Here is a 115343-nt window from a genome sequence, read left to right as displayed (position 1 = left end):
TATTTTGCAATGAATTAAGGTTAACAAATGGATTATCATCTAACAGGATTAGATTTGCTTCTTTTCCTATTTCTATACTCCCTGTATTTTTCAAGAATGCATGTGTTTTGGAGGGATTTATTGTAGCAGTCTTTAAAACATCATAATTGCTTAGGCCAGCCAATTTGTACAATTCCAATTCTTGATGAATAGAAAAACCAGGTAAGGTAATTCCAATACCTGCATCTGTTCCGCAGACAATGTTCACCCCTACTTCAGCTAACTTCCTAATTGCCAAAAGATGGAAATTATGCTGAGCTTCAATTGCTTCAGATATTTCTGGATTCTTGAGTTTTTCAGCACTCCACCTGTCATATTGGGCTTTACTATCTACCATTCTTATCAAAGGATTCATATAATCCAGTTCATTACTGGACATAATATCCTTTTCCCTGAGGAAATGATAAATATTACGATATACAGCCAATGTAGGACATAATGCTGAATTTGAATTTGAGGCGTATAAATTTACTACCTCTTGAAGTTTCACGGTATCTAATTTATATTTTAAGGGTTGTTGCACAATATCTTCAGCATGTTCAATGGTCTTAACAGGGTTTGTAAAATGGGATGCATAAGGTAATTTTTCGCTGGGATGAGCCACTATATCGATGTTTTGTCTCCTGCTCTCGTCAATAATTGCATCAAATATTTCTGGTGTTAGTCCATTGTATATTTTAATAAAATCATATCCTTTAGCTTTACAAGCAACTACCATTTCCCGACCTTCTTCCGGAGTAAAAATTTGGAGGTTGTCATCGCCTACATATTCAGGGCCTGTCAATTTGGGGCCTGAAGTGTAGAAATTTGGAGCAAGAATTTTATTTTCTATAATGTCTTTTTTCATTCGAAGGTGCATGGGCTGCCCCCAGAGATTTCGGACAGTTGTAACGCCTTTTGAAAGATAAAGTCCCAGCTCATATCTGTCCCACACATGCACATGCATGTCGGTTAGCCCGGGCATTAGAAATTTAGCCTTTCCGTCAATATAGTCAAGGCTGGGATCTTTTAAATTCATCCCGATTTTTGCAATCTTCCCGTCGATAATTTTTACGTCCTTGTTAGTCAGTATAGTATCGGCCGTCATAGGAATAACGTTAACATTTTTAATGAGGTAACTATTAAATTCAGTACCTGGATTATTGTTAATTTTCAGGTATGAAATATTCCTGTTATCTATTATAATGGCCGATAAAAGGATAACAACACAAAGGGCAATAATCGTGAGAAGCGAAACCAAAGTTTTTTTAAAGAATTTCATTCTTAAATAATTACGTCAGAAAATACTTTATTACAATTTAAGCCATAATAAATTTGGCTGTAGATCTATGGGTTATTTTACGATATTTTTCACTCTAATTTTATTAGGTGTTTGAAATAACAACATTGCCTCTTTTATGCCCTTTTTCAATAAAGCGATGGGCTTCTGATAATTCTTCTAAAGGAAACTGTTTGTCAATTATTGTTTGAAGTTTTCCAGCATTGTAAACTTTTAGAATTTCACTTAATAAATCCCGAAGTTTATCATTGCTTTTGGTTCCTGTTGCCTGAAAGATAGCCTTCTTAGAAGATAAAGTTGTCCTCATCATGTTGAGTAAAAGAAATATTCTCAACACCGGCGAGATGTAAACTCCTTTTTCAGAAAGGATCTTTCTGCACTTTCTAAAAGAAGACTTCCCTACTGTATCAAATATTATATCATATGTTTTATTACTGTTAGTGAAATCTTCATGGTTGTAATCGATCAGTTTTTCTGCTCCTAGAGACTTGACCAAAGTGAAATTTTTAGCACTGCAAACGGCTGTAACATGACAATTTTTCTGGTATGCAAATTGAACTGCTGAAGTGCCGAGTGCTCCTGAAGCTCCGTTTATTAAAACTTTTTGGCCAGGTTTCAGCTTTGCAAGCTCTACTAGGAAATTAAAGGAGGTTAAATGACCGTCACAAAAACACGCTGCTTCAGTAAAATCTAATGAAACAGGCATTTTTAATATCACAGCATTTTCAGAAATTGTAAGATATTCTGCATTAGCCCCAAACCCCAAAGTAGTTTCCCCAAACACGCGGTCTCCCTGACAAAACTTTGTTACTTTTAAACCGACCTGCTCCACCGTTCCACTAAAGCCTGTACCAGGAATGGAGTTTTTTGGCTTTCTTAATCCCAAAAACAACCTGGCGAAACTGGGTTTCCCCTGGCGCATCAAAGTGTCAGCAGTTGTAGCTGATGAATTTATAATTTTAATCAGCACTTCATCCTTTTTAGGCTTCGGGGTTTTGACTTCCTGAAATTGAAAGACATCGGGGGAGCCATATCCTGTTGCTACTATTGCTTTCATTTTTTTATCACTCATGAGTTGCTGTTTAAGATCAAAGAAAACAAAGGATCAAGAATTCAAAATTGATTCTCTTTATTGGGTTGTTTTATTTTGGATGTTTTACCTTCTTTCTTAGAATTTTTACAATTCGGCTATAAAAAATCTCTGATAAATTCCAGTTATATCCGTCAAAATTGGTGGTATTCGTAAATTGAATAACAACTGTGTCTATGTCTTTATGATATTTAGCAATTGTTTGATATCCAGGGATAAGGCCTGTATGTTCATATTCATAGATTGAAGAATAAATTTCCTGCTCTCTTTTATTCTTAAATACAGAGCCATCATTTAAAGCTCTAATAAACTTTCCCAAATCCTCTGCTGTAGCAAGCATTGCATCATTATTGTCTGCTTTTAAATCATATTCGTAGCCCACATAGTACCCACTCATGACATCATCCAAATTTACATCTTCGATAGATCCATAAGTATTTTTGAGGTCAAGAGGATCTAAAATCACCTCGTGGATATACTGAAACTGGTTCTCACCTGTTACTTTTTCTATAAGTTTACTCAGGAGTAAATAATTTGTATTACTGTATTTATAATTTTTCCCCGGCTCAAAGTCTGCGGGTTGATCAAGAACTAAAGCCAACTGTTCATTTTCACTTTTTTTTGGATGAACCCAGTAATTCTTGGTGTCGGTATAATTGGAAATACCACTTCGATGCTGCACCATCATTCGCACGGTAATTTTATCGGCATTCTCTACCCTTCCCACAAGTTCAGGAAAATAATCAGCAAGAGTATTGTCCAAAGCCAGACTTCCATTGTTAGCTAATTTTGCAATAGCCACAGCAGTATATAATTTACTTACACTGGCAATTTTGAACAGTGACTGAGGATCGGCAGGAATTTTGTTTTCCCTGTTTTTGTAGCCTGCAGCATAATAGGCAGGTTTTTCTCCATTTTGATCTACATAGACGATCATGCCGTCAAACCCGTATCCAATTGCATCATCAACCTGTTCCTGAACTGTATCGGGCAATGGCATAATCCAAGCCTTAATTACTATCCATGGGACAAAGTATAATGAGGAGATACTTGCAATAATTAATAATATTCTAAACATGTTTTTTAATTTTTGTGATTTCATAATATCCTGTTTAACGGTAAATCATTTTTTTTTGATTGATTAGAAACAGGGTTTCCGCACACTGAATCTTCAATGATTTTTTGTTTCTCAATGCTTAATTCTTCTTTCTATTAACAGCCTATAAATTTAACTAATATGGTCGCCGTAACTATCATTCCTACTCCCAATCCAATTAGTGTCCCAGACCAGGTTTTTTTTCAAATAATTTCCCAAGACCAAGCAACGTAGAGCCGGTCGTAACAATGAGCAGCATTACATAAAATATGACATTATAACCCCATTTTTTTGTTATTTCACTTTGTTGATATTCCATTACTTAGTCTTCTTTATGAGTTCCTTACCGGGATTTCTAAAATTTCTTTCTTTTTAATTTTTTTATCAATTCCTAAATTCCTGCCCGCTTTAGATTTCCATTTAAGTCCAAAAAACGGACTAAGAAAATAAATCCTTCTAATCCCAAATTCGTAAATAACAAAGCAGCCTATTCCTGTAAATGCGACTATGGTGACAAATTTCAGGAAGACCGGGATATCAAACGGCAGGATGATCATTGAAGCCGCATACAACACGAACATGTGAATGATATAAACGGGATAAGCTGCCCGGCTAAGGTATGTTAATGTGTGACCGGGCTTGTTGAGATATTTAAATCCAAGCCCAAAAATGGCAAAGATCCAGCAATTAGATTCCAGGGTCAATAAATAGGCTGGGGGCACTAAATTGAATAGAGTAAAACGGCCTAAGCAAAGAGTGAGGGCAAGACCCAGATATAGCCATTTCCACTTAAGCACGGTTTGCCAGAAGGTTTCTCCAATGAATACGAAAAAGAAACCAAAAAAGAAGGCAATCATTCCAAGAAAGAAGCCGTGCCAGGTCTCCGCGTACATTTCAAATACCTGTGGCTTTACTAAAAGAACTTCCAGCGCAAAAAATATGGTTACGGAAAGTGGCCCTGCCGGATACCTCATCCAGGAAGAAATTTTTCTTACAAACCTGCTGTCCCTTATTTTCTTCAGATAAAAAAACAACGGAAAAAAAATGAGTATATAAACGAAAATATTGGCAAGAAACCATAAATGACCCTGATGGGCATAGTATCCCAGAGGAAGATGATAGTACTTCTGAAAAATGAGAAAATGCAATGGAACAATAGCAATAACTCCAAAAATATAGGGTAAAAGAATTCGTTTACTCCGCTCCAGTAAAAGTTCTTTCCAGTTGCGTTTCTGCACTGCAAAATACACTCCCATACCAGAAACATAAAACAATAACGGAATACGCCATATGTTAAGCATACTCATGGGCTTCCATAAGCTTTCCATCAATTCATCACTTCTTATAAAACCAATGAACATTGCCCAGGGCTGAAAAACAATCGCAATATGATAGATTAAAAGCAGTCCTATCGCAATCACCCGCAACCAGTCTATATCGTACCTTCTTTGTGTTTTCATTTTTCTTTAGATTAAAGCGTAATTACTGTAACATCATGGCAATAACAGGGCGATTTTTTTGAATTTGTTCCATGTTCAATTGCAGGCCTAAAGGGGCCATCTGTTGTTGTATCATTTCATAAACAGGTTCAATTTCTGAAAATGGTCCCGACACGGTTTCTCTGGGTGTGGCACCAAAATTATTCAGCAACGTCTTATCTGCGTGGGCATCTATTAACAGTTGTACAATTTCCACACGGCCAAAGAAGGCAGCTGTGTGCAGGGGAGTAGAACCGTCGTTGTTCTTTAATGAAAGATCGGCACCAGCATCGATAAGCTCCCTGGCAATTCTGGTTTTCCCAAATGCTGCCGCAGTGTTTAGTGGAGTGGAACCGCTAAACTTATCTTTTGTATTGATATCGGTTCCGCTTTCAATATGTTGCCTAACCACTTCAATGCTATTAGACATAACTGCGGCATGAATATCCATTTGCGGTTTCTCAACTACAAATTGTTGAGTATCCTTCTTCTTGTTTTGGCTACAGGCAGGGAATAGAACCATTATCATTACCAGACTCAATAAACTTCTTACCACATTTACTTTGATTGCTTTCATAATTTAAAATTTTAGATTTTGATTATTAAATTTTGTTTGGTACAAAGATGCTTACATACCTCTTGGAAGATATACCAGGGTTGAGGCTAAATGCATAAAGTTTTAAAAGAGAGATATAAATTATGATGCAGAAGTATAAATTATGAGGCAATTCGGGTTTAAGGTGTACCCTTGTGAAGAAATAAAGCGAAAAGGAGGTTAGATATTTTTTCATTAATTTAATCCTGTTATTTAATGCAATGTCAGCTAATAAAACAGACAGAGTAGATTTTCTTGACAAGGCAACCGAAATGATCGTAAAGAATGTTTCTAACGAGCGTTTTGGAGTCTCTGAACTGGCGGAAGAATTACATATAAGCCGCTCTAATTTGCTAAGAAAAATAAAGTCTGCTACAAATTTATCTGCAAGTCAGTTCATTCGTAAGGTACGGCTAGAAATGGCTATGGATATGCTGAAGGACACCTCCCTGACGGTTTCGGAGATTTCGTATAAAGTTGGTTTTGGCAGTTCCTCATATTTTATCAAGTGTTTTAGGGAACAATATGGCTATCCACCCGGAGAAGCAGGAAAACAAGAAGCAAGAAAACAAGAAGCAGGAAAACAAGAAGCGGGAACACCGAAACCCGAAGAACAAGTGGAGGAAGCTTTCGAAACTTCAGCCAGAAAGTCCCGGTTATTTTCCAACCCCATTCTGATACTTGCAATTTCAGCTTTAGTAGTTGCAGGTATTTCCTTCCTGATTTTTTATGACCGGCCCCTGGAGCAAGAGCTAAACTTGCAGCCAGAAAAATCTATTGCAGTTTTGCCATTCAAGAATGAGAGCAGTGATTCTTCAAACCTGTACTTTGTTAACGGGCTGATGGAATCTACATTGAACAATCTGCAAAAGATCAAAAACCTGCGGGTACTTAGTAGATCTTCTGTTGAAAAATACAGGAACAGTGTCAAGACAATTCCCGAAATAGCCCAGGAACTTAATGTGAGCTATCTGGTTGAAGGAAGCGGGCAAAAAGTTGGGGATCAGGTTTTACTAAATATTCAGCTCATTGATGCTTCCGGGGACAAACATCTTTGGGCAGAGCAATATAACCGCGAAGTTGTAGATATATTTGCCATTCAAAACGAAGTAGCGACCAAAATTGCCAAATCTGTTAAAGCAATTGTTACCCCGGCCGAACTCAGGCAGATCCAAAAGCAGCCTACAGAAAACATGCTGGCATATGATTATTACCTTCAGGGGCTGGATCCTTTTTTATCCAGGACAAGGGAAGGTCTTGAAGAAGCAATTGATCTTTTTAAAAAGGCTATAGATGAAGATCAGGAGTTTGCCCTTGCTTATGCTAATGTTGCAATATCTTACTACCTGCTCGAAATGTTTCAAACCGAGAAACAGTATACCGAAGAAATCAATAGTTACTCCGACAAAGCTTTGCTGTATGATTCTAAATCGGCTGAGAGTCTAACGGCAAAAGCCTTTTATTACATTCAAACCGGGGAATATACCCTAGCACTTCCATATCTTGAAAAAGCATTGGAGTATAACCCAAATTCCTCCCTTGCCATCCAGATGCTTGCTGACTTCTATTTTCGGTTAACTCCAAATACTGAGAAATACCTGGAATATGCCTTAAGGGGCACTCAGATAGACGCGATGGGTAATGATTCCGTCACTAAAAGCTATGCGTATGTGCAGCTTAGTAACGCTCTTGTTTCAAGCGGATTCATAGATGAAGCCTTAAAATATACAAATATGTCCCTTGATTACAACCCAACAAATTATTATGCACCTCACTTAAAGGCATTTATCCTTTTTGCTAAAGACGGAAATGTGAACCGCACTCAAAAACTCTTGAACAGGGAATGGAAAAAGGATACCACCCGTCTGGATATTTTACAGGATCTAGCCAAAATGTTTTATTTGAAAGAAGATTATGATAGTGCTTATTATTATTTTCAAAAATTTGTTGAGGGTAGAGAAAAGAGAGGACTGGATATTTATAAGCAGGAAGATGCTAAAATCGCAATGGTATATGAGAAGGTGGGGCAAAAAAAAGAAGCAAAAAAATATTTTAAATCCTTTTCAGAATATTGTGAAAAGGATCAGTCGGTTTACAGAAATGCAAATCTTGCTGTGAAATTTGCTTATGAAGGGAAAAAGGAAGAGGCAATAGAGCAGCTTAAAATATTTTCGGGTACTGACAATTATCCTTATTGGTTTCTCATGATCGAACAGGATCCCTTATTTAAGAACTTAAAAAATAATCCGGAGTTTAAAATAACCGTGGAAAAGATCAAAAGGAGGTTTTGGAGGGAACATGAAAGAATGAGTTTAGCTCTTGAAAGTGGGGGGTTATTATAATTCCCAGTATAGAAAATATAATGAAATTCATCCTGACATCTCTACAGCAGTGAACGAAGTAAAATTATTCTATTATAACTCAAGGATATGACCATCTGGAGCCGTCAAAAATTTCCTACACAGAAAAAGCCGGATCATTTCCGGCTTTTTTAATATTCGGTTTTTATAAGAGTCCTTCATCAGCAAATGAAAAGTACTTGCCTTCCGGAGTAATAATCAAGTGGTCCGGGAGCTTTATATCGAGGTCACTAAATAAAAATCCCAACAAGCTCATTATAAAGCTGTTGGGATTTTTTATTTTCCACTATATCCCCATCTACAACTACAATCCGGAATAACTTATATTCTTCTTTCCTTCTGAACAGGTCATTTCACCCTCTCTTTACAGAAATATGAAATCCTCTTCATCTGTCGTTATATTTTATTTATCTGATGTTTTTTTAACAGAACTAAATAGTACATTTGATCGTGAAAATGATCAAAACCCTGTTTATCGTCAACCATAGGATTTTCCTGCTCCTGCTGCTTTTAAGTAGTAGTAACAGCCTTTTTTCTGCCAATTGGGAAGATCTTATTCCGGAGGAAAAAAACATTCCGCAGGAAGTTTTAGAAGACTCTTTTGAAGAACAGGTAGACGATCTTTTTGAGTCAATCCTGCCAAACCATAAGAACCCGGTTTTTGTAATTGTAGGGTTTGGAGTTGCTGAAGATTTTGATGCCCGCATTCACAATCACACTGTAACCTCCCTAAGTTATATTAAACGCTCCCGCTATATTTTTCCGGGACTGGGTCTCAAAAAGGTCATTTTTCCTTTCCATGTTTTTCTTTAAAATTTAAGCTTCAGTTTTACGGAAGGAAACCTTCCACCTTTACAGTGTTACCAACCGGCAGACACTCTAAATCAATACCTGAATTTTAAAAAATAAAGAAAATGAAACTAGATATCATCATTGTAGATCTTGCCCTTGTGGCAGCAATTTTTGTCCCTTACCTCCTATTTATATTGATTGGAAGAAAGGAAGTAAAAAAACTAAAGGATAAATTTTCCGAAGAGGCGAAAAGACATCAGTTAAGCTTCGACGAAAAAACTCTATGGAATAACAACATCATGGGGCTGGATAGAAAAAGTGCTAAAATCCTGTTCGTTCAAAAAAGGAAATCAGGAATATTGGCAGAAATTATAAATCTCAGGGAAGTCACAAAATCTGAAGTTCTTAAACATGTGCAGACCGTAAAAGTCGACCAACGGACAGAAGATATCCTACAAAAGCTTGAACTGAGATTACAATTTCATAATGGCTGTGAACAGATTTTAGGCCTCTACGACTGTGAAGAAAGTTACGCGCAGGACTATGAACTAAAAAATGCGGAGAAATGGAATGCAATCATTAATTCGATCGTCGTCTTTCGTCCAACAATTAATTCTGCTGCATAACGCATTCAGGAGAAGAGAACTTTTGAGAAGGTTCTCTTCTCTTTTTGCTAACTTTTAGGAGCTAACTTAATTTTAAATATTAATGATACTACAGTTTTTATTATTGATTGCCGGACTTCTGTTACTGATCAAAGGCGCCGACTGGCTTGTGGAAAACTCTTCTGCCTTTGCCCGCAAAAAAAATGTTTCTGATCTTGCCGTAGGCCTCACCATTGTTGCTTTTGGCACCTCGGCACCCGAACTTGTGGTGAACGTGGTTGCAGCGTATCAGGGTCATGATGATATTGTGTTTGGCAATGTGATAGGAAGCAACAACTTCAACCTCTTTTTTATACTTGGGGTAGCAGGACTCATTTCCCCATTGCTGGTACAACAGACCACAGTTTGGAAAGAGATCCCAATTTCGCTTTTGGCTGCAGTCGTCCTTTATTTCCTGGTCAATAACTTCTTTTTGGATACTGAAGGAATTTTAGGAAGAGGCGATGCTTTTATCCTCATCCTGTTCTTTCTGGCCTTCCTTTACTATGTATATACCCAGTTAAAGGATGTACCTTCAACTTCACCTGCAGCGGTAAAAGAGATCTCCAATACCAGGATCTTTGGTTTTATTGCTCTTGGACTTGCGGGGCTTATTATTGGAGGAAGACTTGTAGTAGAAAATGCCATGGATATCGCCTCAAGCCTGGGAGTGAGTGAAAAGATAATCGGGATCACCATAGTTGCTGCCGGAACTTCTTTACCCGAACTCGCCACTTCAGTAATTGCAGCCTTTAAAAAGAATAATGATATAGCTGTAGGGAACATCGTGGGTTCAAACATCTTTAATATTTTCTTCATTTTAGGCTTAAGTGCCCTGGTTAAACCTATTGGGTACGATATAGTTTTCAACACAGATCTTTACCTGCTGTTTGGCGGTACTATTCTGCTGTTCCTGTTCATGTTCCTGGGCGGTAAAAGAAAACTCGAAAGATGGGAAGCCGGGGTTTTGCTGCTGTTGTACCTCGCCTACACTACTTACCTGGTACTTAACGAGCTGTAGATCTTTAGCACTAAAAATTAATTATTGAATATGAAGAAAAAGAAAATGCCAATGCACTGGAAGATCCTTATTGGGATGAGCCTGGGCGTTATTGCCGGCCTGGTTTTATCACAGTTCAACTGGGGGCCTTCTTTTGTGCGGGATTGGATAAAACCTTTTGGAAACATCTTCATTAACGCACTTAAACTTATTGCCGTACCGCTTATCCTCGCCTCTTTGATCAAGGGAGTATCTGATCTTAAAGATCTCACTAACCTCTCAAAAATGGGCTTTCGCACGGTCTTTACTTTTATTCTAACCACTGTCACCGCAGTAAGTATTGGCCTGTTACTGGTCAATCTTATCAAACCTGGGGCTTCAATTTCTTCGGAAACAAGAACAGATCTTTTGTCCAGCTATGAAACTGAAGCCACCTCAAACATTAATAAGGCTTTTGCACAGCAGGAAACAGGGCCTTTGCAGGGATTGGTAGATATAGTTCCTGAAAATTTTATGGCTGCCGCCGCCGATAACCGAAACATGCTGCAGGTGATCTTTTTTGCACTTTTTATTGGTGTTGGCCTTATCCTTATTCCCACAGAAGCGGCAAAACCTGTCAAGGATTTTTTCGATGGATTTAATGAGGTCATTTTAAAGATGATCGATATTATCATGCTCGCGGCACCATACGGAGTATTTGCACTGCTGGCAGCATTGATTATAGATTCTCCCAGTACCGACCTTTTTGCCGCACTGGGAATGTACGCTCTAACGGTAGTTTTGGGCCTCATACTTATGGTGGGCGTGTATGGACTCATAGTCTACCTGTTTACCAAAAGATCTCCTTTAGCTTTTTACAGGGGAATTGCCCCTGCTCAGCTTCTGGCATTTTCTACCAGTTCAAGCGCAGCCACACTTCCGGTTACTATGGAAAGGGTGATAGATTATCTGGGAGTGCCAAAGGAAGTAGCAAGTTTTGTGCTTCCTGTAGGCGCCACAATAAATATGGATGGTACCAGCCTTTACCAGGCGGTGGCGGCAGTTTTTATCGCCCAGGCCTTTGGTCTTGACCTTTCCCTGGCTACACAGCTGGGAATAATTGCAACTGCCACCCTCGCCTCCATAGGATCGGCTGCTGTTCCGGGTGCCGGAATGGTGATGTTGGTGATAGTACTCGCACAGGCGGGAATCCCCGAAGCCGGACTTGCCCTCATCTTTGGAGTAGACCGCCCACTCGATATGTGCAGAACAGTGGTGAACGTTTCGGGAGATGCGGCTGTTTCCTGTGTCGTCGCACAATCTATTACTAAACCCGTTGAGTCTATCAAAGTTGTACCAAAATTTAACCCTTAGATTATTTGCCGGGGATTCAGTCTTGCTGCTGCTTACTGAACAAAAAGCCCAGGGGTTTTAAGATGCCTACATGATTAAAAATGACTGTGACCATAGCCATTACGGGAATAGCCAGCACCATTCCTACCAGGCCCCAGATTGCTCCTCCAAGAATAACAAACACAATAACAAAGAATGGGTGCAGCCCAACTTTATCCCCAACCACATAAGGCTGGAGCACGTAACTTTCCAGGAATTGAGAAACCGTAAAGGTAACCACGATTCCCCAGAGTACGTCAATATTTCCCGAAGTAAGATATCCAAAAACCATAGCCATGGCAAAACCTATTATATTGCCAACCCACGGAATGAGAGTGAGCACTGAAGCAATAACACCTACCAGCAGGTAGTTATGCACACCCGACAATCCGAGGCCCACAGAGTACAACACCGCCAGGATAGCCATCAATATCAACCTGCCTATAAGGTAATCCTGGACCCTTCTTGCAGAAGACTCCAATATCTTTCTGGCCTTTATTCTCTTTTGCCCTTCAAAGTATAAAAGTATAAACTCAATAAAATGCCTCCGGTAATAAAGAAGAAAGAACATATAAATAAAGGTAATGAGGTAAGTTCCCATAAAGTTGAGGGAAGACCTTAAAAAAGACAGCGCTTTAGCCGCTTCTACCATCTGGTCTTCAAAAAATGGTAAAGAGCCGGCTGAATAATAATCCTGAAGAGAAGTCTTATTAAGGGGAGTATGCTCAAACAGGAAGCTCTTAAAACTTTCAATCTCGGGCGCCATTGCCTGCTTTATTACGGGCCACTCATTAAAAAAACCCTGTACCTGCATAGAACAGAGAACTAAAAAACCCAGCGAAAAAATGAAGATAAGCAGGGTACCAAGCATAGAAGAAACTCCTCTATGGTGAATTATTTGTTCCAATTTCCGGGTGGCAGGAAGTACCACTAATGCCAGCACCAAAGCAAGAATAAGAGGAGCCAGAAAACCCTTCGCAGCTGCTAGTCCCAAAAAAAAGAAGTAGAGCCCTAACACGAGCATAAATACTTTCATCCCAATCCTAAACCCTTTACTCATAAAATCTAATTTTTAGTCTGCTCCTTTTCGTTTTTCTTGAAAATCTATCCCTCTTTTAGCATCCGCTCCCAACCGTACTATAATTTAAAAAACTGTTACTAGTGAAGCTAAGCTAGAAAAGGATTTGCGTTATAATCATGATTTTACATTTTATTAACTACTTAAATATCATTTAATTAAAGAACAAATCATCGCCCCCGCCTCTGCCTGTTAATTGAATATTATTTTCCCCTAATTCTTTCTTAAACTTCTTGCAATCGGCCATTGTAGCGGGTAAATTTAAACGGAAATGAATTTTTAACCCCCAGGAATTTTATTCAGAAACACCTTTTTTGAATGGTAAAACAGGGAATGACCGAATGAGAATTGAACACAATGGAAGTAAAGATTAAAGAGCTTGAACAAGTAAGAACTGAGGTTGAGAAGCTTCAGGCCGGTGATGAGAACTTCACCAATAAACTCATGCAGCTTCTCGACAAAACCACCAGCCAATTAAGTGAAGTTGATGACCAGCAGGAGATCAACTGGACAGCTAAAAGTTTCGATATTCTTATGGACATCAGGAACCAGAAAGTTCAGGAAAATGAGACCGATCAAAAAGATCTTGCCCTTACTTATTTAAAAGAAGCCCTTGATTCGGTGATCATTCGGGAGAAAAACTACCTGAAATAGCCCAGCTTAAAAGTTCCTTGAAAAATGCTGCAAAATGTCATTTTGAAGAAGTATTTCAGTAAAAAAATAAAATCATACAGATCATGAAACATATAAAAATCCTCCGGCTGGTATTAAGCTTCAGCTTTATTGTAATCTTCAGTAGTTTAGCTACTGCACAGGACCTTACTCAGAATTCAAATAACCCGCAATTGGAAATGGCGGCAAAGGAGAGAGTGCAAAAATGGGAAAGAGAACTCTCTTTAAGGGCTAAGCAGGCTTTACTCATGGAAAAGAAATTTGTGGAATTCGATATTAAACGCAAAAAACTGTGGAAGGACAATATTTCAGAAGAAGAAAGGCTTGACCGACTTAAAAACCTGAAGATACTGGAGACCCGGGAAGTAAGGGATATACTTACAAAACCACAATTTGATCGCTATTTACTCGTCCTTGAAGAAGAGGCCGAAAGCACCGCTCCACCCCAAGACGACGGAAAATAATTTCTGAAGTTTACTTCGGAAAAAATCAGTTTTCAGTAATAAGACGGAGGAAAACAACAGCAGACGGAGTCTCAAAAATGCCATTTTTGAGCCCTTTTTCTTTCAGTAATAAATTTTCCTCTCACAACTTTCATCCTTAATTTTGAAGAAAACCCAGCTCATGCAGAAAAAGAAACTCGGAAACACCAATTTAGAAATTTCACCCATAGTCTTTGGCGGAAACGTCTTTGGCTGGACGCTTGATGAAAAAGAATCCTTCAAAATTCTTGACCAGCTCTTTGAAAAAGGCTTCACTACTATAGACACTGCCGACTCTTATTCTCACTGGGCACCCGGAAATAAGGGCGGTGAAAGCGAAACCATAATTGGCAACTGGCTTAAAGAAAGAGGTAACCGGGAAGACCTTATTATTGCAACTAAGGTAGGCTCAAATCCCGGGAAAGAAGGAAGAGACGTTTCCAGAGATTACATTATCAAAGCAGCCGAAGATTCTCTACAACGCCTGCAAACAGACCATATTGATCTCTACTTCACACATTGGGACAATGAAAATACACCCGTAGAAGAAACGCTTCGGGCTTACGAACAGCTTATTGAACAGGGCAAAGTGAGACATATAGGTGCTTCAAACCTCTCTCCTCAAAGGATCTCAACTTCCTTAGAAAAAGCCGGGGACAGCGGACTTCCAAAATATGAAGTCCTGCAGCCCGAATACAGCCTTGTTGAAAAAGCCAAATTTGAAGAAGAATACAAGCCCATTGCAGAAAAGAATGAGCTGGGCGTAATCACTTATTTTTCGCTCGCCAGCGGCTTCCTCACTGGGAAATACCGTAAAAAAGAGGATCTGCAGGGTGCACGCGAAGAAATGGTGAAAAAATACTTCAATGAAGAAGGCCTTGGCAAACTAAAGGTTCTTGACGAAATTTCTAACAACCACGGAGTTTCTAATGCAGCGGTGGCCCTTCGATGGCTAATGCAACGCCCGGCAGTAACCGCACCCATTGCAAGTGCCACCCGGGAAAGTCACTTAAAGGCTTTTGAGGAAGCAGTAAACCTGCAGCTTTCAGCAGAAGAAATGGAAAAACTGAGTAAGTAACTTTCAAATTTTCCTACATATCATCAGGTTCAAAGATTTCTGAAGCCGGCATCTTACATGATGCTGAATGGGAGCAATTCTTAGAGAAAATCTTTTTCTTCTTCCGAAGAAAATTCTTTTATAATCCAGGTTTTCTTAAACAAGATTTACTGCGGGATTTCGTACCTTTAAAAGAAGAATTTGACAGCCGAATCAAATTCTTTTATTAAAGTTTTTCGGGAGAAAAATTTATCTCTTGAACATTATGAAACCCATTGCTTTACTTTACTCGACAGTAGATGGACAGACCAAAAAGATCTGTCATTTCCTGGCGGAATATCTACAACAAAAAGATCACCCCATCTACCTTTGTCCTCTCGACTCGTTTGAAGAAGAACTTTCTAATTTTAAGTCCGTCGTTATTGGAGCCAGCATCAGGTATGGAAAACACAGGCCTGAAGTAGGAAAATTTATTTCAGAAAACCAGCAAGACCTGGAAAAGCTGAATACTGCTTTTTTTTCGGTTAACCTCGTGGCCCGCAAGGAAGAAAAAAACACGCCCGAAACCAATCCATACTTTATCAAATTCCGGGAGGAAGTTCCCTGGAAACCTGATCTTGCCGCAGTATTCGCCGGAAGTCTTGATTACAAAAAATACAGTTTTTTTGACAGGATAATGATCAAAGCCATCATGAAATTCACCGGCGGCCCCACCAAAACACCAAAACCCATAGAATATACCAACTGGAAAAGGGTTCAGGAATTTGCAGAACAGCTTAGCGCCCTACAACAGAAAAACCAGGTGCATTCCACGGAAGAAGTCGAAGGTTAAAGCAAAATACCTTTCAAAAAGGGTATTCAAAAATGTCATTTTTGACACCCTATAAATTCAGAATTACACTTTAAGATGGAAAAAGTCAGTCGATATTTTTTGTCTAACTCCCGATTTTCTCTTTTAGCTCCTGCAGGTTCACGGTAGATTGTTCACCGCTCTTCATGTCTTTAAGGGTAAACTGCCCATCTTCAATTTCTTTGGTTCCCGCCAGCACTACAAAAGGAATTTCCCGTTTGTTGGCATGATTCATCTGCTTCTTCATCTTGGCTTCTTCAGGATAGAGTTCGGCTGCAATTCCGGCAGCGCGCAATGCTTTTATGGCCTTAAGACAATACAGGCTCTCTTTATTTCCGAAGTTAATGAACAGTACCCTCACATTTCCGGCAACGGTTTCAGGAAATAGATCGAGTTCTTCGAGCACAAGGTAAATACGGTCAAGCCCAAAAGAAATTCCAACACCACTCACCCCGCTCATTCCGAAGATCCCTGTGAGGTCATCGTACCTTCCACCTCCCCCAATGCTACCCATGGCAACACCTTTTGGCGCTGAGACTTCAAAAATGGCACCTGTATAGTAATTTAAGCCGCGGGCAAGGGTAACGTCAAGATCGAGATTTGCCTCATAAAGCCCCAGTTCGGCAAGCGCGTTATTGATGAATTCAAGTTCTTCAATTCCTTTTTTGCCAATTTCAGAAGTTGCTAAAATGTCTTTTAGCACCTCAATTTTTTCTGAAAAACTTCCGTGTAAATCAAAAACCCTCTGGATCTTTTCAATTGCTTCCGAAGAAATTCCTTTCTCCTGCATTTCCTTCTTTACACCATCTTCCCCTATTTTGTCAAGCTTATCTAGAGCAACCGTGAAATCTATAAGTTTATCAGATTCGCCAATGACTTCAGCAAAGCCTGAAAGCACCTTGCGGTTGTTCATTTTTATGGTCACTCCTTTTAAGCCCAAAGAAGAAAAAACGGCATCATACAGCTGCACAAATTCTACTTCCTGCCACAGGCTGTCACTGCCCACCACATCGGCATCACACTGAAAGAACTCTCTAAAACGCCCTTTTTGAGGCCTGTCTGCCCGCCACACCGGCTGAATCTGGTAACGCTTAAAAGGAAATTCGAGCTCATTTCTATGCTGCACCACATAACGGGCGAAAGGTACAGTAAGGTCGTATCGCAGGGCTTTTTCGCTTATAGAAGAGGTGATCTTAAGGCTGTCTTTTTGGTCAAAAGCCTCCTGATTTGCTTTTTTAAGGAAATCTCCTGAATTAAGGATCTTAAAAATAAGCCTGTCGCCTTCATCGCCATATTTCCCCATCAAGGTCTCACTGTTTTCAAAGCTGGGGGTTTCTATAGGCTGAAATCCGAATTTCTCGAACTGCTCCCGAATTGTTTGCATTATAAAATTTCTTTTCGCTACTTCGGAAGGAGAAAAGTCACGGGTTCCTTTGGGTATAGAAGGTTTTTGGGCCATTTTTGATCTTGTTCTTTAAGGCACAAATATCTGAAAAATAAAAAGAATCCCGAAGAAGGATTTGCTCTGTGTTTTGTAACAACAGCCAACGAAATGCGTCTAACTCCTAAACTGAAACTTCTGTATGTTTCCACTTTTTAAAGAAAACTTTCGAATTGCCTTCTTTTCAATTAAAAGTCAGGTATTAAGAACTGTGCTCACCGTGATGATCATAGCTATTGGGATCACTGCACTTGTAGGCATTTTAAGTGCGGTTTCGGCACTTGAGAACACCATAACCAGCGATTTTGCTTCTATGGGGACCAATACTTTCAACCTGCAACGTTACGATTCCCAAATACGGGTGAATGGCGGAGAAAGAGAGAAGATAAACCCGATTATAAGTTATCGGGAAGTGAAGGAATTCAGGGACAATTACGAATTCCCACAAACGCAGGTGTCTATTTCATTTACCGGAACCTCGCGGGCAGAGCTTAGGCATGAAAGTGAAAAGACTGATCCGGAAGCCAGTGTTTTGGGGGTAAATGAGAATTATGTCTCTAATTCGGGGCTTAGCGTAGAAGAGGGGCGGGATTTCAGCATTTTTGACATTGAGAACAATAACAATGTAGCTATTATTGGCGCCGACGTTAAAAACGGAATCCTTGAAGGCATGAATCCGCTGGATAAAATCATATCCATCCGCGGGGTGAAATTCAGAGTGATTGGGGTGCTGGAGTCAAAAGGATCTACCTTTGGAAACAACCAGGATCTTAGGGTACTTATTCCGCTGCAGGTAGCCAGGTCTATGTATACAAACTCTAATATTAACTACAATGTGAGTGTGCGTGTGGAAGACCAGGAGATGCTCGAAGGCGCCCAGGACGAAGCAATTATTACCTTTAGAAATGTTCGCGGACTCAACCCTGTAGAAGAAAATAATTTTGGTATTGCCAAAAGTGACGATCTGCTTAACCGCATTTTTTCAATCACCCAATACCTAAATATTGCTGCGTGGGTAATCTCTATCATTACTATTTTTGGATCTTCTATTGCCCTTATGAACATCATGCTCGTTTCGGTAAGTGAGCGAACCCGGGAAATTGGGGTGCGAAAAGCTTTGGGAGCCAAGAAGAATACCATTGCTTTTCAATTCTTCATGGAAACCCTTATCATTGGGCAAATGGGGGGAATTATTGGTATTATCCTCGGGATTTTAATTGGCCTGGCAGTATCTACTTCGGTTGGCTTTGATTTCACAACGCCGTGGATGGCTATTATTTGGGCTACCGCAATCACTATTATCGTTGCTGTTTTAGCCGGAAGCTATCCTGCAGCCAAAGCAGCCAAACAAGATCCTATAGAATCGCTTAGGTATGAATAAATTAAGTTTTTGAGTTATGAGTTGTGAGTTATGATAAACTCTGAACTCTGAACTCCGAACTCTTAACTAAGGTTCAGGTGTTTTTCAAAGAAGTTGTACAGGTCTCCTTTTGTGATCACTGCTCCCTGCTGAATAAGCGCAAAAATATCCTTGTTGCGGTCGTCACTGATATTCTTTGAGGAAGTATATAGGGAAACACGATCATCCATCAGGTTTTGCTGCAACCACGCATATCCATGTCTTGTAGTAACATCTACTGCTTCATTCTTTACCTCTATGGCAATAAGGTTTATGGTGAGTTCGGTAACCTTGAACAAGTAGATCTGGTTAGGCGAGAAATGCTCCACGTATTCAGCTTTATTGAGTACTCCTTCCCACACCAGGTCACTAAACACATCCAGTTCCTGCTCTGCCACTTCAGGTTTATTGGTTTTTATCTCCGTCCACTCCTCTCCTGTTATGGACTGGCTGGCCAAAAAGTTGATAAATTCCTGCTGCAACTCTTCAAATTGCTCTTTTGTTAATCGGGCGTACTTCATTCTGAGGGTTTAATGTGTAAGGTTTAATTTTCTAAGATCTTTTTTATTATCTCTGAAATTTTAACCATTAACCAAATAAAAAGCCCACTTCGTTAGAAGCAGGCTTTATATAATATTTGTTCAGCAATTAAGCTTGTGCTTCAGCTACAACTTCAAAGCTGTAGTTAGTAACTACTTCACGGTGAAAACGCAAAGTCGCTTCGTACTGACCTAATCTTTTGATGTTACCACCTGCAATAGAGATGTATTTCTTGTCGATTTCAACACCTTCTTTTGAAAGCGCTGCAGCAAGATCGGCATCGGTTACAGATCCATAGATCTTATCACCTGCACCAGCTTTTGCTGTTAAAGTGATCTCTATGCCCTGTAGCTTAGCAGCCTGAGCTTTAGCCTCGTCAATTTGTTTTTTCTCTTTGTATGAACGCTGCTTCAAAGTCTCTTCAAGGACTTTTCTTGCAGAAGGGGTTGCCAATACAGCAGCACCCTGAGGGATCAAAAAGTTTCTGCCGTAGCCCGGTTTTACCGATACAACATCATCTTTAAATCCTAATTTCTCTACGTCTTTCTTTAATATCAATTCCATAATAGCCCCTTTTTATTTTAGTAAATCGCCAACATAAGGCATTAATGCTAAATGACGTGCACGCTTAACGGCTACAGCCACTTTTCTTTGATACTTCAAAGAGGTTCCGGTTAAACGACGTGGCAACAATTTACCCTGCTCGTTTACAAAACTCATTAAGAAATCTGGATCTTTGTAATCAATATACTTAATCCCAGATCTTTTAAAACGACAGTATTTTTTTGTCTTGCTGGTCTCGATATTAAGAGGAGTAAGATATCTTATCTCTCCGTCTTTCTTTCCTTTAGCTTGTTGTTCAATTGATGACATACCTTACGCTTTTTCTTTGTTTCTGTTTCTTCTCTTTTCAGCCCAGGCTACAGCGTGCTTGTCTAACTTTACAGTTAGGTAACGCATCATACGCTCATCTCTGCGAAATTCAACCTCAAGAGGGTTAATAGCTTCACCAGGAGCGGTGAATTCGAAAAGGTGGTAAAATCCACTTTTCTTGTGCTGAATAGGATAAGCTAGTTTTTTTAGCCCCCAATTCTCTTTTGATATCATCTCGGCACCGTTAGAAACAAGAAAATCTTCGTATTTCTTAACTGTTTCCTTTATCTGGTCATCAGATAAAACGGGATTCAAGATGAAAACAGTTTCATAATGATTCATAAAAATTTACTTTAAATTTAATTGGCTGCAAAAGTAACACTAATCTTTAATATAACAAAAAAGAAACTGCGGGGGTAAACTGCTTTTTTAATCGATGAAATGAGCTTTTTCTTTTTTTTATAATATTTTTTATTTATTATTGCTAATACTAACCTAATAATAAGTGTTAACCAAAACTAAGTGGAAGAAGTTATACTCAAATGTGCGGTCGTTGATGATTCCAGCTTGCAAAGACTATCTATTGTAAAGCTAATTAAAGATCATCCCAATCTCAAGCTTGTGGCCGAATATAACAATGCCATTGAAACTAAGAACGGCCTCCTGGATACCGAAGTTGACCTTATATTTCTTGATATAGAAATGCCCATTCTTTCAGGATTTGACCTGTTGGATGACCTTCCTAATAAACCTCAGATCATTTTTGTTACCGGAAAAACAAAATACGCATTTAAAGCTTTTGATTATGATGCAGTAGATTACCTGCATAAACCCATCTCTAAAGACCGTTTCCTGAATGCTGCCTCAAAAGCAATAAATCTTTACAGGCTTAAACATGATGGCACCCCGCCAGAAGATGAAAACTACATTTTTGTAAAAAGCAATTTAAAGAACCGAAAAGTTTTTCTCAATAAGCTGAAATATATAGAAGCACTTGGCGATTATGTGAAATTTGTAACTGAAAAGGACAATTTCGTGGTACTTGCCACTATGAAGTCTTTTGAGAACCAGTTACCTTCAAATAAATTCCTGAGAATTCACAAATCCTACATTGTAAACCTCGACAAAATTGAGCGTTACAACAGCAGGAATATTGAGATTGACAAGCAGCAGATCCCGCTTAGCAGGCATAAAAAATCAAATCTTATTGAAGCCTTAGCCGCAAATCAATAAGGATCTACATTAATTACTGTTTTCACACTCCTGTAAGCCCCTATAGCTTTAAAGCTCTGCAAGATCCTGCCAATTAATTTCTTTGTCTTTGATAAAGACTGTCCCTGCGGAATTTTTACAAGAATATTTTTATAGTACTCGTTCCTTATTCTCGCTACCGGCGGAAACTCTGGTCCTAAAACATGCTCCCTAAAGGTATTTTTCAAGGAAAGGGCAAGCCAGTCTGCCCCCTCGTTTACTCTAGAATAATCCCTGCCTTTAAGCGAAATCTTAATAAGCCTGTAAAATGGCGGGTATTTATAATTGCGCCGCTCTTCTAGCTGCTCTTTGTACATTTCGTGGTAACTATTGGTAGAGACCTGCTGAACGATTTGATGATGAGGATTAAATGTCTGGATAAGAACCAGACCTCGCTTTTGGGTTCTTCCTGCCCTGCCTGCCACCTGCAGCATTAACTGGAAACTGCGCTCATGAGCCCTGAAATCGGGGAAGTTTAGGAGCGTATCGGCATTCATGATGCCCACCAGCCTCACATTTCTAAAATCGAGCCCTTTGGTCACCATTTGTGTCCCCACCAGGATGTCGATCTTTTCTTCTTCAAAAGCCGAAATTATTTTCTCATACCCCTGCTTTCCACGGGTGGTATCAAGATCCATCCTACCTATTTTATGATCGGGAAAAAGTGCCTTCAGCTCAGTTTCCACCTGCTCTGTCCCCAGGCCTTTGGTAGAAAGTTCAGGGCTGTCACAGGCCATACATTTTTGCTGCATAGCCATGTGGTAACCGCAATAATGGCAACGCAACTGGTTGCTATGACTGTGATAGGTCAAACTCACATCACAATTAGGACATTGCGGCGAATGGCCACAGGTGTTACATTCTAAAATTGGACTAAATCCACGTCGGTTCTGAAAAAGAATTACCTGCTCCTTATTCTTCAGGGTTTCTTTGATCTCCTCCAGCAGCCTGTCCGAAAAATGACCTGTCATGCGTTTTTTACGGTGCTTCTCCTTAATATCCACGATCTCTATTTCGGGCAGCACTACATCACCATAACGACGCGCCAGGTTCACCAGTCCGTATTTAGAGTGATCGGCGTTGTAGTAAGATTCCAGCGAAGGCGTGGCCGATCCCAGCAGCACTTTCGCCTCCTGCAGTTTTCCCAGTACCACGGCGGTGTCCCGTGCATGATATCGTGGCGCAGGGTCGTATTGCTTAAAAGTGGATTCATGCTCTTCATCTACGATCACCAAACCTAAATCGTGAAACGGAAGAAAGATACTTGAGCGCACCCCAATCACTATACGTGCTGTTTCTTTGTTTTGCAGCACACTTTGGTATACCTCTACCCTCTCATTGACCGAATACCTGCTATGAAAAATAAGCACCTGCTCCCCAAAATAATTCTGAAGTCTGGCAATTAGTTGAGCGGTAAGGGCTATTTCAGGCAGCAAATACAATACCTGTTTTCCCTGAGAAATGGCTTTCTCAATAAGCTTTACATAAATTTCAGTTTTTCCGGAGGAAGTGATTCCGTGGAGCAAACATACATCCTGCGATTCAAAAGAAGATTCGATCTCCTGTAAAGCCTTTTCCTGATATTCATTAAGCTGCAGGTTTTTTCCGTGGTTTTCAAGATCAAAGCTGAAGCGGGAAATTTCTAATTTTAGCTCTTCTAAAACACCTTTATCTATAAGAGATTTAATTACTGAAGCTGAAGCACCGCTCTTCTTAGCCAGTTCAGCAACTTTTACTGAAGATTTTCCCTTAGCCGATTTTGCTGAGATCCCAAAAAGGGTAAAAATCACCTCCCTTTGTTTTGGGGCCCTGTTTAGCTCATCGAGCAATTCATGCATGGCTGCCTCCTCTAAATACCGGTCATGAAGTTTTACAAAGCGCTCAATTTTAGGCTTGTACTGCTCATATATTTCCTGGTTCACTACCGCCAGCTTTTTCTCTACCAAAGAATTAATTATTGGGAGCACGGTCTTTCTATCGAGCAGCTGGATAATTTCATTGATCTTTAAAGATGACTTGGTTTGCAGGGCTTCCACCAGCAAAAATTCGTCATCACTCAGCGCGTCGTCATCAATTTCGATGTCTTTTGCAAGCTGCACTATAGTTTCACTTTCCAAAAGAAATGGACCGGGTAAAGCCGCCCGAAGCACCTCCCCTTCTGAACACATATAATAAGACGCCACCCAGCTCCACAATTTCAACTGGCCCGCTGTCACCAAAGGGGTTTTATCGAGGATCTGCTCTATGGGTTTGGCCTCGTAGACTTCAGGAGGTCTTTGATGTACTTCAGAAACAATTCCCGTATAAATTTTTGATTTTCCGAAGGGAACGGCCACGCGCATACCCGGCTTTAGAAATTGCGCCTCGTCTTTGCTAACGCTGTAAGTAAAATGCTTCTCCAGCGGAAGGGGTAAAATAACATTGATGAAAAAAGGCATTTTTAAGGCTTGTGTTTTAAGCAAAAATAAGAGGAATTAACTGCAAAAATAAACCATCCTGAAAAGAATGGTTTATTAGGTATTTTTTAATCAGAAAAAATTATTCTGCGGCAAGAAGATCATCTTTAAGTCCGTCATCGGCTGGCCTGTTAGATAACCAGATGCCAAAAAGGGCTTTTTTAAACTCTTTTCCTGCCACTACACCACGCTCTTTACCGTTCTTGTAAGCCACCACTCCTTTTCCGGGAAGGTAAACCAGGTCAAAAATGTCATTTTTCTGAATGTCTTCCTTGAAGAAGCCAAGCAGTTTGTCAATTTCACTTTTAATAGGGGCAGTATTGCCGCCGGTAGAATTCTCAAAACCTTCGGTCACTGCATCTACCATTTTATCACTGGTAATCAATTTGGAGACGATGTGAAGCCTTATAGCCATAGGCTTATCGGCATTTAATATTTCCTGGGCATTGTTGTTCTTTTTGTCGAGATAAAGTGCGGCAGCATAGAGGTCTATCCAAAGTTTCTCCCTCACACCGGCCCCGTTAAGGTAGAGTGTGTGGTCCTGGAAATTTTGAGTGGCGGGAAGCACTACTCCTCCAACCTTTTTTTGAGCCACCGCTGTAGAGGATACCACTACAGCTACTAATAATAAAAGCAGTTTTTTCATAGATTCTTGTTTGTTAAAGATTACTTTTTGTTCCTTTTCAGCTTCATCAAAGAAGCATTGAGTTCAAAACCCAGCAACAATATATTAGAATTTATCCATATATAGAACATTAAGATCAATAATGCTCCAATAGAGCCGTATAATTCGTTATAAGCTGAAAAATTTTCAATATACAACCCAAATAGATAGGTATTCAGTAAAATAAAGATCGTACAAAAGAAAGCTCCTATCGAAAAGAAACGGCTTAGCCTACTTTCTTTGGTTCCAAAATAATAAAGTATGGCTATGGCCAGATATATCATTGTCGTGAAGATCACATACCTCCCCAAATTCGCCCAAATCACTGCATCGTTTACTACCTGCAGCACTTTAAGATCTTCGGTTAGGTAGGTAAGATAAACCCACACTACTACAGTAATAAGCAATAATAACGCCAGAATTAAAGAAACCCCCACTGCAATAAAGTACTGTCTTATTATAGACCGGTTCTTTTTGGTGTGGTAAGAGAATTCAAAACCGGTAAATACTGCATTGACGCCATTTGCCATTAGAAAAATGGACAACAAAAAAACGATGGAAAGTAACCCTCCTCTTTTCCTGGCCGCGATATCGTAAAAAATATCATTAAAAAATTCACTGGTTTCGGGCGGAAGCAGTGAATCTACAAACGCCAGGAATTCGAGTTGGAAGTCATCAATAAAATCTATGAAAGGAATCAGGTTTAGAATAAAGAGCAGGAACGGGAAAAGTGCCATAAAGAAGCTGAAAGAAATAGCACTCGCCCGCGCCGAAAAAGTTCCCTTTACAATACCTGCATAAAAAATAATGTAGAGATCGTAAAGAGACAGGCCTTCAAGCCCGGGCAGGACTATCTTTTTCGCATGGCTCGTCCACCAATAGGTAAAGCCTTCCTTTTTTTTAGCACTTGTTTTCTCGCCCTTACTCATTTACTACACAGCTTTTAAGCTGAGATCGAGGTTATAGACAGAATGCGTCAGGGCCCCGCTCGAAATAAAATCAACACCGCAATCGGCATATTTCCTGGCAGTTTCAAGGGTGATGCCGCCGCTAGATTCGGTTTCACAACGCCCTGCAATTAAGGCAACAGCCTCCCGGGTTTCGTTGTAATTAAAGTTGTCAAGTAAAATTCTATCCACTCCCCCTGCTCTAAGGATCTGCTTTATCTCCTGGATATCCCTGGCCTCCACAATGATCTTCAAGTTCAGGTTATTGCTGGCAAGGTAGTCTTGAGTCTTTAGCACTGCAGTTTCTATGCCTCCCGCAAAATCTATGTGATTATCTTTTAACATGATCATATCGTAAAGCGCAAAACGGTGATTTTCTCCCCCGCCAATCTTTACGGCCCATTTCTCGAGGGCTCTTATCCCGGGCGTGGTTTTTCTTGTGTCGAGTATTTTGGTATGAGTACCTTCAAGTTTATCGGCAAAAGTGCGGGTTTTAGTCGCTATGGCACTCATGCGCTGCATGGCGTTGAGCACAAGCCGCTCGGCTTTGAGAATAGACTGCGAAGCCCCGTCAATGTAAAAAACCACATCCCCGGGCTTGATAAGGCTGCCATCCTGCATCAACACCTCCATTTTTATTTGAGGGTCTACCTTCTCAAAAACGCGGCGGGCAAAATCAACTCCCGCAAGGATTCCACTGTCTTTAACAAGTAATTTCGCTCTTCCGTGGGCATCTGCCGGGATACAGGCCAGGGAACTGTGATCGCCATCTCCTATATCTTCCCTTAAAGCATTTTCAATAATTAATTCAATTTCCTTTTCAAATTGTTCTTTTGAAATCATTGGAGTACCTATTTTTGCTAAAGTTACAAAGTAAACACTTAAATTTTACCATGACTATAAAATTGCTGACAATAGGAAAAACCGATGATAAGGCTTTGCAAAACCTCATTGATACCTATGTCAACAGGCTCGGGTTTTACAACAAGTTTGAATTTGAGATCATCCCCGATCTCAAGAAGACCAAAAACCTTTCTGTAGACCAGCAAAAAACTGCGGAAGGTAAGTTGATCCTTGAGAAAGTGACTACTTCAGATGTTGTGGTATTGCTTGATGAAAACGGAAAACAATTCTCTTCGGAAGCTTTTTCAGAATATATTCAGAAGCGTTTAAACAGCGGCATGAAGCAACTCATTTTTGTTATTGGCGGCCCTTATGGTTTTTCCGAAGAAGTCTATTCGCGCGCCGACGGAAAGATCTCCCTCTCAAAAATGACATTTTCACACCAGATGGTAAGGTTGTTCTTTGTAGAGCAGCTATACCGTGCTTTTACCATTCTTAAAAATGAACCCTATCACCATAAATAACAGCTTATGAAACTGGTTTTTGCCACTCAGAATAAAAACAAAGTAAAAGAAATACAGGCCCTGATGCCAAAAGGAATTGAGCTGCTTTCGCTCGAAGAAATTGGCTGCAGCGAAGATATTCCTGAAACTTCTCCTACTATTGAAGGCAACGCCATTCAAAAAGCCGATTATGTAAAGGAAAAATACGGCTATGACTGCTTTGCCGATGACACAGGGCTTGAAGTTGCAGCTTTGAACGGGGCGCCGGGGGTTTATTCGGCCAGGTATGCAGGCGAAGAAAAAAGTAGCGATGCAAATATTGATAAACTACTGAAAGAACTTCAAAACAAAGGAGATCGCAGCGCCCGCTTCAAAACGGTCATTGCACTTCATTTTGAGGGGCAGCTTCACACCTTCACCGGAATTTGCCCTGGAAATGTCATTTTTGAAAGGAAAGGTTCACAGGGTTTTGGCTATGATCCTGTCTTTCAACCCGAAGGAAAAGAGGTGACATTCGCTGAAATGGAGCTTTCAGAAAAATCTGAAATTAGCCACCGTGCACGCGCAACCCAACAACTCATTGACTTTCTTGCCTCCACGAAGCTGTAAATATAAATGTAATAAGCTGCTAACTAATCCTTACCTTTGCCGCTTATTAGATATGTATGAATAATTTTGAATTATTAGGATTGAATGATGCCCTGTTACAGGCAATTAAAGACATGGGTTTTGAAAACCCGAGCGAAGTACAGGAAAAAGCAATCCCAATTTTATTGCAGGAAGAGACAGATATGGTGGCTCTTGCACAAACCGGAACCGGAAAAACCGCAGCATTTGGTTTTCCGCTTATCCAAAAGATCAATGTAGACAGTAGAAAGACACAGGGCCTTATTCTTTCTCCAACCCGTGAGTTGTGTTTACAAATTACCAACGAATTAAAGAATTACTCCAAATATTTTAAGGGCCTAAATACCGTAGCTATATACGGGGGCGCCAGCATTACAGATCAGGCTGCGCAAATCAAGAAAGGTGCACAAATTATTGTTGCCACTCCCGGCCGTATGCAGGATATGGTGAACAGAAGGCTGGTAGACATTTCGAACATCCAGTATTGCATCCTTGATGAAGCCGATGAGATGCTGAATATGGGATTCTATGAAGATATCACTGAGATCCTTTCTCACACACCTTCAGAAAAGAGCACCTGGTTATTTTCGGCTACCATGCCTAAAGAGGTTGCTACCATTGCTAAGAAGTTTATGCGCACTCCGGTAGAGATCACTGTAGGAACCAAGAATATGGGGACTTCAAATGTCTCTCATGAGTATTATATCGTTAATGCCCGTGACCGTTACGCAGCTCTAAAAAGACTTGCAGATGCTAACCCTGATATTTTTTCGGTAATTTTTTGCCGTACCAAGCGCGACACCCAAAAGGTTGCCGAGCAGTTAATTGAAGATGGCTATAACGCTGCAGCCCTTCACGGCGATCTTAGCCAGAATCAACGTGACCTGGTAATGAAAAGCTTTAGGGCGAGACAAATCCAGATGCTGGTAGCTACAGATGTTGCTGCCCGCGGAATTGACGTTGATGATATCACGCACGTAATTAACTATCAGCTTCCCGATGAGATTGAAACTTACACCCACAGAAGTGGCCGTACCGGTAGAGCCGGAAAAAGCGGGGTTTCTATGGTTATTGTTTCCAAAAGCGAAGTACGTAAGATCAAAGGCATAGAACGCATTATTGGTCAGTCGTTTGAGAGAAAAGAAATCCCCGACGGAAGGGAGATTTGTGAAGTACAGCTCTTTCACCTTGCCAATGAAATTAGCAAGACCGAGATCAACCACGAGATTGACAAGTACCTGCCAAGCATAGCCGAACTTTTTGAAGGCCTTACCAAGGAGGAATTACTGAAAAAATTCTTTTCGGTTGAATTCACCCGATTCTTCAACTACTATAATAATGCGCAGGATTTAAATGCAAAAGGTTCTACTGAAGTTTATGAAGATGAAGGCGACAGCACAAGATTCTTTATCAATGTAGGTGCCAAAGACGATTTTGACTGGATGAGCCTGAAAGATTTCTTAAAGGCTACTCTTGATCTTGGAAGAGACGATGTAAACCGGGTGGAAGTAAAAGACAGCTTTTCATTCTTTAATGTAGACAGTTCTAAAGCCGAAGAGGTGCTTCGCATCTTCCAGGACTTTAAGCACCAGGGGCGTCACATCAATGTAGAGATTACTAAAAAAAGTGCCGGAAAAGAACGCAGCGGTGGCGGCGGTCGTAAAGGCGGTGGTTATAAAGGAAGAGACAAAGGAGAACGCAGCTTTGACAAACCTTCAAGAGGAGGCGACAAAGGTCGAAGACGCTCATCTAACGCTCCTTCCGGAGGAAAAAGAAGATCATCTGATGCAGGATCTGGCGGACGCAAGGGAAAGAAAAGCGGTAGCCGCAGCAGCAGCATTGAAAGTTCAATAAAAAGGAGAAGATCAAAAAAGTAATCTCGAAATAGCTTTTTTGGTACAGTTTTTTCAAAGTACCAAAAAAGCTTAATTCATAGCATGAAAAAGTTTTTAGCCCCTCTCTTCCTGCTTTTCAGTTTCGTGGCCTTAGGCCAGGAAACTACTGTGGTCTCAGGTAAAGTTCTTAATGCAGCCAACGACGTTCCTATTGAGAATGCACATATTGTAAACCTCAACCAGGTAATTGGCGCCGTCTCTGCTGAAGATGGACATTTTAAAATCCAGGCCGAAGTAAATGACACCCTGTATTTCTCTTACCTCGGATTTAAATCGATACGGGTAAGGGTTACCAATGACTGGCTTAAGTACGGGGAGGTAAAGGTAAAAATGACCGAACTGGGGATCGCTTTAGAAGAAGTGGTTGTAAGCCCAATACAGTTAACAGGTTACCTGGAGATTGACGCTAAAAACATTCCAATCTATGAAAATTACCGCTACAGCATCTCTGGGTTAAACCAGGGATATGAAGGAGGAGAATACAGCCCTAATGCCATTTCAAGAGCTTTGGGTGCCATCTTTAATCCAGCCGATGCGCTGTACAACATCTTTGGACGCCAGCCCAAACAAATGAAAAAGCTACGCGAAATGAAGCAGGATGATAAGATCCGGAATCTTTTGCAAAGCAAGTTTGACAGGCAAACCCTTATGGCCGTTCTGGGAATAAACCGAATGGACATAGATGAAGTTCTGCGTCGCTGCAACTACTCTACCGACTTTATAAATAACGCAAACGACTTGCAGATACTGGATGCGATGAGCGGCTGTTACGAAGAATACAAGGTTTTGAACCGATAGTAAATTCAAAAAGAGGTTCCAAAAATGACATTTTTGGGACTTCTTTTTTTATACTTGATTTGTAACATGCAGGAAGAAACTTTAAAACACCTCCTGTAAACCTTCAGTTTTAATTTAATTTGTTCCTTTCCAGGTGAGTCTTCAGGTTATACAAACCTGCTTCAAAATGCTTCCCTAAAGCACGTTCCATTCCGTAGAAAAGCATAATCACAGAAGCGGGAAATTTATGAACTCCTTTTACTCCCCACACCATTTTAGTGCGGTTAGAATCCATTTCTTTAACGGCTACATAAAGAAGGGATAAAGATTTATAGGGTTTAATGAACAGCAGTTGGGTCTCCAGGACCTTTCCTTCCTTTATCTTCACGATCTTTTGTATGCCTTCAATGTTATTGCGCCCTTTCCAGTAAGAAGTTGCTCCCACTTTACCATCTTCCCCTTTAAATTTAATTACCACTTTTGGATCATCAAGATACCAGGGAATCCACAGCGGTTGTTTTTTTAACTGGCGTACAAATGCATACACTTCAGCTTTAGGGCGATTGATCACCACCGTGCGGCTTACGTTGTATTCTTTCTTTGCCCACGCATGTAAAAATGCCACAAAGGTGATAATGCCAATGATGACATAAAAGAAAAGAGTCATATTCTTTAACTATAGGGACCTAAAAGTAAATAAATTTATTGTGTTGCCTTGAAGCGTGAAAGAATTTCGGCATAATTTTTCAAATTCTTCCTTGCCCAATCAATCTGTTTTATAACCTGCTCCTCCTGTGTAAGTTGCCAGTTGATATCGCTATTCCTTAATCTGGAACTTAAACTTTGTAAAATGATGGCTGCGGAAACCGAAATATTCAGGCTCTCGGTAAAGCCTACCATGGGAATCTGTAAAAATTCATCGGCTTCTTCCAGAACTTCCTGCGAAAGGCCTTTAGTTTCGGTACCAAAGAAAAGTGCAGCGGGCTGTGAAATGTCAAAATCCTGAAGTAGTGTGCCTTCATGAGGAGATGTGGCAATGATCCTGTAACCGTTTTTCCGCAGGGTTTTAACGCAGCTTTGAGTAGAGGTATAACGATTAATATCCACCCACTTTTGTGCCCCCATAGCAATTTCACGATCAATTTTTTTAACGTTCACCTCCTCTACCACATGTACATTTTGCACCCCAAAAACGTCGCAGCTGCGTATCACCGCACTCGTGTTGTGAAGTTGGTAAACATCCTGGGTAGCCACAGTAAAATGATTGGTGCGCTTTGCAATAACCTTCTTAAAAAGCTCTTTTCTCCTTGTAGTAAGAAAAGACTCCAGATATGACAGCAGTTTAAGATGCTCTTCCATGCCGGCGAAAGTAGCAAATACTTCGCGATTTTACCCTTTTTGAGAGGTAAGGAAATAGACTTTTACGTTATGATTTCTCAATAAAACTGCTTACATTTTAGAAATCAAATCTTTCAGAAATGAAAAAAATCGTAGTGCTTACAGGTGCCGGGATAAGTGCAGAAAGCGGAATCAACACATTTAGAGATGCAGACGGGCTGTGGGAAGGCCATGATGTAATGGAAGTTGCCTCTCCCATGGGCTGGGAACGCAACCAGGAGCTTGTGCTCGATTTTTATAATAAACGCAGGCGGCAACTACAAACGGTAGATCCTAATCCTGCTCACAAAGCGCTTAAAGAACTCGAAAAGAATTACGAGGTGCATATTATCACCCAGAATGTAGACGACCTGCATGAGCGGGCGGGCAGCAAAAATGTGATCCACCTTCACGGAGAGCTAAAAAAGGTACGCAGCACTTTTGATGAAGACCTGGTGCTGGATTGGGAGGGGGATTTGGTGGCTGGAGATTTTTGTGAACATCAACGTCAGCTTCGGCCACACGTTGTTTGGTTTGGTGAAGCTGTACCCATGATGCAACCGGCTATACAAATCACTATGGAAGCCGATATTCTCCTAATTATTGGCACCTCCATGCAGGTGTACCCTGCTGCCGGACTTTTACATTACGCTCCCGAAGGAATTCCGGTGTATTTTATAGATCCCAAACCCGCTGTAAAAGAAACCAGGCACCTGAAGATCTTTTCAGAAAAAGCCTCGACAGGAGTTCCAAAACTGGTGAAAGAACTGTTGCAGGATTCGGAGTGAACTTAAAGAATAAATACTTTTTACGGTTGCACCTTAAAATGTATCTTTAGCCTTTAAATTTTTAACCAACACTCATGACTTCTCTTCAGGCAATATCTCCTATAGATGGCAGATATTCTTCCAAAACTCAGCAACTTGCAAACTATTTTAGCGAACAGGCCCTGATCAAATACCGGGTACGGGTAGAAATCGAATATTTTATTGCCCTGGCCGAACATGGGCTACCACAATTACAGGAAGTTGATCAATCAGTTTTTCCGGTGTTGCGTAAAATTTATTCTGAATTTTCTACTGAAGATGCCCTGGAAATAAAAAAGATAGAGAACACGACCAATCACGATGTTAAGGCAGTAGAATATTTTATTAAAAATAAATTCGATAACCTGGACCTTTCGGCTTATAAGGAATTTATCCACTTTGGCTTAACTTCCCAGGACATTAACAATACGGCCGTACCTCTTAGCATTAAAGAAGCACTCGAGGAAGTTTACAATCCGGCGCTTACGGGGCTTGTCGAAAAACTGGAACAACTGGCTACCGACTGGAAGGAAGTGCCCATGCTGGCGAGAACCCATGGCCAACCGGCCTCTCCCACCCGCCTTGGCAAAGAAATAAAGGTCTTTGTGGTGAGGCTCAAAGAACAGATCAGGTTTTTGCAGAATATTCCCAATGCAGCAAAATTTGGAGGAGCTACCGGTAACTTCAATGCCCATAAAGTGGCTTTTCCACATATCAACTGGAAAAACTTCGGAAAAGATTTTGTTGAAGGCTCCCTTGGCCTGTACTATTCTTTTCCCACTACCCAAATTGAGCATTACGACCATATGGCCTCTCTTTTTGATGCCTTGAAGCGCATCAATACCATAATTCTCGATTTAGACAAAGACGTTTGGTCTTACGTTTCGATGGATTATTTTAAACAGAAGATAAAAGAAGGAGAAGTAGGTTCTTCGGCAATGCCGCATAAAGTAAATCCTATTGATTTTGAAAACAGTGAAGGAAATTTAGGTATCGCAAATGCCCTTTTTGAGCACCTATCGGCTAAGTTGCCTGTGAGCCGTTTACAGCGAGATCTTACCGACAGTACTGTATTGCGCAATATAGGAGTGCCATTTGGCCATACCTTAATTGGTTTCGCCTCTACCCTAAAAGGACTGAATAAATTGCTGCTGAATGAGGCTAAGCTAGATGAGGATCTTGAAAAGAACTGGGCTGTGGTTGCCGAAGCCATCCAGACGATCTTGAGAAGGGAAGGTTATCCCAATCCTTACGAAGCGTTGAAAGGACTTACCAGAACCAATGAAAAGATCGATAAAGACAGTATTTCAGCATTTATTGGGCAACTGGATGTCTCTGAAGAAATTAAACAGGAGCTGCGACAAATTAGTCCGCAGAACTACACGGGAATTTAGTAGTCGGTAGTCGGTAGTCGGTAGTCGGTAAAAACTGAAAAATTCTACTGAAACTAAAATACACTTTAAAAAAAGAGGTCTCAAAAATGACATTTTTGAGACCTCTTTCCCTTTGCAGGATAAGTTTTTAATCGAGGAAGCCTTCTAATTTTGGTAATCCGGCAACATTGAGTTCTCCTTTTTCGAAAGACTTCAGGAGACGTATAAGGGCTTCAGGATTCATGTCATTTCCGGTAAGGCGTGCTATTCCGAAGCCTTTTTCATCATCGCTTCCAAATACAATCAGTTCGTCAATGGCATCTTCTTCGCCCAGGTAGTAAAGTTCAGCTTTTCGTGTGCCCCCGCCGTACCGCATAAGCTGCTGGTATTTATCAGCCTTCAGAATAGACGTTAATCGCTCTTTTTCTGCTTCATATTCTCCCTTGTTCTCTCCTTTTAATGGAAACCCAAGAATGTTCACTTTCTTAATAGTTTCCATAGTAGCCTTTTGTTCGGCGGTAAGGGCAGAATTATCACCTGTTAGTAAACTTACAGGAATGTCGAATGCCAGGTACTGGTTATCATTTTGATGCTCTACATAAAACTCCTGAAGACTGGTTTCATTGTTACAGGAAACAAACCCAAGGCATAGTAGTACCAGTATAAAAACTGAATTTTTCATCTTATTTTGTTTCTACTTTTTCGAGTTCTTCTCCTCCCGGAATCTTGAAGTCGTTGGCAAGTTTTGACACCTGCGCAAGGTTGATTTCTCCGGTAATGTTAAGGATTACCGACATGGGTTTATTCTTGTCTTCACCTTCCATGAACATAAACAACTGGCTCACGTAATCGTCATTTTTGCCGGGTTTGTAATAAAAACGCACTGTTTTGCCGTCTTCGGAAACTCTCATAAGCTCCTCCATACTGCCTTTTTTGATGTATGATGCCACATCAAGAGCCATTTGCTGCCGAATGTTCTCTTTGGTTGTTGAAAGCACTTTCATCTCCTTAAGGTTCTCAATAAGATCAATGTAAGCCTGGGTTTCAGGATCATCGGCATTAAGGTCAATTTTAGTGAGTAACTTGAACATTTTACTTGTTACCACTACCGCGTCTACTTCTTTCATGCCCTCATATTTATCAAAGGTTTGAGCTCCCGAAAGAAAGGGTAATATAAGTGCCAGTAAGGCAAGGCTGAACTTTTTCATGATTTTGATTTTTGGGTTATTTTACAATTTTATCTTTAGTATTATTAAATTCTTCTATGTAGCTAAGATCTTCGGTGCCGGCGTTCATATACAGGGACATCATCTCAAGGGCTTCCCTGGTTTTTTGCATAGCCAGTTCGGGATCTTCGTAAGTACCAAACTCGCTCACCTGGTTTTCCTGCTGTATTACAACTCCCAGGAAGATCACAATAGAAGCGGCGATTGCTACCCACGAATACACTTTTTTCCTGCCCGGCTCCAGCTTGTTTTTATGAGGTGTGTAAGCAACTTCCCTGTCAAGCTTTTCGGTCTTTGCCTGGTGAAAGTAACAGAACATGGGAATGTACTGTTGCAGGTGTGGCGCGACCTCTCCCGAACTAAAGTAGTTCTTTAGGCGGGCTTCTTCTTCTCCCGTGGTTTCGGCTTCGAAGTAGCGATCTAGCAGTTTCTCAATTATTTGCGATTCCATAGCGGTGTCTTTTAATCATTTCTTCTTTTATTTTTTTTCGGGCCCTGCTTAAAGCTACCCGTATAGCTGTCTGGTTCATTTGGGTCATTTTAGCTATCTCTTCATATTCATACTGCTCCACCTCCCTTAACTGGATGAGGATCTTTTGCTGTTCAGGTAGCTCGGCAATGATCTTCTCCACCCAGTTCAGGTCATCCTGTATCTCTACTTTGTGCTGCAGTGAAGTTTCACCACACTCGTAATTGCTGTGAACAATGCGCAGGTTATTGTTCTGTTTCAGCTTAAGTTGATCGAGACAATGGTTCCGGGTAACGGTCATGGCAAAGGCCTCTACATTGTTATAAGAACTCAATTTCTCTTTACGGCTCCAAAGCTTCAACATCACTTCCTGTGTCGCATCTTCTGCAGCCTCTTTTGAAACAAGTAGCCTTAAGGCAAGCCTGTACATCTTGTCCTGCACCGGTTTCATGAGACTTATAAAAGTATGCTGTTTCATTTTTGGTTTGGTTGGCAGGGCTTTTTTAGGGCCCTTTCCTTTACGACGACGTTGAAGGTACTTTGTTACCAATAAATATTAAAAAGTATATTTATTCGTATTACATTTAAAGTGATAAATATGGATAAAACTATGAAATCTACCCCGAAATTACTCCTCTCTTTTTTCATGTTGCTGTTTATCTATGGTTGCCATGACGACCGTGATGACGTACTTGTAGCTTCGGGCGAGCTGGAAATTAAAAATTTTATTTGGCGGGCTATGAACGATATGTATCTCTACAAGGCCGATGTTCCCAATCTTGCCGATGATCGTTTTGCCAACCAGGAAGAACTCAACGAATTCCTTAGAAGTTATTCATCTCCCGAAGAACTTTTTTATGAAGGCCTGGTAGCCGATTTTGATGATTTCAGTTTTTTGGTGCAGGATTACAGGGCTTTGGAAAAGTTGCTTGACGGCATCAATACTTCAAACGGAATGCAGTATGGCGTGGTGGCCTATCCTCCAGGCTCCCAAAACGTAGTGGGTTATGTGCGGTATGTTTTGCCCAATACTTCAGCTGAAGAGCAGGGAGTAAAGAGAGGAGATTTGTTCAACAGCATAGATGGCGTAGAACTCAACCGGGAAAATTATTCAAGACTGCTGCAACAGCAAAGTTACACTATAGGTATGGCAGAGTTCACTGAAGGTGAGATCATCGCTACAGGAGAGACCATAAACCTGCAAAAAGAAGAGTATACCACCAATCCTGTTTATATCGCCACAACCTTTGAAACAACAAATGCTACGGTAGGCTATCTCATGTACAACGGATTTACAGGCACTTTTGATGATGTTTTAAACAATACTTTTGCATACTTCAAAGCCGAAGGAGTTCAGGAATTGATTGTAGACCTGCGATATAATGGCGGGGGTTCGGTTGAGACTGCCAGCGATTTGGCCAGTATGATCACGGGACAGTTCACCGGGGAGATCTTCAGCAAAGAACAGTGGAATGAAGAATACCAGAACCTATTAGAATCTACCGCCCCCGAAAGTCTGGTCAATCTTTTTGACGACAAAATAAGAACAGGAGCAGCCATAAACAGCCTCGGACTGGGAAAGGTATATTTCATTACTACTTTACGGACTGCCTCGGCCAGCGAGCTGGTAATCAACGGACTTAAGCCCTACATCGATGTGATTCAGGTAGGGGAAAACACTACCGGAAAATTTCAGGCTTCCACTACGCTATACGATTCGCCAAACTTCCGCAGAAACGGAGCAAATACTGGGCATTCTTACGCGGTACAGCCCCTAATTTATAAGAGCCTGAACGTAAATAATGTCACCGATTATTCCGAAGGGCTTTCTCCCGATGTAGAAATAAAAGAAGATTTTACAGATCTCGGAGTATTGGGAGATCCTAACGAGCCCTTACTGGCAGCGGTGTTAAGCCTCATAGAAGGACGCACTTCCGAAATGAGTGTCAAAAATGGCATTTTTGAGGTGTTAGGAGAAAGCAGTAATTACGACCTACTTCACCAAATGATGTATATCGAAGATCCTGACCTGCCAGGCACCTCGAAAGTGGAATTTTAACATATATTTTGCATTTTTCTTTGGTACTAATCGCGATTATCTTAGTTTTAGCCACCACTAAATGTATTTTAAATGAAGAGATTATTTATGCCGCTATTCCTGCTGGGAATATTTTTCACCTCCTGCTCCAAAGATGACGATGTACAGGAAAAGGAACCCGAAATAACTCCCGATGCACGGGATTACACTGTTGACCTATTCATACATCGCGCAATGGCCGATTGGTACCTTTATGAAGCCGAAGTGCCCGAATTACAGGAAGGTTATTTCAAAAACCTTCAGGAGAAAAAAGACTTTTTTGCAGATTTTGACGAACCTGAAGAAACCTATGAAAATTTAAAAGCCTCACATGACAGGTTCAGTTTTATGTGGGATGATTATACCGAGCTGGAAAAATTGCTTTACAGCGGGATAGAAAAAACTACAGGGATGGTTTTTGCCTACGGAACTATTGGAGGTGGAAGCGATGCTTTTATAATTACAAGATATGTAGTGCCCGGTTCTCCTGCAGACCAGGCAGGGATCAAACGCGGGGATATTTTTCTTGAAGTTAACGGACAGCAACTGACTGTTGGTAATTTAGGCCAGCTTTTGTCTCAGGACAGCTTTAGCGTTTCTTATGCCGAAATTAATAACAATACGATTGGTTTAAGCGGAAAAACAGCACAGCTTACAAGTGTAGAACTGGCTGAAAATCCGGTGCACGTAGCCAAGGTTATAAAACATAACGACCTAAATGTTGGGTACCTTATGTACAACGGATTTACTTCAGATTTTGATCCGAAACTCAACGAGGCTTTTGGTTTCTTTAAAGCTGAAGGCGTTGATGAACTTGTAATTGACCTTAGGTACAACGGAGGAGGATCGGTTGAAACGGCCTCCGACCTTTCATCAATGATCACCGGTGGATTTAAAGGCGAGTTACTTGCCGAATTGATTATGAATGAGAAATGGAAAGCGATCTATGAAGCAGAAGCTCCCGAATATGTTAAATTCAGGTTCAATGACAAGATACATACCGGGGAAGACATTAACAGCCTGAACCTGGCGAGGGTTTATATAATTGCCACCCGTGGCTCTGCTTCTGCCAGTGAACTTTTGATCAATGGATTGGATCCTTATATCGAGGTGGTTCATATTGGAGATAATACTGCAGGAAAATACCAGAGTTCAAGAACCCTGTACGACTCAAGTCATATCATGTTCGCCAAAGAGAACGTTAACCCTTCACATAAATATGCCATCCAACCGCTCATTTCAAAAGTTGCAAACTCAGTAGGAAAAAGCGATTACGACAACGGTTTAACTCCCGACATCAAAGCATCAGAAGGCCTTAATTATCTTCCCCTTGGAGACCCAGAGGAACCCTTATTAAAGGTTGCTTTAAATGCCATTTCAGGAGAGACTGGCGGAGAGGCGGCAACTGCTGCACAAAAAAGAATGCTCAATGACAGGTTTAAGATTGAAGGAGAGAGCGATATGTTTCAGCCTACCTACCAAAGAATGTACACCAATGAGTTGCCTTAAAAACGCAACTAGATCTATATACATACCATAAAAAAATCCCGCAAAAGCGGGATTTTTTTATTTAAAACATATTCTGTTTTAGTCATTGAAATAAAATCCGTTAGGCCCCACTCCAACATTAATTTTCTTTACAAACTCACCGGCAGTGGTATACACCTCAATAAACCCGTTTGAAGCAAAATCACCTGCATCACCAATGTAAATCCTGCCGTCTTCTACTTCAAAACCATACATTTTTCCCCATTGAGACTCACTAGTGTACTCAATAATGGGAGCAGAAGGACTGGTTGTAGCCCCAACTGCCATTGCATAAACTGCATTGTCTAAAGTAAAATAAACTGTACCGTCTTCAACCTCTAAATTAGACGCTCCCTGTAGGTAATCAGTTAATACAACTTCCGATACTTTTTGCCCTGTTGTAAGATCAATAGTTTCAATGCTTCCTGTGCCCAGCACGTAGAGATAATCATTCTCGATCTCCATATCTTTAAGTCCGTCATATACCTGGATGGTCTTTACTACATCTTTGGTAGCTGAATTTATTACAGTTATAGTATTACCCACTCCATAAGAAGAATTCTGAACATAAACGAAATCATCTTCAGCTATAATTTTTGAAGCAGGACCGTCAATTTCTATGGTACCGGTAACCTCTAAAGTTTTAAGGTCTACCAATGCAATATAATCATCATTAGGTGCATCTATTACTTCAGCCAAATTTGTTACGTAAGCTGTTTCACCAACTACTGCTGCATAATAAGGAACTTTAAGACCACTGTCTACCTTTCCAACAACTTCAAAGGTGTTACGGTCTACCGCGGTGATAAGATTTGAACCATTAGAAATTATGTAAGCATTGTCTTCGTGGAAAAACATTGATTGTAGAAACATTCCCAGGTCGTCATTATTGTTTGCCTGGTAAATTTCGTTCTCTACAGTTTCCATATCATCACTAATATATGTTACTGTACCCGCAGCCTGTGCGCCTTCATTAAGCACAAAAAGACCTTCGGAATAAACTCCGACTTCTGGTTCGGGTTGTGGATCTACATTGTCATCATCGCTGCTACACGAGTTGAAAAATAATCCTCCAAGGAGTCCAAATAAAAATAGTTTGCTAAGCTTCATAAATTAAAAATTAAGATTTAAATAAATATTGAAATTGACGCCAGGCATCCAGCGGTCTTCTACGTTTTGATAAGCCTCATCAAAAATATTTCTCACCCGAGCTCCCAACCTGTAGGACTTTTCCTGGCCAAAAGCATAAGAAGTAGAAATATTTGAAATTGTGTAGGCGTCAAGATTGTAATTTGGATCATTGTCCGATCGTGTAAATACCTCTCCATTAAAGAGCAACTGGTAATCAAAATTCCACCTGCCATAAGCATAGCCGGCGCTGCCCGTTACTTTGTGATAAGGGACATAGATCAATTGCTTGCTGGTCTTTTGATTTTCAGATACCGTGTAAGAGTATATTCCTTTAAGCCTTAAAAATCCGTTACCAATATGCTTCTCCCAACCTAAAAGACCTTCCAATCCGTAAGAGCGTACTTCATCTTCGTTCTGCGGCCGCCAAATTCCGCCACTTGCCGGGAGCCACCTTATCATATCTTTTATATCTATATAGTAAGCAGTAAGATCCAGATCAAAATTTTGCCATCTAAAACTGTTACCTATTTCTCCCTGGAGCGAAGTTTCTGGTTTTAAATCGGGATTTCCCCCGGGATTCCAGTAAAGGTCATTATAAGTAGGGATCTTAAAATTTTTGGAAGCATTCAGCTTCAGTGCGTAGAAGGATGAAAACTCGTATTTTGCTCCTGCGGAAAAGAGCACGGGGCTCTCATAATTATTTGTCAGTTCCTTCCGAAGCCCTGCCTCATACGAGAATCTTTGGGTTGCGTGATGCTTCAGAAGTAATGCTGCGGAAAAAATATTCCTGCTGTTGTCATCAATCCCGGAGCCCTCGCCACTGGTGTGGGTATTTGAAAGCACCGAAGCTAATTTAACATCTTTAAAACCAGTGTATTCCAGGTCATTGCGGGCTATAAAAGTCTCTGCCTGCCCAAACGAATACTTGTCGGAAGACAGATTCTCATAATACCTGAAGCTTTCATCTAAAAATGCCAGTTTGGTAGTAGACTTAAAATGTGAGATCCCTGTCTCCCACTCCAGTAAATTCCTGCTATTAATATCCCTGTATTTTGTAGGAGTTTCTGAAGGTCTTATGAGTGAAAAGTGCCTGCCTGCATGAGAAAAACTACTAAAGGCCCGTAAATAATTTTTAGGAGCGATCTTATATGCCAGCCCCACATCAAGCGTATTATTGAAAAATTGCCCATTCAGGTTTTCACCATTGTCGGGATATTCATAATCATTGTCTGAACTGTTTCTTGCTCCCGCTATAGATAAACTCCACTGCTCGCCCGAAGCTTCCGTTTTATATCTCGCATCTACAGTGTTATAGCTGCCATACTGAAGAAAAAGTTCATTTTTAAAGCCCTGGTTAAAGTGAAGCCGATTATTGAGGTGAACAGTACCGCCAATGGCGCCCGTACCATAAACCACACTTCCGCCACCGCCGCGTACAGTAATCTCGTCTATGCCTACTGTACTAATTATATTGAAGTTGACCTGCCCGTTAAATTGAGAATTAATATTGATCCCGTTCCACAAAACTGCGGTTTGCGACGCTGTGGTGCCGCGGAAAGAAGGCGAAGAAACCATCCCCAGTCCATTCTCCTTAAAATAAATGGGAGAGTTGAACTCCAAGACCTCTCCTAGCGCAGAACGGCTGAGTTTACTAACAGAATCATCAATTTTGATAAGGGTTTGGCCGGTTGAAAACTCTCGAAGTTTAACATCGCTTACAAATACCTCTTCGAGATAATTGATAGAGTCCAGTTGGGCAAAAGAGGCTGTCCAATTTAGCAGGGCCAGGAATAGAAGGTAGAAAGTGCTTTTTTTCATCATCCGCAGGCTTTTTTCCCGAAAGCCAAAGGTTTTTAATTAATGAAAAATGGCAGGTCTCCTGGCTCGCGTCCTTTTTGTTAACCTTCCCATCCTAAAATCAGGACAGTGGTATGAAGCGTACAAAAGGCATTCCGACGCATCGGAACTAAGCTTACAGTTGCGGGAACAGCTCAGGCTTGTTTGAAGTTAGAGTTTAGAAGTTAGAAATACGAAGTAATTCTTGCTTCAACTCTCTTCGGAAGTTAGTGTCAAATTTCGTACTTCGTACTTCTAACTTCCCCTGATTCCCTTTTAATCGATGTCTTTACTTTCTGAATTTTTTTCAGAAAACAATCGAACCAAAATTCAAAGCGAAAGTAAACATTTTAGGGCTTTTTACTTCAAAAATTTTAAATAATCTTACTTTTGAAGTGCCAATGAAAAATACCCTCTACACATACAGCCTGTTACTTCTTATCATCTGCTTTGGATGTAAATCTGACAAAAAGGAAAAAGCCCCGCTCTTATCAAAGCAGGGAAAAGAAGTCGAAATACAATATGCCTCGGGTCTCAAAATCACCGATTTTGGAGATCATAAGATCATTACTGTAGAAAACCCGTGGCCCAATGCCGACAGGACCTATAGATACCTGCTGGCAGAAGAAGGAGCGACCGTACCACAGGATGTAGAATTTGATCAACGGATTCAAATTCCGGTAAAAAACATAGTGGTTACTTCCACAACCCATATTCCGGCGCTTGAGGTACTAAATTCCGAAGAACTGCTCGTGGGCTTTCCCGGTCTGGATTATATTTCTTCTGAAAAAACCCGCAAGCGCATTGATGCTGGCAAAATCAAGGAAATAGGTAAGAACGAAGCCCTTAATACCGAAAGCCTGCTTAACCTCCAGCCCGATGTAGTCATTGGTTTTTCGGTAGATGGCAGCAACAAGAGCCTTGACCTGCTCCAAAAAACCGGAATCCCGGTGGTGTTCAACGCCGACTGGACAGAGCATACCCCTTTAGGAAAAGCCGAATGGATCAAGTTCTTTGGCGCCTTTCTGGGAAAAATGAATGAAGCAAATGCCTTTTTTGAAGAGGTAGAAGAAGAGTATCTCAGCGCCAAAGAACTGGCCAAAAAGGCCAAAAACAAACCCGATGTGGTTGCCGGTGCCATGTACCAGGACCAGTGGTACCTGCCCGCGGGTAACTCCTGGCAGGCAATTTTTATAGAAGATGCCCATGCCAATTACCTTTTTAAAGAGACAGAAGGCACAGGCAGCCTTTCCCTTTCTTTTGAAAATATACTAACACAGGCCGCACATGCCGATTTTTGGATGGGGCCCGGCCAGTTCACAGCTTATACCCAAATGCTACAGGCGTCTCCCCACTATGCAAGGTTTGAAGCTTTTGAGAACAGGAATATCTATACTTTTGCCAGTGAAAAAGGGAGTACCGGCGGGGTGATTTTCTATGAACTCGCTCCTTTGCGGCCCGATTTGGTTTTGAAAGACATGATCTCTGTTTTTCACCCCCAGCTGCTCCCCAACTATACCTCCACTTTTTATAAACCCCTGGAATAGTTGCAAAATACACGTGCCTATACTATCGTTTTATTTCTCTTGTTGGGAGCAACAGTAGCGGCATGGCTTTTAAATATTAGCCTTGGATCGGTAAATATTCCTTTTGAAGAAGTGCTGGCAGTACTTTTTTCTTCGGAAGCAGACAGTACCAACTGGCATTACATTATCATGGAATACCGCCTGCCAAAATCTTTTACCTCCATTTTAGTAGGTTCAGGCCTTGCGGTGAGCGGGATGCTGATGCAAACGCTTTTCAGGAACCCTTTAGCCGGGCCGTATGTGCTGGGATTGAGCAGCGGCGCCAGCCTGGGCGTAGCTCTTGTACTCATGGGCGCTACTATCTTTGGAGGTGTGGCAGGAGGCATTGTTTTCTCCCAATGGGGCGTGGTAATTGCGTCCAGCCTGGGGAGTTTACTCGTGCTTATGGCGGTAATGCTGGCATCGGTCAAGCTAAAAGATACCATGGCCATTCTCATTATTGGGCTCATGTTTGCGAGCCTAACCTCGGCGGTGGTAAGCGTACTGGCATATTTTAGTCCGGCAGCACAGCTGCAGCAGTATGTTTTTTGGTCCTACGGAAGTGTGGGTGATCTCAGTTGGAACGAACTGGGTATTCTTAGCCTTTTCTGGTTATTTGGGGTGATGATTGCCCTCTTCAGCATAAAAAATCTCAACTCCCTGCTTTTAGGAGAGCAATACGCCCGAAGTCTGGGAATGAACATTGGCCGTAATCGTACCGTGCTCATCATTTCCACCAGTATTTTGGCGGGCAGCATTACCGCTTTTGCAGGCCCCGTGGCCTTTGTGGGTATGGCAGTGCCCCACCTTATTAGACAGGTAATACCGGTGAACGATCACCGTATTTTATTGCCGGCAGTGATCTTTGGCGGTGCCATTCTCATGTTACTTTGCGACACCGTGGCGCAAATGCCCGGCAGCGACTATACTTTACCCATAAATGCAGTAACTTCACTGGTAGGTGCCCCCGTGGTGATTTGGCTCCTGGTAAGAAAAAGAAAATTCCTCTTCTAAAGATTCGGAACATAGAAGCAGAAAAGAAACATATCATCCTTAAAACTGAAAACCTTAGCATAGGTTACAGGAAGAAACAACTGGAAAAAGTAGTTGCTTCAGGAATTAATATTGAAGTTACCGAAGGTGAACTGGTGGCTGTGATAGGTATAAATGGCGTAGGGAAATCGACATTTTTGAGAACCGTAAGCGGTATTCAGCCAGAGCTCTCAGGACACATCGAGATCAACGGAGTGAACAGGAAGAACATTTCTTCGGAAAGACTGGCAACCATGATTAGCCTGGTGCTCACCGAACAGCCCCTGTCAAAAAACCTTGGCGTAGCCGAACTGGTGGCGCTTGGAAGACAACCTTACACCAACTGGATAGGAAAACTTAGCCCCGGCGACAGAAAAATAGTAAAAGACGCACTGGCCCTGGTTAAGATTGAAGAAATACAGGAAAAGAAATGCCATGAGCTAAGTGACGGACAGTTACAAAAAGTGCTTATTTCTCGTGCCCTGGCACAGAATACGCCGCTGATGATCCTCGATGAACCCACTTCCCATCTCGACATGTACCACAAGGCACAGGTGCTTAAACTTTTAAAAGACCTAAGCCTGCGCACAAGAAAAGCGGTGATCTTTGCAACCCATGAAATCAATCTTGCGCTGCAATTATGCGATAAGATTATTTTGATGAAGCCAAATGAGGTAGTACAGGATACGCCTCAACAGCTTATCCAAAAAGGGCATTTTGAGAGCATCTTTCCATCAGACCTCATTGTTTTTGATGCCGCTACCGAATCTTTCAGAATAAAAACCTGAAAATAGTATCTTTGAGCAAACCTGCAGCTCATGACAGATCCTATTATACTGGCAACCTCTCTTATTATCCTTATTTTTGGAGGGCTTTTGGGTTATTTGCTGGCCAATTTTAAGGGCAAAAGTATTCAAAATGTGCTTAAAGAGCGAAATGAACAACTTAATAACCAGTATCAGGAGTATAAGGTTCAAAGTCAGGAGCAGCTACTTCAGCTCAAGGAGCAGGCGCGGGAGGAAAAAGAAGGCGTCAACAATCAATTAATTGAAGCCTGCCGGGAACGTGAAGAAATAAGGGGCAAAAAAGACATTTTAAGCACCCAATTGACCGAAAGAACTTCAGAATTAAAAAACCTTCAGGAAAAACTGGAAGAGCAAAAAGGGGAACTGGAAAAACTTCAGGAAAAATTCAGCAAAGAATTTGAGAACCTTGCTAACAAGATCCTCGAACAAAAATCGGAGAAATTCACCAGCATCAACAAAGAAAACATCAACCAGATCCTCTCCCCGCTTCAGGAAAAGATCAAACTTTTTGAGGAAAAGGTGGAGAAAAATTCTAATGATTTTATTGAGCGGCACGCACAGCTGGGCAAGCAGCTTGAATACCTGCACGAGCAGAACGTGAAGATCAGCGAAGAAGCCAATAACCTTACCAGGGCCCTAAAAGGAGAAAATAAAACCCAAGGCAACTGGGGCGAACTTATCCTGGAGCGCGTACTTGAAAAGTCGGGTCTGGTGAAAGACAGAGAATATTTTGTGCAACAGTCTCACGAAACAGAAGATGGTAAAAAACTGCTACCCGATGTGGTACTACATTTACCCGGAGACAAACGCATGGTCATTGACTCAAAAGTTTCGCTGGTAGCTTATGAAAAATACGTAAACGAAGAAGACCAGGAAAAGCGGGCGCGTTACCTCAAAGACCACTTGCGATCTCTAAACAGCCATATTCAGGAGCTTAGTGCCAAAAAATACGAGGATCTCTACAAAATGGAATCGCCAGATTTTGTGCTGATGTTCATCCCTGTAGAACCTGCCCTGTACCTGGCACAAAACCTGGACAGTTCTTTCTTTTACACGGCTTTTCAAAAGAATATTTTACTGGTAAGCCCCACCACCCTGCTTTCTGTACTGCGAACTATCGACACCTTGTGGAGCAACGAAAAACAACAGCAAAATGCCCTTGAAATCGCCAATCATGCAGCATCTTTGTACCACAAATTCAAGTTGCTGTTAGACGAACTGGAAACTGTGGGGAAAAGGCTTAAATCTACCAACACGGCCTATGACGATGCCATGAAAAAACTTACAGGCCAGCAAAACCTCATTAAAGACATAGATCAACTGGAAACCCTAGGGATTTCCCCCAAACAAAAATTGTCTCAAAAATGGCTTTCCCGGGCAAAAGGGGAAGAAAATCAGAACCAGTTGAACTAAAATTATGAAAATTTCTCCGGGTCTTTTCCAGGAGATTTTATAAACCTACTTTACCAAAACTTTTAGAATGACCAAAGATTTTAAAACTGTTGCCGAATCTCAAGTAACCATTTCAGAACTTATGTTGCCCTCACATTCCAATTTCAACGGAAAAATACATGGAGGTTACGTATTGTCCCTGCTCGATCAAATTGCTTTTGCCTGTGCTTCGAAACATTCGGGGGCCTATTGCGTTACAGCCAGCGTAGACACCGTAGATTTTCTTAAACCTATAGAAATCGGGGAACTGGTAACCATGAAAGCTTCGGTTAATTTTGTGGGCAGCAGCTCCATGCAGATCGGGATTCGGGTGGAAGCCGAAAATATCCAGACAGGTGCAGTAAAACATTGTAATTCCTCGTATTTTACCATGGTTGCAAAAGATGAGAAAGGACAATCGGTCAAAGTACCGGGACTCGTTTTAAAATCCAGGGATGACATCAGAAGGTTTGCGAAAAGTATTAAGCGGTACGACAATAAGAGGGTGCGCCTCAAAGAATTTACCGAAACTGATTTTGTTTCTGAAGAGCATCTTCACATCGTGGAAACCTATAACGTGAAAATTGAGGCGAAGTGAAGTTTAACGGATTCATTGCGGCGCTGCTTTTTGCTATCCTCATTTCCTGGTTCTTCCCGCAAGGCCCCGAAGTGCTGCCCCTTAAGCTCATTACTGATGTGGGAATAGGATTCATTTTCTTTTTCTACGGATTAAAATTGTCTCCTGCCGAGTTCAAAGCCGGGCTGTACAATTACAAGGTTCATATCCTGGTGCAGCTTACCACATTTGTGTTTTTTCCGTTACTCGCACTTGCGTTTGCGCCATTTTTTGAAGGCGGTACGGATTCATCGCTTTGGCTTGCGCTGTTCTTTCTGGGAGCGCTGCCCTCTACGGTAAGTTCTTCAATTGTCATGGTTTCTCTGGCCCGCGGGAACATTCCCACAGCAATCTTTAACGCCAGCCTTTCGGGACTTCTGGGAATCATCGCCACTCCGCTCTGGCTCAGTTTTTTTATGGCATCATCTTCTCAATTTGAATTTGCGACAGTAGTACAAAAACTGGTACTCCAGATTATTTTGCCGTTGATAATTGGTCTATTCCTTCAGAAGTTTTTGGGGAATCTCGCCCGGAAAAATTCTAAAAAGATCGGCCTTTTTGACAAGTCGATCATCGTTCTTATTGTGTACTCGAGTTTTAGTACAGCATTTTCTTCAGAATTATTCAGCAGTGTAGGCCTTTATGATCTTCTTAAGCTGTTGGCAATGGTGAGCGCATTGTTCTTCGCAGTTTATTTTGGACTGGGAGCAATTTCCCGCTGGTTGAATTTTTCTACGGAAGACGAGATTACCGCGAAATTTTGTGGTACTAAAAAATCTTTAGTACACGGCTCGGTAATGGTTAAGGTGATCTTCGGAAGCTCTGCCTCAAACGCTTTGTACCTACTGCCCATCATGCTTTACCACATCCTACAGCTATTGGTAATTGCCGTTTTTGCTGAAGGGTATCGAAAGCGACAAGAGAGAGAAGATCTTCCGGTAAAATAAAATATAATGGTGCTAAATTCTTTTTCTATTTAATTGGTATGAAGATTTAAATGGCTAAAGCCATTATTTTTTTATTAATTTCATTATAGCCACGGGTTTAAACCCGTGGCTATAATAGCACATAAAATAAAAACCGTTTTAACGGTTTCATTTTCATTCTTTTAAATGGGGCATTCGTATAATAAAATATGGGTTCATGCCATTTGGTCAACCAAAGACCGGCGTCCTTTAATTGAGCTTTCAGTTGAGGATAAAATTCATCAGCACATCAATCAGCAATTGCGTGAAGCAGGTTGCCCAGTACGAATTATAAACGGCATGCCAGATCACATTCATTGCCTGTTTTTACTCAATCCACAGAGATCAATTTCAGAATTGATCAAGCAAATCAAAGGAAGTAGTTCTCATTATGTTAATCAGACAAATCTAATATCTCAAAAATTTGCATGGCAAACGGGATATGCTGCTTATTCTGTTTCCGAATCTGTTTTAGAAAAGACATTTTCCTATATCCAAAACCAAAAATCACACCATCAGAAAAAGTCATTTCAACAGGAATATGAGGATTTTCTGAAACTTTACGGATTGAACAATTCATAATCTCTCCAGTTGACACCAGTTTATAATGGCTTTAGCCATTATACTCTCCCGGAGATCCAATATAGCCACGGGTTTAAACCCGTGGCTATAGAACCAATTGTTCATCAAACCGTTTTAACGGTTTATGGATTAAAACGAGTCCACAACACCCGCAACATTAATAGTAAACAGGATCCATCCCATTACAAGCAGCAGTCCGCCTAACGGAGTAACAGGTCCCAAAAATGCTATTTTTCGCCCCTTTGCCGAAGACAACACTAGCCCGTAGATACTGAAGGAAAATAATATGATACCTACAACAAGAAACCAGCCCATGAGGTTTTGAGATAATCCTTGAAAGGGAAAGATCACTCCAACAAGGATGAGCAGCAAAGCGTGGTACATCTGATATTTGACGCCGGTCTCAAAACTTTTGAGTTGGTCGTTATCAAGGTAGTTCTTTAGACCGTGAGCTCCAAAAGCCCCAAAGATCACTGCCAGCGTACCAAAAACTCCACCGCATATTAAAATAAATTCTTTCATAAACTCACATTTTTGAAACCTCTGTAAATAAGAATGCCATCTTAAAAAGATGGCATTCAAAAATAGCATTTTTGAGACTTATTTTGTCAAATACATTTTTCTTCTGGAGTACAATTCATAGAAAGTATCGTCTCGCAGGCTGTCTATAAAGAGGATGCTTTCGCCGGTACTCTTCATCTCTGGCCCCAATTGTTTATTAACGTGAGGGAACTTATTGAAAGAGAATACAGGTTGTTTAATAGCGTATCCTTCCAGTTTTGGTTCAAATTTAAAGTCGGTCACCTTATTTTCTCCCAGCATCACTTTGGTAGCGTAGTTTACATAAGGCTGCCCGTAAGCTTTAGCTATAAAAGGCACGGTACGGGAGGCTCTTGGGTTTGCTTCTATGATGTAAACTTTGTCATCTTTAATCGCAAACTGAATGTTGATAAGACCCACAGTATTTAAAGCCAGCGCAATTTTTTTGGTGTGGTCTTTTATTTGCTGAAGCACAAGATCTCCCAGGTTGAAAGGAGGAAGCAGGGCATTTGAATCTCCCGAGTGGATTCCGCAGGGTTCAATATGTTCCATGATCCCGATGATCTGGACAGTTTCGCCATCACAAATCGCATCGGCTTCAGCCTCAATGGCCCCGTCTAGATAATGATCGAGAAGCAGCTTGTTATTTGGGATCTTTCTTAGCAGGTCTACTACTGTGGCCTCAAGTTCTTTTTTATTGATCACGATCTTCATTCCCTGACCTCCAAGTACGTACGAAGGCCGAACAAGAATTGGAAAATCGAGTTCATCGGCAAGGGCCAGCGCTTCTTCAGCAGTTTCGGCTACCCCAAATTCAGGATAAGGAATATCATTTTCCTGAAGTAGTTTAGAAAAAGATCCTCTGTCTTCAGCTAAATCAAGAGACTGGAAGCTGGTACCAATTATTTTGATTCCGTAGCGATCCAGTTTTTCAGCAAGTTTTAGAGCTGTTTGGCCTCCCAGCTGTACAATGACACCTTCGGGCTTTTCATGCTGGATGATGTCGTAGATATGTTCCCAGAAAACAGGTTCAAAATAAAGTTTATCGGCCACATCAAAGTCGGTCGAAACGGTTTCAGGGTTACAGTTGATCATGATGGTTTCATAGCCGCATTCTTTTGCTGCAAGCACCCCGTGTACACAACAATAATCGAATTCTATTCCCTGCCCAATCCTGTTTGGACCTGATCCCAGTACTACAATTTTCTTTTTATCTGATACCTTACTGTCGTTCTCTACATATTTCAGGCCTTCTTTAGTCTCGATTTCGGCTTCAAAAGTGGAGTAATAATAAGGAGTTTCCGCTTTAAATTCGGCTGCACAGGTATCAACGAGTTTATAAACCCGGTTAATGCCCATTTCCTCCCTTTTATTGTAAACCTCGCTTTCGAGACAGTCTACCATATAAGCGATCTGCCTGTCGGCAAAACCTTTTTGTTTTGCTTCGAGAAGAAGGTCTTTAGGAAGAGAATCTATAGTGTATTTTGAAATTTCAACTTCAAGGGTGTACAGCTCCTCATATTGCTTAAGGAACCACATATCAATTTTTGTGATCTCGTGAATCCTGGTTAGCGGGATGCCAAGTTGTATAGCATCATAGATCACAAAAACACGATCCCAACTGGCAAACTTCAGTTTCTCAAGAATAACATCGTAGTTGGAGTAACCTTTACCATCGGCACCCAATCCATTCCTTTTAATTTCGAGGGACTGAGTGGCCTTATGAAGTGCTTCCTGGAAAGATCTTCCTATTCCCATCACTTCCCCAACAGATTTCATTTGGAGACCAAGGGTGCGGTCACTACCTTCAAATTTATCAAAGTTCCAACGCGGAATTTTTACGATCACATAATCTAGCGTTGGCTCAAAAAGTGCCGAAGTTGATTTTGTAATTTGATTCTGAAGTTCATCAAGCGTATAACCTATTGCAAGTTTAGCTGCAATCTTGGCGATTGGATATCCTGTAGCTTTTGAAGCAAGAGCCGAAGACCTTGAAGTTCTAGGGTTGATCTCAATGGCCATGATCTCTTCCTTTTCGTCGGGGCTTACTGCAAACTGCACGTTACAACCTCCGGCGAAATCTCCAATATTCCGCATCATTTTGATGGCCAGGTCTCTCATTCTTTGAAAGCAGGAATCACTAAGGGTCATAGCCGGGGCAACCGTAATAGAGTCTCCCGTATGGATTCCCATAGGATCCATGTTCTCAATAGAACAAATAATCACCACGTTGTCGTTCTTATCACGCAACAGTTCCAGCTCGTATTCCTTCCAGCCTAAAAGGGCTTTATCAATAAGCACTTCATGAATAGGAGAAGCTTCGAGACCTGCTGTTAACAGTTCATCAAAATCTTCTTCTTTATGCACAAAAGAGGCACCGCTACCACCAAGGGTAAACGAAGCGCGTATAACCAGTGGAAAACCAAATTCCTGCGCCACTTCCTTTCCTTTTAAGAAAGAAGTTACGGTTTGTGCAGGAGCCACACCTACGCCCAGGCGCACCATTAATTGCTTGAATTTTTCCCTGTCTTCAGTAATATTGATTGCATCAATATCTACACCTATTAACTTTACATTGAAATCGTTCCAGATTCCTTTTTCTTCGGCCTCTATACATAAATTCAATGCTGTTTGCCCTCCCATAGTAGGCAGCACTGCATCAATATCGGGATGATCTTTAAGGATATCAATGATAGATTTTGTGGTAAGAGGTTTTAGATAAACATGATCTGCCATTGAAGGATCTGTCATGATGGTGGCAGGGTTGGAATTGATAAGGACTGTTTTAATCCCTTCTTCCCGTAATGATTTGAGTGCCTGTGCGCCGGCATAATCAAATTCACAGGCCTGGCCAATTACAATAGGTCCAGAACCTATAATTAGTATTTTCTTGAGGTTTTCGTTCTTTGGCATAAGAAAGTCTTTGTATGGAGTTTGTAAAAATAGGAACCTACAGGGTATAAAAAAAGGCGTTACTTAAAAAGTAACACCTTTATTATTTTGAGGAATTATCATCTAGTGTTTATGCCTTTGCTCAGAGGAAACAGATAATTTCTTTCTACCTTTTGCTCTTCTACGAGCAAGCACCTTTCTTCCGTTAACACTTGCCATACGCTCTCTGAAACCGTGCTTATTTTTTCTTTTCCTCTTAGATGGTTGAAACGTTCTTTTCATGATAATTATCTTTAATCTTCTTTGAAATCGCTTTGTAAAATCGCTTTAAGACCTCCTCTTAAAACTGCGGGCAAATATACAAAGAGTTTTTACTTAGGCAAACCCTAAATTAAAATAATTACCAATTGTTTTTCTTACCTTTGCAGTTTTCAAAATTTACTGCAAATGTTCAATAAAATCTATAAACTAATTCTTACAGCCATTCTTGTTATTGTCGCAATCTGGCAATTTTTTGAAGGCAATATAGGGAATGGACTTTTCCTTTTACTTCTGGCAGGTATCTTTGTTTTTCTTTACTACAAAAATGAAATGATACTTATGGCCTTTTTGAGGCTTCGGAAGCAGGACTTTGCAGGAGCTAAAAAATGGCTGGATAAAATTAAAGATCCCGAGAAAGCCCTCACCACAAAACAACAGGGATATTACTGGTACCTACACGGTTTAATGGTTTCGCAGACCAATATTACCCAGGCCGAAAAATTCTTTAAACGCGCCATAAAACTGGGCCTCTCCATGAAGCAGGACCTGGCCATGGCAAAGCTGAACCTTGCAGGTATTGCTATGACCAAGAGAAGAAAAAGAGAGGCGCAAATGTTACTCCAGGAAGCCAAAAAACTGGACAAACACAACATGCTTGACGAGCAAATCAAGATGATGAAGCAGCAGATGAAAAAGATCTAAAACTGCCTTTTTTGGCACCTCGTTTTAGAGATGTTTTCCCTTTTCTTTACTTGCTGTATTTCAACTATTTTACCCGCAGTTAAACGAGTTTATTTGAGCCGGGACGCTACATTCTGTAACTTAGTGCAGAATTTGGATTTCCGGCACATGCAGCGAGCTTTACTACTTCTTTTTACTTTATCTTTTTTCTTCCTGTCACATGCACAGGAGGACGAGATAAGTTTTTCTGAAGCTCTTGCCATCCACCTTCCCAAGTACAACAAACACGCCGATAAAGCTTACCGCGATAAAAATATAGCACGTGCAGACGAGCTGTTCGATTCTCTTGTAAATTACGGACTTAAAGGAGCGGTGCTCGATAATTTTAAAGTAACAAACCTTAAAAAGAAGAAGGTTTATCTCAACGAGTTTAAAAAACCCGTCTATCTTACCACCTATGCCTCCTGGATCATTCCCACTGAAGGAGAAGTGCCGGCACTGAATAAATTAGCTGAAAAATACGGAGAGCAGGTTGATTTTGTTATCCTGTTCTGGGATAACTATGAGACCACTAAGAAACTGGCAAAAAAATACCACAGCAACATCCGCATACTTTATGTGGATGAACTACAAAACAATAGCCCTTACGTGGTGAAAATGATGAAGCATTCGCTGGGCCTTCCAACTTCCTTCCTACTCAACAACAACAAAAAAATCCTGGATATTAGAAGGAAAACTTCACATCCATATGGAATAGAATTCGAAAAATCTTTCGCCCTCAATTATGATTCGTTGTCGAGCGCTATTTCCCTTTTGTTAGTAAATAACAGCAGCCGCTATCTTACTGCGGAAAAGAACGTTTCCCCTTAGTAAAAACAGCCTAAATGAATTGTTTTTTTGAATTTGCCTTACTCCAGACAATTCCAACTTCATACCGACTTTAAGGAGCGGGCGAATAATAACCTTCTTCCGGAAGTTCAATAAGATATTCTTTACGGGACCTGTTATTGAGGTGCGCCTCCCTTAACCACGGATTGTGAATTTTGAGGATCTTATAATTAATTCCAAAATTTTGAGCAAAGCGGGCAAAATCGCTCACTGCCGTATCTACTTTTACCTTATAAGAAGGTATATGCGGGTAAAGATCTTTTTGCCTGAAGTTGAAACCATACTGCGCCGGATTTTCCATAATCTCTTTTAATGCCAGGATCCTGAAAATATATCTCCCGGTCTCCTCCCCAAGCAGCAGGTCGTAGTAATTCTGCACATCCTGCCGTTCCCTTTGCCGGTCTACACCATAATTTCCTGCATTATAGGCAGCCGCCGCAAGCGTCCAGTTTCCAAATCGCTCTTTGGACTTTTTAAAGTATTCGGCAGCAACATGGGTAGATTTCTCAATATTGTAACGCTCATCAACATTGTCATTGATCTCAAGGCCATACTCTTTCCCTGTGCTTTCCATGATTTGCCAAAAACCCCTTGCTCCTGCCGGAGAAACTGCATTGGTAAGGCTGCTCTCAATCACGGCTAAATACTTAAAATCGTCCGGCACCCCGTGTTCAGCAAGAATTGGCTCTATTACGGGAAAATATTTATTTGCCCTCTTAAGCAACAAAAGCGTGTTAGATTGCCAGTAGGTATTTACTAACAGCTCCCGGTCCATCCTTTCATGAACATCGGGAATTTCAACAGGCACCTCTTCTCCTGCAAACTCGAGGTCCTCGGGCATGGGCAAAGCATATACATTGTAGCCGTTTGCAATCTTCTTCTCCTGGTTTTCATCACTGGGTGCCTCCTGGACAGCATTGATACCCAAACCACAAACCACCAGCAAGCTTCCTCCTATTAATATGTTCTTCAGTTTCATCTCAAGTAAGTATTTCTTTTTCTTTATTTTTTTCCAGTTTCCCTGTATCGATGATTTCTTCAAGATGATCATTGAACCACCTGAACCTGTTAATAATCATCACATGCGTTCCTCCCTGCACGGTTATACAACCCTGTATGTACCTGTACGGAAAAATCTCATCTTTATCTCCATGTATATGAACAACATTGGGATAAGGCTCTTCCCTCTCCCAGCACACCATTTGCTTTATCGCCCAATCCAGATATCGCGTATCGGTAACAGAAAGGTATTTTTTGTAAAGCTTTGCTCTTTTTTTGGTAAAATCTCCTACCGCAATTTTTTCCAGGGCATCTACGTAACGCACAAGGGAAGTGGGCAAAATTCTAAAAGCCCCGGTACATCGTGCAAACCTCATTCGCCTGGGCAGCTCCTTTTGGCTTTTTACGCTCGAGATGATAATCACCCTTCGCACCTCTATGAGCTGTGCCATTTCCTGAACAATAATCCCGCCAAAAGACACTCCTATCAGTACCGGGTTTTCGTGTTTCACTTTCTTGCACAGGCGCTTGCTGTATTCCCTTAAACTTTCTTTTGGCTTTGGGAGCACCCAGTCAAGCCAGTGAATCTCAAACCTGTCTTCAGGCAAGGCGATCATTTCAAAAATAGTAGGGTTGGCTGCCAGGCCGGGCATACAATAAACGTGAATAAGTGAGTCTTTCACCATACTTTAGCAGGTTCTAGAGCCGTAATGTGCTCAAAAATCGTTAACTTTACGTTCAAATTTAAGGGAAATTACGCGCTTCAGATCAACATTTAATTATAAAATTTCCCTCAAAGGCTTCGGCCCTCTCAGCCAGTATAAGCTCTATAACTTTTAAAAGTGGCTGATATTTTGATACTCTAACTAAAAACATACATATGGACCCTCAGCTATCTGTTAATGACAATGAATTTCTTCGTCAATTTGAACTTCAGGTCGAAGGAGATTTAGCCAAAATTGAATATGCGAACCAGGATCGCAAGATTTTTTTGACTAAACTCGAAATGAGCGAAGAGCTCAAAGAAAAAGGATATTTAGAACCTTTTATAGAAAAAGTTCTTGATCTCATAAAGAAACGGGAAATAAGGGTAATGCCCACCAGCCCCACTATTGCGCGATTTATGCGTAAAAACCGCCGAAAGTACAAAGGTATGCTGCCCGTGGGCATTAATATTTAAACTACTGCCTTTTCTTCGACATAAGAGAAACGAACAATTCCATCTTCTCCTATTTCCTGCAGCTCTACCTGGTGAAGCGTGTTTACCAGTGCAGGATCCCAGGGAGTTTTTACCTTTACATAATTCTCGGTAAAGCCATGGATATACCCCTCTTTATTCTCTCCCTCAAAAAGTACGGTTTTTGTCTTGCCTAATTGGGTCTCATAAAAAGCGCGTCTTTTTTTAGCAGAAAGTCCGCGCAGCATTTTACTCCTCTTTTTACGCACCTTTAAAGGCACCACTGCATCCATTTCTGCCGCCGGAGTATTTTCTCTTTCTGAATAAGTAAACACGTGGAGATAAGAAATATCCAGCTCATTCAGGAAATTATAGGTGTCAATAAAATATTCATCGGTTTCTCCGGGAAATCCAACGATCACATCAACCCCAATACAGGCATCGGGCATTACTTCTTTGATCTTTGTTACCCGGTCTACATAAAGCTCTTTCATGTACCTGCGGCGCATTGCCTTAAGCACTTCATTACTCCCGCTTTGAAGCGGAATATGAAAATGAGGCACAAATGCCTTGCTCTGCGCTACAAAATCTATAGTTTCGTTCTTCAATAGATTGGGTTCTATTGAAGAAATTCTAAGCCTCTCTATTCCTTCTACAGTATCCAGACCTTTTACCAGATCAAGAAAAGTATGTTCATGTTTCTTGTTCCCGAATTCCCCTTTTCCGTAGTCTCCAATGTTAACGCCGGTGAGTACAATCTCTTTAATCCCTTTCTCACTTATCTTCTTTGCATTTTCCAGCACGTTCTCTAAAGAGTCACTTCGGGAAATACCGCGTGCCAGGGGAATTGTACAGTAAGTACATTTGTAGTCGCAGCCATCCTGCACCTTCAAAAATGCCCTTGTACGATCTCCAAAAGAATAAGAACCCACATAGAAATCTGCTTCCTCTATTTCACAGGAATGCACCTCTCCCATGTCATTTTTGGTGAGGTCATTAAGGTAATTGGTAATCTTAAATTTTTCGGTAGCACCAAGCACCAGGTCTACTCCATCTACAGCCGCAAGTTCTTCGGGCTTTAACTGGGCATAACACCCCACAGCAATCACAAAAGCGTTTTCATTCGCTTTTTGCGCCTGCTTCACAATGGTTTTGAATCTTTTATCGGCATTATCGGTTACCGAACAGGTATTAATCACATATATATCGGCCGCTTCACTAAAATCTACCCGTGCAAAACCTTCATCTTTAAAAGATCGGGCAATGGTAGAGGTTTCAGAAAAATTAAGCTTGCAACCCAGGGTGTAAAAAGCAACTTTTTTGGGATCTTCCATTTCTTCTCATTCATCATTCCGAAGTACAACCTTCAGAATTTCAGTTAAATATAAAAGCCTCTAAAAATGACATTTTAGAGGCTGCAAAGATACCAACTTTAATTCAATGAACAATTCCCTGAATCAATGATCAATTAACAGGAATATACAATTACAAGTACTGATTATGAACACTAAATACTGATCATTAAAAATTAATCCCGCCTGTATTGTTTCGTGTCTTCAAAGACCTGTTCTAAAATAGCCTTATCCTCTTCTGAGAATTCCACCTCTTTTCTTTCCATTACTTTTTCGGCTACTTCAAAGGCTTTTGAGGTTTGGTAAGTAGTTGTGCCCCCGCTTCCACCCCAACTAAAGCTGGGTACAAAATTCCGCGGAAAACCGGCACCAAAGATATTGGCACTTACACCCACCACGGTGCCTGTGTTGAACATGGTATTGATACTGCACTTACTGTGATCTCCCATCATGAGTCCGCAAAACTGAAGTCCTGTATGCGCAAATCTACCGGTGGCATAATCCCACAGGCGCACTTCAGCATAATTGTTCTTTAGGTTAGAAGTATTGGTGTCGGCCCCAAGGTTGCACCACTCCCCCAGCACCGAATTGCCCAGGTAGCCGTCGTGCCCTTTATTTGAGTATCCAAAAATGACAGAATTATTCACTTCTCCCCCAACTTTAGAATGTGGCCCCACTGTAGTTGACCCGTAGATCTTTGCACCCATCTTCAGCACAGCATGATCTCCTAACGCAAATGGCCCCCGCACAATACTGCCTTCCATAATCTGGGCATCAGCTCCAATATAGATAGGACCTTCAGAAGCATTTAAAATAGCACATTCTACCTTTGCCCCCTCCTCTAAAAAGACATTTTCGGGCGCTATTACCTGGTTTGTAGAAGATAACTTCTGACTGCTACGATCCTGTACCAGCAGTTCAAAATCGGCAGTAATAGCTTCCCCGTTCAGTCTAAAGATGTCCCATGTATGCTCCACAACCACCGGCTTTCCTTCAAGCTCAATATGTTTGCAGTCGTTAAAATCTACTTCCTGTTCTTCGTAGGCATGAAATGCCACAATATCTTCTTCGTGAAAAATCCCTTCGCCGGGTTGCAGGTTCTTTAACTGCTCCACAAGCTCGGGTGTGGGTATAAAGGAAGCGTTTATCATAACGTTCTCTTCCATTTCTACCATTGGCCACTTTTCTGAAAGATAATCTTCGGTAATTGTAGAAGTAGTGGTATTTAAATATCTCTCCCATTTTTCCCGAATGGTCAAGATGCCCACTCTTATTTCGGCTACGGGGCGGGTAAAAGTAAATGGCAGCAAATGGGAACGGGCAGAACCGTCAAAGAGAATATAGTTCATTTGTTTTCTTTTTGAGCCAAAAGTACAGTTTTTTAAAAAAACACATGAAATTTTAAAAAAGTATAACAAAAAAAGCCTCCCTGTAAGGAGGCTTGTAAATTATAATGACGCTAAAATTACTTTTTGAATTTCGCGTATTTGTTCTTGAACTTGTCAATACGACCGGCAGTATCCAACAATTTGGCTTTCCCGGTGTAGAAAGGGTGAGAAGTTCTGGAAATCTCCAACTTCACCAAAGGATAATTCTCACCATCAACTTCAATAGTTTCTTTTGTGTTCGCGGTAGATTTGGTGATAAAAACCTCGTCATTTGACATGTCTTTAAAAGCTACCAATCTATAATTTTCCGGATGGATTCCCTGCTTCATCTCTTTATTCTTTAAAATCTTGTAATTTTTTCGAGCTGCAAATTTAAATAATTTTTCTAAATCAACAAGTATTTCTTCTCTAATTTTCAGCATTAAAGAAACCAAGTGTACGAGTGTAACGTTTTGTTATCTTTGCTTACTAACCGTAATTAACCAACAAATCTAACAATAATGGAAACACAACAAGCAAAAGCGGGTAAATTTGTTCTTAATTACGGTCTTCTTCTAGGGGTTGCCCTGGTAGTTGTAGGCGTTATTATGTACGTCACCAACAACCACCTCGCTCCCCACTGGTCTTTCACCGTTATTACCCTGGCACTTCTTATAGCATTTATGGTGTATGGAATTAAAGCATTTAAAACTGAAAATGGCGGCTTCCTTAGCCTGGGTGAAGCTATTAAAGTTGCAGTAGGTATAGGACTTATTGCCGCTATTATTGGCGGTATTTGGTCTATTGTTCTTTCTACAGTAATTGAGCCCGACTACATGTCACAGATGATGGAAATGCAAAGAGAGCAAATTGTAGAACAATATCCTGACATGAGCGAAGCTCAAGTTGATAATGCCTTAGAAATGGGTGCTGCTTTTCAATCTCCATGGATTATCTTTGCCAGCGGCCTTGTACTGTATATGCTGGGAGGATTAATTATAGGGTTAATCGCCGGACTCATCATGAAGGAGAACAGGCCTTACGAAATATAAACACAGCTTAATGCAATTATCTATTGTCATCCCTCTTCTTAATGAAGAAGAATCTTTAAATGAATTATATAATTGGATCGCATCGGTGATGCGGTCCAATTCTTTTTCTTACGAGATCATCTTTATCGATGACGGTAGTACAGATAATTCCTGGAAAGTCATTAGAAAAATTGCTGCGGAAGATGCCGGAGTTAAAGGAATAAGGTTTAATCGCAACTACGGAAAGTCTCAGGCGCTCCATGTGGGATTTGAAAGAGCCGAAGGAGATGTGGTGATCACCATGGATGCCGACCTCCAGGACAATCCTGAAGAAATCCCTGAATTATATCATCTTATCACTAAAGAGAATTTTGATCTTATCTCGGGCTGGAAAAAGAAGCGTTACGATGCCGTACTTACTAAAAACTTCCCATCAAAATTGTTCAATGCTGCAGCCCGAAAAACCTCTGGCCTTAAGCTGCACGATTTTAACTGCGGACTAAAAGCCTACCGTAAAGCTGTAGTAAAAAATATTGATGTGTACGGCGAGATGCACCGTTACATTCCGGTACTGGCAAAGAACGCCGGCTACTCGCGTATAGACGAAAAAATAGTACAGCACCAGGCAAGGAAATACGGAAAAACAAAATTTGGAGCCGAGCGTTTTATAAACGGCTTTCTTGATCTCATCACCATTTGGTTCCTATCCAGTTTTGCCCGCAGGCCCATGCACCTTTTTGGCGCCCTGGGCGTACTCATGTTTTTCTTCGGCTTCCTTTCTGCTGTGGTAATTGGCGCCTCCAAATTATACAAGCTTTACCAGGGCTTGCCCAGTATCCTGGTAACCGATAATCCGTGGTTTTATATCTCCCTTACCACCATGATCCTGGGTACATTACTCTTCATTGCAGGCTTTTTGGGCGAATTGATCTTAAGAAGCAGTAGAGATAAAGAACGCTACCGCATTAGCGAAACTACAGGAGAGATTTAACGGGCTTTACCACATAAATCCTTATTTTTGTTACTGAAAAAAAACTTTTAGCATGAGCTATTACGATATAAAAACACGAGCAGAATCATGGTTAAATCCTGAATTTGATAACGAAACCCAACTTCGAATTAAAGAACTCCTTGAAAAAGATCCCGATGAACTAAAGGAAAGCTTTTATAAAGACCTTGAGTTTGGAACAGGAGGAATGCGTGGTATTATGGGTGTTGGCACCAACAGGATCAATAAATACACCCTCGGTAAAAACACCCAGGGACTTTCAAATTACCTTAAAGCACAATTTCCCGAAGAAGATATTAAAGTGGTAATTGCATACGATTGCCGCCAAAACAGTAGGGAACTTGCACAGGTGGTAGCCAATGTCTTTTCGGCAAACGGAATTAAGGTTTTTCTTTTTTCTGAATTACGCCCTACGCCCGAACTTTCTTTTTCTGTAAAATATCTCGATTGCCACTGCGGAATTGTTCTTACCGCATCACATAATCCGCCCGAATATAACGGATATAAAGTATACTGGCAGGACGGCGGCCAACTGGTGCCACCACAAGATAAAGAGATCGTGGAAGAGATTGCCAGCCTCCAGTATTCCGAAATAAAATTTGAAGCCAATAAAGATCTTATTGAACTTATAGATACCAAAATTGACAAGGCTTTTGTGGAAGCATCTGTCAAAAATGGCAGTTTTGACACCTCACAGGAAGCCAAGGACAATCTCAACATCGTCTTTACTTCTCTTCACGGTACCGCCATAAAGCTCAATCCAAAAGTTTTGGAAGCTGCAGGTTACAAAAATGTTCACATTGTGCAGGAACAGGCCGAGCCAGACGGGACTTTCCCCACTGTTGCATCTCCAAACCCCGAAGAACCTGCAGCCCTAAAAATGGCTTTAGAAAAAGCTAAAGAAATTAATGCCGATATTGTTATAGGTACCGATCCCGATGGCGATCGCCTTGGAGTTGCCGTAAGAAACCTTGATGGTGAAATGGAACTCTTGAATGGAAACCAGACCATGTTGGTCATGACCTGGTTCCTGCTTGAGCAATGGAAAAAGCAGGACAAAATTAAAGGCCGTGAATTTGTAGGTTCAACCATTGTGTCTACGCCTATGATGAGAGTGGTGACCGAAAGTTATGGCGTGCAGTACAAGGAAGGACTCACCGGCTTTAAATGGATTGCAAAAATGATCAAAGATAACCCCGGCCTCAACTATATAGGAGGTGGCGAAGAGAGCTTTGGGTTTATGGTGGGAGATTTTGTACGTGACAAAGATGCCGCTACCTCTACCCTTCTGGCCTGCGAAATAGCCGCTCAAATGAAAGCCGACGGAATTTCTTTTTATGAAAAACTACTCGAACTTTACACAGAGTTTGGTTTTTATAAAGAAGAATTGATCTCCCTTGTCAAAAAAGGTATAGACGGTGCCGAGCAAATCAAGAACATGATGGTGAGCCTGCGCGACAATCCGCTGTCTGAGATCAATGGCGAGAAAGTTGTGTTGGTTGAAGATTATGAGAGCTCAAAAGCTTTTCATTATGACCTTACAGACACCAGGATGGAGACGCTTGATGTTCCGAAGTCTAACGTGTTGATATATTACACTGAAAACGGAACTAAAGTAGCTGCCCGTCCTAGTGGAACCGAGCCTAAAATCAAGTTTTATATAAGCGTGAATGCTCAGTTGGATAGCGTAAGCGATTATGAAAAAGTTGAACAAAACCTTTCAGAAAAAATTGCTGCTGTAAAATCAGATTTAAAACTGGCTTAAGCCACCCTACATGAATTACTTTAAGAGAATTATGAGGTTCGCGATCCCCTATAAGAGGTTCGCGATCCTCAACATTATTTGCAACATTTTCTATGCGCTCTTTAGCACCATGTCTTTCCTGGCGCTCATTCCTGTTATCCAGATCCTGTTTGACAAGACTAAAAGAGTGGCAGTAGAACCGCGCTGGGCCGGGTTGGGAAGTATAAAAGATTATGTGGTTGATTTATTCAACTATGAAGTAACCCGTCGCGTTAATGAAGATGAAGTCACTGCCCTATTATTTGTCTGCGGAATTGTTGTAATCCTTTTCTTCTTAAAGAACCTTTTTGGATACCTGGCTGCATTCTTCATCACTTTTCTTCGGAATGGGGTGCTGCGCGATGTTCGAAACGCTATTTATGACAAGATCCTGGTGCTACCGGTTTCCTATTTTTCTGAAAAACGAAAAGGTGACACCATTTCCCGAATTACTGCTGATGTGAATGAGGTACAAACCTCCTTTCTATCAATCTTAGAACTGGTTGTTCGTGAACCCCTCACAATTATCTTTACCATCACGGCCATGCTTATCATGAGCCCTACCCTCACGGTTTTTGTGTTTGTTTTTCTACCTATATCGGGATTTGTAATTTCTGCAATTGGTAAAAAACTTAAAAGCAAATCCAACCAGGCACAAGAGGAGAATGGCTATTTTCTTTCTCTGGTAGAAGAAACCCTGTCCAGCCTCAAAATTGTAAAAGGTTTTAATGCTGAAGAAAAATTCAGGTATAAATTTCACGATTCCACCAACAGGCTTAAAAGGATACTTGACAGCTTGCTAAACCGCCAAAACCTCGCCTCTCCTACCAGTGAGTTCCTGGGGATCTTTGTAATTGTTATCATACTCTGGTTTGGTGGAAATATGGTACTGGTTGAGGGCACCCTTGATGGCGCCACCTTTATAGCCTTTATGGGGCTGGCCTACAACATTCTTACCCCGGCAAAACAAATTAGCAAGGCGAGTTACAGCGTGAAAAAGGGAGACGCCGCGGCGGAAAGGATATTTCAGGTTTTGGATACTGAAACAAATATCAAAGATGCCAAAAATGCCATCGAAAAAAGCCATTTTGAAGAGGTAATAGAGATTGATAATGTTTCCTTTAGGTATGAAGAAGAAAATGTACTGAAAAATTTCAGCATTTCTGTGCCTAAGGGATCTACTGTTGCTCTGGTAGGACAATCGGGAAGTGGAAAATCTACCATTGCCAACCTGGTGACCCGCTTTTATGACGTAAACGAAGGATCTATTAAGATCGATGGGATTGACATTCGGGAAATGACAAAAAAATCACTGCGGAATTTAATGGGACTGGTTACCCAGGATTCTATCCTCTTTAATGATACCATTCGTAATAACGTAGGGCTTGGAAAAGACAATGCTACCGATGAAGAGATCATTGATGCCTTAAAGATTGCCAACGCCTGGGAATTTGTCAAAGACCTGCCCCAGGGCCTTCAAACTAATATTGGGGACAGTGGTAATAAATTGAGCGGTGGTCAAAAACAACGGCTTTCTATTGCACGTGCAGTATTGAAAAATCCGCCAATCATGATCCTGGACGAAGCCACCTCGGCCCTTGATACCGAAAGCGAAAGACTGGTTCAAAAAGCCCTTGAAAACATGATGAAGAACAGGACTTCTATTGTTATTGCCCACAGGCTTTCAACCATCCAAAATGCCGATCACATTGTGGTGATGCAAAAAGGCCAGATTGTGGAGCAGGGAAAACATGAAGAACTGTTGACCAAAAAAGCTGTTTATCACAAACTGGTAGAGATGCAGTCATTCGAGTAAAAGCTTTTAAGAATATTAAAAAAGGGTTCCAAAAATGGCATTTTTGGAACCCTTTTTTATTTGTAGGATACATTTTAAAACAAAAAAAATGGATGAGTAGGTCATCCATTTTTTAAAATCTCCGCACCACTTGGGGGAATTGTGGTATAACGGTTCTTAAATCGGGGGCAAAAAAGATCACTTTTTCACGATGTGAAGATACTACAAAAATTGATATAAAAAAATATTTTGTGTATTTTATCCTGTATTTTGTGTATTTCATCGATATTTCTGTCTTTCCTTATAACTTCAGCCTTTTGTGGTAATTAAGGATTTCCTGCTATCTTTACCGGCTTAAAATTGTGGTGCCTTTTGAGTTCTTCCGAAGAAAAATTAGTTTCCCAACTTCAGGATCCAGAGTCCAGAAATGCGGCGTTTCGGGAGTTACTGCAACTCTACCAGGAACGCCTGTACTGGCAGTGCCGCAATATTGTGAAGAATCACGAAGATGCCGATGATGTTTTGCAAAACACCTTTATAAAGATCTTCAGGAACATTGATAAATTTAAAGGAGACAGCCAGTTATTCTCCTGGATGTACCGCATTGCCACTAATGAGTCCATTACCTTTTTAAACAACAGGGCCAAAAAGCAACAAATAAGTTCTGAAGATCTTCAGCAAAAAATCATTGACAATCTTGAAAACGATGTCTTTTTTGAAGGCGATGAAATTCAGTTAAAGTTACAAAAAGCCATTGCCACCCTTCCGGAGAAACAACAACAGGTTTTTAACATGAAGTACTTCCAGGAATTGAAGTATAAAGAAATTTCTGATATCTTAGGTACTTCCGAAGGTGCTCTAAAGGCTTCATATCACCATGCCACCAAAAAAATTGAAGAATTTTTAAAACAGGGTTAAACCTTTGGGAGAATTTTCAGTCAAATAATTAAATGAAAAAGAACGGGTTACCATATCACAATACTTCAGGATTTAAAGTTCCGGAAGGTTATTTCCAGGACTTCGAAGCCCGTATGATGTCTCGCGTGACCGAAGATGAAAAGAGCTTTGGCGACAATCCTTTCAAGGTGCCTAACGATTATTTTGAACATCTTGGCGACAGGGTATTTGAAAAGATTGAAACTCCAAAAGAAGGAAAGGTCATTCCTCTTTTCAACAGGAAGATTTGGTCTTATGTTGCCAGTGTTGCAGCAGTGGTGGCCATTCTTTTTAGCACCGTGATCTTTAACGATAACAGTGAAGTAGGTTTTGAAGACCTCAACATTACTGCCGTTGAAAATTATCTTTTAGAATCGATTGATACAGATAACCCAAACGAGACCGATTTTGCACCTTATGAAATAACTGCTTCGGCAAACCCCAATATTGATAAAGAAGCCCTGTATGAATACCTAAATGAGAATATTGAAGAACCGGCGCTTCTACTTAATGAAAACTAGCATGAAAAATATTTTGTTTATGATCCTCTTCCTTACTGCCGGCTTTTATGCCAAAGCACAGGATAAGGATGGGCACCGCGAGAAGATAAAAGCGCTCAAAACAGCCTATATTACTGAAGGGCTTAATTTAACGGCTCAGGAAGCCCAAAAATTTTGGCCTCTTTACAACGAATATGTTGATAAACGCAGGGACCTGTACCGCCAGGAGAGAGCCGAAGTTGAAAACATTGAGTGCATTACCGAAGACAGGGCAAATGCCAAACTCGACGAGTACGTGTCTCTTGAACGTGAAGATTACCTGTTAAAAAAGAAATATTACAACGATCTCAAACAGATCTTTAGCGCCCGCAGAATTATGCAGCTAAAGAAGGTTGAAGATGAATTTAATCACAAGATGATGCTGGAGTATCGCCAGCGGAAGGATTCAAATAATAAATAGTTTTTTGGTTGGTTAGTTGGAATGATCCGGTTGCCGAAAGGCGCCGGATCATTTGGTTTTACCTGAATTTTAATTTTGCCAGCCTGTTCTTTCCTGCCGCGTAAGCCACGCTGTCATTTAGAAATCTGATAGTGTAAAAACCTTCGGGTGAAAGTTCTTTCCAGCTCTGGCCGGCATCTTTGGAATACGAGATACCTGTAAATCCTACAACCACCATTTCCTTGCCATCACCACCGGGAACGTAACGCACACTACTCTTGTAACCGGGATCCTGGCCATCGGCAATGAGGTTCCAGGTCTTTCCGCCATCTGTAGTCAGGGCCTTATTGGCAGTATTTTCTTCGGGAGCCGTGTAATCTCCTCCAATGATCACGCCTTGTTGTTCATCATAAAAATCCATAGCGTAGCCGCCCTGGGTGCTTTTTCCCTGCACCAGCGGCGTATCGAAGACTTCCCAGGTTTTTCCTTTATTGGGTGTGAAGTAAACTCTTGATCTGGCTCCTCCCGAAAGTATCCAGGCCTTCTCCCCTTCTACCGCAATGTTTGCATTACTCGCTGCAAAGGCCGCTTCACCTTCGGCTGCTTTGGGGAGTTGATCGCAGGGAAGTTTATTCCAGCTCTTCCCGCCATCGCGGGTAATTATAACTGAAAGACAATCCTCCACCGGATCTCCCATCGCTATACCTTCTTTATCGTTCCAAAAGGTCATGGCATCATAAAAGACTTTTCCACCTTCTTCCTTATACACCAGTTCCATTTGTCCGCTGTCGCCAGTTTTGTACAAAAGCGCCGGATTTGCAACGCTTAGCATAAAAAAATCTTCGGAAGTCCCTGCCACAGCCCTAAATTCGGGAGCAATGGAATCATACTGTTGTCGGCTTACCCGCACCTCATCTTTAGCCGAATTGTAAATACCATAAGCCCCGTTTGATCCCGCAAAGGCCAAATCTTGTCCCATGACCTCAATAGCCCTGATGCTGATGGAATCCTCAAGCAGCAAGTCAATCTCAACTTCAGTAAAAGCTTGCCGCTCTCTGGTCACAACTTCCTGCTGTTGTTCATTTTTAGGATCTGATTTACAACCGATTATTAATATAAATAGAAGAAAAACTATACGCTTCATAACCTGAATTTGAAGGTAAAGATAGATTTTTCCGAAGTTTAAAAAGCTTACCTTTGCGCCTTTAAATAAAATTTATGCGCTTATACAGAAATTTGGTCTTTGCTACCGTTGATGCCCTTGGTGAAATATTTAATGAAGGAGCTTATGCCGATAAGGTGATCGAAAAAACACTAAAACGCGATAAACGTTGGGGTGCCCGGGACCGAAGCTTTATTGCTGAAACTACATACGACATTGTTCGCTGGAAGAGACTTTACTCAGAAATTGCTGAAGTTAAAGCTCCATATTCCAGGGAAAATCTTTTCAGGTTATTCGCTGTTTGGGCCACCTTGAGAGGTATTGAAATTCCGACTGACTGGAAGCAGATAGAACCTGTTCCTACCCGCCGTATCAAAGGAAAATTTGACGAATTAAGCAAGATAAGGAAATACAGGGAATCTGTGCCCGACTGGCTGGATGAAATGGGCGTGCAAGAGCTGGGAGAAGAAACCTGGGAAAAGGAAATCCATGCATTGAATGAGCAGGCTCCCGTGATTCTTAGGGTGAATACGCTCAAAACTACCAGGGAAAAATTAAAACAGGAGCTTCAAAAAGAGGAAATTGAAACCGAATTTTTGGAAGGCTATCCCGATGCCTTGCAACTCAAGGAAAGAAAGAACGTGTTTAGGACAGAAGCCTTCAAAAATGGCTTTTTTGAGGTCCAGGATGCTTCTTCCCAACTGGTTGCCCGCTTCCTTGGTGTAGAACCGGGAATGCGTGTGGTTGATACCTGTGCCGGTGCCGGCGGAAAGTCTTTGCACCTCGCAGCCTTGATGGAAAATAAAGGCCAGTTGATCGCTACAGATATTTACGCCAACAAACTGAAGGAACTAAAGCGCCGTGCCCGCCGGGCAGGAGCTCACAACATTGAGCCGCGGGTGATCGACTCTTCAAAAGTGGTGAAAAAGCTCTACGGAAGTGCAGATCGTGTTCTTATAGACGCACCTTGTAGCGGCCTGGGCGTTTTAAGCCGAAATCCTGATGCAAAATGGAAGCTGCAACCGGAATTCATTGAGACCATCAAACAAACCCAGGAAGAAATCCTGAAGCAGTATTCAAAAATGGTAAAAGGCGGCGGTAAAATGGTATACGCCACCTGTTCTGTTTTACCTTCAGAAAATGAAGCGCAGGTAAAGAAATTTTTAGCTTCCGAAGAAGGAAAGGATTTCAGTCTTGCCAAAGATCAGAAGATCTTATCGAGCGAAACCGGATTTGACGGCTTCTACATGGCACTTCTGGAAAAGAAAAAATAATTCAGACCCCATTAATATTCCTATTATCCTGCATTTTATTAAACGAAATGCAGGATTTTTTATTTAAACTGTTTCCAAAATGCCGAAAAGTTGGGGAATTTTACCATTACTTAATATAATGAACGGGAAATAAACTTTAATTTTGCGACAATCGAAAACCAATAACATTTAAAAAACTAAGATGAAAAAATCATTTTATTTACCTTTTTTAAGCATTCTTTTTCTGATTGGCTGTAGTTCTGATGATGATGTGAACTCTCCTGTAGATCCAGATCCAGATCCAATAGAAGAAACTCCTTACTACGAAGTTCCTGATGCTCTTGCAGATTACTATGAAGCAATAGACTTTTCAGAAGAAAACGAGGAGCTTTATGATGATCTTGCGGCCCTTACCATTGCCAAACACAGCAACATGCTCGATTATACCGACAGGCATGATTACCTGTATAAGGCAGATGAAGACCCAGCCAAGCCAGACAATGTTGTTCTTATTTATACCGGTGAAAGCAGGTATTGGGAAGAATATCTATCTGGAGGAAATAATTATGAGCCGCAAACTTTTAACACTGAGCACGTATATCCACAATCTTTAGTAGATAATACAGCAAAAGGAGACCTACACCACCTTCGTGCAGCAGATGTGCAGGTAAACCAAACAAGAGGAAATTACCCTTTTACAGATGGGGAAGGATCTTATAAGTTGGTAGACGGGAATAAATTCTTTCCTGGTGATGAATGGCGAGGTGATGTTGCCCGAATGATCATGTACATGAACCTGCGTTACGATGAGCCTTTTAACGAAATAGGTGGCCTGGAGCTTTTCCTTGAATGGAATGCCGAAGATCCTGTTTCTGCCTTAGAACTTCAACGTAATGAGGTTATTTATGATGCACAGGGCAATAGGAACCCGTTTATTGATAACCCGCATCTTGCAACAAGATTATGGGGAGGTGACGAAGCTCAAAACCGCTGGAACGGAGAACCTGTAGAGGAAGACAATGAAGCTCCTTCTGCCCCGCAGGCATTGACTGTTTCAGAAATTGGTTATGAAACCCTTGATCTAAGCTGGGAAGCAGCTACAGATAATATTGGTGTGGTTAAATATAATATTATGTTGGATGGAGAAAGCGTAACCAGTACGTCTTCGACTTCTATTACACTTGCAGATCTAACTCCCGGAACTATTTACTCCATCACTGTTGCCGCAGTAGATACCGCCGGAAATGTTTCCGAAGAAAGTGACGCAGTAGAAGCTACGACCAATGAAGATACAGAAGCACCTACCACTCCTGCCAATCTTGCTGTTGGTACTGTAACATCTAATAGTGTAAGCCTTAGCTGGGACGCTTCAACAGACAATGTGGAAGTAAAGGAGTACGATCTTTTTCTAGATGGAGAATATAATGCCACTACCACAAACACCGAATTTACTATTGCAGGATTAGAGGCTGAAACTCAATATTCTTTCACAGTACTTGCAAGAGATATCTACGACAATGAATCTGCACAAAGCGCAGCCGTAGAAGCTACGACTACAGAAGAAACCGGAAATGGAGGTGGAACTTCTGCCGAACTTTTCTTTTCTGAATATGTTGAAGGAGGCGGAGTTAATAAAGCTGTAGAAATTGCCAATATCACAGGCGAAGAGGTTGACCTTTCTGCATATTCAATTCAGAAGCAGGTGAACGGAAATGGAGAATGGAGCGATGCATACGCTCTTGAAGGAACTTTAGCCAGCGGAGATGTATTTGTGATTAGCAATGGTGGTGCAGATATCCAGGCAATCATTGATGCCTCTGATGTTTCGTTAAACGGAGCGCCAGTGGATTTTAACGGAGATGATCCCGTTGGGTTATTTAAAGATGGCGTTCTTATAGATATGATTGGTGTTGACGGGGACGTTGATTTTGGAAAAGATGTTACCCTAAGAAGAAAATCGACCGTGACCGCACCAAACACAACCTACACAGAAGATGAGTGGGAAGTTCTTGCCAAAGATACTGTTGACGGATTAGGAACTTACTAGGTTTAAATTTAAACCAGTTGGAAAAGCCACGAATTCAAAATTGAATTCGTGGCTTTTCATTTTCCACACAATCGATATCTTCTAAAAAAATGTAAATTTGCTTCCTAACAAACAACACAAAACCCACAGAATGATCTTATTCTTCGGAAATCGTCCAAACAAGGTCTATGCGGTTGAAACGCATAAGGCACTTTCGGCCGAACACATCGCTAAGTTAGACTGGCTTTTTGGAAACGCACAATATTTAGAAAAATCTGCCCTGGCAGATTTTTTTGTTGGCCCCCGTGCCGCCATGATCACCCCCTGGAGCACCAATGCGGTAGAGATCACGCAAAACATGGGCATTGAAGGCATTCGCAGGATTGAAGAATTCTACAAAGTTGACGAGCATTATCACGATTTTGACCCCATGCTTTCTCAAAAGTACCAGGGGCTTGATCAGGATATATTTACCATCAACATAGAACCTGAGCCTGTAAAGGAAGTAGATAACATTTCTGCCTACAACCAAAAAGAAGGTTTGGCACTCAATGATGAAGAGGTAGAATACCTGGATAAACTTTCAGAAAGGATCGGGAGAAAACTTACCGATTCTGAAGTCTTCGGATTTTCACAGGTAAACTCCGAACACTGTCGTCACAAGATCTTCAACGGAGTTTTTGAGATAGACGGTAAAGAAAAACCTGTTTCGCTCTTTAAGCTCATCAGGAAAACTTCCGAAGAAAACCCGAACGATATAGTTTCGGCTTATAAAGATAACGTGGCTTTTGTAAAAGGGCCAAGAGTGGAGCAGTTCGCCCCACAGTCGGCAGACAAACCCGACTTTTACAGGAAAAAAGATTTTGATTCGGTAATTTCCTTAAAAGCCGAAACTCACAATTTCCCAACCACGGTTGAACCTTTTAACGGGGCTGCAACCGGTAGCGGCGGGGAGATTCGCGACAGGCTGGCCGGCGGAAAAGGTTCTCTTCCGCTCGCAGGAACTGCCGTTTATATGACCTCTTACTCAAGGCTGGAAGAAAACCGGCCCTGGGAAGACGCTTTCCCGGCAAGGCCATGGCTTTATCAAACGCCAATGGACATCCTGATCAAAGCTTCTAACGGGGCTTCAGATTTCGGAAATAAATTCGGGCAGCCTCTAATTGCAGGTTCGGTGTTCACTTTTGAGCATTCAGAAGATAGAAGGGCACTGGGTTATGACAAAGTAATTATGATGGCCGGCGGAATTGGCTACGGCAAAGCAGAACAGGCAATTAAAGGAGCACCAAAAGAAGGCGATCAAATCGTGGTTCTTGGAGGCGAGAATTACCGCATTGGTATGGGTGGTGCCGCAGTATCTTCGGCAGATACCGGGGAATTCAGCAGTGGTATTGAGCTTAATGCCATCCAGCGTTCCAATCCCGAAATGCAAAAACGTGCTGCAAACACTATTCGTGCGATGGTGGAAGCAGATGAGAACCCAATTGTTTCCATTCACGACCATGGGGCCGGCGGGCACCTCAACTGCCTTAGTGAACTTGTGGAAGACACTGGTGGAAAAATCGATCTTGATAAACTTCCGGTGGGAGATCCTACCCTTTCAGCAAAAGAGATCATTGGCAATGAATCTCAGGAGCGAATGGGATTAATTATTTCAGATAAAGACCTGCAGCACATGCAGAAGATCGCCGAAAGAGAACGAACGCCACTTTACGCCGTGGGTCATGTAACCAATGACAGACAATTCACTTTTGAGAGCAAGACAAAGGGCGACAAGCCGATGGATCTTGCCCTTGCAGATATGTTTGGCAGTTCTCCAAAAATGGTGATGAAAGATAAAACCATTGAAAGAAAATATGCCGAAGTTGAATACAACCCGCAAAACTTCCAGAAATATCTGGAGCAGGTGCTGCAGCTTGAGGCTGTTGGTTCAAAAGACTGGCTTACCAACAAGGTAGACCGTTGCGTAACCGGAAGGGTTGCAAAACAACAAACTGCGGGTCCCTTACAGTTACCACTTAACAACTGCGGGGTGATGGCACTTGATTATAAAGGTAAGGAAGGCGTGGCAACTTCAATTGGCCACTCCCCTGTTTCGGCGTTGATCGATCCTGTTGCCGGGTCGCGCAACTCTATTGCCGAAGCGCTTACCAATATTGTATGGGCACCTCTTGAAAAAGGCTTAAAATCGGTCTCTTTGTCGGCTAACTGGATGTGGCCGTGTAACAACGAAGGGGAAGATGCAAGGCTTTATGAAGCGGTGCAGGGAGTATCAGATTTTGCGATTTCCCTCGGAATAAATGTTCCTACCGGAAAGGATTCCCTTTCCATGAAACAACGTTACGAAGATGGGAACGTACTCGCACCGGGTACGGTGATTATTTCGGCTGCAGGGCATTGCGACGAGATCACAAAAGTAGTTGAACCCGTACTTCAAAAAGACGGCGGCGCCATCTATTACATCAATTTTTCACAGGATGAATTTAAATTGGGAGGTTCTTCTTTTGGGCAAATCCTGAATAAAGTTGGGGCCGGGGCACCTACGATTAAAGACGATAAACATTTTGCTGCCGCATTTAATGCTGTGCAGGAGTTGATAAGGAAAGATTTAATTTTAGCAGGTCACGATGTAGCTTCAGGCGGATTGATCACTACCCTTCTTGAAATGTGCTTTGCAGATGTCAACCTTTCAGCAGAATTTAACCTCACTAAACTCGGGGAAAAAGACAGCGTGAAATTGCTGTTTTCAGAGAACGCCGGAATTGTATTTCAGGCAAAAGATGCTTCCGTAGAAGCCATTTTAAAGGAGAAAGGAGTAGCATTCTTTAAGATTGGAAAAGCTACTGAAGGTAAGACCCTTAAGATCAAAAACGGAGATCAAAACCTGAAGTTTGATGTTCCGAAGCTACGCGATACCTGGAGCCGCACTTCGTTCCTGCTAGATGAGAGGCAAAGCGGAATAGACAACGCTACCGAACGTTACAAGAATTACGCAAAACAGCCGCTGCACTTCAAATTCCCGGAAGGTTTTAGTGGAAAATTACCTCTCGACTCCGCTCGAGGTGACAACCAACGAATTAAAGCAGCGATCATTAGAGAGAAAGGCTCAAATTCTGAAAGGGAAATGGCCTATGCCATGGATCTTGCCGGCTTTGATGTGAAGGATGTTCACATGACCGACCTGATCTCAGGTCGCGAAACCCTGGAGGATATACAATTTATTGCTGCAGTGGGCGGATTCTCAAATTCAGATGTTTTGGGAAGTGCCAAAGGCTGGGCCGGCGCTTTCTTATACAATGAAAAAGCAAAAGCAGCTTTAGACAGTTTCTTTGCAAGAGAAAACACGCTTTCCCTGGGCGTTTGTAACGGTTGCCAGCTATTCATGGAACTTGGCTTATTACATCCAGACCACAAGGAGAAGCCAAAAATGCTGCACAACGAATCTCATAAATTCGAATGTAACTTCACCTCCATGGAGATCGCTGAAAATGATTCGGTGATGATGCACTCTTTATCGGGTACCAGACTCGGAATATGGGCGGCCCACGGAGAAGGGAAATTCAGTTTCCCGTATGAAGTGGAGCGATATAAGATCATTGGAAAGTACGGCTATGAAACCTATCCTTCAAACCCCAATGGTTCGCACTACAACACTGCGATGATTGTGAGTGACAATGGCCGTCATTTAGCCATGATGCCGCACCTTGAGCGCTCTACCTTCCCGTGGAACTGGGCTCATTACCCAAAAGACAGGCAGGATGAAGTTAGTCCCTGGATAGAAGCTTTTGTCAATGCCAGGAAATGGCTTGAAAAGCAGGAGAATTAAATGAAAAAGGTCCGGAGTTTCTTCCGGACCTTTTCTTTTTTATCTTGGATTACAAATCTTAGTTGTTGATTGGATACTCTTCAAAAATGGCATTTACGAGATCCCTTATTCCCTGAATATTGCTTTGGCTGCTAAGGCTCTCTGATGCCACACCTTTCCAGACTGTATTTTTTGTTTCGCGGTCTACAAGGTTAATAACCACCGTACCTTCTTCATAGGCATAAGTATCGATATCGTAGCCAACAATATTATTGTATCCGGCATATCCGCCGTAGTAGTAGTTATTGTAAAGCGGGTTTATTGTTCTCACGCCGGTGGTGTAAGGGTAAGTGGCATAAACAGCGTCTGTTGTGGTTTCTACTTCAGTATCGGTTTCGGTACTTATAAGAACAAGTAAATCGGGATCCTGGCGATCAAGGTTGTATCCTGCTTCCCTCATGTTCATATTTACCGCTTCAATTACAACCCTGCTCACATCTTCAGAATCCATTGGAAGGTTTTGGGCACTAACGTTAGAATTGGGTAAATAGGCAAAAGAGTCATAATTACCGAGATCTTTTGAGGTGGTTTTTTGCGTTGCCACTCTTGGGCCACACCCAGAATAAATGCTCCTATAAATAAGAAAACAATAAGATTGAGTTTTTTCATAGCTGTTGATTTTTGTTTTTTACTTCTTTTTTCTTTTCAATTTAAACATTTAATATCCTGTATATCAATCATTTAACTGAATTAATACTTTTTTAACCCGCTTGTAGGATTTTTTCTTCGGAAAATCACAAATCAGGCGCAGGCATTTCACCTTTCTATAACAGAATTTCGGCTGATGATTCTTAACTTAAGAGGAAAAACCTAAGGATGAATAATACAGATAAAGACGAGCCGTATTTTGGGCGCGGGAATCCTGCCATGCAACTGGAAGTTGTAAAAGCAATGGGCAGCTACGTCTATGATGCAAACGGAAAGAAATATGTGGATTTTCTGGGAGGCGCCGGAGTCGGAAATCTTGGCTGGGGCGTTGAAGAAATAGAGGAAGCCATTCGGAAGAAAGACCGGCCGGCTTATGTTTATCCTAACTTTCACTACAAGCCATGGAATGAATTGGCCAAACTCCTGGCTGAACTGGCACCCGGAAAACTTCAGAAAGCCTACAGGAGGACAGGAGGATCGGAAGCTGTAGACGCTGCTCTGGAAATGGCCACCATGTACACCGGCAGAAAAAAGATCCTCTCCGTTGAAGGCAGCTACCACGGGAATACGATGGGCGCTTTAAGCATAGGTGCTACAAAAAAGCGAAAATCTTTTCCTAATCTTTTAGAAGGATGTGAAAAACTGAAACTGCCGCTAAACAGGGAAAAACTGGACCGGGTGAAAAAACTGCTTTCAACAAAAGATTTTTCGGCAGTCATTATGGAACCCGTCATCATCAACCTCGGCGTAGTAATTCCCGAAGCTGAATTCATGAAAGGCCTTGATAAAATTTGTAAAGAAACAAGCACTTTACTGATCATGGATGAGGCCATTACAGGTTTTGGAAGAACCGGAAAAATGTTTGCTTCTGAACACTTCGATATTGAACCCGACATCTTGTGCATGGCTAAAGCCATTACTGCCGGACATGCCGGAATGGGCGCAGTAATGACCACCCTGGCAATTGATGAAAAAATCGGTGGAGAAATCGGGTTATATTCTTCTTATGAGTGGCATCCAATTTCGGTAGATGCGTCCCTGGCTGCGCTACACTACCTTCAGAAGGACCAAAAAAGACTTTTCCAGAATATAGAACAGCTCGCAGAAACCTTCAAAAAGGGCATTTCCGAAGTAAATTTCAGAAAAAAACCGGAAGTGCGAATTAAAGGCGCTGCTATTGGTGTAGAGGTTCACGAGGAAGATTATGCTTTAAATATCAAACAAAAAGCCCTGGAGAAAGGCCTCTTAATGAACACTGAGGGATCTTCCCTCCTGTTTCTGCCAAATTTTCAAATGACGCAGAAAACCGCCCTTGAAGGTCTCGATTTATTAAAATCATGCGCCTAAATAAGAGATTTTGTAAATTTTATTTGAAATAGATGCTTCTTTTGCTATTTTGCACAGACTATTGTAACAAATCAATAAATGATTGAAATAAAAAGACTTTTTGATTTTCCTTATTTCCAATTAGAAAACGCACCACGGGAGAAATCCCTGGTCACCAAGTATAATGGGAAATGGGAAGCCCTTTCTTCTCAGGAATATGTAGACCAGGCCAACGCCATAAGCCGCGGATTGCTACGACTGGGTATTCAGCCCAATGACAAGATCGCAGTGATCTCGACCAGTAACCGGACTGAATGGAACATCATGGACATTGGGATCTTACAACTGGGTGCCCAAAATGTACCTATCTATCCTACTATTTCTGAAGAAGATTATGAATATGTGCTCAATCACAGTGAGTCTATTTATTGTTTTGTATCAGATAAAGAGATACTTGACAAGCTCAACACCATTCGCAGTAACACCCAATTAAAGGGTGTTTACACTTTTGATGAAATTCCCGGAGCCGATAACTGGAAGGAAATCCTGAAAATGGGGGAAGACCAGTCTAATCAGGATGAAGTTGAGGCGCGAAAAAAGGCAGTAAAGGAAGATGACCTTGCTACACTAATTTATACTTCGGGAACTACCGGAAGACCAAAAGGGGTAATGTTAAGCCATAAAAACATTGTTAGCGATGTACTGCTGAGTTCAGACCGTGTACCATTCGAGTTTGGGACCTACACTTCTCTCAGTTTCCTTCCCGTATGTCACATTTTTGAGAGGATGATCCTCTATCTCTACCAGTACTACAGCGTTTCTATACATTTTGCTGAATCTATAGACAAGATAAGCGACAACCTGAAGGAGGTGAAGCCACATGTGATTTCGGCTGTACCAAGGCTGCTGGAAAAAGTGTATGACAAGATCATCGCTAAAGGATCTACCGTGGGCGGTGTTAAGCAAAAGCTTTTCTTCTGGTCAGTTGAACTTGGACTGGAATACGAGCCTTACGGAGCTAATGGCTGGTGGTATGAAACTCAGCTTAAAATTGCCAGGAAACTGGTGTTCTCTAAATGGAAAGAAGGCCTGGGTGGTAGAATTGAACTTATTGTATCGGGAAGTGCTGCACTGCAGCCAAGACTTGCCCGTGTATTTGCAGCTGCAGGAATCCCGGTGATGGAAGGCTACGGTTTAACCGAAACTTCTCCTGTAATTGCTGTTAATGACCAGAGAAACCACGGTTTTAAGATTGGAACGGTGGGGAAAGTACTTAAAGATGTAGAGGTAAAGATCGCTGAAGACGGCGAGATACTTTGTAAAGGCCCCAATGTAATGATGGGTTACTACAAAGAACCTGAGAAAACAAAACAAGCCATTAACGGAGACGGATATTTTCACACCGGAGATATTGGAGAGCTTGACAGCGAAGGCTTCCTGAAGATCACCGATCGCAAGAAGGAGATGTTCAAAACATCTGGCGGAAAGTATGTGGCACCCCAGGTGATAGAGAACCAAATGAAGCAGTCGCGTTTTATTGCTGAATTAATGGTGATTGGTGAGGGTGAAAAAATGCCGGCTGCACTCATACAACCCGATTTTGAATTTGTTCGGGAATGGGCAAAAAGAAAACACATAGAAGTAGGTCCGAGTAACGCCGACCTTATTCATAACGCGGAGGTTAAAAAACGTATCCAGGAGGAAGTAGACTTTTACAATCAAAAGTTCGGAAGCTGGGAAAAGATCAAGAAATTTGAACTTACGCCCGATGTATGGAGTATTGAGAGCGAACACCTCACTCCTACCATGAAGCTAAAACGCCGAAATATCATAAAGTTATATCAGGATCTATATGACGGCATCTACGAGAAGTAGTAGCATCTTGAGATAGAAAATTAAAAATGTCCGGTGGAAAAATTTCCACCGGACATTTTTTTTAAAATAATATCAGCATTTGAAAGAATTGGTAAATAAGGATCTGTAGGAAAACCGTAAATTAGGGTCTCCAAAATAGCAAAAAATGCGCCTCCTTATTTTATTTATTTCAGCGCTACTTCTAAGCAGCTGCAAATTGGAACAGGAAGTTCCAAAAGACAAATTCTTTGAACCTCAAAATGAAAATTTCACCTACTCCGGACGAATTCAGCCGTCAAGCGAGGGAACAAAACTTATTGCTTCGGCATCTTCGGTAAAAGCAGATGTTTTTGGCGATACGGTCACCGTTTTTCTCAAAAGTGACGGTGCAGAGCACCATTATGTGGCGGTAGAGTTGAATGACGAGTACAAAGGCCGCTTCAGGATTACCAAAGACAGTCTTAAGTTTGCACTTCCAAAGAAAGATTCAGCTAATACCCTGGCGATCTACAAAGAAACTGAAGCATCTAACGGCCTTTTAATCTTCAATGGCCTAAGGGCACAAAAGATCGAAAAAACTTCCGAAGAAAAACGCGCAAAGATCGAGTTTATAGGCGATTCCATCACCTGTGGAATGGGCGCCGATACCAGTGAGATTGATTGTGAAGAAGGAGAATGGTATGATCAACACAGTGCCTACATGGCTTATGGGCCACGCGTGGCACGAATGCTTGATGTAGATTTTGAAGTAAACTGCGTCTCGGGCATGGGCATGTACCGAAACTGGAATGACGAAGACCAGCCTGTAATGCCGCAGGTTTATCCTTACCTGCACCTTAACGGGGAACAGGGTAAACGGGCAGAGATCAAAAAAGAAGATGTGCCAGACATTGTAAGTATTGCCCTTGGCACCAACGATTTTTCTCGTGGAGATGGAAAAAAGGAACGTCTTCCATTTAAAGAAGAGAGCTTTAAAGAAAACTACATAGGTTTTATCAAAGCCTTATATGAGGTCTATCCCGATACTCAAATTGCGCTTATCTCCAGCTCTATGACGGGGGAAAAAGAAGGACAGGAGCTAATAAGGATTCTGAATGACATTAAAAATGAATTCCCGGACAGGTCTATTGCTGTCTTTGAGTTTGAAAAAATGAATGCTTCAGGTTGCACAGGTCACCCTGCCCTGGAAGACCATGAGCTTATGGCTGAAAAACTTCTGCCTTTTTACCAAAACCTTCTTAATAAAAACACACATGAATAATTATACTGCTGCCGAAGACCGCTATGAAAAAATGACCTATCGCCGCTGTGGCAAAAGTGGCTTAAAACTGCCGCTGCTTTCCCTTGGCCTGTGGCACAACTTTGGCAACACCACCAGCTTTGAAAATTCGAGACAGCTGCTGCGAACAGCATTTGACAACGGAATAACGCACTTTGACCTGGCCAATAATTACGGACCTCCATACGGTTCGGCAGAAACTAATTTTGGGAAGATCTTTAAAGAAGATTTTCAGGCGTACCGTGATGAGCTGCTTATTTCAACCAAGGCCGGTTGGGATATGTGGCCGGGGCCGTACGGGAACTTCGGGTCGCGCAAATACCTCATTGCCAGCCTCGATCAATCTCTTAAGAGAATGGGACTGGATTATGTGGATATTTTCTATCACCACCGCCCCGATCCTGCCACCCCGCTGGAAGAAACCATGGGCGCCCTCGATCAAATCGTGAGGCAGGGAAAAGCCCTGTATGTGGGCGTTTCACAATACTCGGCAGGACAAACGGCAAAAGCAGCAGAAATTCTCCGGAACCTGGGCACACCATTTATTATACATCAGCCCCGCTACAACATGTTTGACCGGTGGGTTGAAGATGGGCTTTTAGACACCCTCGAAAAAGAAGGCCTGGGCAGCATCGTCTTTTCTCCCCTGGAGCAGGGCATTCTCACCTCCAAATACCTGGATGGTATCCCTGCCGATTCCCGGGCAGCAATTGAAGGCGGTTATCTCGACAAAAACAAGATCACTCCCAGACTTTTAGAACAGGTGAAGCAGCTCAATGAAATTGCTCAAAACCGCGACCAGTCCCTTGCACAAATGGCTATAGCCTGGCTGCTAAAAGATGATAGAGTCACTTCAGTTTTAGTGGGTGTGAGTCGCGTTTCACAACTTCAGGATAATATCGACGGATTAAAAAATCTCGATTTTACTAAAGAAGAACTCGAAAAGATTGAAACAATCTTAAAAAAAGAATAACATGCGAATCTTAATTTTACTCATAGCTATCTTCTTTATGGCCCCTGTTGACGCTTTCTCGAACATCTCGCTTCCTTCAGTATTTTCAGACAATATGGTGCTACAGCGCAATTCGGATGTAAAAATCTGGGGTTGGGCTAAACCGGGCGAAGTGGTGAAAATTTCGACTACCTGGGGCAATGATACGTTCCAAACCAGAGTAGGAAAGAATGGAAAGTGGGAGATCATGCTTCCCACTCCCAATATTAGAGGTCCGCAGCAAGTGAGCATTATAGGTTATAACACTGTAGTGCTCAAAAATGTGCTTTTAGGAGAGGTTTGGCTGGTGAGCGGCCAGTCGAATATGGAATGGACTGCAGCTGCCGGAATAGACAATGCCGAAGCTGCTATTGCAGATGCAGAGAATGACCAGATTCGTTTCTTCACGGTATTGAATAGAACTGCCTCCTGCCCTCAACAGGATCTCGACGGAAGCTGGGTAGCCAGTAAGCCCGAAACCATGAAACACTTTAGTGCTGTGGCCTATTTCTTCGGAAAGAAGATCAATAAAGAACTTGGTGTACCGGTGGGGCTTATCAACTCCAGCTGGGGCGGTACTCCGGCTGAAGTATGGATGCCTTCTGAAGTAATAGAAAATAGTAAGGAATTGACTGAAGCAGCCAAAATGCTCCCCAAGACAGAATGGGGACCACGGGATCCAGGCCTGCTCTACAATGCAATGATTGCCCCATTGGTGCCGTTTGAACTTGCCGGTGTGCTGTGGTACCAGGGAGAATCAAATACAGATAACGCCAATCATTACGAGCAAATATTTTCGGCGCTTATCAATTCCTGGCGTCAAAAATGGCATAAAGAACTTCCGTTTTTCTATGCCCAAATTGCCCCTTACGAGTATGGTGACAATTTTTGGGGAGTGAAAGTGAGAGATGCCCAACGCAGGGTGCTTAAAATGCCAAAAACCGGAATGGTTATGACCAGTGACATTGGAGACATTAAAGACATTCACCCACGCAACAAGGAAGATGTGGGGCTGCGCTTTGCCGCACTCGCACTAAATGATGTCTACGGAAGAGAAACCGCTGCACATGCCCCGCTTGTTTCAGAAATTAAAAAGAATAAAAATAAGCTTCAGATAACTTTCAGTAATGCCGAAAAATTAAGCCTGGATAAAGAAAATCCTGCCACTCAGTTTGAAGTAGCAGGAAAAGACGGAAACTTTAAGCCGGTAAAATTCAGCATTAAAAACAATACCATTGAACTGAATGTGAGAGAAATAAAAGATCCGGTTGAAATACGCTATTCATGGCGCAACACCGGCACTTCAAATATTTTTAATGAAGCAGGCTTACCAGCCTCCAGTTTTGCTGAAGAAATTGAGTAGGATTACAGCAGAATCTTGAAAAACATTTACCTTCACAGCGTTCAAATTAAATATAGTTAATGAAGATTCTCTACACTTTTTGTGCTGTAATTATCATGTTCAGCATTTCGGGAAAAGCCCAGGAAAACAATTTGATTGCCGAAGGCGCCGAACTAAAACTGGTGGCCGATGGTTATGAGTTTACTGAAGGGCCTGCTGCCGATGCCCAGGGCAATGTTTATTTCACCGATCAACCTAACAACAAAATTTACAAATGGTCTGCAAATGACGGGCAGGTCTCGGTTTTCATGGAAGAATCGGGTAGAGCCAATGGTCTCTACTTTGATACTGAAGGCTTTCTTTATGCTGCAGCCGATAAATATTCGGAACTATGGCAAATAAGCCCCCACAAAGAAATAAAAGTGCTGCGGGATAATTTTAGAGGCCAAAGGTTAAACGGCCCCAACGACCTATGGGTTGCACCGGACGGAGGAATATTTTTAACCGATCCTTTTTACCAGCGGTCTTACTGGAGTCACAGCAAACAACCTATAAAAGAGCAACGGGTCTATTACATGACTCCCGATAAAAAGGGCTTTTTTATGGCTGCAGACAGTCTTGTAAAACCTAACGGAGTTATTGGAACGCCCGATGGTCAATCTCTTTACGTGGCCGATATTGAAGACAACAAGACCTGGAAATACAATATAGGAAAAGACGGAAAATTAGAAAACAAGACGCTCTTCACCGAAATGGGATCTGACGGTATGACCATAGACGAGCAGGGTAATATCTACCTCACTGGAGACGGCGTTACGATTTTTAACAGTGCCGGAGAAAAAATACTTCACATTCCCGTAAATAAAGAATGGACAGCCAATGTCACTTTTGGCGGAAAAGACAAAAGGACCCTGTTTATTACAGCAATGGATTCTCTTTTTAGCCTGGAGATGAAGGTAACCGGGCAATAGAATCATTAGGTAACTAATAAAAAAAACTCTTCAAAAATGACATTTTTGAAGAGTTTTTTTACTGTAATTCAATTTATTGAACAAAAACCTCGAGCAGCTCTACGCCTTCGGAAGTAATTTGCACCTCCTTAACTTCTGCCGGAACAAGTAAGGTTTGTCCCTGAACTATTTTTTCAGAATTTCCACTGACACTAATTTCAGCATCACCACTAACACACATGTAGATGACGAATGAATCCAGTTGCGCATAATCTTTTACAATCTCCCCTTTAACCGGAAGAAAATTGGTAGTAAAGTATTCACAGCTGGCTATATTGGTAGAATGATTTTCTTCTCTTTTATAGGTCCTTTTAAAATCATCTTTCTTCTCAAAGTCTATCGCATCAAGAGCAAGATCGGTGTGCAGTTCGCGAGAATTTCCTTCAGCATCTACCCTGTCCCAGTCATAGATCCGATAAGTAATATCTGATGTCTGCTGAATCTCTGCCAAAAGGACTCCGGCGCCTATGGCATGAACCTTCCCGGTATTGATAAAAAATGAATCGCCTTTTTGCACTTTTTCAAAGTTCAGCAATTCGGTGATCTTCCCGGTTTCGAGATGTTCCAGATATTCTTCTTTGGAAATGCTCTTTTTGAAGCCCACGTTGATCTCTGCGCCTTCATCGGCCTGCATGATGTACCACATTTCGGTTTTTCCGAAGGAATTGTGGCGCTTTTTAGCGATATTGTCATGCGGATGCAGTTGCACTGAAAGTTCGGTTTTAGCATCAATGAACTTGATTAAAAGCGGAAATTCTGCTCCAAACTTTTTAAAGTTCTTCAGGCCTAAAAGCCCTTCCTTATACTCCTCTAAAAGGGCATTTAGCGTTTGCCCTTTTAAAGCACCGTTTTGCACTACAGAAATATCACCTTTCACTCCCGAAATTTCCCAGCTCTCACCAAGATCTTCGCGATTGGAATCTTTGTTTAATATGTTAATTAACTTATTACCACCCCAGATCTTTTCTTTAAGGATGGGTTCGAATTTTATAGGGTAATTCAGCATTTATAGTTGGTTAGAAGTTGTAAAGATAAGAACGGAATAATTAAAGGTGAAATTTAATTCCAGATACTAATCTTTTCTTCCCTACCGGTACGATAACTCTCTATGATATTAATAGCTTCTTTTGCCAGTGAAACCGGATATTTACAGGTTTTATTCTGGCATACGTAGATCAAGGTCTCCCCTTCTACAAGCTTTTTTTCCAGGAGAGGTAAGTTTTCATTCTGGCCTCCCATAAATATAGAGGTTGGCAAATACTCCCTTTGCATACTAATATTTTTTTGCATGGCGTCATTACCTAGAATTGCAACTTCATAAGCACCAAAGGCCCGGGTGCCTACTAGTTTTGTCCAGTTAGCATAAAATGACGGATCTTCTACAACGAGATTGTACATTTGACCCAACATCTCCTCACTCATGGTTAAGTATTCCTGATTTTCCAGAAGCGTTCCTAAAGCAAATAGGTTATGAGCCATAACGGAATTTGATGAAGGCATCACGTTATCATCAAGTTCAAGTTTTCTCGCCACCAGATTCTTATCATCATCTGAGGTATAATAGAACATACTGCTTTCTTCATCTTTAAAATGCCTGATTGTATAAAGCATTAGTTTTTCTGCCTTTTTAAGCCACTTAATATCAAAAGTCACCTGGTAAAGGTTAATGTAAGCCCTGCTTAATAAAGCGTAATCATCAAGAAAAGCGTTTATCCCGCTTTCACCATCTATGTAGCTCCTGTGTAATCCTGAATCTGGCCTAAGCATTTTGTCATCTATGAATTCGGCACACTTAATGGCATTTTTGAGATATTTAGGTGTTCCAATGGCCAGATAAGCATCGAGATAAGCATCTACCATAAGGGCATTCCAGGAGGTGAGGGATTTATCGTCAACAGTAGGTTTATTTCTGCCTTGCCTCGATTTGAAAAGCTTTTTTTTCGCAGTAGCCAGTGTAGAGGTAAATTCATTATTTGATATTCCTTCTTCCCGGATGAATTCTTCAGGAGAAAACTGTCGAAAAAGAATATTATTCCCCTTTTCCCAATTTCCGTAAGGTTCGATATTATAAAATTTGGTTACCAGCTCAAGTTCAGAAGTATTTAAGACGTTTCTCAGTTCGTCAATGGTCCAGATGTAATACTTTCCTTCTTCCCCATCTGTATCTGCATTTAAAGAGGAGTAAAAGCCTCCCTGGCCATTTGACAACTCTCTTTCTACAAAGTCTATACTCTCCTCTATAATTGCTCTATATTCATTTGAAGGAATTACTTTATAAGCTTTGGAATAAAGACTAATCAATTGTGCGTTATCATAGAGCATTTTTTCAAAGTGCGGGATCAACCATGCCGGATCTGTAGTGTATCTTGAAAATCCGCCCCCAAGTTGGTCATAAATTCCTCCCCGGGCCATTTTATCAAGAGTGGTTTGTACCATTTGCAATACTTCTTCATCTTGAGTAAGATAATAATGCTGCAAAAGAGCATCCCAGTTTACAGGCAATGGAAATTTCTGTTCTCCCTGATAGCCGCCATCTTCTGTATCAAATCTTGGCTTCCAGCTTTTCAATAAAGTGAGATAATCGGCTTCAGAAATTTCATTTTTTTGAGTTCCTAGATCGGTTAAGCTGTTGGTGTTTTTAATCCCTTCAGTTAAGGCATTAGCAGTTTCTACTAATGATTGTTTATCTTCCTTGTAAACTTTCGTGATTTGAGTTAGTACATTTTTCCATTCTTCAGGCGGGAAGTATGTTCCCGCAAAAAAAGGTTTTCCATTAGGAAGTGCCACTGCGTTTAAAGGCCATCCACCACTACCATTTAAAAGTTGGGCAGCATTCATGTAGATCTTATCAATATCTGGCCGTTCCTCTCTGTCGATCTTAATGGAAATAAAGTCACGATTCATAATCGCTGCGACGCTGGAATCCATGAAACTTTCTCTTTCCATTACATGACACCAGTGACAGCTGGCATAACCCACACTTATAATAATAGGTTTATCTTCGGCTTTGGCTTTTTCAATAGCTTCACTTTCCCATTCGTACCAGTCAACAGGATTGTCTGCATGGCCTCTCAGGTAAGGGCTACTAGCCCCTGCGAGACGGTTCTCTTTAACCTCCTCTTTTTTTGGTTCGTTCTTACAGCCCGTGGAGAAGATAATCGTGCAAAATAGGACGGTTAACAGCGGAATTCTGGATTTTTTTAGGAATATCATTGATATGTAAAAGATTGAATAATATAAATATATGGCGTTCTTATTAACTTTAAATGAATATTTGGCAGATAGACAACTACAAACATGAATATCCTTAAATAAAAAAACCCCTTCAAAGTATTTTGAAAGGGTTTTTCATTTAAAAAAGGCTAATTAGAATCCCGGATTTTGATCTTCCTGAGTTATGTTTTCATTAGACGAAATTTCATCATTAGGTATTGGCCAAAGCTCATTCTTACCTGCCTGGAAACCATATTGTCCAAGATAATCTGCAGCAAGCCCCCATCTTACGAGGTCTGGAAAACGCACCTGTTCCCCTGCCAATTCTACCATTCTTTCCTGAACAATAGCATCAAAAACTTCTTCTTTGGAAAGGCCATCTGGTAATGGATCTAACTCTGCACGCTCCCTTACTTCGTTAATATAATCTATAGCTTCTGATTGATTTCCTAATTCATTTTCGGCTTCAGCCATCATTAATAGAACATCGGCATATCTTATAACCTTGAAGTTAATTCCGGAAGCCTGATCTTCATTTACATCTTTGTAATAATTCTGATATTTTCTCCAGGCTGCCGTACGTTCAAGAGGTATATAAATCTCGCCCTCAGGAACCGGTTCTGGTATCGGCCCGGTCCGAATAATACTTTCACCTGCCCAGGTATCTCCATCGGTGTAGAATGTTTCCTCAAACCTAATATCCCCATCTTCATATGCATCAAGAAGAGCTGGGGAAGGATAGGCGTTGAACCAGTCATTAAACCCATACTCCTGTCCACGGAAGGTAACCTCATTTGCATCTTCCCCAGAGGAGTTAGAATTCCAGACTGCAGAATTTCCTAAATCGTCATCAAATTGGACCTCAAAAATAGATTCAGGTCCAAATTCATCCTCTTCCCTGAAATTAGCAAAGTAATCTTCTTCGAGAGAATACTCACCGTAAATATTTTCAAAAGCATTTAAAGCTTCCTGATATTCTTCCTGATATAGGTGAGCCTTCCCTAAAAGGGCATAAGCAGCACCACTTGTAGCTCTACCCTTCTCTGCGACCTCTTTGCTAAGAAGCGATTTGCTGGCATCAGTAAGATCTGCTTCAATTAATGCGTAAACATCTTCTTTTGGAGAACGAGGAAAACCCTCACCACCTTCAGGAACCGTAGTAATTAGTGGAATATCCCCAAAACGGGTTACCAACATGAAATAATATAAAGCTCTCATGTATTTTGCTTCTCCAATGAATTTCGCTTTTTTCTCTTCGCTTAAAAGCGAAGATGGAATTTCATTGATCCTTTCTTCATTCCCAATCACAAAATTGGCTTTGTTTATCCCGCGGTAACATGAATCCCAGTACCAAGCGATTGGAGGATGGCTTGCATCAAAAGACCATTCAAGATAAACTCTTTTATCTGCTTCCAGTTGAGGATTCCCCAAAGCTTCGCGAGACATAAGATCCATCGCGAAGAAATAAGTCCGCGTGTATAACCCTATGGTTTGCAAATTTGCATATACAGCATTTACTGCCGACTGCACCTGAGCTTCTGTCCTGAAATAGGTTTCAGGGGAAAGTCCACTTGGGTTTGTTAATTCAAGATCTTCTTCGTCACATCCATTTATAGCGAATACGGTGATAAAGACTGTTAAAAATATTTTTATTCTTTTCATAATTGCTCTTTTTTAAAATCCTAATTGAACACCAAAAGTTATTGAAGTTGGCTGGGGATATAATCCTCTGTCAATACCAATAGCCCCGGTTCCCTGGAACAATACATTATCAACACCTATTTCGGGATCCAACCCAGAATAATCAGTTAAGGTGATCAGGTTTTGCCCACTCACATAAATTCTAAGATTAGCCACCGAATCACCAAACACATCTTCATCAAAAGTATACCCAATATTTATGTTTTTAAGCCTGGTGTAAGATCCATCCTCTATAAAACGGTCTGAAGCATAGAGGTTTTGAGGAGCACCCAAAGCACGAGGTATCGTATTTGAGGTTCCTGGCCCGGTCCATCTATCCAGGACAGCTACGCCACTGTTGAAAAGTCTTGGCATACCTTCAAGGTCATATATATTGGTATTATAGATATCCTGTCCATAAGCTCCCTGAATAAATATAGAGGCATCAAAATTCTTATACTGGGCACTTAAATTAAGCCCCATAGTAAGCGTTGGATAAGGATTACCTATTACGGTTTTATCGTCAGCCGTGATATTACCATCTCCGTTGATGTCCACAAAACGGATATCTCCTGGTTGTATAGCGGTTTGCTCTGGATTCGCTGTAAATACTGCATCAACTTCGGCCTGGTTCTGATAGATACCATCAGTCTTTAAACCATAAAAATGAAATAAAGCTTCTCCCGGGGCAATCCTGGTGAGATATTCGTTTTCAAAAAATCCTCCTGGAACTTCAGGTAGGTTTCCTATTGAAAGCACCTCATTTTTGCTGGTTCCCATGTTTACATTAGCAGACCAGGTAAAATCCCCTTCATAATCATTATATCCAAGATCGGCTTCAAAACCCTTGGTTTCCACAGAACCAACATTTGAGGCTATAGTAGGAACATTATAGCCTAAACTAAGCGGCAATGGTAATTCATAAAGAAGATCATCACTACGGTTACTATAATATTCCAGGGATGCGGTAAAAGTATTATTACAGATACCAATGTCTACCCCTATATTCTTCATAGTTACCTCCTCCCACTTCAAATCTTGATTTCCAAGACCTTCAGCTGTAGTACCCTCAACGGCTGCAGTTGCAATTGGGTAAAGAAAACTTGTAACCAGGGATGTAGAATAACGATAGTTCCCAATAAGGTCATTACCCGTCGTTCCCCAACTTCCGCGAATTTTCAGGTTGTTGATGTTTGAACCTTCCATGAAACTCTCCTTGGCCACATTCCATCCTGCAGCAACAGACCAGAAATCACCCCAACGATTATTGGCGCCAAAGCGTGACGAAGCATCTCTACGGAAAGATCCCGCAAGTAAATATCTTTGATCATAATTATAATTCACACGACCTAAATATCCAATCCTCCTATATTCGAAAGACTCTGAAGACAATCCTGCCTGGTTTAATGATAACTCCTCTACCTCATCGGTAATATTATTCTGGCTGCTTGCATCCAGACTCTCACCATCAATTCTTTGATCTTCTGCTAAAACCAGAATTTCAAAATTGTGCAAATCGGCAACTTCGAACTTATAGTTTAAACTATTGGTAAGGGTTAAGGATTGATTGGTACCACTGTTTTTAGTGATTTGCGCATAATTAATTGCACCAGTTGATCCATCGCTGTCATCATCAAAAGAAGGAATAAAAATGTTATTATTATACTTATAATAATCTAAACCTGCCTGACTTTTAAAAACAAGCCCGTCAATTATTTCATATTCCGCGAAAAGGCTACCTAAAAGAGTAATTCCTTTATTTGCAGCATTTCCTAAAGTTTGCACCCGAACCGGGTTTGCAGCATCCTGACCATCTATTACAGTGTTGGGACCTTGAAAACCACCCCTGTTGTCCTCATTATAAACCGTTAAATAAGGTGCCGATTTTATAGCGTGTTCCAAAACAGATCTTCCGCCATCTGATCTTTCAGGATTTTGAACAGTAATGGCTGTATTTAATGTTTGTCCCAAACGCAATTTCCCAAAAGTAAAATTACTATTAGATCTAAAATTAAACCGCTCGTATTCAGTTTCAATAAGAGCTCCTTCCTGATTCAGATAGCCACCCGAAAACCTGTAATTACTGTTCTCATTACCTCCAGAAAGACCAAGTGTTATACTTTTAAGAATTCCAGTTCTAAAAATTTCATCCTGCCAGTCCGTTTCATTATCAAGAAAATCTGAATATTGTGGATCTGTAATACGCGGTGGAACAGTTTCTGATATTTCTCGGGCGTATTGTATGTATTGATCTGTATTTAGCAGATCGTACCTATTTGAAAGAAACTGCACTCCAGAATAAACATCAAGACTTAGCTGTGCTTTTTCAGAAGCTCTTCCCGATTTGGTCGTTACCAAAACCACACCATTTGCACCTCTGGAACCATAAACAGCAGTAGTTGAGGCATCTTTTAGAACCTGTATGTTTTGAATGTCATTGGGGTTAAGACTACCCAATCCACCTGCTATAACACCATCTATTACATATAGCGGATCATTATTGTTAGGGGTAGCAAGCCCCCTAATCCTTACTGCAGGAGAATTCCCGGGAGCACCAGAGTTTATAACGGTTACACCTGAAGCCCTACCCTGCAAGGCCTGCTCTGCAGTTGCTACCGGCAGACTGTTTATCTCTTCTGTATCTATACTGGAAATAGCTCCAGTGACCTCAGCTCTTGACTGTGTACCGTAACCAACTATGATTACATCATCCAATGCCTGTGCATCAGAAACCATGTTAACATTGATAACCGATCGGTCGTTTATGGCTACTCTTTGAGTTTCAAACCCAACATAGCTAAAAATCAGCCTGGCATCTGGACCCGGATCCTCATCTAATTCAAGTGTGTAATTTCCGTCAAAATCTGTAACTGTTCCCGTGGTCGTTCCCTCAAGAACCACATTTACCCCGGGAAGAGGGCCGGTTGCATCAGTAACTGTTCCCGAAATGGTCTCCTGGGCAGACATGAATCCAAAGCAGAGAAAGCATATCAAAAACAGACTACTTCTTAAGCGATTTCCTATCATTTTAATTGGTTATAAGTTAGTTATGGATAAATGTATTAAAAACATTTCCAATTCGCAATCGATTTCGAGTAAACTTTAACAAAAAAATAAGTTTTTTTTTGTTAACTCTCTCTTAAAACATGGGTGAAACAACTAAAGGCTTCCAAAAGGAATATTAATTATTTACTGATATGAATTGTAAAACATCATCATTTTTAACAGCAATAACCATATCTCTGTTATCAACTTTCATCTTCAATATATCTTTCACATCACCTGGAATAAACAACCCGCTTTCTGAAGCAGTAGCTTCTTTAAAACCACCTTTTCCATCTCCTTTTAAAAACAATCCATAGCCAGCGTCATTCCTTGTGGTTTCAACTTCAGACCAAAATAGGTTCCCCGCCACTAAGGCATCCAGGTTTCCATCATTATTGTAGTCTTCGATAAGAATTTGGTTTATTGAAGAAATTTGAGCTCCGGAAGGTAGTTTATGGATCATAAATTTCCCATCTCTGTTCTCAAGATAGACACTTGCAAAAGATTTCACCTGGTAATGAAGGGAGTTATCCAATTCCTCTTTAGTGTAGACGTCCTCCAGGGTTGCAGTTGAAAAAGATTGATAATCGGGGAACTTACTTTTAATTCCGGGAATTTGCTGAGAAGAACATTCCCGGCCTCTCAACGGGAACTTCTTACCATCATTATAATAACTAAGAACAATATCCTGCCTGTTGTTGGCATCAAAATCTTTGAAGTATATATCAAAAGTTTCCTCTTCATTAGCTTTGTATTTATAGTTCTTGCCAAGATTACCCGCCATAAAATCAAGGTCTCCGTCATTATCAAAATCTCCCGATTTGATACTCCACCACCAGCCGGCAGTATCTGCTAAGCCCAAATCTTCAGTAACCTCTGTAAAGCCTTTTTCTGAATTTTTAAAAACCCGAATGGGCATCCATTCTCCCACTATAACTATATCCTGCCATCCATCCTTATCAATATCCACTACTTCTGCACTCGTTGCCATTCCTAAAGATTGAAATTCAGGAGCAATATTCTTTGTGATGTCCCGAAATTTCGCTTCTCCATTTTCACCTATATTTTTCAGGATGTAAGATTTTGCAGGCAAAGGATAATTCCCCGGAACCAGGCGACCCAGCACCAGCAAGTCCTTTTTTCCATCCTTATCAAAATCGGCTTGATATACTCTGGAGCCGCTGGTCAACATTTCAGGTAATGCCGTTTCATCTCTTTGAAAGTTACCTTTACCATCATTTATATATAGCCTGTCCTGCAGAAATTCTGAATCGGGTTTAAACTCATTTCCACCACTTACCACATAAATATCGTTGTGTCCATCTTCATTAGCATCAAAAATCAATGCCCCCAGGTCTTCATATTTTTTATCGTTTTTAAAGGCCGCGCTTTCTTGCTTTACAAATCCGGTGGCAGTCTGGAAGTACAATCCTGCTTCATAAGTGGAAGCAGCTCCAACAAACAAATCCTCCAATCCATCTCCATTTAGATCCCCGACTGCTGCACCCGGACCAAACGTAGAGGTACGGTGAGGCAGAAGGACCTCCTTTGTGAAGTCGTTATACTCATTCTCAATATGTTTGTGGTTTGGAAAAGATAGAGTATCTCTTATGGTAGTAAAAAGAAACTCTTTGTCTGGAAAGTCTTCTTCTAATAATTCTGTAGCATTGTTATAGTTTATCTTAAGTCGCTGATTGGCCTTAACATCATTCAAAATTTCAGCCTTTCCGTCTGGCCATACGATCTTAATTTGATCTACAACATCGGCTTTTGCCAATCCGAAGTGTAATTGAGGCGCAACAGAGGACTGAAAGCCTCTTGTTAAAGTAAGCTCCTGCATTTGCTCCATTCCATTTGCAGTTACATAAGCACGGGTACCTAAACCAAAAGCGTTCCCCCTATCACCTTCAAATTCTATTTGTACATAATTATTGTGTTTTGAACTGCTGTTCTCAAAAAGAGAAGCTTTATCATCAATATTATTAGTGACAATTTCCAGGTCCCCATCATTGTCCAGATCTGCATACACTACTCCATTAGACCATCCTTCATATTCAATTCCCCATTTTTTGTTGGCTATTTCAAATGACAGATCTCCATGATTCTGGAACATGAAATTATCTATTTTTTCAGAAGGGATATTCAGGCTCTTTTCCAGTTGATCTTCTACTACCCTGGTATCGGCAAGATTGTTAAAATAGTCGTTGTTATTGATCTCTCTTCTTGTACCATTACTTACAAAAAGATCTTTGTGACCATCATTATTAAAGTCTGCAAAGAGAGGCCCCCAACTCCAATCTGTAGAAGAAGATCCTGTGATGCGGGATAGATCGGCAAAAAATGGATTATCGTCTTCAAATACTCCGGTATTGGTTTGCAAAACATTTTGCATGTATTGATAATGAAAACCGGCATCAACTGTGCTCCAGAACAAATCTGGGTTCATACTTGCCATATTGGCCTTCTTTCGCCGGTTGTCTTTTGCCGACATATCTACTTGATAGATATCCAGGTTCCCATCATTATTATAATCGGCAATGTCCACTCCCATTCCAAAAAAAGAAGTGTGAGAAGTGGCCTTTTTGACAACCTCCCTAAAGGTGCCGTCACCGTTGTTCATGTACAGGAAATCGGGAGAACTAAAATCGTTGGAGACATAAATATCTGGCCAGCTGTCATTATTAAGATCGGCCACAGTAGCCGATAATGTAAGTCCAAAACTACGAACTCCTGCATCGTCTGTGACATCTGTGAATTTGCCTCCGTCGTTGCGCAACAAGTGATCTGTTTCCAGGTCACTTACATTCTTCATCTTATACTCGTAAATGAAATTTGGGGAATCGAACCGGGTAGGAGGATAATTGGCGATATAAGCATCAAGATCACCATCTTTATCATAATCAAAAAAGGTAGTTTGTATGCTATTTCCCGGATCATCCAATCCATATTCTTGGGCTTTTTCCGCAAAAGTTCCGTCGCCGTTATTAATAAAAAGCTGATTGTTTTTGGGTTCAAACTTGCCTCCAACAGAAAGATAAATATCCAGGTAGCCATCGCCGTTCACATCGGCCATTGTAACTCCGGTATACCATCTGCTATCTCCTGCCACGCCGGCAGCTTCAGTAATATCTTCAAATTCAAGATTGCCTTTATTTAAGTAAAGCTTATTGGGCACCTGGTTTCCTGTAAAATAAAGGTCCTGTAAGCCATCATTATTAATATCGCCTGCAGCCACACCTCCCCCCATATAGATATAGGAATAGCTAAAGTAATTGAGGGAATCATTTTCGGTTAGGTTATTACTGAAATCAATGGAAGAACTTTCCGAAGATACAGTCCGGAAAATCTTAGTTTCAGAAGGTTCGGAGGCGGCAACCTCCTTATCTTTTTTACAACTACTAAAAACTAATAAAGTAGCAACTACGGAAAGTCTAAAAAAAATCTTCATTGAAAATACTATTTTTGGAAGGTGTGATTAACATTAATTAACATGCAATGTAGAAAATTCTTGTTTTTTTTCAATATAAATTACATTTTCATAAAATAATCGGGTATAAGTAGTGTTTTCACCAGTTTATACAGCTTCTCTAAACCTCCTGTCTTACACAATGGCTGAAGCAGCTACTCAAAAACAGCTTTTACTCCTCCTAATTAACACTAAACTCTTTTTCTGCCCAAAAATGCTACAGTTCAAATTGTATCCTATATTTGTTTGAAGCAACTGTAAAGTTTTGTTTAATAATAATTTAAACTGCATATTTTTAAAGGTGTAAAATACACATTTTATAACATGAAGTACTTAAAAGGCTTTTTTTTCTTCTCTTTTTTATGTCTTCTCTCGTGTGAAGAAAAGCAGACAATGCCTGAAATCATTCAGAGAACGGCTGAAGAACAATTTTACATTCCAGAAAACATTTACGCCTCTTCTATACGCATTGCTTATTTTGACAGTCTCTCCAGAATAGCTCCAAAAGGCCAAAAAGAAAGATTTAATCTCAAAAAGGCAGATGCATTATTATATGCAGGCCGCACGGTAGAAGCCATAAAGATTCTGGAGGATTTATGGGCAAAAAGCAATAGAAGCGCCTTGCGGTATGAACTGGATGCACATGAAGAAGAAAAAATTGGTCCACTACTGGCTGTTGCCTATATGCGCCTGGGAGAGCAACAAAACTGCATTCATCATCACAAAGCTTCAGCATCCTGTATCATCCCAATTGATCCTGAAGGATATCACCAGGCACCAGAAGGCTCAAGAAAGGCTATTGCTCTTTATGAGAAATTTTTAAGTCAGGATTATCATGATTATAGCAGTCGGTGGCTTTTAAACATCGCTTATATGACCCTCGGAGAATACCCTGAAGGTGTTCCTGAAAAATGGCTGATCCCGGAAAGTGTGTTTGAATCTGAATATCCATTGAAGAAATTTGAAGACATCGCTCCAAAACTTGGACTAAATGTAAATGATCTTTCGGGTGGAAGTATAGTAGATGACTTTAATAATGACAACCTGCTGGATGTGCTTGTTTCCAGCTGGTTCCCCTCAGGGAAGCTTAATTTTTTCATCAATGATGGAAAAGGTGGTTTTATTGAGAAAACTTCAGCTGCAGGTTTAGAGGAAGTCCAGGGCGGATTGAACATGTTGCAAACCGACTATAACAACGATGGATTTATAGATGTATTGGTTTTACGTGGTGCCTGGATGGAAAAATTGGGCAAACACCCAAATTCCCTGCTTAGGAACAACGGGGATAATACATTTACAGATGTAACCATAGAAGCAGGCCTGCTTTCTTTTCATCCTACCCAAACCGCCACCTGGGCCGATTTTGACAATGATGGATGGATAGATCTGTTTATTGGAAATGAGTCGGGTAAGGATAACTTTCACCCTTCAGAATTTTACAGGAATAACGGGGACGGCACCTTTTCAAATCAAACCGCCAGCGCAGGATTGAGCGTAAGTAATGAACAAGAATCATACTTTGTGAAGGGAGTAACCAGTGCAGATTTCAACAATGACGGGTGGATGGATATTTACATTTCCACCCTTCATTCTTCAAGAAATTTGTTGTTTATAAACAAAGGAATAGACAAAAAGGGTAATTTAAAATTTAAGGAAGAAGGGGCTCAAAGGGGATTGGAGGAAAAAATCTCCAGTTTTCCTACCTGGTCTTTTGATTATAATAATGATGGCTGGGTAGACCTATTTGTGGCCGGGTATAGAAGAAGTAACTTCTACAACATAGTTCCCGATATTGTTAGCGATTACCTCAAAGAACCTAATAGAGCAGAAACTATGCGGCTTTATCAAAACAATAACGGCTCTTTTACCAATGTTACTTCGGAAGTTGGCCTGAATAAAATAGGCTATGCCATGGGCGCCAATTATGGGGATCTGGACAACGATGGTTACCCGGACATCTATTTGAGTACCGGGGAAGTTAGTTTTGAATCTATAATCCCAAACCGGGTTTTCCGAAATGATTCCGGAGAAAAATTTCAGGATGTCACTACTGCAGGAGGCCTGGGTCATGTGCAAAAAGGACATGCCGTTTCCTTTTCAGATATCGATAACGATGGGGACCAGGATATTCAGGTGGTCCTGGGAGGAGCCTATGAAGGGGATAACTTTTTCAATTCGGTTTATTTAAATCCTTATCAGGATGAGAACAACTGGATCACCTTAAAACTGGAAGGAACAAAGGCCAACAGGGCAGCAATTGGCAGTAAAATAGAAGTGACTGTTATTGAAGATGGCAGCTCCCGCACAATTTTTCATACGATAGGTTCCGGAGGTAGTTTTGGAGCCTCTACATTGAGAGCACAAATTGGACTTGGAAAAGCTTCGGAAATAAAAGAGGTGAAAATTAAATGGGCAGGCAGTGGCACTACCCAGGTATTTACAAATCTTAAACTCAATTCTTTTTATAGAATAACTGAAGGAAATTCTGAAGCACAAGAACTGCATCTAAAACCTATAGTGCTTTAAAAGAAAGATCTTTAGCATATATACAAAAAAATACCCGTCAAAAATGGCATTTTTGACGGGTATTTTTCTTCTTCAAGAAATTCCCAGTACGCCCCGGGCTATTCCTCAAAATTCGTTTATCTTATTATTCTTTGCCAAGCATAAAAGAAGCCTTTAAAGTTTCAACAGAATTCCCACCGACAAATACTTCAAATTCTCCCGGTTCCACCACATATTCTCCCTCATTGTTAAAGAATCCTAATTCAGCTTCGGTGAGGGTGAAATTCACAGTTCTTTTTTCGCCTTTTTTAAGCTCTACCAATTCAAAACCTTTCAGCTCTCTAACAGGCCTAACTGTGCTTCCGTAGAGGTCTCTAATGTACAGCTGCACTACTTCTTTCCCGTCATAATTTCCAGTATTGGCAACATCAACAGAGACCTGCACCTCCCCGCCCATTTCAAACTGCTCTTTGTTGAGCTTGAGGTTATCATATTTAAAAGTAGTATAGCTTAAGCCGTATCCAAACGGATAGAGCGGCGTATTCTCAACATCCATATAATGCGACCACCATACCATGTCTGCTCCCGGATTGGGATCTTCAGGTCTGCCGGTATTTTGATGATTGTAGTAAATTGGCGTCTGACCAATATTTCGAGGGAAGGTCATTGGTAACTTCCCGCTGGGGTTGTAGTCCCCGTAAAGCACCTGTGCAACGGCATTTCCTGTTTGGGTACCTAATTGCCAGGCCTCCACTATTGCAGGAATGTTCTTTGCGGCCCAGTCTATAGCAAGCGGTCTACCGTTGTTTAAAACTAAAACTACATTTTTATTGGCTGCAAAAACCTCTTCCAGAAGTTCCTGTTGTACGCCCGGAAAGTCAAGATTTGTACGGCTTCTGCCTTCCCCACTTTGGAATCCATGTTCCCCAAGAACCATCACTACTACATCGGCATTCCTTGCGGCTTTAACAGCTGCCGGGAAGCCACTTTTATCTGTAGTATTGAATCTCACTTCAGTTAAAAAAGACTCTGCTCCCACTACCAATTGTGCTCCCTGTTCAAAAGTCAATTTATTCCCCTTATACTGCTGCATACCTTCAAGAACAGATATGGCAGTATTATCATCTGAAGCTATTCTCCAGCTCCCAAGCGGACTGTTCTTATCGTCGGCAAGATCTCCGATCAAAGCAATTTTTTGTCCATTTTTCTTCAGCGGAAGTAGATTCCCTTCATTCTTGAGAAGGACGATCGATTTTTTTGCCATGTCCAGAACAGCTTCATGGTGGGAGGAACTACCCACAACTTCTTTTTCCCGCTGCGCATCAAGATACCTGTATGGATCATCCATTAACCCCAGCTCATATTTTACCCGAAGAATTCTTCTTACAGCATCATCTACAAGAGATTCGTCCAGTTTTCCTTCATTCACCAGGCCTACAATCTCATTCACATATGAATATGCCTCCATATCCATGTCTACCCCTGCTTCCACGGCTTTTTTAGCAGCCATTTTTTCGTCTTTCACAAAACCGTGAACCACCATTTCTTCAATAGAAGCATAATCTGAGATCACAAAACCATCAAAGCCCCATTTCCCTTTGAGGATGTCTCTTAAAATAAATTCATTCCCAGTCACCGGGATCTCGTCCAGAGTATTAAAACCCGTCATAAAGGTTCTCACTCCCGCTTCTTCGGCAGCTTTAAAAGGTGGCAGGATCATATTGTATAAAGTTGACATCCCAATATCTGCTTTATTGTATTCTCTTCCCGCTTCAGCAAATCCATAACCTGCAAAATGTTTTGCCGTGGCAGCAACAGTAAGCGGATTAGAAAGATCATCCCCCTGGAAACCTTTTACTCTTGCAGCGGCGATCTTACTCCCCAGGTACGGGTCTTCTCCCCCACCTTCCATCACACGACCCCAACGGGCATCTCTGGAGACATCTACCATTGGTGCAAAAGTCCAGTTGATCCCTGAAGCAGCAGCTTCGGCAGCACCAACCTCAGCCGATCTTCTTATAGCCTCCATATCCCAACTGGCAGCTTCGGCCAGAGGAATAGGGCTTAATGTTTTATATCCGTGGATAACATCGAAACCAATAATTAGCGGAATTCCCAGTCTGGATTCATTAACCACGATCTCCTGAACAGCCCTTACCTGGTCTACACCACGCACGGTCAACATTGAACCAACCCGGCCATTTCTTAAATGCTCATATTTTAAAGCTGCATCCCCGTCTTTTGGCGCAGGCCCGGTAACTTCCCAAAACCCGTTGTACTGATTCATTTGCCCGGCTTTTTCCTCCAGGGTCATGATACTTAGCAAAGAGTCGATTTTCGCTTCTATACTATCGTTGGGTTGTGAATTGAGATTCATATTACGATCTTGTTTTATGGAAAACCCTGTAAGTATCAATACTGATACAAGTAGCAGGGCAGTGGATGTCATTTTTCTCATGTTAAAAAAGTTTTTTTAGTTTAAATTTTTGAGAATCAGGAAGAAGTACAAGTAACCAATCATTACCTCTACCAGAAGTTGGTGGTTTAAAAATACCATTTTTAAAACTCTTCCCGGCTAAAATTTCTTCAGTTATCCCCTGGCGCGGATTAAACCAATATGCATTTGATCCCAGAAAATTTAATTCCTGAAGATCTACCTCTATAGACCGACCTTCCGGCGAATAGAACAACGCAAAGTCTGGTGCCTGTGAGGCCAGGATGTAACCTTCATCTTGAGGATTGGAACCTGAAATAAGTTCGGGTGCCGGAACCATATTCTGCCATTCCAAAGAGGAAAATAGTTCCCGCAGATATTTCATTTGTTGTGCACCCGGAAGATTCAGGGCTGTTTTCCAGCCAAGCCTGGCCTCTAAAGATGGTATTTTGCCCTGATCGTACATTTGCCAGATATCGATACTACCATAAGTATAACCTGCCGCACCTCCTAAAAGGCTCCAATATGCAGAGACCCTCACATCTGTCTCATCCAGCCGGCCGAAATCTTTGTTTTCCCAAAACCGGTCCGGGATATCCTCATATCTGGCTTCTCCATTGATAACAGGTCTCTTGATATTTTTGTTCCTGCTTCTTTCAGAATATTGATATTCTTTAGCAGTGCTGGAATGCCCACTTTGATACATATCTATATTCAGCCAACTCTCATCTACAAAGTCTGAAGCCAGTTTTGCTCCCGAAGGATGATAGCTTATCAGGTGATTCTTATCCTCTTCTGAAATGCCCTGGGCAAGTGCCCGGATGATCTCAAAGTGTACATTCTTTTCAGGGATCCTGTCTCCTCCCAGGATCCATATAATGTTTGGATAGTCTTTATATCTCTTACCCAACAATCTACCATATTCCCTGGCATTTTGAGGTGTGAAAATTTCCGGACCCACACCCCATCTTTTATTGAACTTGTCTCCCCAGGCAGGTAAAAGCCCCACGTAAAGACCATGTTTTTCTGCCTCTGATATTACAAAATCCAGATATTTAAAATATGCTTCATTTAGCCGGGTAGGATCCTTATCTATTAAGGGTTTATCGCCATTGGCATTGGGAGTATTAAGTCCGTCCATTTCTGCTAAGATCACCGATTGTATGACAGTGAACCCTTTTACCTCCCGGTTTTCTAAATATTTTTTCACCTCCTCACGATCGAGACGATGAACCAGCTCCCAGGCAGTATCTCCCAGCCATAAAAAAGGATCTCCTCCTGCAGTCTCAATATAAGACCTGTCTTCACTTAGCTTCAGGAAAGGCAGCTGTTGTGCAGTTAATTGCAAACCTAAAAACAAAACAGGTAAAAGTGACAGTAAGCTACTTTTACTGTATTTAAAAGGTATTGAAATGACACTGCAGGTTATCATCTTTTACTCTATTTAGAGCGTCTAATCTTGAACAGCTTCTGGATTAATCATTTTATTGTAATCTCTGATCAATTTGAGAGTAGATTCATCCTGTGCAAAAACCGTATTTAATCCTTGTGGTTCTTGTGGCGGATCTCCACTGAAATCGTCTCCCACTTCCCATTTTCCACGTTTCTGGTCAGTTTTGGCAAATCCCCCAAAGCCCCAGAAATTTGCTCCTGCAAATTGCCCCTTCTCATTATGGCTTTCCTTCAGCTTTAAAAATAAGGCTTCATAAAATTCATTCCTATTCTCTACAGAGGCAGTTAAAGCCAAACTTTCTTTTTCTCTAGGAAAGCCAAATTCTGAAAGAACAATAGGCTTATTCAACATTTGAGCTACTTCTACATGCTCACTAATATAATTGTAAGCATTATCAATAGAAACTTTTAAACTTCCTTTTTCATTTTCAATATCATACCAGCCCCAATTCTTTGGCCACATATGAGCAGTTAAATAATCTATCTTTGGGTTGGAATGCAAAGATTCATACTCATTGAGGTCCTGAAGATAACTGGCTTTCCCCTCGGCTCCTGTAGAGATAAGAGTATTTGGATCCAGATTATCCAGAAGGTCAACCACTTCCTTTAACCAGATTCTAAATGGCTGCCTGTCCTCTTCAGTAAAAATTCGAGGCTCATTAGCTACCTGCCATGACATAATGGTAGTATCATCTGTATATTTTAAGCCGGTGTACTGATTTGTTCTACCCACAATAAATTTCACGTGATCTATAAAAGCTTCCCTACAAGGGGTACAGGTGTGAAATTGTTGGGTGTACTGAAAATAATCTTCCCAGGAATATTTATCAAGGAATGGGTTGGCAACTTCTCCATATCCATTCCATTCAAGATAGGCTGACATTCCGCCTGACCATATCCAGTTATTGTTTAAATAAAGTACAGCATACATTTCTCTCTTTGCCATTTCGGCTAAAAGGAAGTCAAGACCATCGAGCAGATCCTGATTATACTCCCCCTGCTGGGGCTGCAATGCAGGCTTAACTTGAAAATCCTGAGTACCACCTTCTGCCCCTACAAGAATCCTCAAGTTATCAATACCCTGGCTTTTCATAAGATCAAGCTCTTTGATGAGCCTTTCTCTATCTCCAATATTTCGGGCTCCTATTAATGGTCCATACCAGTAATTGGCACCTATAAAATAGTAAGGTTCACTGCCTTTGTAAAAGATCCCATCTTTAACACTAATTGGAGCAGGTCTTTTTTCTACATTTTTCACACTGCTGCAGGATATGAGAATAACTGAAGCCAGTGCTAACAAAAATATTTTTTTCATCTTAATCTATTAGAGTTTAATTGGGTAGTTTATACATATCTGGCATCTCATGAAGTAAGAGAGGTTCCTCTTTTTGAACGAATTCGAGAAAGTCTTCTTCACCTTCAAGTCCCGGAACCGGTACAGTATAAAGATTTTCAGAATTCTGCCAGAACATCATGAAGCCTATCTGAATATCATTATTTGTGAGTACTTCATATAAATTTTCAGAATAAAAATTTGCAGGTAAGGTGTTATTCGGAATGAATAGTCCGGTTTCAGTCATGGCTGCAATTTTGACTTTATCTTTTGCAAGCTCTGAAATCATTTTCAGTTTTGCATTTGCAGCTGAAAGTTTTGATGCATCCCCGGGAACAAAATCGCCGTAATTATCCATTCCCAGTATATCCACGTATTCATCTCCCGGATATCTTTGCAAGTAAGTAGTGGCTGTTGAGTAAGAATTATCGGGTGCATAGGCGTACAGAATGTTGTGTACATTAAGTTCATCTTTCAAGTAATCTACGGTGAACTGCCAAAGGGTTTTAAACTCCTGAGCGGTAGAATAAGGAGCTCCCCACCAAAACCATCCTCCGTCAAATTCGTGGAAAGGCCTAAAAATTATAGGTATTAGTTTCCCGTCACTCCCCTTAAGATTTTTAACTACTTCAGCAATCTTCTGAAGTTTTTCTTTGTAGGGTTCATGATTAGCTCCACCAGGCAGTATGCTCTTAAAAGCATTAGCCTTTTGAAAGTCGGTCATTTCATCGGTATAAAAATGGTCTCCTTCATAAGGCTCACGTAAATGCCAGGTAAAATGGTTGACCATTCCTTTGTTGTAAGCATCTACAGCATCTGCTATAATTTGTTGCTCTTGTTGATAGAACCAGTTATCTGGTTCCCCATTATTATTTTTATCTGTTATAAACATAAAATCTGACCCCAATAAACCAGGATCACTGCCTGTGAGTTTTTTGATATCAGAATCTCCTGCATTATTCCCGTAGAAGGCATTAAACGCATCCTGTTGTCCTACTATAAAATTAGACCGTGAAAGATTTTTTAAACGGTAAAAGAGGGCGACAGTCTCTTCAGTAGCCGAGGCATCAACCATATAGGTTTTTGTATCTTCAGGCTGCAGAACAAAATCCTTCTCTTCAGGTGGATCAACGGGGTCTACAGGATCTACCGGGATGGGGTCAGGATTTTGAATTGGATCTTCATCTTTGCTGCAACTCGCGAAAATCAAAGACATGAACATGTACAAAAGAACTCTCTTCATAGTTTATTTTGTTAAAATGAGACACGCACGTGAATTGTGGTAAGGACATTTCCACATGCCCATTTTATCTTCCTGCGTATAAGGTTGAAAGTTTTTATCGATTCTAAAGAACCATTCTCCGTTTTGATGGTCTAAAATGTGCTTCTTTGTAAAGGTCCAAATATCAAAAATCGCATCCCTGAATTTTTCCTCTCCCGAAATCTGGTAAGCATATTGAAGACCTACCATAGCTTCGGCATGAGGCCACCAATGCCGGTCTAAATCGGTTTCCCCTGAATCCAAATCCTTCTCATTGATTACTCCCTGTTTTTGAACATGGGCTTCTTTTAAAAAAGTTTCTGCCACAGGTACAGCAATATCCTGAGTCCTGTTGATCAAATCTTCATTTCCTGAAGCTTTTGCAGCTTCGATCATTAGCCAGATTGCTTCAATATCGTGACCGTAGGAAATCACATTTCCTTCCCGGTTCCACTGATTATCAAAAAAGAGCTGAAAATGCTGATTTTTGGGATCATAGAATTTCTGAAGAAAAAGTTCGATCAGATTGTCAAGAGCTTCTTTGACGGCTTCAGATTTTGTGATCTTATAAAGCGTCGAATAAGCCTCCAGCACATGTAGATGCGTATTCATTGTTTTGGCTGAGTTCTTATCCTTCTCACTGAGCCTCATGTCTTCTATGGGAGACCAATTCTCCTGAAAAGCTTCTAAATAGCCATTAAATTCCTTCTTTCTAGCATGTTGCTCTACCAGTTCAAATAGTTCAACTGCCCAATTTTTGGCATCTTCAGCTCCTGAAAGAATGTAATATTCAGAAAGCGCATAAATAGCAAAGGCCTGTGCGTAGATCTGCTTTCTTTTATTAAGAGGTTTACCCAGGGCATCCAACTCCCAGTATACCCCTTCAAAAATGTCATCTCGAAATGCCTTTTTTAGATACCCGTAAGCCCGATCGGCCAATGACCTCAAGTCTCCAAATTTTTCTCCTTTCTGATTAGCAACGGCCGAAAAAGTCCAGAGTATACGGGTGTTAAGAATTACTCCTTTGGAAGCTCCAACAACTTCTTTATTCCAATGATCTCGCTGACCTACAAATCCTCCATTCTTTTCATCAATGCTGAACTCCTTCCAGTACATCAGAATATTTTCCAGTTCTGCAGAAAGTTCAGCCTTGAGTTGTGATGTGGAATTTGTCATTACTCCAATTCTTTATTCCTATTTATTAATTCTATTATAGTATCTACCGATGCTTTTGAAGTTAAACCGTCCTGCGGAGTATTCATTACATAGTCCAGCAACTTATCGACTGAAGAAACTGCCACATGGCTTCGGGTATCGGAAGAAGCATAGTAAATGAAAACTTTACCATCTTCATCTTTGATCCAGCCGTTTCCAAATAACACATTAGGGACATCACCAACAGTCTCTTCATAATTTGGTGCCATAAAATAACCGGCAGGTTGATGTATTACTTTAGAAATATCCTGAAGATCGGTCATGAACAAGTAAAGCGTATACCTTAAACCTCCAGCTGTGTTTCTTACACCGTGAGCCAGATGTAGCCAGCCTTTTTCGGTCTTAATAGGTGCCGGTCCCAGACCGTTTTTTAGCTCGTACACGGTATGGTAGATTTTATGGTTGATGATCTTTTCATCTTCTAAAACAGGATTTGTCATATCTAAAATATACCCCAAACCTATACCACCACCTTTTCCAACTTCAATAAAACCATCCTGTGGTCGGGTGTAAAGTGCATATTTACCATTCACAAATTCGGGATGCATGACTACATTTCGTTGTTGACCGGAATTGGAAATAAGATCGGGCAATCTTTCCCAGTTTAGAAGATCTTTGGTTCTAACAATTCCCGCATTCGCAACTGCTGCGCTCGTATCGGGATTGGATTTATCTTTTCTTTCTGTACAGAATATACCGTAGATCCATCCATCTTCATGCTGCGTAAGCCTCATGTCGTAAACATTGGTGTCGGGCTCTTCTGTTTGTGGCAGTTCCACAGGTTTGTCCCAGAACTGGAAATTATCAACGCCATTAGGACTTTCGGTCATTGCAAAATAAGATTTGCGATCGTTACCTTCCACTCTTACTGCCAAGACATATTTCCCGTTCCACTTTATAGCGCCCGGGTTAAAAGTGGCATTTACCCCAATCCTTTCCAGACCAAAAGGATTGGTTTCAGAATTAAAATCATACCTCCAGTGAAGTGGTGCGTGAGCTGCTGTAACAACGGGATTTTTATAGCGCTGTACAATTCCATTAGATTGTTGAGAAGGTATATTAGGAATTTGAATAAACTCTTTATGTTCTCTTATGAGTTGCTCGTATTGAGGTATTTTACTCATTAATTCTTTTTGTTTATTTGAAGACATTTTTTGTAGGGTTATTTAATATTTACTCCAGCTTCTTTTTTGATATGGTCCCACCAGTTTTTCCTCAAGATGAAAACACAGATCACGAGTACTGCAATTGAAATTATCATTGAAATATTTTCATGTAAAATGAGGTAAAGTGGAATGAGTACCAGAACTGTTTGTGCAATTACCCCTATTAAAACATTAAACATGTCTCTTGAGAAATTCTGGTTTCGGGTTACTTCAGGATTCTCCTGTTTTACTTTTTCCAGAATAGGCTTCCAAAATCCCCATGGTCTTGTCTTCACGTAGAAATCTTTAAGAATACGCTCATCGGTTGGAGGAGCGGTGAAAGTTCCAATGATGCTTCCTATAATGGAGATTAGCAAAATGACAGGAAAATAATAGAGATCGAGAGTATCGGTGATGAGCGGGAAGATCATGGCTGGAACAATACCGGAAACCATTCCCCAGAAATAGCCTTCACCATTAAAACGCCACCAGTACCATTTAAGGGTATTCGAAATAACATAGCTACCATAAAGTGCTGAAACAATCCATTGTAATATAGAATTAACATCAAGCACAAAGAAGCCCAGGATGATGCTTATAAGAACAACCACCATTCCACTACCATAGTTCATTTTCTTCACTTCCTTTTGTGAAGCATGAGGTTTATGTCTCAAGTAGATATCATTAACGAGGTATGCCTGAGCTGCATTGAGAGTACCGGCAAAAGTAGACATGAAAGCAGCTAAAAGTCCGGCCAGGAGCAAACCAAGCAGCCCTACCGGCACGAATTGACCAATTGCTGCAGGCAAGATCTTCTCAAAGTCGAGAATACCCGCAGTTTCAAGTCTTAGGTCATCATAAAAAAGAATGGCGAGTACCGAAAAGCCCCCCACCATTAAATACCTTGTAGGAATTAAAGCTGCAATGGAGAACGCACTCATTTTGGCTGCTTCAAGAGGGCTCTTAGTGGAAAGAATTTTCTGCATATCGTAATTGGGTGCAGGCCCTGCTATGCTGGAAAGAATTCCTTTAAAGACCATTAACATAAAAAACAGTCCAAAAAGGGAATATTGGTCTGACGCAATTTTCTCATTGACTTCATCAATAATTCCGGTCCAGTCAATATCAAGTTCCCATCCAAATAAGGGGTTCATCCATCCCTCGGGGACATTCATACTTCCCTCTCCCATCGCCTGCCATGCAATTACTGCAATAGCAATTGAGGAGACTGTCATAATTGAATACTGCAGAAGATCGGTCCAGACTATTCCCGACATCCCTCCTAAAACTGAATAGAAAACAGCGAACATTGTAAAGATCACACCGTAGAAGTGCGGAATATATTCAGCAGGAACATTAAAGGGAACGTAGGCCGAAACCATTTCCCAGGGAATAAATATTTCTACAAATTTCCCCAATCCTATAAACCCGTAAGCTAAGAATCCAAGGCAGCTTAAGATGGCAAAAATGACAATTATGGTGTGAGATCTATTTCCACCCTGGCCTTTACCAAAGCGAAAGTGTATCCACTCTGCACCTGTAGTTACCTGTGACCTACGAAGCCAGGTGGCCAGAAATACCATTAAAAACACCTGATTAAAGACAGGCCACAGCCAGGGTATCCAAATACTTTTTAACCCATAAACAAAGGTGAGTGTTACCAGCCACATTGTTCCAGAGATATCGAACATCCCCGAGGCATTGGAGAGGCCCAGCATGTACCAGGGCAGATCTTTTCCTCCTAATAAATAGTCATCTTTACTCTTTTGAGCTTTTTTCCTCAATGCCAGACCAATTAAAATGGTACCAACCAGGTAAGCTAAAATTATCGCAATATCTAAACCTTGTAACATAGGGGGGCTCTTCAATTAATTAGTAGTTAATTCCTTCACCTCATCCAGAAAAATGATCTCTTCGAGTTCAGCAAATTCCTTAAAATTCTCTTCTGAAATTTCACCGGGATAGGTAGCAAAATAGTGGGATGGCCGTGCATTTCTCCAAAGCAACATCCATGCGGCGCCCGAATCTTTAATCCCGGGATACAATGTCTGAGTCCACCAAAGAGGATCTTCTCCAAAATTATTATTACCGGTTTCGGTGAGCGCAAAAGGTTTATTGGCTAATAATGCTTTTTGTTTTACAATTTCTAAATTCCACTTCACATCTTTGGTAAAAGCTTCATTACCGCTGTGGTTATAGATGTCAACTCCAAGAATATCCACAAACTCATCTCCGGGATAATACTTCTCAAACTCTTCCTCACTACTAACAGTGTTAGGAGAATAGGCATATAATAAGCTATGTACGTTGTTTTCCTCTAATAATTGTTTAGTCTCCTTCCATAGCTGCTTATAATCTTCTGGAGAAACATTGTCTCCGCCCCACCAGAACCAGGAACCATTCATTTCATGAAAAGGCCTAAATACTATGGGTATAACATTACCTTGTTTATCTTTCAGAGAATTAAAAAATTCTGCCAGTCGTTTTATCCAAAGAACATACTTGTCTCTTTGCCCCCCTCCTTCTAAAACTGCAGGAACTGCCGGGGTTTTATCCCAGGAACTTCCACCCGTCACAGGGTTATCCAGATGCCAGCTCATTGTTATTATAGCACCCTTGTCGTATAGCTTCTGAATGTGATTTCGCATGAGATCAAATGAAACTGTATCAAGGTTATGATTTCTTCCAAGTTCTATATGCCCAATATCATAACCATGAACTACAGGTAAGGCCCCTACTACTTTCTGAATATCACTTTTTAAGACTTCATAGTTTTCATCGTGCTTCCAGCCAATCCCATAGGCCGTTGCGTCCTGATGACCAAATGCAATTCCTTTCCTGGAAATACTTTGGATGTTATGGTAAAGCAATTTAGTAGAATTTGTTGCTTGGATATCTGAAACTTTAATTGCGTTATAATCTATACCCGATATAGATTTACAACCAACATTCAGAACTAAAAGAGATAAAACTATAAGGTATTTGATAAAATCCTTTATGCTTAGTGTAGATTTCATACTTCTGTTTTGACAAAATATTTTCTATTAATAAATCTTGGCTTATCTTTAACTACCAGAATTTGATAATTCCAATTATAAGCACAAAAAATTATGATGTTCAAATTTACTCCAGCAAAAGGATATTGGTTAATATGATTTTGTCATTTAATAATGAAATTTTTTCCAGAACACAAAATTTAGAATAAATGACTGCACAAGCTCATAGGGAAATCACCCCCTTATCCCCTGAAGATAGTTTTCTTGTTTTTGATAGAATTAAGGATGATTTCGACTTTCCAATCCATTTTCATCCAGAATATGAACTGAATTTTATTCTGAACGGGAAAGGAGTGAGAAGAATTATTGGTGACAGCATGGAAGATATAGAAAACATTGAACTGGTTTTGGTAGGACCTAACTTGCAGCATGGCTGGGAACTTCACAATTGCAGCAATAAGAACATTCATGAGATAACCATACAATTTCACAATGACCTTTTTGACGAGAGACTCTTGAGCCGAAGAATAATGAAGCCTATTAAAGATATGTTTGATCGTTCTGCTCATGGAATACTTTTTTCTGAAAAAATATCACAAGAGGTAACCCCAAAAATTTTACGCCTCTCTAAAATTGACAGTATTGATTATTTTCTAGAGTTAATTTCCATTCTTCAGGATCTGGCGATCTCCAGAAATCAACGTTTGCTTTCTTCCTACACTTCAGATAATAAAAATTTTGAGAACAGCGATAAAATCAAGATTATTTATGAATATGTTCAGGAAAATTATCAAAATAAAATTTCACTAAACAAGATCTCTGAACTAGTTAACATGAGTCCTGTTTCATTCAACCGCTTCATTAAGAAAAGGACAGGTAAGACATTAATAGAATATGTGAATGACACTCGTATAGGTTTTGCTTCCAGATGGTTAATAGAAAAAGATCTAAGTATTGCAGAGATAGCATTTAAATGCGGCTTCAATAATATAGCCAACTTCAACAGAGTATTCAAAAAGAGCAAAAATTGCACTCCTTCCCAATATCGAGAGGAATTTAGCGGAATAAAAAGAGTACTCTAAGCCAATTTATTTCTATTATGAAAAACTTAAAACTACTTTCTTTTCTCCTGATCCTATTCTCTTTAAACACCAACTGTTCCTCAAAAAAAGAAATTCAGAATTCACCTGAAGAAAATGTTACTCCCGTAGCCACCCATGCGCAATTAAAAGTAAAAAATGGACAAATTGTTGACGCTTCAGGCCAACCTGTACAATTAAAAGGGATGTCCTTGTTTTGGAGCCAGTGGCAATCACAATATTATAATCGCGAAACTGTAGAGAATCTCGTAGCAGGATGGGATATTCAACTCATAAGGGCAGCCATGGCGATAGAACATGAAGGATACCTTGACCACCCGGAGAGGGAAAAGGAAAAAGTTAAAAAAATAATAGAAGCAGCAATAGACCTGGGTATTTATGTAATTGTTGACTGGCATGATCATCATGCTGAAGATCATTTGATAGAAGCCCAACAGTTTTTTTCTGAGATAGCGAAAGAATTTGGAAATTACCCAAATCTCATTTATGAGATTTACAATGAACCTCTTGACATCTCCTGGCCACAAGTATTGAAACCATATCATGAAGAGGTTGTAGCTTCTATTCGCCAACACGACCCAGACAACATTATTGTCCTTGGTACTCCTAACTGGTCTCAACGGGTAGATCTTGCTGCAGAAGACCCGGTAGAAGGAGAGAATTTAGCCTATACACTTCATTTTTATGCCGGGACCCATCGACAGGAACTTAGAAATACAGCCTTAACAGCAATAAACAAAGGCTTAGCCATTTTTGTTACTGAATTTGGAACTACAAATGCCAACGGAGATGGGCCCGTTTACAAACAGGAAACGGGGGAATGGATAGATTTTATGGAGCAACACAATCTATCATGGGCTAACTGGTCTATAGCCGACAAGGATGAGTCTTCTGCGGCGCTTCTACCCGGGATCAAACCTTCAGAAATAAACCAGGAAAAGAATATTTCAGCTTCAGGAAAACTGGTGAGATCACATCTAACCTCCCGGAATTAATCCCTCTTAAAAAAGTCTTTTCCACACCCTATTTTTCTCTCCACTACTAAGGTGCTCTATTATACAGACTCTGCCTCTGTAATATATTCTTATAATAAGGAGAATCTTTTTCGAAATAGGGAAAAAATATCATCATTAAATGATAAAATAATATTAACAACAGCTTAACATGTGCTTTAAATTTGACTAAGGAAATTTTTCCAGTTCTGAAGATATAACAAATCTTCGGTTGGAAAGCTTCCGAAATCTTTAGCGAGTTAACCACAAATATTAACAACACAAATTCTTATGTACAAAAATCCAAACAAGAGCGAAAACGTTTTCTATCGCTATGGCAAGATTTTACTCATGCTGATCTTTTGTTCGACCGCGACTATAGCACAGACACAAGAGAAGGTGCATGGTACTGTGACCGACAGTAATGGAATACCCCTTTTGGGTGTAAACGTAATCGAAAAGGGAACGACAAATGGTACCACAACAGATTTTGACGGAAATTTTCAAATTACTGTAGAGGGACCAACAGATCTCGTTTTTAGCTATGTAGGTTTTGTAACCCAGGAGGTAAAAGTAACTCCAGGACAAAATCTCAATATCTCATTAAATGATGATGCCCAGGCACTTGAAGAAGTAGTAGTCATTGGATATGGGGCTCAATTAAAAGAAAACATTACGGGCTCTGTAGCAAGAATTAGTTCAGAAGAACTGGAGAACGTACCACAGGTAAGCGTAGACCAACTTATGCAAGGTCGGGCCGCCGGGGTAGCTATTTCAAAGAACTCGGGACAGCCCGGTGCCGCTGTATCGGTAAGAATACGCGGGGTAAACTCTATTACAGGTTCTAGTGAACCACTATACATCATTGATGGAGTACCCACTTCGGGAGAAGCAGGTGCCGAAGGGCTAAGTCCCTTGGCTGCTTTAAACCCGAATGACATCGAATCTATCAACATTCTTAAAGATGCTTCAGCTACCGCTATTTATGGTTCAAGAGGATCAAACGGTGTAGTGTTGATCACCACTAAGAAAGGGAAATTAGGCAAGAGCAAATTAAGCTACAATACTTATGTTGCATTACAACGTCCAACTAATAAGATGGACGTTATGAATCTACAGGAATATGCTATCCACCAAAACAACATTGGAGAGATTTACAACCTAAATCAACAAATAGAGTTCCTTAATCCAGACCTTCTTGGCCATGGAACTGACTGGCAGGCACAGGTTTTTGATGACGCAATTTTACAAAACCATCAGCTCGCATTTTCAGGAGCAAAAGAAGGAATCAATTACTTCCTCTCCACCTCCTATACCGATCAGGAAGGTACTGTTATTGGTTCTGGATTTGACCGTATGACGGTAAGAGCAAATATTAATGCCGATATTAAAGACTGGATATCTACAGGGGTAAATATTTCTGCCAGTAGAACAAATGATAAGATCACACTGAACAACGAAAGTAATGGGATCATTTCGCTTTCGCTTCTCAACAATCCCGCCACAGCAGTTTACAATCCAGACGGATCTTTCGCAGGACCCGTAACTCCAGATGAAATTGCCTACGGAACCCGTAACCCAATTGCTGAAGCATTAAGCATTCAAAACAATGTAGAAAGAAACAGGGTATTAGGTAATATTTTTGTAGAACTTGATTTGCCTGCCAATTTCACCTTTAGAACAGAAATAGGCGGCGATGTTGGCAATACCCTGAGAGATTATTTTCAACCTACGTATTCTTACGGAAACATCGAAAGCGGACAAAACCGTTTCCAGGCTGTTCGGGAAAACAGCACCTTTTGGATCTTAAAAAACCTGCTTACTTATAACAACTCTTTTGCTGATAAGCATGCGGTAACTGTTCTTGTGGGGCAGGAAGTACAGGAATCCAGCTGGGAAGGCGTCACCGCAGTAGACGGGCAATTTGTTAGTAATAAGCTACCGGTACTTGGCCAGGGAAATGCAGATGACCTTGTAGATCAATACATAGGTAGCTCTGCTTTAGAGTCTTATTTTGGACGTGCGATTTACACCTTTGATGATAAATATAACTTTACCCTCTCTTTAAGAGCAGATGGTTCTTCCAAGTTTGCAGAGGGTAATAAATGGGGTTATTTTCCCTCAGTAGCTGCTTCATGGATACTTTCCAGGGAGGCATTTATGGAAGATTTCACTACTCTAGAAGATGTTAAAATCTATGGAGGATATGGAGAGGTAGGAAATCAAAACATACCCAACTTTGCCTATGGTGTAGTTCTAAACCCGATGAACACGGGATTAGGCACAGGTTTTGAATACGCTAACTATAAGAATGAAGATCTAACCTGGGAATCATCGGTTATGGCCAACTTTGGTCTGGACTTCTCTGCACTTGACCAAAGGTTAAACACCACCGTGGAGCTTTGGCATAAAACTTCTAAAGACTTTTTATTCCAATACGCTGTAACAGACTTTGTAACCGGAGGCCAGTCACCCGGTGCTATTGCCGCCCCATGGATCAACCTTGGAGAAATGGTGAACAAAGGGATTGATTTGGCGATAAGCTATAAAACTTTAGGAGAATCAGACTTTAATTATGGTGGTACACTTACCTTTTCTCATTATAAAAATGAAGTTACAGAGCTTCTGGGAGATTTAAAGATTAACCAGGCGCTTTATATAAGTGACTCTAATATGAACGTCACTCTTACCCAGGTTGGAGAGCCTGTGGGTATGTTCTACGGATACAAAGTAGCAGGAATGTTCCGCACTCTCGAAGACCTTGAAAATGCACCTATCCAATTTGGAAGACCTGTTAGTGACGAACTCTTTGGCACTACCTGGTTAGGAGATATCAAGTATGAGGATATCAATGGTGATGGTGTTATTAATAGTGAAGACCGAACTGTTATTGGTAACCCTCATCCCGATTTCACTTTTGGTTTCCAGAACAACTTTAGCTATAAGAATTTTGAATTAGGAGTTTTCCTTCAGGGATCCTATGGTAATGACGTCTTTAGTGGTGTAAAACGAACTCTTACAGCAGGAAGCAGTTACTATGTTAACCAGGATCCAATCGTTCTTGATTACTGGTCAGTAGCAAACCCAGATGGGCAGCAACCGCGTCTTGTAAGGGGTAGTGAATCAAACCCAAATATCATCATGTCTGACAGGTATATTGAAGATGGTTCTTATATAAGAATTCAAAATGTAACTTTAGGTTATACCCTTGAAAGAGAGACTGCTAAAAAGTTTGGCATGGACAACCTGAAGATATACGGAAGTATCCAGAACCTTTACACTTTTGACAATTACTACGGCTATGATCCGGAAGTTGGTACATATAACCAAAATACTCTCTTGATGGGAGTTGATAACGGTCGTTATCCTTCACCAAGAACATTTACGCTTGGATTAAATGTTGAATTATAATATTGATATGATGATAAAATTATTTAGAACAAAAAAAGTACTCGTGCTGGCAGGACTCACTACAGCACTTATTCTGAGTTCCTGTTCCGACGATTTTCTAGACAGGACGCCAGAAGATGCCTATAACGTTGATGACTTTTATCAAACCGAAGCTGAAGTAGAAGCTGCAGCCAATCACCTCTATTCCCGACCCTGGTTTTCATTTATAAGTAATGTTTCATGGGGCATAGGAGAGTTGGCCTCGGGTAACGCCCGTACCTGGGATGCCCGAAATTCAGAATTTCAAACTTTCGCTATTACCGGAGAACATGGAACATTGACACAGGCATGGGAAAGTCTCTATGCAGTTATTGCTCAATCTAACTCGGTGATCAATACGCTTCCTGAAAAGGTAAGCCCAGAGGTTCCTGAAAATGTTGTCAATAACTCTATTGCAGAAGCCAAAATGATTCGTGCTACAGCATATTTTTATCTCGTTCGCATCTTTGGAACAGTGCCTATTCTTGAAGATAACACCAAATATGTACTTGAACCCGTAGTTCCAAGAAATCGTGTAGAGGATATTTATGAATTTATAAAGCGTGACCTTGAATTTGCTGTGGAAAATCTACATGATAGAACCCAGACTTCACAGTACCAAACCGGGAGAGTAGACAGCAACTCAGCCAAGGCTATGTTAGCTAAAATTCATCTTTATCAGGAGAATTGGTCTATGGCTTATCAACTTGCAAACGAAGTGATCAACTCGGGCGCCTTCAGCCTTATGGAAGA

96 protein-coding genes, 1 pseudogene and 1 riboswitch (2 of these 98 running past the window's edge) are annotated in these 115343 nt (G+C 41.0%); of the genes and pseudogenes, 51 read left to right on the top strand and 46 right to left on the bottom strand.

Features of this window, described 5'->3' with window-relative positions; all coding sequences use genetic code 11:
- The 5 genes from VS868_RS11680 to VS868_RS11660 form a co-directional block, all read right to left on the bottom strand.
- On the bottom strand, window positions 1-1300 hold the 5' portion of the coding sequence (locus VS868_RS11680; protein WP_345597668.1) for an amidohydrolase family protein. It extends 134 nt beyond the left edge of the window; the window shows 1300 of its 1434 coding nt (coding positions 1-1300); it begins with the start codon at window positions 1298-1300; the stop codon falls past the left edge of the window.
- A gap of 103 nt (window positions 1301-1403) precedes the next feature.
- Window positions 1404-2390 carry an NAD(P)-dependent alcohol dehydrogenase gene (locus VS868_RS11675; protein WP_345597666.1) on the bottom strand — a complete coding sequence of 329 codons (987 nt, stop codon included), beginning with the start codon at window positions 2388-2390 and terminating at the stop codon, window positions 1404-1406.
- Between the two features lie 70 nt (window positions 2391-2460).
- The gene (locus VS868_RS11670) at window positions 2461-3486 is read right to left on the bottom strand and encodes a serine hydrolase domain-containing protein (RefSeq protein WP_345597664.1); all 1026 of its coding nucleotides are present in this window, start codon (window positions 3484-3486) and stop codon (window positions 2461-2463) included.
- 350 nt (window positions 3487-3836) lie between these two features.
- Window positions 3837-4964 carry an acyltransferase family protein gene (locus tag VS868_RS11665; protein WP_266067702.1) on the bottom strand — a complete coding sequence of 376 codons (1128 nt, stop codon included), beginning with the start codon at window positions 4962-4964 and terminating at the stop codon, window positions 3837-3839.
- Between the two features lie 22 nt (window positions 4965-4986).
- The gene (locus VS868_RS11660) at window positions 4987-5559 is read right to left on the bottom strand and encodes an ankyrin repeat domain-containing protein (RefSeq protein ID WP_266067703.1); all 573 of its coding nucleotides are present in this window, start codon (window positions 5557-5559) and stop codon (window positions 4987-4989) included.
- A gap of 239 nt (window positions 5560-5798) precedes the next feature.
- On the opposite strand from VS868_RS11660, the gene VS868_RS11655 reads away from it, so the two are divergent.
- The 5 genes from VS868_RS11655 (at window position 5799) to VS868_RS11635 (ending at window position 11726) form a co-directional block, all read left to right on the top strand.
- Entirely contained in the window at window positions 5799-7919 is a 2121-nt protein-coding gene (locus VS868_RS11655) for a helix-turn-helix domain-containing protein (RefSeq protein WP_345597660.1), read from the top strand.
- 474 nt (window positions 7920-8393) lie between these two features.
- Window positions 8394-8750, top strand: coding sequence for a hypothetical protein (locus tag VS868_RS11650; protein WP_345597659.1), 357 nt, complete (start codon window positions 8394-8396; stop codon window positions 8748-8750).
- Window positions 8751-8851: 101 nt separating this feature from the next.
- Window positions 8852-9355, top strand: coding sequence for a hypothetical protein (locus VS868_RS11645; RefSeq protein ID WP_266067706.1), 504 nt, complete (start codon window positions 8852-8854; stop codon window positions 9353-9355).
- 82 nt (window positions 9356-9437) lie between these two features.
- Window positions 9438-10394 carry a calcium/sodium antiporter gene (locus VS868_RS11640; RefSeq protein WP_266067707.1) on the top strand — a complete coding sequence of 319 codons (957 nt, stop codon included), beginning with the start codon at window positions 9438-9440 and terminating at the stop codon, window positions 10392-10394.
- A 30-nt stretch (window positions 10395-10424) separates the two neighbouring features.
- Window positions 10425-11726: a dicarboxylate/amino acid:cation symporter gene (locus VS868_RS11635; RefSeq protein ID WP_266067708.1), complete on the top strand. Its 1302-nt coding sequence runs from the start codon at window positions 10425-10427 to the stop codon at window positions 11724-11726.
- Between the two features lie 16 nt (window positions 11727-11742).
- Here the strand turns inward: VS868_RS11635 and VS868_RS11630 are convergent, their stop codons facing one another.
- Complete coding sequence (locus VS868_RS11630) at window positions 11743-12804, bottom strand: AI-2E family transporter (RefSeq protein WP_345597655.1); 1062 nt, start codon at window positions 12802-12804, stop codon at window positions 11743-11745.
- A gap of 375 nt (window positions 12805-13179) precedes the next feature.
- On the opposite strand from VS868_RS11630, the gene VS868_RS11625 reads away from it, so the two are divergent.
- The 4 genes from VS868_RS11625 (at window position 13180) to hemG (ending at window position 15865) form a co-directional block, all read left to right on the top strand.
- Window positions 13180-13476, top strand: a complete 297-nt coding sequence (locus VS868_RS11625) for a hypothetical protein (protein WP_266067710.1) — start codon at window positions 13180-13182, stop codon at window positions 13474-13476.
- Between the two features lie 83 nt (window positions 13477-13559).
- A complete protein-coding gene (locus tag VS868_RS11620; protein ID WP_345597653.1) occupies window positions 13560-13958 on the top strand; it encodes a hypothetical protein in 399 nt (132 codons plus the stop codon).
- A 160-nt stretch (window positions 13959-14118) separates the two neighbouring features.
- Window positions 14119-15054 carry an aldo/keto reductase gene (locus tag VS868_RS11615; RefSeq protein WP_345597651.1) on the top strand — a complete coding sequence of 312 codons (936 nt, stop codon included), beginning with the start codon at window positions 14119-14121 and terminating at the stop codon, window positions 15052-15054.
- A gap of 244 nt (window positions 15055-15298) precedes the next feature.
- The gene (gene hemG / locus VS868_RS11610; protein WP_266067916.1) at window positions 15299-15865 is read left to right on the top strand and encodes a menaquinone-dependent protoporphyrinogen IX dehydrogenase; all 567 of its coding nucleotides are present in this window, start codon (window positions 15299-15301) and stop codon (window positions 15863-15865) included.
- Between the two features lie 103 nt (window positions 15866-15968).
- Here hemG and hisS read toward each other — a convergent pair whose 3' ends face one another.
- Window positions 15969-17342 (bottom strand): histidine--tRNA ligase, encoded by a 1374-nt coding sequence (gene hisS / locus VS868_RS11605; RefSeq protein ID WP_266067713.1) that lies wholly within the window; start codon window positions 17340-17342, stop codon window positions 15969-15971.
- A gap of 124 nt (window positions 17343-17466) precedes the next feature.
- Between hisS and VS868_RS11600 the strand changes: the two genes are divergently transcribed.
- Window positions 17467-18705 (top strand): ABC transporter permease, encoded by a 1239-nt coding sequence (locus VS868_RS11600; protein WP_345597648.1) that lies wholly within the window; start codon window positions 17467-17469, stop codon window positions 18703-18705.
- A gap of 62 nt (window positions 18706-18767) precedes the next feature.
- Here VS868_RS11600 and VS868_RS11595 read toward each other — a convergent pair whose 3' ends face one another.
- The 4 genes from VS868_RS11595 to rpsF form a co-directional block, all read right to left on the bottom strand.
- A complete protein-coding gene (locus VS868_RS11595) occupies window positions 18768-19244 on the bottom strand; it encodes a DUF6495 family protein (RefSeq protein ID WP_345597646.1) in 477 nt (158 codons plus the stop codon).
- A 127-nt stretch (window positions 19245-19371) separates the two neighbouring features.
- Window positions 19372-19827 carry a 50S ribosomal protein L9 gene (gene rplI / locus VS868_RS11590; protein ID WP_345597644.1) on the bottom strand — a complete coding sequence of 152 codons (456 nt, stop codon included), beginning with the start codon at window positions 19825-19827 and terminating at the stop codon, window positions 19372-19374.
- A 12-nt stretch (window positions 19828-19839) separates the two neighbouring features.
- Window positions 19840-20136: a 30S ribosomal protein S18 gene (rpsR, locus tag VS868_RS11585; RefSeq protein ID WP_037324607.1), complete on the bottom strand. Its 297-nt coding sequence runs from the start codon at window positions 20134-20136 to the stop codon at window positions 19840-19842.
- Between the two features lie 3 nt (window positions 20137-20139).
- Entirely contained in the window at window positions 20140-20478 is a 339-nt protein-coding gene (gene rpsF, locus VS868_RS11580; RefSeq protein WP_029036470.1) for a 30S ribosomal protein S6, read from the bottom strand.
- A 180-nt stretch (window positions 20479-20658) separates the two neighbouring features.
- On the opposite strand from rpsF, the gene VS868_RS11575 reads away from it, so the two are divergent.
- Window positions 20659-21369, top strand: a complete 711-nt coding sequence (locus tag VS868_RS11575; RefSeq protein ID WP_266067717.1) for a LytTR family DNA-binding domain-containing protein — start codon at window positions 20659-20661, stop codon at window positions 21367-21369.
- Here VS868_RS11575 and priA read toward each other — a convergent pair.
- From priA to nadC, 4 genes are all read right to left on the bottom strand, one after another.
- Window positions 21363-23825 carry a primosomal protein N' gene (priA, locus tag VS868_RS11570; protein WP_345597636.1) on the bottom strand — a complete coding sequence of 821 codons (2463 nt, stop codon included), beginning with the start codon at window positions 23823-23825 and terminating at the stop codon, window positions 21363-21365. The two genes, VS868_RS11575 and priA, sit on opposite strands and share 7 nt — an antisense overlap.
- A gap of 100 nt (window positions 23826-23925) precedes the next feature.
- Window positions 23926-24489 carry a chalcone isomerase family protein gene (locus VS868_RS11565; protein WP_345597634.1) on the bottom strand — a complete coding sequence of 188 codons (564 nt, stop codon included), beginning with the start codon at window positions 24487-24489 and terminating at the stop codon, window positions 23926-23928.
- Between the two features lie 20 nt (window positions 24490-24509).
- Entirely contained in the window at window positions 24510-25436 is a 927-nt protein-coding gene (locus tag VS868_RS11560; RefSeq protein WP_266067720.1) for a YihY/virulence factor BrkB family protein, read from the bottom strand.
- 3 nt (window positions 25437-25439) lie between these two features.
- Window positions 25440-26297, bottom strand: coding sequence for a carboxylating nicotinate-nucleotide diphosphorylase (gene nadC / locus VS868_RS11555; RefSeq protein WP_345597631.1), 858 nt, complete (start codon window positions 26295-26297; stop codon window positions 25440-25442).
- Window positions 26298-26347: 50 nt separating this feature from the next.
- On the opposite strand from nadC, the gene rlmH reads away from it, so the two are divergent.
- From rlmH to VS868_RS11535, 4 genes are read left to right on the top strand one after another with little or no spacing between them, the layout of a single operon-like run.
- On the top strand, window positions 26348-26821 hold the full coding sequence (rlmH, locus tag VS868_RS11550; RefSeq protein WP_345597629.1) for a 23S rRNA (pseudouridine(1915)-N(3))-methyltransferase RlmH: 474 nt from the start codon (window positions 26348-26350) through the stop codon (window positions 26819-26821).
- A 6-nt stretch (window positions 26822-26827) separates the two neighbouring features.
- Window positions 26828-27409 (top strand): non-canonical purine NTP diphosphatase, encoded by a 582-nt coding sequence (locus tag VS868_RS11545; RefSeq protein WP_345597627.1) that lies wholly within the window; start codon window positions 26828-26830, stop codon window positions 27407-27409.
- Window positions 27410-27465: 56 nt separating this feature from the next.
- Window positions 27466-29304, top strand: coding sequence for a DEAD/DEAH box helicase (locus VS868_RS11540; protein WP_345597625.1), 1839 nt, complete (start codon window positions 27466-27468; stop codon window positions 29302-29304).
- Between the two features lie 60 nt (window positions 29305-29364).
- Window positions 29365-30120, top strand: coding sequence for a carboxypeptidase-like regulatory domain-containing protein (locus VS868_RS11535; RefSeq protein WP_345597623.1), 756 nt, complete (start codon window positions 29365-29367; stop codon window positions 30118-30120).
- 109 nt (window positions 30121-30229) lie between these two features.
- Here VS868_RS11535 and VS868_RS11530 read toward each other — a convergent pair whose 3' ends face one another.
- Complete coding sequence (locus tag VS868_RS11530) at window positions 30230-30766, bottom strand: SRPBCC family protein (protein ID WP_266067727.1); 537 nt, start codon at window positions 30764-30766, stop codon at window positions 30230-30232.
- 35 nt (window positions 30767-30801) lie between these two features.
- Window positions 30802-31458 (bottom strand): RNA methyltransferase, encoded by a 657-nt coding sequence (locus VS868_RS11525; RefSeq protein WP_266067728.1) that lies wholly within the window; start codon window positions 31456-31458, stop codon window positions 30802-30804.
- Window positions 31459-31577: 119 nt separating this feature from the next.
- Between VS868_RS11525 and VS868_RS11520 the strand changes: the two genes are divergently transcribed.
- Together VS868_RS11520 and purB are read left to right on the top strand one after the other, a co-directional pair.
- Window positions 31578-32264 carry an NAD-dependent deacylase gene (locus tag VS868_RS11520; RefSeq protein WP_345597619.1) on the top strand — a complete coding sequence of 229 codons (687 nt, stop codon included), beginning with the start codon at window positions 31578-31580 and terminating at the stop codon, window positions 32262-32264.
- Between the two features lie 74 nt (window positions 32265-32338).
- Window positions 32339-33676 (top strand): adenylosuccinate lyase, encoded by a 1338-nt coding sequence (purB, locus tag VS868_RS11515; protein ID WP_345597617.1) that lies wholly within the window; start codon window positions 32339-32341, stop codon window positions 33674-33676.
- A gap of 127 nt (window positions 33677-33803) precedes the next feature.
- Here purB and VS868_RS11510 read toward each other — a convergent pair whose 3' ends face one another.
- From VS868_RS11510 to VS868_RS11495, 4 genes are read right to left on the bottom strand one after another with little or no spacing between them, the layout of a single operon-like run.
- A complete protein-coding gene (locus VS868_RS11510; protein ID WP_266067731.1) occupies window positions 33804-34337 on the bottom strand; it encodes a DUF4252 domain-containing protein in 534 nt (177 codons plus the stop codon).
- A 1-nt stretch (window position 34338) separates the two neighbouring features.
- Entirely contained in the window at window positions 34339-34863 is a 525-nt protein-coding gene (locus VS868_RS11505) for a DUF4252 domain-containing protein (RefSeq protein WP_266067732.1), read from the bottom strand.
- Between the two features lie 16 nt (window positions 34864-34879).
- A complete protein-coding gene (locus VS868_RS11500; protein ID WP_345597614.1) occupies window positions 34880-35332 on the bottom strand; it encodes a hypothetical protein in 453 nt (150 codons plus the stop codon).
- A complete protein-coding gene (locus VS868_RS11495; RefSeq protein ID WP_266067734.1) occupies window positions 35313-35828 on the bottom strand; it encodes an RNA polymerase sigma factor in 516 nt (171 codons plus the stop codon). Before VS868_RS11495 ends, VS868_RS11500 begins: the two co-directional genes overlap by 20 nt.
- 120 nt (window positions 35829-35948) lie before the next feature.
- Here VS868_RS11495 and VS868_RS11490 point away from each other — a divergent pair, with 120 nt between their 5' ends.
- Both VS868_RS11490 and VS868_RS11485 read left to right on the top strand, forming a co-directional pair.
- Window positions 35949-37409: a S41 family peptidase gene (locus VS868_RS11490; protein WP_345597611.1), complete on the top strand. Its 1461-nt coding sequence runs from the start codon at window positions 35949-35951 to the stop codon at window positions 37407-37409.
- A gap of 72 nt (window positions 37410-37481) precedes the next feature.
- Window positions 37482-38936 (top strand): S41 family peptidase, encoded by a 1455-nt coding sequence (locus tag VS868_RS11485; RefSeq protein ID WP_345597609.1) that lies wholly within the window; start codon window positions 37482-37484, stop codon window positions 38934-38936.
- Between the two features lie 78 nt (window positions 38937-39014).
- Here the strand turns inward: VS868_RS11485 and VS868_RS11480 are convergent, their stop codons facing one another.
- Both VS868_RS11480 and VS868_RS11475 read right to left on the bottom strand, forming a co-directional pair.
- A complete protein-coding gene (locus VS868_RS11480) occupies window positions 39015-40064 on the bottom strand; it encodes a DUF5074 domain-containing protein (RefSeq protein WP_345597607.1) in 1050 nt (349 codons plus the stop codon).
- 3 nt (window positions 40065-40067) lie between these two features.
- Window positions 40068-41906, bottom strand: coding sequence for a TonB-dependent receptor (locus VS868_RS11475; RefSeq protein ID WP_345597605.1), 1839 nt, complete (start codon window positions 41904-41906; stop codon window positions 40068-40070).
- Window positions 41907-41936: 30 nt separating this feature from the next.
- Window positions 41937-42264, bottom strand: a riboswitch (cobalamin riboswitch).
- A 58-nt stretch (window positions 42265-42322) separates the two neighbouring features.
- Here VS868_RS11475 and VS868_RS11470 point away from each other — a divergent pair.
- From VS868_RS11470 to tnpA, 7 genes are all read left to right on the top strand, one after another.
- The gene (locus tag VS868_RS11470) at window positions 42323-43468 is read left to right on the top strand and encodes an ABC transporter substrate-binding protein (protein WP_345597603.1); all 1146 of its coding nucleotides are present in this window, start codon (window positions 42323-42325) and stop codon (window positions 43466-43468) included.
- Window positions 43469-44500, top strand: a complete 1032-nt coding sequence (locus VS868_RS11465) for an iron ABC transporter permease (RefSeq protein WP_345597601.1) — start codon at window positions 43469-43471, stop codon at window positions 44498-44500.
- Complete coding sequence (locus tag VS868_RS11460; RefSeq protein ID WP_345597599.1) at window positions 44464-45306, top strand: ABC transporter ATP-binding protein; 843 nt, start codon at window positions 44464-44466, stop codon at window positions 45304-45306. The genes VS868_RS11465 and VS868_RS11460 overlap by 37 nt, the downstream gene beginning before the upstream one ends.
- A 30-nt stretch (window positions 45307-45336) precedes the next feature.
- Window positions 45337-46737: a DNA recombination protein RmuC gene (rmuC, locus tag VS868_RS11455; protein WP_345597596.1), complete on the top strand. Its 1401-nt coding sequence runs from the start codon at window positions 45337-45339 to the stop codon at window positions 46735-46737.
- A 67-nt stretch (window positions 46738-46804) separates the two neighbouring features.
- Window positions 46805-47353: an acyl-CoA thioesterase gene (locus VS868_RS11450; protein ID WP_345597594.1), complete on the top strand. Its 549-nt coding sequence runs from the start codon at window positions 46805-46807 to the stop codon at window positions 47351-47353.
- The gene (locus VS868_RS11445; protein WP_345597592.1) at window positions 47350-48318 is read left to right on the top strand and encodes a bile acid:sodium symporter family protein; all 969 of its coding nucleotides are present in this window, start codon (window positions 47350-47352) and stop codon (window positions 48316-48318) included. The genes VS868_RS11450 and VS868_RS11445 overlap by 4 nt, the downstream gene beginning before the upstream one ends.
- 165 nt (window positions 48319-48483) lie before the next feature.
- Window positions 48484-48918 carry an IS200/IS605 family transposase gene (gene tnpA / locus VS868_RS11440; protein WP_345597590.1) on the top strand — a complete coding sequence of 145 codons (435 nt, stop codon included), beginning with the start codon at window positions 48484-48486 and terminating at the stop codon, window positions 48916-48918.
- Window positions 48919-49047: 129 nt separating this feature from the next.
- Here the strand turns inward: tnpA and VS868_RS11435 are convergent, their stop codons facing one another.
- The 3 genes from VS868_RS11435 to rpmH form a co-directional block, all read right to left on the bottom strand.
- Window positions 49048-49440, bottom strand: a complete 393-nt coding sequence (locus VS868_RS11435) for a DUF423 domain-containing protein (RefSeq protein ID WP_266067745.1) — start codon at window positions 49438-49440, stop codon at window positions 49048-49050.
- Window positions 49441-49518: 78 nt separating this feature from the next.
- Window positions 49519-52371 (bottom strand): carbamoyl-phosphate synthase large subunit, encoded by a 2853-nt coding sequence (gene carB / locus VS868_RS11430; protein WP_266067746.1) that lies wholly within the window; start codon window positions 52369-52371, stop codon window positions 49519-49521.
- A 102-nt stretch (window positions 52372-52473) separates the two neighbouring features.
- Complete coding sequence (rpmH, locus tag VS868_RS11425) at window positions 52474-52632, bottom strand: 50S ribosomal protein L34 (protein ID WP_083961569.1); 159 nt, start codon at window positions 52630-52632, stop codon at window positions 52474-52476.
- A 165-nt stretch (window positions 52633-52797) separates the two neighbouring features.
- Here rpmH and VS868_RS11420 point away from each other — a divergent pair, with 165 nt between their 5' ends.
- Both VS868_RS11420 and VS868_RS11415 read left to right on the top strand, forming a co-directional pair.
- Entirely contained in the window at window positions 52798-53313 is a 516-nt protein-coding gene (locus VS868_RS11420; protein WP_266067747.1) for a DUF2892 domain-containing protein, read from the top strand.
- Between the two features lie 147 nt (window positions 53314-53460).
- Entirely contained in the window at window positions 53461-54162 is a 702-nt protein-coding gene (locus VS868_RS11415; RefSeq protein ID WP_345597584.1) for a redoxin domain-containing protein, read from the top strand.
- Window positions 54163-54232: 70 nt separating this feature from the next.
- Here VS868_RS11415 and VS868_RS11410 read toward each other — a convergent pair whose 3' ends face one another.
- Together VS868_RS11410 and VS868_RS11405 are read right to left on the bottom strand one after the other, a co-directional pair.
- Window positions 54233-55159 carry a lytic transglycosylase domain-containing protein gene (locus VS868_RS11410; protein ID WP_266067749.1) on the bottom strand — a complete coding sequence of 309 codons (927 nt, stop codon included), beginning with the start codon at window positions 55157-55159 and terminating at the stop codon, window positions 54233-54235.
- A 1-nt stretch (window position 55160) separates the two neighbouring features.
- A complete protein-coding gene (locus tag VS868_RS11405; RefSeq protein WP_266067750.1) occupies window positions 55161-55865 on the bottom strand; it encodes an alpha/beta hydrolase in 705 nt (234 codons plus the stop codon).
- 194 nt (window positions 55866-56059) lie between these two features.
- On the opposite strand from VS868_RS11405, the gene VS868_RS11400 reads away from it, so the two are divergent.
- Window positions 56060-56359 carry an N-acetyltransferase gene (locus VS868_RS11400; protein ID WP_345597580.1) on the top strand — a complete coding sequence of 100 codons (300 nt, stop codon included), beginning with the start codon at window positions 56060-56062 and terminating at the stop codon, window positions 56357-56359.
- Here the strand turns inward: VS868_RS11400 and mtaB are convergent.
- The 3 genes from mtaB to VS868_RS11385 all read right to left on the bottom strand — a co-directional run bounded on the left by mtaB (window position 56356) and on the right by VS868_RS11385 (window position 59425).
- A complete protein-coding gene (gene mtaB / locus VS868_RS11395; RefSeq protein WP_345597578.1) occupies window positions 56356-57690 on the bottom strand; it encodes a tRNA (N(6)-L-threonylcarbamoyladenosine(37)-C(2))-methylthiotransferase MtaB in 1335 nt (444 codons plus the stop codon). The genes VS868_RS11400 and mtaB overlap by 4 nt on opposite strands.
- 194 nt (window positions 57691-57884) lie before the next feature.
- On the bottom strand, window positions 57885-59057 hold the full coding sequence (locus VS868_RS11390) for a GlmU family protein (protein ID WP_345597576.1): 1173 nt from the start codon (window positions 59055-59057) through the stop codon (window positions 57885-57887).
- A gap of 116 nt (window positions 59058-59173) precedes the next feature.
- Window positions 59174-59425, bottom strand: a complete 252-nt coding sequence (locus VS868_RS11385; protein WP_265162857.1) for a type B 50S ribosomal protein L31 — start codon at window positions 59423-59425, stop codon at window positions 59174-59176.
- A 171-nt stretch (window positions 59426-59596) separates the two neighbouring features.
- Between VS868_RS11385 and VS868_RS11380 the strand changes: the two genes are divergently transcribed.
- The 7 genes from VS868_RS11380 to VS868_RS11350 all read left to right on the top strand — a co-directional run bounded on the left by VS868_RS11380 (window position 59597) and on the right by VS868_RS11350 (window position 66589).
- Entirely contained in the window at window positions 59597-60127 is a 531-nt protein-coding gene (locus VS868_RS11380; RefSeq protein WP_345597573.1) for a DUF4199 domain-containing protein, read from the top strand.
- A 10-nt stretch (window positions 60128-60137) separates the two neighbouring features.
- Window positions 60138-61097 (top strand): glycosyltransferase family 2 protein, encoded by a 960-nt coding sequence (locus VS868_RS11375; protein WP_345597572.1) that lies wholly within the window; start codon window positions 60138-60140, stop codon window positions 61095-61097.
- 52 nt (window positions 61098-61149) lie between these two features.
- Entirely contained in the window at window positions 61150-62880 is a 1731-nt protein-coding gene (locus VS868_RS11370; protein WP_345597569.1) for a phospho-sugar mutase, read from the top strand.
- A 10-nt stretch (window positions 62881-62890) separates the two neighbouring features.
- Entirely contained in the window at window positions 62891-64714 is a 1824-nt protein-coding gene (locus tag VS868_RS11365) for an ABC transporter ATP-binding protein (RefSeq protein ID WP_345597567.1), read from the top strand.
- A 351-nt stretch (window positions 64715-65065) separates the two neighbouring features.
- Window positions 65066-65611 (top strand): sigma-70 family RNA polymerase sigma factor, encoded by a 546-nt coding sequence (locus VS868_RS11360; RefSeq protein ID WP_266067758.1) that lies wholly within the window; start codon window positions 65066-65068, stop codon window positions 65609-65611.
- Window positions 65612-65643: 32 nt separating this feature from the next.
- Window positions 65644-66150, top strand: coding sequence for a hypothetical protein (locus VS868_RS11355; RefSeq protein WP_266067759.1), 507 nt, complete (start codon window positions 65644-65646; stop codon window positions 66148-66150).
- Window position 66151: 1 nt separating this feature from the next.
- Window positions 66152-66589 carry a hypothetical protein gene (locus VS868_RS11350; RefSeq protein WP_266067760.1) on the top strand — a complete coding sequence of 146 codons (438 nt, stop codon included), beginning with the start codon at window positions 66152-66154 and terminating at the stop codon, window positions 66587-66589.
- A gap of 58 nt (window positions 66590-66647) precedes the next feature.
- Here the strand turns inward: VS868_RS11350 and VS868_RS11345 are convergent, their stop codons facing one another.
- Window positions 66648-67712, bottom strand: a complete 1065-nt coding sequence (locus VS868_RS11345) for an oxidoreductase (RefSeq protein WP_345597564.1) — start codon at window positions 67710-67712, stop codon at window positions 66648-66650.
- Window positions 67713-67786: 74 nt separating this feature from the next.
- Here VS868_RS11345 and VS868_RS11340 point away from each other — a divergent pair, with 74 nt between their 5' ends.
- From VS868_RS11340 to purL, 4 genes and pseudogenes are all read left to right on the top strand, one after another.
- Window positions 67787-69004 carry a methyltransferase domain-containing protein gene (locus tag VS868_RS11340; RefSeq protein ID WP_345597562.1) on the top strand — a complete coding sequence of 406 codons (1218 nt, stop codon included), beginning with the start codon at window positions 67787-67789 and terminating at the stop codon, window positions 69002-69004.
- Window positions 69005-69185: 181 nt separating this feature from the next.
- Window positions 69186-69935 (top strand): annotated as a pseudogene (locus tag VS868_RS11335) (endonuclease); the annotation flags it as partial.
- Complete coding sequence (locus tag VS868_RS11330; RefSeq protein ID WP_266067918.1) at window positions 69918-71030, top strand: fibronectin type III domain-containing protein; 1113 nt, start codon at window positions 69918-69920, stop codon at window positions 71028-71030. The pseudogene VS868_RS11335 and the gene VS868_RS11330, both read left to right, overlap by 18 nt.
- Before the next feature lie 130 nt (window positions 71031-71160).
- Window positions 71161-74835 (top strand): phosphoribosylformylglycinamidine synthase, encoded by a 3675-nt coding sequence (gene purL / locus VS868_RS11325; protein ID WP_345597560.1) that lies wholly within the window; start codon window positions 71161-71163, stop codon window positions 74833-74835.
- Between the two features lie 58 nt (window positions 74836-74893).
- On the opposite strand, the gene VS868_RS11320 is transcribed toward purL, so the two are convergent.
- Window positions 74894-75418 carry a DUF4136 domain-containing protein gene (locus VS868_RS11320; protein ID WP_345597558.1) on the bottom strand — a complete coding sequence of 175 codons (525 nt, stop codon included), beginning with the start codon at window positions 75416-75418 and terminating at the stop codon, window positions 74894-74896.
- 272 nt (window positions 75419-75690) lie between these two features.
- Here VS868_RS11320 and VS868_RS11315 point away from each other — a divergent pair, with 272 nt between their 5' ends.
- The 6 genes from VS868_RS11315 to VS868_RS11290 all read left to right on the top strand — a co-directional run bounded on the left by VS868_RS11315 (window position 75691) and on the right by VS868_RS11290 (window position 83285).
- Window positions 75691-76869, top strand: coding sequence for an aspartate aminotransferase family protein (locus tag VS868_RS11315; RefSeq protein ID WP_345597556.1), 1179 nt, complete (start codon window positions 75691-75693; stop codon window positions 76867-76869).
- Between the two features lie 78 nt (window positions 76870-76947).
- Window positions 76948-78723, top strand: coding sequence for an AMP-binding protein (locus VS868_RS11310; RefSeq protein WP_266067766.1), 1776 nt, complete (start codon window positions 76948-76950; stop codon window positions 78721-78723).
- A 145-nt stretch (window positions 78724-78868) separates the two neighbouring features.
- Entirely contained in the window at window positions 78869-79963 is a 1095-nt protein-coding gene (locus VS868_RS11305; protein ID WP_345597553.1) for an SGNH/GDSL hydrolase family protein, read from the top strand.
- Window positions 79956-80954 carry an L-glyceraldehyde 3-phosphate reductase gene (mgrA, locus tag VS868_RS11300; RefSeq protein ID WP_345597551.1) on the top strand — a complete coding sequence of 333 codons (999 nt, stop codon included), beginning with the start codon at window positions 79956-79958 and terminating at the stop codon, window positions 80952-80954. The genes VS868_RS11305 and mgrA overlap by 8 nt, the downstream gene beginning before the upstream one ends.
- Before the next feature lies 1 nt (window position 80955).
- Entirely contained in the window at window positions 80956-82335 is a 1380-nt protein-coding gene (locus VS868_RS11295; RefSeq protein ID WP_345597549.1) for a sialate O-acetylesterase, read from the top strand.
- A gap of 59 nt (window positions 82336-82394) precedes the next feature.
- Window positions 82395-83285: an SMP-30/gluconolactonase/LRE family protein gene (locus VS868_RS11290; protein WP_345597547.1), complete on the top strand. Its 891-nt coding sequence runs from the start codon at window positions 82395-82397 to the stop codon at window positions 83283-83285.
- Between the two features lie 73 nt (window positions 83286-83358).
- Here VS868_RS11290 and VS868_RS11285 read toward each other — a convergent pair whose 3' ends face one another.
- From VS868_RS11285 to VS868_RS11265, 5 genes are all read right to left on the bottom strand, one after another.
- Window positions 83359-84330: a type I phosphomannose isomerase catalytic subunit gene (locus tag VS868_RS11285; RefSeq protein ID WP_266067771.1), complete on the bottom strand. Its 972-nt coding sequence runs from the start codon at window positions 84328-84330 to the stop codon at window positions 83359-83361.
- A gap of 53 nt (window positions 84331-84383) precedes the next feature.
- On the bottom strand, window positions 84384-86537 hold the full coding sequence (locus VS868_RS11280; protein WP_345597543.1) for a thioredoxin domain-containing protein: 2154 nt from the start codon (window positions 86535-86537) through the stop codon (window positions 84384-84386).
- A gap of 153 nt (window positions 86538-86690) precedes the next feature.
- Complete coding sequence (locus tag VS868_RS11275) at window positions 86691-88199, bottom strand: RagB/SusD family nutrient uptake outer membrane protein (protein ID WP_345597541.1); 1509 nt, start codon at window positions 88197-88199, stop codon at window positions 86691-86693.
- Between the two features lie 12 nt (window positions 88200-88211).
- A complete protein-coding gene (locus VS868_RS11270) occupies window positions 88212-91184 on the bottom strand; it encodes a TonB-dependent receptor (RefSeq protein ID WP_345597539.1) in 2973 nt (990 codons plus the stop codon).
- A gap of 214 nt (window positions 91185-91398) precedes the next feature.
- The gene (locus VS868_RS11265) at window positions 91399-94710 is read right to left on the bottom strand and encodes an FG-GAP-like repeat-containing protein (protein ID WP_345597537.1); all 3312 of its coding nucleotides are present in this window, start codon (window positions 94708-94710) and stop codon (window positions 91399-91401) included.
- Window positions 94711-95121: 411 nt separating this feature from the next.
- On the opposite strand from VS868_RS11265, the gene VS868_RS11260 reads away from it, so the two are divergent.
- Window positions 95122-97254, top strand: coding sequence for a CRTAC1 family protein (locus tag VS868_RS11260; protein ID WP_345597535.1), 2133 nt, complete (start codon window positions 95122-95124; stop codon window positions 97252-97254).
- Window positions 97255-97378: 124 nt separating this feature from the next.
- Here the strand turns inward: VS868_RS11260 and bglX are convergent, their stop codons facing one another.
- The 8 genes from bglX to VS868_RS11220 are packed head-to-tail and all read right to left on the bottom strand — an operon-like array spanning window position 97379 to window position 109090.
- Window positions 97379-99682 (bottom strand): beta-glucosidase BglX, encoded by a 2304-nt coding sequence (gene bglX / locus VS868_RS11255; protein ID WP_345599831.1) that lies wholly within the window; start codon window positions 99680-99682, stop codon window positions 97379-97381.
- A gap of 10 nt (window positions 99683-99692) precedes the next feature.
- Window positions 99693-101099, bottom strand: a complete 1407-nt coding sequence (locus VS868_RS11250) for a glycoside hydrolase family 140 protein (RefSeq protein ID WP_345597534.1) — start codon at window positions 101097-101099, stop codon at window positions 99693-99695.
- Window positions 101100-101120: 21 nt separating this feature from the next.
- Window positions 101121-102434: a beta-mannanase gene (locus VS868_RS11245; RefSeq protein ID WP_345597533.1), complete on the bottom strand. Its 1314-nt coding sequence runs from the start codon at window positions 102432-102434 to the stop codon at window positions 101121-101123.
- Between the two features lie 16 nt (window positions 102435-102450).
- On the bottom strand, window positions 102451-103695 hold the full coding sequence (locus VS868_RS11240; RefSeq protein WP_345597531.1) for a glycosyl hydrolase: 1245 nt from the start codon (window positions 103693-103695) through the stop codon (window positions 102451-102453).
- A 3-nt stretch (window positions 103696-103698) separates the two neighbouring features.
- On the bottom strand, window positions 103699-104889 hold the full coding sequence (locus tag VS868_RS11235; protein WP_345597529.1) for an AGE family epimerase/isomerase: 1191 nt from the start codon (window positions 104887-104889) through the stop codon (window positions 103699-103701).
- A complete protein-coding gene (locus VS868_RS11230) occupies window positions 104889-106052 on the bottom strand; it encodes a glycosidase (protein ID WP_345597526.1) in 1164 nt (387 codons plus the stop codon). Before VS868_RS11230 ends, VS868_RS11235 begins: the two co-directional genes overlap by 1 nt.
- Before the next feature lie 38 nt (window positions 106053-106090).
- On the bottom strand, window positions 106091-107926 hold the full coding sequence (locus VS868_RS11225; protein ID WP_345597524.1) for a sodium:solute symporter family protein: 1836 nt from the start codon (window positions 107924-107926) through the stop codon (window positions 106091-106093).
- A 15-nt stretch (window positions 107927-107941) separates the two neighbouring features.
- Window positions 107942-109090 carry a glycosyl hydrolase gene (locus tag VS868_RS11220; RefSeq protein WP_345597522.1) on the bottom strand — a complete coding sequence of 383 codons (1149 nt, stop codon included), beginning with the start codon at window positions 109088-109090 and terminating at the stop codon, window positions 107942-107944.
- 188 nt (window positions 109091-109278) lie between these two features.
- Between VS868_RS11220 and VS868_RS11215 the strand changes: the two genes are divergently transcribed.
- From VS868_RS11215 to VS868_RS11200, 4 genes are all read left to right on the top strand, one after another.
- Entirely contained in the window at window positions 109279-110151 is an 873-nt protein-coding gene (locus tag VS868_RS11215; RefSeq protein ID WP_345597520.1) for an AraC family transcriptional regulator, read from the top strand.
- 17 nt (window positions 110152-110168) lie between these two features.
- On the top strand, window positions 110169-111164 hold the full coding sequence (locus VS868_RS11210) for a glycoside hydrolase family 5 protein (RefSeq protein WP_345597518.1): 996 nt from the start codon (window positions 110169-110171) through the stop codon (window positions 111162-111164).
- A gap of 288 nt (window positions 111165-111452) precedes the next feature.
- The gene (locus VS868_RS11205; RefSeq protein ID WP_345597516.1) at window positions 111453-114572 is read left to right on the top strand and encodes a TonB-dependent receptor; all 3120 of its coding nucleotides are present in this window, start codon (window positions 111453-111455) and stop codon (window positions 114570-114572) included.
- Window positions 114573-114579: 7 nt separating this feature from the next.
- Window positions 114580-115343 carry the 5' portion of a RagB/SusD family nutrient uptake outer membrane protein gene (locus VS868_RS11200; protein WP_345597514.1) on the top strand. Its footprint extends 778 nt past the window's final position, so only the first 764 of its 1542 coding nucleotides appear in the window; the start codon lies at window positions 114580-114582; its stop codon lies beyond the right edge, outside the window.

Source organism: Salinimicrobium sp. 3283s (assembly GCF_039602225.1).
In the GTDB taxonomy this organism is placed as follows: Bacteria; Bacteroidota; Bacteroidia; order Flavobacteriales; family Flavobacteriaceae; genus Salinimicrobium; species Salinimicrobium profundisediminis.
Note: the sequence above shows the minus strand (reverse complement) of the source record. Positions and strands in the feature narration are given on the sequence as shown.

Excerpts from the sequence above, each read along its gene's own strand:
- VS868_RS11305 (WP_345597553.1), top strand. The coding sequence starts at position 78,869 with ATGCGCCTCCTTATTTTATTTATTTCAGCGCTACTTCTAAGCAGCTGC.
- VS868_RS11630 (WP_345597655.1), bottom strand. The coding sequence starts at position 12,804 with ATGAGTAAAGGGTTTAGGATTGGGATGAAAGTATTTATGCTCGTGTTA.
- VS868_RS11525 (WP_266067728.1), bottom strand. The coding sequence starts at position 31,458 with ATGGAAGAGCATCTTAAACTGCTGTCATATCTGGAGTCTTTTCTTACT.
- VS868_RS11220 (WP_345597522.1), bottom strand. The coding sequence starts at position 109,090 with ATGAAATCTACACTAAGCATAAAGGATTTTATCAAATACCTTATAGTT.
- VS868_RS11400 (WP_345597580.1), top strand. The coding sequence starts at position 56,060 with ATGGACCCTCAGCTATCTGTTAATGACAATGAATTTCTTCGTCAATTT.
- VS868_RS11410 (WP_266067749.1), bottom strand. The coding sequence starts at position 55,159 with ATGAAACTGAAGAACATATTAATAGGAGGAAGCTTGCTGGTGGTTTGT.
- VS868_RS11370 (WP_345597569.1), top strand. The coding sequence starts at position 61,150 with ATGAGCTATTACGATATAAAAACACGAGCAGAATCATGGTTAAATCCT.
- VS868_RS11225 (WP_345597524.1), bottom strand. The coding sequence starts at position 107,926 with ATGTTACAAGGTTTAGATATTGCGATAATTTTAGCTTACCTGGTTGGT.
- rmuC (WP_345597596.1), top strand. The coding sequence starts at position 45,337 with ATGACAGATCCTATTATACTGGCAACCTCTCTTATTATCCTTATTTTT.
- mgrA (WP_345597551.1), top strand. The coding sequence starts at position 79,956 with ATGAATAATTATACTGCTGCCGAAGACCGCTATGAAAAAATGACCTAT.
- VS868_RS11270 (WP_345597539.1), bottom strand. The coding sequence starts at position 91,184 with ATGTCTGCCCAGGAGACCATTTCGGGAACAGTTACTGATGCAACCGGC.
- VS868_RS11250 (WP_345597534.1), bottom strand. The coding sequence starts at position 101,099 with ATGATAACCTGCAGTGTCATTTCAATACCTTTTAAATACAGTAAAAGT.
- purL (WP_345597560.1), top strand. The coding sequence starts at position 71,161 with ATGATCTTATTCTTCGGAAATCGTCCAAACAAGGTCTATGCGGTTGAA.
- tnpA (WP_345597590.1), top strand. The coding sequence starts at position 48,484 with ATGGGGCATTCGTATAATAAAATATGGGTTCATGCCATTTGGTCAACC.
- hemG (WP_266067916.1), top strand. The coding sequence starts at position 15,299 with ATGAAACCCATTGCTTTACTTTACTCGACAGTAGATGGACAGACCAAA.
- VS868_RS11260 (WP_345597535.1), top strand. The coding sequence starts at position 95,122 with ATGCCTGAAATCATTCAGAGAACGGCTGAAGAACAATTTTACATTCCA.
- VS868_RS11540 (WP_345597625.1), top strand. The coding sequence starts at position 27,466 with ATGAATAATTTTGAATTATTAGGATTGAATGATGCCCTGTTACAGGCA.
- VS868_RS11240 (WP_345597531.1), bottom strand. The coding sequence starts at position 103,695 with ATGAAGAGAGTTCTTTTGTACATGTTCATGTCTTTGATTTTCGCGAGT.
- VS868_RS11265 (WP_345597537.1), bottom strand. The coding sequence starts at position 94,710 with ATGAAGATTTTTTTTAGACTTTCCGTAGTTGCTACTTTATTAGTTTTT.
- rplI (WP_345597644.1), bottom strand. The coding sequence starts at position 19,827 with ATGGAATTGATATTAAAGAAAGACGTAGAGAAATTAGGATTTAAAGAT.
- VS868_RS11520 (WP_345597619.1), top strand. The coding sequence starts at position 31,578 with ATGAAAAAAATCGTAGTGCTTACAGGTGCCGGGATAAGTGCAGAAAGC.
- VS868_RS11420 (WP_266067747.1), top strand. The coding sequence starts at position 52,798 with ATGTTCAATAAAATCTATAAACTAATTCTTACAGCCATTCTTGTTATT.
- VS868_RS11625 (WP_266067710.1), top strand. The coding sequence starts at position 13,180 with ATGGAAGTAAAGATTAAAGAGCTTGAACAAGTAAGAACTGAGGTTGAG.
- VS868_RS11385 (WP_265162857.1), bottom strand. The coding sequence starts at position 59,425 with ATGAAGCAGGGAATCCATCCGGAAAATTATAGATTGGTAGCTTTTAAA.
- VS868_RS11500 (WP_345597614.1), bottom strand. The coding sequence starts at position 35,332 with ATGGAATCGCAAATAATTGAGAAACTGCTAGATCGCTACTTCGAAGCC.
- VS868_RS11650 (WP_345597659.1), top strand. The coding sequence starts at position 8,394 with ATGATCAAAACCCTGTTTATCGTCAACCATAGGATTTTCCTGCTCCTG.
- VS868_RS11235 (WP_345597529.1), bottom strand. The coding sequence starts at position 104,889 with ATGACAAATTCCACATCACAACTCAAGGCTGAACTTTCTGCAGAACTG.
- VS868_RS11635 (WP_266067708.1), top strand. The coding sequence starts at position 10,425 with ATGAAGAAAAAGAAAATGCCAATGCACTGGAAGATCCTTATTGGGATG.
- VS868_RS11490 (WP_345597611.1), top strand. The coding sequence starts at position 35,949 with ATGGATAAAACTATGAAATCTACCCCGAAATTACTCCTCTCTTTTTTC.
- VS868_RS11230 (WP_345597526.1), bottom strand. The coding sequence starts at position 106,052 with ATGAGTAAAATACCTCAATACGAGCAACTCATAAGAGAACATAAAGAG.
- VS868_RS11355 (WP_266067759.1), top strand. The coding sequence starts at position 65,644 with ATGAAAAAGAACGGGTTACCATATCACAATACTTCAGGATTTAAAGTT.
- VS868_RS11640 (WP_266067707.1), top strand. The coding sequence starts at position 9,438 with ATGATACTACAGTTTTTATTATTGATTGCCGGACTTCTGTTACTGATC.
- VS868_RS11275 (WP_345597541.1), bottom strand. The coding sequence starts at position 88,199 with ATGAAAAGAATAAAAATATTTTTAACAGTCTTTATCACCGTATTCGCT.
- VS868_RS11475 (WP_345597605.1), bottom strand. The coding sequence starts at position 41,906 with ATGATGAAAAAAAGCACTTTCTACCTTCTATTCCTGGCCCTGCTAAAT.
- VS868_RS11530 (WP_266067727.1), bottom strand. The coding sequence starts at position 30,766 with ATGACTCTTTTCTTTTATGTCATCATTGGCATTATCACCTTTGTGGCA.
- nadC (WP_345597631.1), bottom strand. The coding sequence starts at position 26,297 with ATGATTTCAAAAGAACAATTTGAAAAGGAAATTGAATTAATTATTGAA.
- VS868_RS11390 (WP_345597576.1), bottom strand. The coding sequence starts at position 59,057 with ATGAACTATATTCTCTTTGACGGTTCTGCCCGTTCCCATTTGCTGCCA.
- VS868_RS11215 (WP_345597520.1), top strand. The coding sequence starts at position 109,279 with ATGACTGCACAAGCTCATAGGGAAATCACCCCCTTATCCCCTGAAGAT.
- VS868_RS11665 (WP_266067702.1), bottom strand. The coding sequence starts at position 4,964 with ATGAAAACACAAAGAAGGTACGATATAGACTGGTTGCGGGTGATTGCG.
- VS868_RS11565 (WP_345597634.1), bottom strand. The coding sequence starts at position 24,489 with ATGAAAAAACTGCTTTTATTATTAGTAGCTGTAGTGGTATCCTCTACA.
- VS868_RS11675 (WP_345597666.1), bottom strand. The coding sequence starts at position 2,390 with ATGAGTGATAAAAAAATGAAAGCAATAGTAGCAACAGGATATGGCTCC.
- VS868_RS11595 (WP_345597646.1), bottom strand. The coding sequence starts at position 19,244 with ATGAAGTACGCCCGATTAACAAAAGAGCAATTTGAAGAGTTGCAGCAG.
- carB (WP_266067746.1), bottom strand. The coding sequence starts at position 52,371 with ATGCCAAAGAACGAAAACCTCAAGAAAATACTAATTATAGGTTCTGGA.
- VS868_RS11545 (WP_345597627.1), top strand. The coding sequence starts at position 26,828 with ATGAAACTGGTTTTTGCCACTCAGAATAAAAACAAAGTAAAAGAAATA.
- rpsR (WP_037324607.1), bottom strand. The coding sequence starts at position 20,136 with ATGTCATCAATTGAACAACAAGCTAAAGGAAAGAAAGACGGAGAGATA.
- VS868_RS11280 (WP_345597543.1), bottom strand. The coding sequence starts at position 86,537 with ATGATATTCCTAAAAAAATCCAGAATTCCGCTGTTAACCGTCCTATTT.
- VS868_RS11655 (WP_345597660.1), top strand. The coding sequence starts at position 5,799 with ATGTCAGCTAATAAAACAGACAGAGTAGATTTTCTTGACAAGGCAACC.
- VS868_RS11510 (WP_266067731.1), bottom strand. The coding sequence starts at position 34,337 with ATGAAAAATTCAGTTTTTATACTGGTACTACTATGCCTTGGGTTTGTT.
- priA (WP_345597636.1), bottom strand. The coding sequence starts at position 23,825 with ATGCCTTTTTTCATCAATGTTATTTTACCCCTTCCGCTGGAGAAGCAT.
- VS868_RS11365 (WP_345597567.1), top strand. The coding sequence starts at position 62,891 with ATGAATTACTTTAAGAGAATTATGAGGTTCGCGATCCCCTATAAGAGG.
- VS868_RS11205 (WP_345597516.1), top strand. The coding sequence starts at position 111,453 with ATGTACAAAAATCCAAACAAGAGCGAAAACGTTTTCTATCGCTATGGC.
- VS868_RS11340 (WP_345597562.1), top strand. The coding sequence starts at position 67,787 with ATGCGCTTATACAGAAATTTGGTCTTTGCTACCGTTGATGCCCTTGGT.
- VS868_RS11535 (WP_345597623.1), top strand. The coding sequence starts at position 29,365 with ATGAAAAAGTTTTTAGCCCCTCTCTTCCTGCTTTTCAGTTTCGTGGCC.
- VS868_RS11660 (WP_266067703.1), bottom strand. The coding sequence starts at position 5,559 with ATGAAAGCAATCAAAGTAAATGTGGTAAGAAGTTTATTGAGTCTGGTA.
- VS868_RS11350 (WP_266067760.1), top strand. The coding sequence starts at position 66,152 with ATGAAAAATATTTTGTTTATGATCCTCTTCCTTACTGCCGGCTTTTAT.
- rlmH (WP_345597629.1), top strand. The coding sequence starts at position 26,348 with ATGACTATAAAATTGCTGACAATAGGAAAAACCGATGATAAGGCTTTG.
- bglX (WP_345599831.1), bottom strand. The coding sequence starts at position 99,682 with ATGACATCCACTGCCCTGCTACTTGTATCAGTATTGATACTTACAGGG.
- VS868_RS11375 (WP_345597572.1), top strand. The coding sequence starts at position 60,138 with ATGCAATTATCTATTGTCATCCCTCTTCTTAATGAAGAAGAATCTTTA.
- VS868_RS11210 (WP_345597518.1), top strand. The coding sequence starts at position 110,169 with ATGAAAAACTTAAAACTACTTTCTTTTCTCCTGATCCTATTCTCTTTA.
- hisS (WP_266067713.1), bottom strand. The coding sequence starts at position 17,342 with ATGGCCCAAAAACCTTCTATACCCAAAGGAACCCGTGACTTTTCTCCT.
- VS868_RS11435 (WP_266067745.1), bottom strand. The coding sequence starts at position 49,440 with ATGAAAGAATTTATTTTAATATGCGGTGGAGTTTTTGGTACGCTGGCA.
- VS868_RS11560 (WP_266067720.1), bottom strand. The coding sequence starts at position 25,436 with ATGAGTAAGGGCGAGAAAACAAGTGCTAAAAAAAAGGAAGGCTTTACC.
- VS868_RS11615 (WP_345597651.1), top strand. The coding sequence starts at position 14,119 with ATGCAGAAAAAGAAACTCGGAAACACCAATTTAGAAATTTCACCCATA.
- mtaB (WP_345597578.1), bottom strand. The coding sequence starts at position 57,690 with ATGGAAGATCCCAAAAAAGTTGCTTTTTACACCCTGGGTTGCAAGCTT.
- VS868_RS11310 (WP_266067766.1), top strand. The coding sequence starts at position 76,948 with ATGATTGAAATAAAAAGACTTTTTGATTTTCCTTATTTCCAATTAGAA.
- VS868_RS11245 (WP_345597533.1), bottom strand. The coding sequence starts at position 102,434 with ATGAAAAAAATATTTTTGTTAGCACTGGCTTCAGTTATTCTCATATCC.
- VS868_RS11450 (WP_345597594.1), top strand. The coding sequence starts at position 46,805 with ATGACCAAAGATTTTAAAACTGTTGCCGAATCTCAAGTAACCATTTCA.
- VS868_RS11405 (WP_266067750.1), bottom strand. The coding sequence starts at position 55,865 with ATGGTGAAAGACTCACTTATTCACGTTTATTGTATGCCCGGCCTGGCA.
- VS868_RS11295 (WP_345597549.1), top strand. The coding sequence starts at position 80,956 with ATGCGAATCTTAATTTTACTCATAGCTATCTTCTTTATGGCCCCTGTT.
- VS868_RS11415 (WP_345597584.1), top strand. The coding sequence starts at position 53,461 with ATGCAGCGAGCTTTACTACTTCTTTTTACTTTATCTTTTTTCTTCCTG.
- VS868_RS11315 (WP_345597556.1), top strand. The coding sequence starts at position 75,691 with ATGAATAATACAGATAAAGACGAGCCGTATTTTGGGCGCGGGAATCCT.
- rpmH (WP_083961569.1), bottom strand. The coding sequence starts at position 52,632 with ATGAAAAGAACGTTTCAACCATCTAAGAGGAAAAGAAAAAATAAGCAC.
- VS868_RS11470 (WP_345597603.1), top strand. The coding sequence starts at position 42,323 with ATGAAAAATACCCTCTACACATACAGCCTGTTACTTCTTATCATCTGC.
- VS868_RS11645 (WP_266067706.1), top strand. The coding sequence starts at position 8,852 with ATGAAACTAGATATCATCATTGTAGATCTTGCCCTTGTGGCAGCAATT.
- VS868_RS11290 (WP_345597547.1), top strand. The coding sequence starts at position 82,395 with ATGAAGATTCTCTACACTTTTTGTGCTGTAATTATCATGTTCAGCATT.
- VS868_RS11620 (WP_345597653.1), top strand. The coding sequence starts at position 13,560 with ATGAAACATATAAAAATCCTCCGGCTGGTATTAAGCTTCAGCTTTATT.
- purB (WP_345597617.1), top strand. The coding sequence starts at position 32,339 with ATGACTTCTCTTCAGGCAATATCTCCTATAGATGGCAGATATTCTTCC.
- VS868_RS11285 (WP_266067771.1), bottom strand. The coding sequence starts at position 84,330 with ATGCTGAATTACCCTATAAAATTCGAACCCATCCTTAAAGAAAAGATC.
- VS868_RS11485 (WP_345597609.1), top strand. The coding sequence starts at position 37,482 with ATGAAGAGATTATTTATGCCGCTATTCCTGCTGGGAATATTTTTCACC.
- VS868_RS11345 (WP_345597564.1), bottom strand. The coding sequence starts at position 67,712 with ATGAAGCGTATAGTTTTTCTTCTATTTATATTAATAATCGGTTGTAAA.
- VS868_RS11505 (WP_266067732.1), bottom strand. The coding sequence starts at position 34,863 with ATGAAAAAGTTCAGCCTTGCCTTACTGGCACTTATATTACCCTTTCTT.
- VS868_RS11495 (WP_266067734.1), bottom strand. The coding sequence starts at position 35,828 with ATGAAACAGCATACTTTTATAAGTCTCATGAAACCGGTGCAGGACAAG.
- VS868_RS11380 (WP_345597573.1), top strand. The coding sequence starts at position 59,597 with ATGGAAACACAACAAGCAAAAGCGGGTAAATTTGTTCTTAATTACGGT.
- VS868_RS11670 (WP_345597664.1), bottom strand. The coding sequence starts at position 3,486 with ATGTTTAGAATATTATTAATTATTGCAAGTATCTCCTCATTATACTTT.
- VS868_RS11480 (WP_345597607.1), bottom strand. The coding sequence starts at position 40,064 with ATGAAGCTTAGCAAACTATTTTTATTTGGACTCCTTGGAGGATTATTT.
- rpsF (WP_029036470.1), bottom strand. The coding sequence starts at position 20,478 with ATGAATCATTATGAAACTGTTTTCATCTTGAATCCCGTTTTATCTGAT.
- VS868_RS11600 (WP_345597648.1), top strand. The coding sequence starts at position 17,467 with ATGTTTCCACTTTTTAAAGAAAACTTTCGAATTGCCTTCTTTTCAATT.